Source organism: Sporosarcina sp. HYO08 (assembly GCF_001563475.1).
Classification (GTDB): domain Bacteria; phylum Bacillota; class Bacilli; order Bacillales_A; family Planococcaceae; genus Sporosarcina.
The window spans coordinates 288,357-395,922 of sequence record NZ_LPUT01000028.1 but is presented as its reverse complement, the minus strand read 5'-3'; the positions used below and the strand labels follow the sequence as shown (position 1 = coordinate 395,922).

The following is a 107,566-nucleotide window of genomic DNA, read 5'->3' as shown; positions in this document are numbered from 1 at the left end:
CATAAAAAAACTCCCCCTTTTAATATGCAAAAAATTTAGCACATTATTGCGGAGAAGTATAGTAGCCATTCCGAAGGAATGTGAAAAAAACACGGGTGTTTCTGAGGAAACAAAGTGCTCGTTTACAGTAAAGTTTCCTTATTCTTTTTATAACCATAAGGCGGCACACCTACCCATTTTCCAGCCCTAGCACTTTGTAAGCGTCCCAAGTGCATTTTCTTAGAAGTTTCTTTATATGCCGATTGATTAAACATGCCTTTAATAACAGACATCATTTCACCCATGCTATCAGATGGGTTAATGATTCCGTCTAAAAGGCTGTGAACAATCATATTAAATTTCTCTAACAACTCAAATAGTTCTAATTGCTGCTTTAAATTTCGAGTTAATCGTGATAAATCTGTTATGACCAAAACATCATATTTAGCCGATTCAATTTCCTTGATTAACTTTAAATATTCAATTCGTTCCTCGTCAACGCTAGACGCTATTTCTTCAAAATAGGTATAGTTGAAATGATGACGTTCACAATAGAATAACAATTCCCTTTTATGTTTTTGTAAATCCTCTAGTTCCCCTCTACTTTTACGGTTGTAAACCAATGCGTTCTTCATCTAATCACCCTTAATTAGTGTTCTACGCAATTATACTTTTATTCATATAGCTCCACCACGTATAAGCCCCTTCTTGTTCCGGGTCAACTACCCCTACTAAGATAAAACGTTTCAGTGGGGGCTTGAGTTAGAACTCTAGGTCTTTTCGTCTATCGCTAGACAGTTTGACGCTCTAGAGTCCATGCCACCTTCTGGTGTTACGGTGACACCCCAAGTAAGTTTTAGGTCGGTACTGGTGACAAACTATCGTTTTCCCACTTGCACCCTCCCTCCGAAGAGTTAAAGTTCACCGAACGAATTCGGTGAAGTCATAGCCTTACGAACTATGTACTACAAGCCCCGGCACAAATGTGACGAGTACACTCGGATGGTTGACACACCCACTAAGCTATGCGCTAAGCAACAGCCTTACGTTTTTGAACTTCTAATTTAACTGGAGTTTTTACTGTTAACTTTTCATCTATTTCCACAACTTCTGATTTCTTCAAAATATTTAATGCAGCATTAATATCAGCGTGGATGCATCTTCCCGATTTACTTCGATATAGACCGCGAGTGATCCGTTTGCCACTGAACGTGTAGGTTAATTGATCTTTTTTCGTCCAAACAGACATCGTATCTCTGTCTAGAAAACTAGCTTTTGAAGTATAACTTTCTTCTTGTTTAAAAAAACGAATGCCTTCCTTTAAACATTTGTTTTCGATGGCGGAAATTAGTCTTTTGAATGGAATTTGGACAAATTTCTGATTGTTCTTTTTCCCCATATCAGACGCTTGTTTCCAGCCAGCGTTATAACCTACAACAATCGTATCAACAGCTAGCTCTTTGACTTTTTTGAAAAGCAAACCTACGGCTTGAGAAAAGTAACCGTTTATTTGTCTTTCCCGTTTCATCCAAAGGTTCGCTTGCTTGTTTGTCACTACACGCTTGGAAATGCTATTTTCGATATTTTTCTTTTGTTGCTTGCCTATTTCCTTATTAAAATATTGATTTAAAGATTTTAATCTCTTTCCGTCAATTAAAAACGTATCACCCTTATTTGTTGCACAACTCATAAGATGATCTACACCTAAATCAATAACCAAAGCGTTTGTAGTTGTCGTTGGTTGTTTTTTCATTTGAGCTACTTGCACTTCATAAGTGTAATGCACCTCAAAGAACCGACCTTTTTGTTTGGGCGTGATTTCAATGTAGGAGATTTTTTTGTTTAACAAATTTTTAGGCATACGAATTTTAATCGAACCAAAACGTTTTCTAAATTCAGCATTCATTGGAATAACCCAATACCCATCTTTATCAACTTTTGGAACTTGGTAGATTTCGATGACCCGTTTTTCAGTAGAACCAGAGTATTTTGGAAATTTAGGACGACCGGTGAATTTTTCAGGGTTCTTATTCCATTTTTCTAAAGCTTTAAAAAAGCTCTTCACATCTGAATACAAAGTTCTGCGAATAGCTTGAACGGAATTCGATTGAACACCCCAATAGTTCATATCCGCTTTCATAGCAGCATCTACTTCTTTTACAGTCGCAATCCTATTGTTATGTAAGCAACTTTGTTTAATGGTATACAAGCCCACATTACGTAACGCTTTAGAACTATGTGACATCCGTTGAAGCAGACGAAATTCTTTAGCCGTAAGGACACCGCGTCCAATATTCTGTTTTTGAGTGAACCGTTGAATATTTTCAGATTTCTTTTGTTTACGCAACATTTTAATCGTTTTCTTTCTAGCCAGTGTGTTCACCCCCTTATCTGTGACTTAATTATACCAAAGAACAAAACTAAAAACGAACATTGGTTCCCCGAAACGGAAAAACATTTTAAAAAATGAGTTCAGCCTTTTGGCTGACAGCAATTCATCTCCACCTGAATTGTTGGGCTTCGCCCGTAAAACAACTTAGATGGAGTCTTCTTGCTGAAAAATGATAAAATGTCGGGTACTCCAGTGTTAAAATTCGTCCTTCTTCTTCAACTTCGGACTCTCCAATGCCATATTTCACCGAAAGGGGCTTTTCTTTTGTAAAGACAGCGGTGCCGGAATAACCTTTCTTAACGGCATAATTCCAGTACTGATGATAACCTTCTAAATCTAAGTCAATTTGCCCCTCTTGTAATTTTATTTCTTGAACACAAAAAACGTCTGCATCTACTGACTCGAAATAATCAAAAAAACCTTTTCGAACGCAAGCTCGCAGTCCGTTTACATTCCATGACACGAATTTCATTTGTAACCACCTCTTTTTAAGCTTACTAAAAAAAGAATGTACGTTCCATCCCAACGCTTTTATAAAATAAACTTACAAACACCATTAAAATTTTTAGTATTTTTCGACAACTATTGCCGATCTGTAAATAATTTACGGGGAATGCCTATATTTTTCGCTAAAATTGCTGTATACTTACTCTATTCAGTCATTTATTCAAAAGTATAAAGAGTATAAGAAGATGAGGAGATTTGATCAGTATGACAAAATTACCGGTTTCGATCACACAAAGCAAAATACAAAAAGCAAAACCCAACCCAGAGGAACTGGTATTTGGTAGAACATTCACAGATCATATGTTCGTCGCGGACTATGATGAAGAAATTGGATGGCACGATCATCGAATCGTTCCCTATGAACCCTTCGAATTAGACCCTGCATCGATCGTATTTCATTATGGGCAAACTGTCTTTGAGGGATTGAAAGCATATGCTTCAGAAACAGATGGGAAAATCAGACTTTTCCGTCCCGAACAAAACATGAGACGTATGAACGAATCATGTGCTCGACTTGTGATGCCGCAAGTGGATGAGAAATTAGCATTAGATGCCTTAAATCAATTGCTCGAAATTGATAAAGAGTGGGTTCCAAAGGCAGAAGGCACTTCTCTTTATATTCGTCCATTTATGATTGCAACGGAATCATTTCTTGGCGTTGCACCTTCAAAGAAATACCGCTTTATGATCATCCTTTCACCAGTAGGATCGTATTATAAAGAAGGGATTCATCCTATTAAAATACTTGTTGAAAATAACTTTGTCCGTGCGGTTGCAGGTGGAACAGGAAATGCAAAAACGGCAGGAAACTATGCTGCCGCCTTAAAAGCACAAGAAGTTGCGGACCAAGAAGGGTATTCACAAGTTCTTTGGCTTGATGGTGTTGAGCGGAAATATGTTGAAGAAGTCGGCAGTATGAACATTTTCTTTAAAATAAACGGTGAAGTGGTGACACCTGCTTTAAATGGCAGCATACTAGAAGGAATCACAAGAAAATCTATTTTAGAGTTGCTGCGTTATTGGAATGTGCCAGTTACGGAGCGAAAAATCTCAATGGATGAAATTAAGCTTGCGAATGAAAACGGACAGCTGGAAGAAGTTTTCGGTACGGGTACAGCGGCTGTTATCTCTCCAGTAGGAGAACTGAACTGGAATGGCGATAAAATGATTGTTAATAACGGCGAAACAGGAGAGTTGTCCAAAAAGCTCTACGATACATTAACAGGCATTCAAACGGGTAAACTCGAAGATCCATTTGGATGGGTCGTTCAAGTCAAAAGCGATTTAACAACACACGCATAATCAAAATAGACGGAATCCCTAGCCAAGAGATTCCGTCTATTTGCTTTTTCTTCTAAATTATACACTTAACAACGCTGCATCATTTGTAAGTTTTTCACCGCGGATACGCTGGAATTCAGCCATGAGTTTTTCAATTGTCAGCTGCTTCTTTTCTTCTGCTTCTACCGTCAAAATGATTTGCCCTTTATCCATCATAATTAATCGATTGCCAAGATCAAGCGCTTGCTGCATATTATGTGTGATCATTAAAGTTGTCAATTGATCCTTTTCCACTAGCTCCTTTGTTAAATTTGCGATTAACGCCGCCCTAGATGGGTCTAAAGCAGCCGTGTGCTCATCTAACAACAAAATAGATGGCTGGGTAAAGGTTGCCATTAATAAGGACAATGCCTGACGCTCTCCGCCCGACAGCATCCCAACATTTGTATTCATCCGATTTTCTAGATTCAAGTGCAGCGTTTCAAGTGCCGATCGAAAAAAGTCTTTTCTTTTTTTATCGACCCCTTTACGTAAGCCGCGAAGCTTGTTTCTTGAAAAAGCTAACGCTAAATTTTCCTCGATCGTCATGGCGGGGGCTGTTCCCGCCATCGGATCTTGGAACACACGGCCAATCATTCGCGATCGTTTGTATTCTGGTAGTTTAGTAACCTCATTACCATCAATGAAAATTTTTCCAAAGTCAGGTGTCAGCGCACCCGACACCATATTCATCATCGTCGATTTGCCTGCACCGTTACTGCCGATGACCGTCACAAAATCGCCAGGTTTTAAATGTAAATTAATTTGATCGAGCGCTATTTTTTCATCCGGAGTCGCCTCGTTAAATACTTTGTTAATCTGTTCCAGCTTCAACAATAGACGTCTCCCCTTTCGCCTTCACCGCTAAACGCTCCGCATGACGCTTCGCTTTTCTAGCTTTCTCTCTTCTTTTATCAAAATATTGCGGAAGGACTAGGGCTGCAATGACAATAATTGCCGTAATGAGCTTCATATCTCCCGTATCCAATAGATCGATCCGAAGCGCCAAACCAAGTACAATTCTGTAAATAATCGCACCGGCAACAACTGCAAGTGTCGTGCGCATGATCGTTTTTGTGCCGAAAATGGCTTCACCGATAATGACGGATGCTAAACCAATGATAATCATTCCGATTCCCATCCCAATATCGGAAAACTTCGAGTACTGAGCGATTAAGGCGCCTGAAAATGCAACAAGGGCGTTTGAAATGCCTAAACCAACAATGACAAGTGTATCCGTATTGGCGGAAAAACTTCTAATCATCTTCTTATTGTTGCCCGTGGCGCGAATCGCAAGCCCTATTTCTGTTTTCAAAAACCAATCCACAACTAGTTTAATGATGAACGTCGCAACGATCATTAGAAAAAATGTTCCCCAAGTGGACGGTAAATATTGTACACCCATGGCACTAAAAAAAGAATTTAGTACATCGTCAATGCCAAGCGCACCCCAAAATGTTTGGAATTCACTAAAAATTGTTTCTGCATTTAACAATGGAATATTCGGCCGACCTACCGAGTTTTCTGATGTTAAGCCCATAATACGTAAATTAATAGAATAAAGTGCAATCATCATTAAAATTCCGGACAATAAAGGATTGATCTTTCCTTTTGTATGCAATAAACCTGTTATACATCCTGCAAAAAAACCAATAACTATAGCAACGCCTGTTGCAACGATCGGGTGATACCCAAAAACGATCATTGTTGCAGCAACCGCGGCTCCTGTTACAAAACTACCATCTACCGTTAGATCCGGAAAATCCAACACTCGGAATGTAAGGTACACTCCGAGTGCCATAATTGCGTAGATGATTCCTTGCTCAACTGACCCAAATACAGCTGAAAACATGCAATTTCATCTCCCATTCATTCAACGAATTCAGCATTCCATTCGTCCTTCACTTCAACCCCTATCGCTTCTACAGTGTCCTTATTCATGACAAGCTTTAGGTTTTGAGGAACTTGAACAGGTAAATCCGCTGGTGTACTTTCACCATTTAAAATTTTTACAGCCATTTGCCCTGCTTCGTAACCAATGTCATAGTATTCAAAACCATATGCACCTAATCCACCGCGTTCTACTGAGTCGAATTCACCAACTATCATTGGTAATTTATTATCATTCGCTACGGAAACGACTGATTCTAATGCAGAGACGACTGTATTGTCTGTAATAATATAAAGTGAATCAACTTTACCGAGCAAAGATTCTGCCGCTTGTTTAACGTCTGCGGAAGTTGCAACGGATGCCTCGACAACTGTTAAGTCTAATCCCAAATCTTCAATCAATTTTTTCACTGTGTCTACCTGAGCCCGTGAATTTTGTTCACCTGAGTTAAAGATCATTCCGACATTTTTAGAACCTAGCTGTTCGGATAGAAATTTTAACGTATTAGGAATTGCTTCTGGATGGTTATCAATTGTTCCCGTAACGTTTCCACCCGGATTTTCATTGGATTCTACGAGTTCAGCAGTCACTGCGTCTGTTACGGAAGTGAAAATAATTGGAATATCTTGTGTCACACTTGCTACTGCTTGTGCACTTGGCGTAGAATTCGCAAAAATCAAGTCAACATTTGCACCTACAAGGTTATTGGCAATTGTCGTATTTGTACTGTTATCGTTTTGAGCGTTTTGTACATCATATTCCACATCAAGCCCCGCGTCTTCTAATGCTTTTTTAAATCCATCGTAAGCAGCATTTAAGGACGGGTGTTCAACAATTTGTGTCACGCCAATTTTATATTTTTTTGAATCTGTTGAAGTGCTCTTATTTCCTTCGTCTTCGGTATTATTATTTGCTGCATTGTCATTTTTTGCAGTACCGCATGCAGCAAGGACCAAAACAATACTAAACAATGCAACTGCATATTTGAGCCAATTCTTTCTCATTCAAAATCCCCCTTTTTTTCTTTTTGCCTTCTCTCTTTTTGCTTATATAAGGCAACATTATTCGTAATAGTACACCGAGTGTCATCGTTAGTCAATAACATTTAAAATCTTGGGACTATTTAAGCGCTTCCAAATAGCAGAAGGTTTCTATGATTGCAGAAAAAACAAAAAAGATACCTTGCATGAAGGCATCTTTCCAAAATTATTCAATTGCTTGCTCAACACGGTAAAGCGACAAATCAATTTCAACCTCTTGTCCAAGCACAAGCTTCGCAAGCTGGTTTCCTAAGAACGGCCCTATTGTTAAGCCTGACGCACCTAAACCATTTGCGATCCATAAGCCTTTTACTTGGGCAAACTCACCAATAATTGGAAGAAAGTTTGGCGTAAACGGACGATACCCAACGCGAGTCTCGACATATGCTCCTTCTGTCAAACCCGGTGCAATTTCAAGCGCTTTTGTCGCAATTTCATGGATTCCACCGATCGTCACTTTATGATCGAACGGTCTATTGTCCTCATGGGTCGCTCCCACTACAACTCGTCCGTGATCAAAAGGAACAATGTACTGATTTGTCGGCGGAATGACAACTGGCCAATCATTTGTTTTCGTGTTTTCTATTTGCAAGTGGACAATTTGCGCCTTTTGGCCACTCACTTTTAAGTTGATGCCAAGCGGTTTAACAATTTCTGCCGCCCATGCCCCCGTTGTTAGGATGACCGAACCAGCCGGGTAAAATTGCTCTCCCACATTTACACCTGTTACAGCATTAGAAGATGAGGCTAACCGAGCAGACCCTTTTACGAAAGTCGCGCCATGTTTTTTCGCTGCATTTTGAAGGGCATTGCGCAGTGCTCGTCCATCTACACGAGCCGCTCCACTGACAAATATGGCCTGAAGCTGATCGGCTATAGGTGGAAAAAAAGAGGCACATTCTTCAACCGTTAACCATTCGATCGCTCCCATTTCTGGTGCCTCTTGTCTTCTTGCTCGTGCCCGCTCTTCCATTTTCTTCAATTTCAATTCATCTGAATGTAGGCTAATCGCACCGACTTGTCTATAGCCGGTTTCGATTTCACCGTCTTTTTTGAGTTGCTCAATTAAGGATGGATAATGAGCTGCTCCACTTTTGGCAAGTGCATACCAAGCTTTATTTCTACGCTGCGATAACCATGGACAAATAATCCCCGCAGCAGCATCTGTTGCTTGTCCGCTGTCCTCCCGATCGATGACTGTTACCGACGCACCATTTTTCGCCAAATGATAAGCTGTTGACGAACCTAAAATTCCTGCTCCAATGATGATAAACTTCTCCATTTCATACACCTTTTCCGTTTAAATCATGCTTTTAGCATACAAGAACTTTTAGTCATTTAACAGTTTTTTCATTTTAACGAAAGGCATATCATCTTGAACCAATCTACATGGATGTATCCGCTTTTTAGTGGGAAGCAATATTTTGGTATTTATTTAAAAGATTGTCCAAGTCTTGACTATGAGAGACAACCTTTGGGTGTGTAAAACCAAATTGCTTCGCCTTCTTATACATCCCTTTTCGTTTGTAATGAATCCAAAATGATAATGCCCTTTTTTTTATAGCAGTCGTCACAACAATTCCTCCACATATATATTTTTCGATCTCGCGGCTTTGGCCAGCCTGCTATAGATTACAACATATTAATCGCATTAAATGTCGATTACTGCCAGAATTCTATTATTTAATAAATTTGTCATAATTAGGTGCAATTTGATGGAATAATATTGACTTTCCATCAAACATCTGCATATTTTTCTTAATGTGCGTCCGGGAATACACGACTTATTGCGTCCGTGAATTCCTTGAAGAAACCTTCAACAGGCTCTCCGGCACGAATTTTATCACCGTAGTCTGTCATTTGTTTTGCAAAATCAGGATTTAAAGAAACGTAAACATTGTTAATATCTGCGGTTGTAGCTCGTACTTCGTCGGCAATTTTATCTTCCATTTCTTTTGTTCCTTCGACGCCTTCTTTCAACATAACGCCAGCATACGCGTTATTATTCGTTACAAGAACATTCGCGTAATCCACTCCGTCAATTTTCACAATATTATCTGCTGCTTCTTCGGCAATGTCAATTTTGTGATCTGACGTTCCTTCGGCATTGTTGTCATTTGCATTATTTTCATTGGCTGTTCCGTTGTTGTCAACATTTTCCGTATTCGTTGCTGTTCCCTGATCCGCAGCATTTTGATCATCCGTCTTCTGGTTTGTTCCGCAACCCGCCAAAGAAAAGATTAACAACATTGCCATTCCAACAATAGATATATTTTTCATCTGGATAACCTCCCATAATTTGTAGTTGGTGTTAGATTGCACATGTCCCTTATTTTTTATGCAATTTCTTGAATTGAACTTCTTCTTTCGCTCATATTAAAAAGGACAAATACAAACCGAGGAGGTCACGCAGTGGGTAGAGATGATAATCACAAAGGTTCAACAAATCAAGCTACTTCAATGCCACAAACACCCAAACATTCAAAAATCGCACCTAGCAAAATGAAGGAAGAAATTTCAATGGAATTGGCTGAACTTGGAAATCTAAAGCCGAAACATGAGCCAATGACCCCAAATCAACGACAAAAGAGCGAATCCGAAAGATCTTATAAATAAAAATGAGATGCCAGAAACTGACCCATCCATAGGTCAGTACTGGCATCCCGTTTTTTCACGGTAAAAACAAAAGGGTTGAAACAATTTTTTCGATATGGTCTTTGTCTGCCCATAAAATGAAGTAATTATAAGATTTCCCTTCAATTTCAATCGGGGCTTCATACTTTGTAATGTAGGCCGCCTGCCCTTTCATCTCCTCCGATTGGTCATTCGATGGATAAATGAGACAAGCTTCAACGGGCATTTCCAAGTGGCGGATTTGCGGATCGGATCCGTATGGCATCAATTTTTGATGTGCCTCCGCTTGACAAATCTGTTGCATCGTTTCCGTTCCAAATAGTGCGCCCACTTGAAAAAATCCATCGCCGCCTTCAAAGCGAACTTCATTGATTTTTGTCCATTCGTGGGGGTATTGTAAATTGATTCCTAATAATTCATTTGTATATTCCTGCATTGTCAAGTCTTCTATTTCAGTTGGCGACCATTGAAGTGACATAATGGATTGGTCTTGAATGACCCGCATAGGTTTTGATCGGTTTAACTGAAGGATCCACAATTCATTGCTAGCGTGTTCGTCCCGACAGCCCGATAAATAAGCTATTTTTTTCCCATCAGGCGCCCAAGTGACAGGAGTCGCATAACAACTTGAAATTGCCCAAATCCGTCCAGCCTTTCCCTTTCGACCAATCGTACGAATTTGTGAAGAGTACCCATGATCCTCAATCGTTGAAGTAAAAGCAATTTGAGTAGAATCAGGTGACCATACAGGATAATAATTTTTCGATAAAGGTCCTCCTTTTATCGGGAAAACAGTGCCTGTTGCAAGTTCCATTGTACGTATAAGTGATACACTCTCACCCGGTGTCGTATAAACAACAAATAAACCATCTGGGGATAGCCGAATATGATGGATTGGACCTTCGCTATTATTCGTTAATTTCTTTCTGTCCCTGCCATTTACGCTAATTTGATAAAGTTGGCTATTCCCCTTATCATCCATCGCTTGATATAAAAGAACTGTTCCTGTTGGAAACCATTGTACATCTGTAGCACCCGCGGCATTGATCGTTCGCGCTTCGTGCAAAGTTGTATCGTATATTGTAATGGTTCCCCTTTTTACATACGCAATGCTTTCATTGTCTGGGGACCAACTTACGTTTAAATCCCCCTCTTTCGGCAGCTGATCAATGGCTGCTATCGATCCCGAATCTAAATAGATGATATAGACAATTCGATTTTTCCCAGTAAACGCGATCCGCCGGCTGTTCGGTGCCCAAATGGGTTGTGAAAAAGCATCTCCCAATCCTTGTGTCAGTTGCTCATTCTCACCAGTTCGAACGTTGTAGGTCCATATTTCATTGGCACCGCTTCGATTTGAATTATAAGCAATAAACCCTCCATGATCCAATGTGGATTGTTCATCGGTTTGCTCATTATGTGAGTATACATTTGAGGGTAAATTCCTTTGTTGTATGAACGGCGGGTCTACACGAGCATTCAACGTACCATCCGCAAAGTATTTCACTTCTACACGCCCCTTTGAGTAATGATGACACCACGTATTATTTTATTGTATGGATTTCGGAACGAAGGCTCAAAATGCCAGTAGTGTCTTTTTCACTCTATGTATTCGTCACAAGCTTTACGCCAGGAGCTAATCATATGATGGCGATGTTTTTTGTAAGAAAGTTGGTTTTAAAAATGATCCATTCGATCGGTTTAACGGAAGAAAATGAACTTGTATATGATTTTTCCATTGACGAGATTCATCAACAGTCTTTCAAGTGGTATTGGATCGATATCGAAAATCCCGATCAATATGAAGAAGATTTGCTTCATTCTTTTTTTCATTTCCACCCACTTGCGATTGAAGATTGCTTGCACGGATTGCAAAGGCCAAAGTTAAATTACTATAATAATTTTACGTTTTTGGCTATCCACTCACTTGAACAAGAAAGTTTGTCTTCTCGTGAACTAAATATATTTTTAGGGATGAATTATGTCGTAACTTTCCATTATTCAACGATTCCAGAATTAAAAACGGCACGTAAGAGGGTATTTCAACAACCGACGAAATGGAAAAATGGTCATCATTTCATTGTGTATCAAATACTCGATAAAATTGTTGATGATTATTTCCCAATACTTTACGGCATCGAAGACCAGCTAAATGAAATTGAAGAAGCGCTTTCTCCATCGACCGTCCATTTATCAATGGACAATGTTTTTGAAGTACGCGGTGATTTACTTCGATTGAGGCGAACGATTATCCCCATGAGCGAATTATTGTATCGAATGCTCGCTTCGGCTAGACTTGAATTCAAGGATCATGAAAGAGCCTATTTTAGTGATATATACGACCATTTACTGCGGCTTACTGAGATGTTGGATTTTAACCGTCAGTTGACCTCGGATATTCGCGATAGTCAATTATCGATTAACTCCAACCAGATGAATCGCATTATGATGACATTGACGATTATTTCCTCTATCTTTATCCCCTTAACTTTTATTGCAGGGGTTTACGGGATGAACTTTACACATATGCCCGAGCTTAACTGGCATTATGGCTACACCATCGCCCTAGTTGTCATGGCCATCATCGGTGTAGCTATGCTCCTTTGGTTCAAACAGAAAGGATGGCTTCGGTTATTTAAAACTTAAGGCAAATGGAAAGTTTTTAGAAGAATAGAAAAAGCACCGGCGGGCGCCGATGCTTTTTCTAATACTTCGATCCATGATTGCCATATTCATCTAAAAGTTCCGCAAAACTTTTATTCTTCTCGCGTTCTTTACGTTCACGGCGCAATTTTTCTTGCCGTTCTTGTTCTTGTTGCGCTTCTATAGCTGACAATTCTTTTTTTGCTGCTTGCAGCTTTTGAAGAATGTCATCCCCGAGTGCGTCAGACAAAGTGACCTGTTCGTTCCCCTTTGCACTTGACTGCTTCGGTTTGCGATGTTTCGCCATAGACTCACCTACTTTCCATTAAGGACGTGTTACGATTGTCGCAACACCTTGGCCACCGCCAATACATAGCGTTGCAAGCCCAGATTTAGCGTCTCTGCGCTGCATTTCATGTAGAAGTGTTACAAGGATACGCGCTCCGCTCGCACCAATTGGGTGTCCTAGCGCGATTGCTCCACCGTTTACATTTAACTTTTCAGCATCGAATCCGAGCTCTTTGTCAACCGCAAGCGCTTGAGCAGCAAATGCTTCGTTTGCCTCTACAAGATCGATTTGATCAAGCTGCATATCGGCCTTTTCAAGCGCGTTTCGAACAGCTTGAACCGGACCAATTCCCATGATCGACGGGTCTACACCCGCATTGCCATTTGCAGCGATCGTTGCAAGTGGTGTTAAGCCAAGTTCATCTGCTTTTTCTTTTGACATGATCACAAGTGCCGCAGCTCCATCGTTAATACCTGAAGCATTGCCCGCTGTTACGCTGCCGTCTTTTTTAAATGCCGGGCGAAGCTTACTTAATTTCTCCGCTGTTGTACCCGCCTTTACGTATTCATCCGTATCAAAAATGATCGGTTCCCCTCTACGCTGTGGAATTTCAATCGGTACAATTTCATCTTTAAATGTACCCGCTTCAATTGCAGCCGTTGCTTTTTGCTGGGACTGTGCTGAAAACTCATCCTGTTGTTCACGCGTCAATTCGTATTGGTCGCAAAGGTTTTCAGCTGTAATGCCCATATGGTAATCATTAAACGCACACCATAGTCCATCAGCGACCATGCTATCAACTACTTTTTGATCGCCCATCTTAAAGCCTTCTCGGCTATTTTTTAATAAGTAAGGTGCTTGACTCATATTTTCCATACCGCCAGCTACGATAATATCAGCCTCTCCAGAAGCGATTGCTTGACGGGCCAAGTGAACAGCTTTTAAGCCAGATCCGCAAACTTTATTGATCGTCAATGACGGAACTGTTTCAGGCAAACCTGCTTTGATCGCAGCTTGACGGGCTGGGTTTTGACCTAGTCCAGCTTGTAGTACATTTCCTAAAATAACTTCGTCAACGCTATCCGCAGAAACGCCAGCGCGTGCTAAAGCTTCTTTAATGACAGCTCCCCCAAGATCTGTTGCTGGTACGTCTTTTAAAGTTCCCAAAAATGAACCAATTGCGGAACGAACCGCGCTCACAATGACTACTTCTTTTGACAATTCCATTTCCCCCATTCTTCTATTAACATTGCCTATAAACTCATCCCTTCTATACAATATACTAAAGGAGGGATGATATGTTTAGTTTACCAAAGAATGTGACAATTATCGAGGTCGGATCAAGAGATGGATTACAAAATGAAAAAAAAATTGTTGACACGGCGGTAAAACTAGCATTTATCGATGCTTTACAAGTTTCCGGCATCCAGGAAATGGAAATTACGTCATTTGTTTCACCAAAATGGGTCCCCCAAATGGCCGATGCTAAAGAAATTGTCGAAAATATTTCACAATTCGGCAGGCAGTTTGTTTTAGCCCCCAATGCGTTAGGTGTGCAAAATGCCATTGAGGCAGGCGCAAAAAATATCGCTGTGTTTGTAGGTGTTAGCAATACCTTTAATCGAAAAAACATTAATCGAATGACTCAAGAAAGTATAAATAGGCTTCGACCGGTGATTGCCAAACTTAAGGCAGACGGCATTTTCGTTCGCGCATGCATTTCCACTGCATTTTACTGTCCTTACGAAGGCAAGATCAAACAAGAAGATGTCATTGCACTTTGCAAACAATTTGTAGCGATGGACGTCGATGAATTAAGCGTTGCAGATACGATTGGAATGGCAAACCCACGGGAAAGCTATCACTTATTCAAATCATTGAAATCCAAATTTCCGAATACTTTAATAACAGCCCATTTTCATGACACAAGACGGATGGCGATCGCGAATATCTTTGCTGCCTTGCAAGCTGGGATCGATCGATTTGACACATCTGCCGGGGGACTTGGCGGATGCCCGTTTGCACCGGGAGCCACTGGCAATGTTGCAACGGAAGATGTCGTCCATATGCTTGATACACTAGGAATCGAAACGGGAATTGATGTAAAAAAAGTATGTGAGGCCGTCCAAGTCATTGAACCGCATATTTCTAGAAGGATCGACACAGGTATTTATCAGTTGTTTCAAAATGGACAGTTATGAAAAGGAGAACAAAGAGTGTTGGGCTCGTATTGAGATATGCGTTGCCAAATTGCCGTGGGAGCTGACTTTTTCGGTCACCCTCTCCTCTTTTGACTTCTTTTTATAATGATCTTTAAGGAGGAGTTGAGGCCAATTGAAACGGCGCATCCTTTATGTTACGGGCATCGTTTCAGGTGTTTTTGCATTAATCTTCAGTGTGTTGGGTTTTTTAGTGACGAGTCGATTGATGTTTTTAAAGCTGAAGGGAACCGACCTCATTTTAAAACGAGAAATTGGCGCTAAGCGATTTGACCAGCAATGGTATGAGCTTGTTCGAAAAGAGCATATGTGGGTTGAATCACCAAATGGTTATCGATTAAAAGCTGTTTTTTTACAGCCGCTTGAAACGACGAAAACGGTGATTATTTGTCATGGCGTGACAGAAAATAAAATCAATTCCATGAAATACGCACGGCTTTTTGAACGGCTTGGTTTTAACTCGGTCGTTTTTGACCATCGAAGACATGGCGATTCTGGGGGCAAAACGACAAGCTTTGGCTATTATGAAAAGATGGATTTGCAGACAATTGTCCACGCTGTCCGAAAACGGATTGGAAAAAGAGCACTTCTTGGGATTCACGGTGAATCGATGGGTGCTGCAACGATGATCTTGTATGCAGGTACGTATGAATCAGAAGCCAATTTCTTAATTGCCGATTGTCCTTTTTCCGATTTCACTGAACAACTGTTAAATATTTTACGTATGGAAACGCCGCTTCGTTCAACGATGGTCATTCGGATTGCCAACTTATTTTTAAAAATTCGTGATGGCTATACAACGAAGCTTGTCTCCCCTCGGGATGTCATTCAAAATATTTCTGTTCCCATGCTATTTATCCATAGCATGGAAGATGATTTCATTTTGCCGTATATGACAGAGGAACTGTACGAGAAGAAACAAGACCACAAAATGTTAAAGCTCTTCGCCAAAGGGAGCCATGCGAAATCTTTTAACGATAACCCAGAAGAATATGAAAAAACAGTGCAGAGATTTTTAAAACATTTTCATTTTTCTTAACCAAAAAACGTGTTGATTTATAACTGAAATCTGAAGAAGATGAACTAAGAATGCACATCAAAAACGCTTCGGCGCTTGCGGATGCCTCCTGCGATACTCAAGATAATAATAATCCCGTCTCTTGGCATTAACTGTATAATTTCTGCAAAGTACGCAGAAATTATACAAACCGAACTCTTCGTAGTTCGGTTGGCTACCGCTCGGAAGGCGCCTTCGCTCGTTCAACCTAAAAATTGCTTACCTACGTTTGCATTAGTTAAGCCTAATAAAAAACCACCTTCACTGATTTGGTTTCCATCAGTAAAAGTGGTTTTTTTCATGGGGTAACATAGACATACCGTTACTATGCCCCAACAACATCATGAATCAATTAGAAATTAGCGTTTCTTTTTATCCTTTTGTTGATCGCTTAGGCGATTCATTTGATTCATCATCTGATTAATCTTCTTCTGTGAAGGCTTTTGTCCCATTTGCATCATCATCATGCGAAGCATTTCTTCATTAATTGGCGGGTTTTCTTGTAAGTATTTCATCATATATTGACGTGCGATGAAAAATCCGAGTGCCACACCCCCGGCTAACGCTACGATGACGATTAGGATCCACCAGATCGTTCCCATCTGCGCTATTACCTCCTTCACTTCCTGTATTCGAGTTATTTCGAGTTTATTCCCATGTTGGATTATACAATAAAGTGCAGGTGAATAGCAACGTCCGATGTTTAAATACTTTCTTGAAATAGACAAACACACGAAAAAAACGACATTTCGTTTGAATTTGAACGAAATGCCGCTATGTAAAATGGATCTCTTCTACGGATCAATAAAATGCCACATTTTCTCTACTCACGCGCAGATTTGTATATTTGACTGGTTTTAGCCAGCCCCATTCCCCATAGCCATCCATCACTGCAAAAAAACGATCATTCATTCCTGATAATGCTACAAATAAGTCAAGATCGAGCATGCGGGATCCATCACAGACGACAGTTAAAGCATAAGACGAAACAGAAATGACAATAGATCCTTTGACGGGATGTGTCAATTTGAATTTCTTATCTCCTTGTTCGATCGACGCGAATCCTTTTCCTAAATTTGTAATGACTGCGTCTTCGATCGCTGCACCTTCCAGACGTTCACATAAATAATGAACTTCCTGTAACGTATTTTCTTGTTCATCTTCCTTTAACAGCTCATACAGAAGTTTCTCCCGCCCAATCATGTAAGCGTGATATTGTTCTTTTACATTATAAATATCATATGACCGCATCGTCGCCACCCCCCTTCAAAATAGCGTACTACTTTTTTGGTGAAAAGGGTGTCGCATTACGGAATAGAACGGCACTATTATTGTCGGAAAGGTTCGATTCCATTAACAGATCTTCGAAATGGTCATTAAAAAGCTGCTCCGTAAAAAATCGGGAGCAGCTTTTTCTCAGTGATTCATTATAGAAGTTCTTTTACTTTAGAAACAACATTCTCTTCTGTAAAGCCATATTCGCGAATGACAGTTTCTCCTGGCGCACTTGCACCGAATGTATCAATCGCTAATACATCGCCTTCGTCTCCGACATATTTATGCCAGCCGAGAGAAGCACCCATTTCGATTGCCAAACGTTTTTTCACATCTTTTGGTAAAACCGACTGCTTGTAAGCAGCGTCTTGCTTTTCAAAAAGATCCCATGAAGGCATAGACACAACAGAAGCATCAATCCCTTCTGCAAGCAATTGCTGCTGTGCAGAAACAGCCAAATTCACTTCTGAACCAGTTGCAAGTAAAATGGCATCTGGCTTTTCTTTCGTTGCCGGCGAAATGACATACGCGCCCTTTTGAACGCCATCCATCGCCAATTCGCCAGATTTCGGTAATACCTTCAAGTTTTGACGGGACAATACAAGTACTGTTGGTGTTTTTTCCGAAGCAACAGCAATTTTCCAAGCAGCCGCTGTCTCGTTTGCATCTGCTGGGCGAATAACAGACAATCCCGGCATTGCGCGCAGCGAGGAAAGATGTTCGACCGGCTCATGTGTCGGCCCATCTTCTCCAACAGCAATACTGTCATGTGTAAACACATACGTTACTGGCATTCCCATAAGCGCTGAAAGTCGAATCGCCGGACGAACGTAGTCGCTAAAGACAAAGAACGTTCCGCCGAACACTTTTAATCCGCCGTGAAGCGCCATACCGTTAAGCGCTGCACCCATTGCAAATTCACGAACACCGAACCAAATATTACGTCCTGCATAATCACCAGGCAAGAAATCGCCCGCATCTTTAATCGTCGTTTTGTTTGAACCCGCTAAGTCCGCACTTCCGCCGAAGAAAGATGGCACAGCTTTTGCAATCGCATTGATTAGATCGCCAGAAGCGGAACGCGTTGCGTGCGATGTACCTGCTTCATATGTTGGCAATGCCTCCTCAAAACCTTCCGGAAGCTTTCCTTCAATTGCATCGTTCAGTTGCTTTGCAAGATCTGCATGCGCTTCTTCATATTGTTTAAACAAGTCATTCCATTGCTGTTCTTTGTCTGCCCCAAGCTTTTTAGCTGCTTCTTGGAATGTTTCATAAACGCCATCAGGCACGTGGAAATCTTCTTCAAATGTCCACTTATAATATTCTTTCGTTAACTTCATTTCATCTTCGCCAAGCGGTGCACCGTGGACGTCTGATTTGCCGGATTTGTTCGGTGAGCCGTAACCAATGACTGTTTTTACTTCAATGATTGTAGGGCCGCCAGGGTTACCTTTTGCTTCTTCAATGGCTTTAGAGATCAGACCAACATTATTGCCATCTTCAACACGGATATAGTTCCAACCGTAAGATTCAAAACGTTTTTGGATATTTTCTGTAAAGGACATATTTAATTCGCCGTCTAGTGATATATCGTTGCTATCATAGAGGACGATCAATTTATCCAACTGTAAATGTCCTGCAAGGGAAATTGCTTCCGATGCGACACCTTCCATTAAATCGCCATCGCCACATAGTGCGTATGTGTAATGGTCAACTACGTCAAAGTTTGGTTGATTGTACGTTGCAGCGAGGTGCTTTTCAGCCATTGCCATACCGACTGCCATGCCAATTCCTTGGCCGAGTGGACCCGTTGTCGCTTCAACACCTGCTGTATAGCCATACTCAGGATGTCCCGGCGTTTGCGAACCCCATTGTCTAAAGTTTTTAACCTCTTCCATTGGTAGGTCGTAGCCGCCAAGGTGTAGCAAACTATAGAGGAGCATTGAACCATGTCCTGCTGAGAGAACAAAGCGGTCACGGTTGAACCAATTTGGATTCGCCGGGTTATGGTGCATATGTTTCGTCCACAATGTATAAGCCATTGGAGCTGCCCCCATCGGCAATCCCGGGTGTCCAGAATTCGCTTTTTCAATCGCATCGATGGATAGTGTACGGATTGTATTAATCGCTAATTGGTCAGTCTGTTGCGTCATTTTGTACATCCTTTCAGTATGTCAATTGTCTACGTCTTCTAGTTTAGACAATTTATAGGGGGAATGCAAAGAGATCATTGTAAGTACTTGCTATTTCGTGCTTGTTTAACTTTCTCGGGTGTTACATCATTGCCATCTGGATCTACCACTTTTACATTTTCTATCGTGTTGCGCATTGAGGATCGGAATGACTCTAAATATTCCTTCCTTAACTTCGTTTGTTCTTTAGCCTCTTCAATGGATAGACCGATTGTTTTAGATTTTTTAGATAGCTCGTTAATTCTTTTGATTTTATCTTGCGAGAGCATATTTTTTCCTCCATCTTTGTCAATTACAAAAAGTGATACTTTGAAGGTAAACAAAAAGAACAGAAAGTGCAACGAATTAGCCTTTCTGTTCTTCTTCATATTCTTTATAGCGGCGATGTACTGTCGCTTTACTAATCGGATGACCGAGTCCCTTTAAGACAGCTGTAATTTCTTCAAACGTCAATCCTTTTTCTCGCAGTGAGACAATTTCTTCAATAGGAACATCGATTCGTTCGCGTCCCTCTGGATTTCCCCTGTTCGTTAAATTTTTCTCTGGGCGATAGCCTTCCCGAACTGCACGTTGCATGCCCCGTTTAATTTTCGCATTGTGAATTTTACGTTGAAATTCTTCGACAATCGCTAAAATTTCTAGCAGCATTGTATCCATCTCATTCAAGGGAATAGCGCCATTATCACTTTTCGAATACACTTCAATACCGGCTTTCATCAATAAATGTAATACAGCAACACGTGCATGTCCTCTTCCGAGCCGCGTTTCATCTTGAATGAGAACAGCTGCTACCTGTTCATCACGAATGAAATCAAGCAGATCAAGAAGACCTTCTCGTTCAATATCATAGCCGCTATGTCGGTCTGTAAAAGTTGCAACCGGATGAAATCCTAAGTTGTTCGCAAGTTCGGCAAGTTCTTCTTCCTGCCTAGTCAAAGACATGTCCTGTGTTTCTTTCTCCGTGCTTACCCGGCAATAAAGGACACAGTTTCTCTCATTCCCACTCATTGGTCATCACTAGCCAATTGGACATCCAGAAGTTGTTTCTCGGCTCTTTCTATTGTAGGCAAAAGCAGGCTTTCACCCATTTGAATTGTGTCGCTCGAAAGGTCATTTAACTGTTTCACTTTTTCAATCCATTCTTCTTTTGATTCATTGTCCGCATGCCGAACAGCAAGTCCCCAAAGTGTATCTCCTTCGGTAATTACAATTTCACCATATGTCTGTTCTTTTCCATATTTAGCAACACCCATCATTGTAAAAACAATACAAATGATGAACACAAGTATAATATAACTGTTATTTTTCAAAAATGCCATTTATTAACACCCCTTAGGAATATTTGTTCTACGGAATATCTGTTCTCATTTTATAAAAGAGGCATTTAAAAGTCAACAACTTTCTTCGAACTTGTGTTTGTCTTATGTACGAACGTCTGTTATACTAAAATTACTAAAACTTTCGGATTCGATTGACGTTCTTCCGAAAAGAATATGCGCGAGAGGTGATAGATATGAAAAAGATTTCAAAAAGACAAGAAGATATTTTATCGTTCATCAAAGATGAAGTTAGAAAAAAAGGGTATCCGCCATCTGTCCGGGAAATTGGAGAAGCGGTCGGTCTTGCGTCCAGTTCCACAGTTCATGGACATTTAGCCCGTCTGGAAAGTAAAGGATACATTAGACGGGATCCGACAAAGCCGCGGGCAATTGAAGTGCTCGATCCAGACGGCATAGGTGCGCCAAAGCCCGGCGTCCTCAATGTTCCACTCGTTGGAAAAGTGACAGCGGGACTTCCGATTACCGCTATTGAAAACATTGAAGAATACTTCCCTCTCCCGGAATCTTTCGGCACGACGGAGGACAAGCTTTACATGTTGGAAATTGTTGGAGACAGTATGATGGAAGCTGGCATTTTAAATGGGGATTACGTCGTGGTAAAACAACAGAACACTGCCAGCAATGGTGAGATTGTTGTCGCTATGACGGAGGAAGATGAAGCAACCGTTAAACGTTTTTTCAAAGAAAAGGACTACTTCCGTCTTCAGCCAGAAAACTCTTCGATGGATCCAATTATCGTAGATCACGTTTCCATTCTCGGAAAAGTTGTTGGCGTCTATCGAATGATACAGTAATTTCATAACAAAAAAACAGGTGAAAATTTTCTCACCTGTTTTTTATTTATTAGGTTGTCAGTCTTCCAACATTAAGTTTTCACTTACTAACTTTCCAACGGACGACATGACAGCTGCTTTTACGTGTTCATACGTCAATCCGCCTTGTACATATGCCGTGTATGGCGGCCTAATCGGACCATCTGCAGTTAGTTCAATACTAGACCCTTGAATAAATGTGCCTGCCGCCATAATGACATCGTCCGTATAGCCTGGCATATAAGATGGCTCCGGCGCATAATGCGCATTAATCGGCGAATTTTCTTGAATCGTTTGACAAAAAGCAATCATTTGCTGGGCTGTTTGAAATGACACAGATTGAATTAAGTCTGTTCGTTTTTCGGTATAATGAGGCGTCGTCTTCAATCCATGGCTTTCTAAAAGCGCAGCCGTAAATAACGCACCTTTCACCGATTGACTCACAATATGCGGCGCAAGGAAAAAACCTTGATACATTTCAAGCAACGTATCGAGGGATGCGCCGGCTTCTGCACCGAGCCCCGGCGATGTCATCCGATAGGCACATTTTTCTACGAGATCTGCCCGTCCCGCGATATAACCGCCTGTTCGGACAAGTCCGCCACCCGGGTTTTTAATGAGTGAACCCGCCATAATATCTGCCCCAACGTCTGTTGGTTCATTGACCTCTACAAATTCCCCGTAACAGTTATCAACGAACACAATCACTTCCGGATCGATTGCTTTTACTTTTTGTACCATTTCCGCTATTTCACTAACGGTAAATGATGGACGATCTGAATAGCCTTTTGAGCGCTGAATGCCAATCATTTTCGTCTTGCCGTGCATGTTTTTAGCCACTTCATCAAAATTAACCGAACCATCTTCGTTTAAATGAATATGTTGATAGGAAATTCCGTAATCTTCCAACGATCCTGTATCTTTTCCATGCCCTGAAACGATTGAATCTAATGTATCATACGGTTTGCCTGTTATATAAAGTAATTCATCGCCCGGTCGCAAAATCCCAAATAAGCTAATAGAAATCGCATGCGTGCCCGATATAATTTGATTTCGAACGAGGCATGCTTCTGCACCAAACACATCTGCATACACTTGCTCCAAAACATCACGGCCACTGTCGTCATAGCCATATCCTGTTGAGCCGTTCAAATGAAAATCACTGACCATATTTTTTCGGAATGCCCGAAGCACTTTCCGTTGATTGTAAAAAGCAGTTTTTTCAATGTCTTTAAAATAAGGGGTTAACTTTTCTTCAATTGCTTCTACTGTTTCTAGAAGTGCATCATCAAATTCGTTCAAAATCATTCTGATTCCTCATTCCATCATGAATAGTTACATTATTATCTTATCAATCTGTTCAGCTAGGTCAACTGAGATGTTCTGCCATTGATTTATTTGCCTTTTCTGTTAAAATCAAAAAGACAATGAATGGAGGAACTCAAGTGGCTTGGGATGTCTTTAGTTTTATCGGTACGGCAGCTTTTGCCATTTCGGGAGCAATCGTTGCAATGGAAGAGGAATATGATATTTTTGGTGTGTATATTTTAGGGATTATCACAGCATTCGGTGGAGGGGCTGTTCGTAATCTTCTTATCGGAGTGCCGGTCAATGTATTGTGGGATCAAAACTTCCTATTTTTCGTTGCATCGGTTCTAATCACTATTATCTTCTTTTTTTCAAAGTATTTACTTGCTCATTGGAATCGATGGGGGGCTTACTTCGATGCGATCGGGCTTGCGGCATTTGCCATTCAAGGGGCGATGCTTGCGATTCAACTTAACATGACACTTTATGCTGTCGTTGTTGCGGCTGTTCTGACAGGCGCAGGTGGCGGTGTCATACGAGATGTGTTGGCTGGAAGACGCCCGCTCGTTTTTAAGCGTGATATTTATGCCATTTGGGCAGCGGGGGCGGGATTTTGTGTCGGCCTTGGTCTTTACAATTATGAAGTAGCCTTATACATACTGCTCATTGTGACTGCTAGTTTACGTATTTTGTCACTTATTTTTCACTGGAAGCTGCCGATTCGAAGGCTCACATAAAAAGCGGATCAGGAAATTGGCTATCTGAGCTTTAAATGCTAGATGCTTTTTTCGCTGTTCCGCTTTTACTTATTCTTCTTCTTTCAAGATGACTTGTTTTGACGGGACATAAGTAGAAATCGCATGTTTGTAAATCAGATGCTGTTTACCATCACACTCAAGCAGGACGGTATAATTATCATACGATTTTATAAGACCTTTTAATTGAAAACCGTTCAGTAAAAAGACTGTTACAAACGTATTATTCTTACGCAGTGAATTTAAAAACACTTCCTGCATATTTCCCTTTGCCATACGCCGAATCCTCCTGTTGAAGTTCCTATTTTCTCTACCTAATACTACTAAGTTCTCTAAATACTTCTAAAACCCTTCATTTGTTCTAAAATTTCCTTACAAATTTCCATTGTGCCCAATTCCGCCTCAAACCATTCAACGGAAAGCTTATTGCGGAAATAAGTCATTTGCCGCTTTGCATAATTTCGAGTATTTTTTTTGATGAGTGCAATCGCTTCTGCAAGTGTCAGTTCTTCTTCAAAATGTTGATACAGCTCCTTATAACCAATCGCTTGAACCGATTGCACATTTCGAATGCCTTGATCCCATAATGCTTTTGCTTCCTGTAATAACCCTTGTTCCATCATCCCATCCACACGACGATCTATTCTTTCATACAAAACATCACGTGGAACATGAAGACCGATTAATAAATGATGATAAAGCGGTTTTTGTCCGACTTCTTTTTCATGATCCTTTTTCGTTCTTCCTGTTACTTCAATAATTTCCAATGCCCGAATTAATCGCCGATGGTTATTCGGATGAATTTTTTCAGCGCTGATGGGATCAAGGCGTACTAATTTTTCGTATAAAGTGTGTGCGCCATTTTGCTCGAGTTCTACTTCAAGACGTGATCGCACCAACGGATCTGCAGCTTCCTCCGTAAATCGGAAATCATACAAAACAGATTGGACATAAAGGCCCGTCCCACCTACAATGATCGGTGTTTTGCCGCGTTCCTGAATATCTCGTATCCATTTCCGTACACTCAATTGGTATTCAGCAACCGAAAATTCTTCCATCGGATTTTTCACATCAAATAAATGATGGGGGATTCCTTCTTTTTCTTCTTCTGTTATTTTAGCTGTTCCAATATTTAATTGTTGATAGACTTGCATCGCATCGCCGTTAATAACCTCTCCGTCAAGGGCCTTTGCAAGGGCAACACTTAAAGCCGTTTTTCCCGAAGCTGTCGGACCAACGATTGCAAGTACCTCTGGTAAATCATTCATCTTTTTTCAATCCAGTCATTTACAAATTTAAATACGTTTTGCCGATTTTTTTCATGCAACAACTCGTGACGGCCGCCTTCAAATAGCATCACCGTTACTCGTTTAATTCCTGCTTGCTCCATTTGACCCGCAACTTTCCAAACGGCTTTTCCATTCTTGCCGACAGGATCTTTGCTGCCTGACAGTAAAAGGATGGGAAGGTTTTTCGGGATTTTCTCCACTTCACTCTTTCGATGAATTTGACGCAGCCCGCCAAATAGATCTGCGAAAAACTGTGTCGTCGGTACAATTCCGCATGCTGGGTCTTTCAAATACTGAATCACTTTCAACTCATCCCTAGACAGCCAATCGAATGGCGTTTTGGGATTTGGCACATTTTTGTTATATCTGCCGAAAATGAGCTTGTTTAAAAAGTGATTTTGTCTTAAGTTTCCGTCCTTTTTTCCTGAAAGATACGCAATCACTTGACCGGCCGCCCTACTCATCCCCGGATCCCCGCTCGTTCCCGCCAAGATGACCGCATTGACATCGTGGCCGTAGAGTTGGATATACCTGCGTGCGAGAAAAGATCCCATACTATGCCCAAACAGGATGAATGGAATGGAACGAAGTTGTTCTCGGAAATAAGCAATGACTTCACGTACATCTTGTACAGCACGTTCAAATCCATTGTGACGATCAAAATGTCCCTTTAAACCATTAATCGCCGCGGTTCGCCCATGCCCCCGATGATCATGACCCGTCACAACAAAACCTTTACCGACCAAAAACTGCGCAAATTCATCATACCTTGCAATATGCTCCGCCATGCCGTGCAAAAGGTGAATATGACCAATAGGTTCGCCTTTTGGCTCGAAGATTATGGCATGCACCAAAAAATGATCAGACATTTCAATGACTACCTTTTTCATTGCCGATCACACTTCCCTTCTGCATCCGCAATTTGCCGTGTCAACTAACATCAGTTTTTGAAAGTCCTAGCCGCTTGTACAGCGCGCCTCCAGCCCGCATACAGCTGATCACGCTCTTCAATCTCCATTTTTGGTGAATACGTTTTCGTTTTTCCCCACATCGATTCAACATGTTGAATATTTTTGTAAAAACCGGTGGCCAAACCCGCTAAATAAGCGGCACCTAATGCAGTCGTTTCCAAAAATTTAGATTGCTCCACTTCCGCTTGAAGTAAATCACTTTGAAATTGCATGAGAAATTGATTGGAAACCGCGCCTCCGTCTACACGTAATACACCGATCTCCATTCCGGCGTCTTGCTCCATTGTAAGGAGTACGTCTTTTGATTGATAGGCGAGTGATTCAAGTGTTGCCCGGATAAAATGCTCTTTTTCGGTGCTGCGTGTTAAACCGAACACGGCACCTCTTGCATCAGAATCCCAATACGGCGTTCCGAGTCCGACGAATGCCGGTACAACATATACGCCCTCAGAAGAAACGATGCGGTTCGCATACCGCTCTGAATCGGCAGCACTTTGGATCATTCGAAGACCGTCCCGGAGCCATTGAATGGCAGAGCCTGCAACAAACACACTGCCTTCTAGCGCATAGGTAACTTTGCCATCGAGTCCCCACGCAATCGTCGTCAATAAGCCATGATCCGAATGTACGCGCCGTTCACCTGTATTTAAAAGCATAAAGCAGCCAGTGCCATACGTATTTTTAGCCATCCCTCTATGAAAACAGGCTTGTCCAAAAAGCGCACACTGCTGGTCTCCCGCAGCCCCGGCAATCGGCACTTGTTCACCAAAGAATACCGTGGGATCGGTTTTCGCATAAATCTCAGACGACGAACGCACTTCCGGAAGCATGTTCATCGGAATTTGAAACAAGTCACAAAGTTCTTCATCCCATTTTAATTCACCTATATGAAAAAGCATTGTACGGGAAGCATTCGAATAGTCGGTGACGTGCGCTGCACCATTTGATAATTTCCAGATAAGAAAAGAATCGATCGTGCCAAATAGCAATTCGCCTTTTTCGGCACGTTCCCTAGTTCCTTCAACTTCATCTAATATCCATTTCAATTTTGAAGCAGAAAAATAAGGATCAAGCTTCAAACCTGTTTTTTCTTGGATGAGCTGTTCATGGCCATTCTTTTTCAACCCGTTGACAATGTCTTGGCTTTGTCTAGATTGCCAAACAATTGCATTGTAAATCGGTTGGCCAGTTAGCTTGTCCCAAACGACTGTTGTTTCCCTTTGGTTTGTAATGCCAATCGCATCTATATCTTCCGGCCGATTGCCGCTTTCCGATAAAACAGCAGCGATGACGGATAAGACAGAACCCCAAATTTCATTTGCATTATGTTCCACCCAACCAGGTTTCGGAAAAATTTGCGTAAACTCTCGTGCGGCTGTATGCACAATTTCCCCATTCGCATCAAAAAGAATCGCCCGTGTACTCGTCGTTCCTTGGTCAATGGATAAAATATACTTTCCCATCCCACAGCCCCCTAATATTGAAGCGTATATCACATTACCCTTTTAAACATTTTTTCTATTTCGTACGTTGAAAAATGAATGAGGACAGGTCTGCCATGCGGGCAAGTAAATGGATTGTCTGCCTGCGCTAAATCATTCAACAGTCTTTCCATATCTGCAATTGTTAAATGATGGTTCGCTTTAATTGATCGTTTACAACTCATTAAAATCGCCGCCTCTTCCCGCAGCTTCCCGATATCTATTTTTCGGTCATTTAAAACTTGTTCAATCACCTCTTCGATAATCGGCGCCTCTTCTCCTGCTGGAAACCAAGATGGATATTCTTTTACGGTATAAGTAGACGGCCCAAAAGGTTCTAAGAAAATACCCACTTCATGCAATTGTTCTTTTCGCTCTTCAATTTTCACTTGGTCACTGGCACTATAATGAAAAAGCAGCGGCATGAGCAATAATTGCCTTTCTTCGTGATTCGGTGTACTTAATTTTTCTCTAAAAAATTCATATTTAATCCGTTCTTGTGCTGCATGCTGGTCGATCATGTAAAAGCCATCCTCGTTTTGCGCGACGATATACGTACCATGCACTTGACCGACCGGAACAAGCAACGGGAATGATTTCGCAGGGGGGTCCGGTGTCAACTCCTTTTCCGTTGCAATAGCAGGCTCAATAGGCGGCGGATCTTGAACGATTGACGCTTCAGCTGGCAACTTCGTTTCCCTAGGTTGGGGATCGTCTATTTCAACTTGAACTTCTTCTTCACGAACGACTTGCGGCTGTTTTTGCACTGCTTCATTTGAAAATGTGGGAGCCGATTTCTCTTGTTGCATCGAATGCCATATATTTACTTGCTCCGTTCTTAATTTCGGAGGTGCTGTCTTTTTAATTGCATCTGGAATGATCGTACTTTTTTGAATCGCTTGCCGAATGGCTTGAGTTGTTAATGTGAGCAATTCGCCTTCTTTACTCATCCGGATTTGCTGCTTCGAAGGATGCACATTCACGTCGGTTAAAAAAGGATCGCCCTTTACATTCACAACGGCGATTGGGAAACGCCCAATTGGTAAATACGTATGAAACGCGTCTAAAATCGCATGCGTCATCGCATGGCTTTTCACCCATCGCCCATTCACAATAAGAGTCATATAATTGCGTGATGCCCGTGTAATTTCCGGTAAAGAGACAAAACCGCTAGCCGAATAATCAGCGTTCTCCGCCGAAAATGGAACCATTTTCCGTGCGACAGCCATTCCATATATATCTGCCACTACCCGCCGTTGATCACCACTGCCTGACGTTTGCAATAAAACCTGACTCGCATGGGATAGTTTAAAAGAAATCGCCGGATGGCTAAGCGCCAAACGGTTCACAAGATCTATAATATGGCCTAGTTCAGTCTGGATCGTTTTCATGTATTTTAAGCGGGCGGGTGTATTGAAAAATAATTGAGAAACCGTAATATCGGTTCCTTTTCGAAATGCTGCATCCTGGTGAAGAATAACTTCTCCTCCATCGATTTGTACTTCCGTTCCTGTCGTTTCGCCGTCGGACGTCCATAACGATATTTTTGAAACAGAAGCGATACTTGCAAGCGCTTCTCCCCGAAATCCTAATGTTCGAATCCGAAACAAATCATGATCATTGGAAATTTTGCTCGTTGCATGTCTTTCAAATGCACGAACCGCATCTTGACGAGACATGCCCCTGCCATTATCCGTCACTCGGATCGACGTCAAGCCCGCTTCTTCCAACGTAATTTCAATCACCGTAGATCCTGCGTCAATAGCGTTTTCTACAAGTTCCTTGACAATTGAGGCGGGGCGTTCGACGACTTCCCCGGCGGCAATTTTATTGGCCAGGGTATCGTCCATTACATGAATAATATCCATTCGATTCATCCTTTCTTCGAATCGAGTTTTTCTTTCAATTCAAATACAGTTTGCAGCGCTTTAAGCGGCGTCATATTCAGTACATCCATAGTTGCAATTTGATCGAGAATCGCTTCTTCTTCTTTTGAAACAGACTCGGGTTCTTCCTTTTGTAAATCAAAGAATGTCATCTGCTCGGGTTCACTTTCAGGTAGTTGAACCGCATGTGCATTTTCAAATGTTGTAAGTAAATCCTTTGCCCGGTCAAGCAATTCACTTGGCAATCCTGCAAGTTCTGCTACGTAAATACCGTAGCTTTTATCTGCCGCGCCCGCCATTACTTTATGGAGAAAGACTACTTTACCGTCTTGTTCCATGGCGGCCACATGGACATTTTCGAGGCGTGGTAATTCATTATCCAAATTGGTCAGTTCGTGGTAATGCGTGGAAAACAAAGTGTTTGCCCCAATTTCATGATGAATATGTTCCATCATCGCTTGTGCCAATGCCATTCCATCGTATGTAGAAGTCCCTCGACCAATTTCGTCAAATAATAGAAGACTGCGTTCCGTAGCATTTACGATCGCATTTTGTGATTCCATCATTTCCATCATAAATGTGCTTTGTCCGGATGCTAAATCATCTGCCGCCCCAATCCGAGTAAAAATTTGATCTGTGATTGGCAGCATGGCTTCGTCGCATGGAACGTAACAGCCAATCTGTGCCATTACAACGGTAAGTGCCACTTGACGCATATACGTACTTTTCCCTGACATATTCGGACCTGTGATTAAAAGCATGTTTGCTTCTTCTTTTAACTTACAGCTATTCGGTACATAGAGCGAATGATCCATCATTTTCTCAACGACTGGATGACGTCCATTTTTAATAAGGAGTGCTTTTCCTTCATGAAAGCTTGGTTTTACGTAATTACGTTTTTCTGAAACGTGTGCAAATGTCAGCAGTACATCCAACTCACTTAATACACTCGCAAGTTGTTGCAAATGCCGAATATGCTCGCGCATTTCCTCACGTACAGATGTAAACAGCACATATTCTAACGCTAACCCTTCTGCTTCCGCATTCAAGATGAGATCTTCTTTTTCTTTTAACTCTGGTGTAATATAACGTTCAGCATTTGCCAACGTTTGTTTTCTTTCATATCGTTCTAAGTCGGCAAGATGAATATTCGATTTCGTTATTTCTATAAAATAGCCGAATATCCGATTATACCCGATTTTCAATGACTTAATGCCTGTCCGTTCACGCTCTTCCCGCTCAAGTTCCGTAAGCCATGCCTTTCCATTTTTGGAAGCATCTCGGTATTGGTCGAGTTTCGCGTCAAAACCATCTTTCATCACACCGCCCTCTTTAACGGATAGGGGTGGATTTTCTGCAATAGCATTTTCCAGTAATTGCAATGCTTGTTCACAAGGGTCAATGCGCTTGGCAAATTGACTAAGCAAAGGTTGATCGGAACTTTCCAATGCTGTCTTAATCGTTGGCACGGAACGAAGAGAATTTCGAAGTTGGGCAAGATCCCTCCCATTGGCACTGCCCATCGAAATGCGGCCTGCAAGCCGCTCTATATCATAAACATCCCGTAAATTTGTTTGAAGCTCGTCCCGTAAAAAATAATCGTCTATTAAAGCAGATACCGTTCCGAGGCGCTTTTCGATTGCACCTTTTTCAGCTAGCGGCTGATGAATCCACATTTTCAATTTACGTGCACCCATTGCAGTAACGGTTTCGTCCAACAATCCATACAACGTGCCATCCTTACCGCCTGTCCGAATCGATTGGATGAGTTCAAGATTGCGCATCGAGTTGGCATCAATCGATAATTTGGATTGCTTTTGAACAAATTCAAACGGCTTAATATGATCAAGCGCGCTTTTTTGTGTCCGCTTAACATAGGATAAAAGAAGTTCACAAGTGTCAACGACTGTTGCAGGTATTTCCGTGAAAAGCTCCTCCGCTTCATACGTTTCTTTACGATGTTCAATAGAAAGTACGATCCCGCGTTTCGCCAAGCTATCACTCAACGTAATATGCAAATTTTCACAGACGACCACTTCTCGCATACCAAGTGCCTCTATTTCTGAGATGAGTGTTCGCTCACTGCCTTCTATGCATTCTACTTTTCCTTCTCCGGTTGCTAAATCCAAATAAGCAAGCGCATAATGTGACGAATCTATACTGTCTGCCGCACCAATAAAATGATTACTATTCGCGTCAATTGTTTTTCCCTCGGTCATTGTGCCCGGCGTTACAATTTTAACAACTTCTCGTTTCACAATTCCTTTAGCTGCTTTTGGATCTTCCGTTTGTTCACATATGGCTACTTTATGCCCTTTTTCGATTAGCGACTCAATATATCCTTCGGCTGAATGATACGGAACCCCACACATCGGAATTCGATCTCTACTGCCAGCATCCCGGCTCGTTAATGTAATTTCTAAAATATGCGCTGCTTCTACCGCATCATTAAAAAAAAGCTCATAAAAATCGCCAAGCCTAAAAAATAGGAATGCATCCTCATGCTGGGCTTTAATCTGTAAGTATTGTTGAATCATTGGTGTATATGTTGTCATTGGTAAACCTCACTACAAAAACTTATTTTCCCCCATTATAACAAATCCACAAAATTGAAGGCAGTCTAAGGGCGCGACGTCCTGTCGCAACGACTGCATGACCTACATCCTGTAGGCCCCGTTTCAAAATCCCGACGCAATTACGCCGAGGCGTAATTGATTCATTCATCAAAAAGAAGCCGGATAATTGCCCCGGCTTTTAAGTATCTTTTCCTTTTTTATGTTCGTGTCCATGACCAGCACCTTTTACTTCATGCTCGCGGTGATGCCCATGACTTTGACCGTGTCCGTGGTGATGCGAAGATGATTCATCGTTATAAGACCATTCTTCTTCAAAATTACTATGCGGATGAACAGTTACGCATATTTTTGTTTCACCGACGACTTCGGCCAGCAGTTCTCGCTCAACTTTAATGCAAAATTTCTCGCCACAGTCCGAAATGACAGCTTCTGTGCAATTTGGATGCTGAATGACAGAGACAATGACTTCTTCATGTGCAGAAGTCGGTTCATCACGGTAGTGAAGACGAATCCGATCCCTATACGGAACCGACTCAGTGAAAACTGACGTTTTGCAATGATCGTGGTGTGAATACCAGACGTTTACATCAAATTTACCTGACACTTCAACGTACTTGCCATTCTTCTTTGCCTGGTGTGTATGGTTAATCACCCAGCAGCCTAAAATGCTTGTCGGACTATTCGGCGGCTTCAACTTCACTTCATCTTCTGTCCGCTTTTTCCCTTTGGCAATTATTGTTTTCGCGACGATCTGACGTAAATTTTTCAGAACCATTCCTCCTCCATTCGCTTCAATCCATCTTATGCAAATGGAGCCCAGATCGTGAAAAAAATCGGTAAGGAATTTTTCCTTACCGATCAATTTCATTGTGTTAACATGACTTCGTCGTATTTTCTACGTAAGAACCAGTCTCTCCGCGCTCAAGATTACCGCCTGTGGAACGAATAATTTCATCTGTCACACAGTTAGAAATCGTGTTCGCTACAAGTTGCAGCAGGTCGTTTACTTCTAGCTGTGACTGTTTAAACTCTGTGACAATTGGAACTTCGTCTATTTCATTTTCGATTTTCGCAATTTTATCTTCAATAATTTTCATTGCGCGTTCTTTTCCATATTGTTGGAAGTTTACAGCTTGTTTTTGTAACGATTTCAAGCTTGCAATGTTTTCACGAATTTTTTGGTTTTCATTAATTTGCGCTTCTGCCCGCTTGAAAAACTCAACTTCTTCTGTATTGGCAATCATGTCTGCAATTTCTCGTGCTTTTTCTATGATTTCTTCCTTTGTAAAAAGCTTTTCCATTACAATATCACCTTGTCCTTTTCTACGACATCGATAAACTCGCCGTCTAATGACCAAGTTTTGGCCTCTGTTATTTTTACATTTACAATTTTCCCAATTACCGATTGAGGTGCTCTAAAGTTCACAAGCTTATTTTTCTCTGTATAACCTGCGAGTACATCCGGATTTTTCTTACTTTCCCCTTCAACGAGTACTTGTACAATTTTTCCTTTATATGGCATCATTGCTTCTGCCGAAGTATCATTGACAAGCTTGTTTAAACGCTGAAGACGCTCTTTTTTCACTTCCATTGGCACATTGTCTATCATTTTTGCCGCCGGCGTCCCTTCACGCGGTGAATAAATGTACGTGAAGGCCATGTCAAAACCTACTTCCTCGTACAATGTCATTGTTTCTTCAAATTGCTCGTCCGTTTCATTCGGGAAGCCGACAATAATGTCTGTTGTAAGCGTCACATTAGGAATCGCTTCTTTAATTTTCCGAACGAGGTCTAGGAAATGTTCACGTGTATATTTACGGGACATGATTTTTAATATCTCACTTGAACCTGATTGAACCGGTAAATGAATATGATCGACGAGGTTTCCACCTTTTGCCAATACCTCGATCAAGTGGTCATCAAAATCACGCGGGTGGCTCGTTGTAAAACGAATACGCGGAATGTCAATTTTCCGAAGATCATCCATTAAATCACCAAAACGGTAATCCAAGTCTTCAAAGTCTTTTCCGTACGCATTGACGTTTTGGCCAAGCAATGTGACTTCTTTATAACCTTGTGCTGCCAGTTGCCGAACCTCTTGAATAATATCATGCGGTCTTCGGCTTCGCTCTTTCCCGCGTGTAAACGGTACGATACAGTACGTACAAAACTTGTCGCAGCCATACATAATATTAACCCATGCTTTGATAGAACCGTGACGCACTTTCGGAAGGTTTTCAATAATATCCCCTTCTTTTGACCAAACTTCCACGACCATTTCTTTCGATAAATAAGCCTCGTGTAAAATGTTTGGCAAACGATGAATATTATGGGTTCCAAAAATCATATCGACTTGGTCATACGTCTTTAATATTTTATTGACGACAGACTCTTCTTGCGACATACAGCCGCAAACCCCGATTAAAATATCTGGATTCTCTCGTTTTAAAGGTTTTAAATGACCCAGTTCCCCGAACACTTTGTTTTCTGCATTTTCACGAATGGCGCATGTGTTCAGTAAAATGACGTTCGCATCTTCTACAGTATCGGTTGGTTCATACCCAAGCCCCATGAAAATACCCGCCATAACTTCCGTGTCATGCTCGTTCATTTGGCAGCCGTATGTTCGTATGTAAAATTTCCGGCCATTGCCCATACCACGAAAACGTTCATCTATTTTAAAATCGTCGTGGTAAGCAATTTCTTCTTTCCCACGTTTTTTTGCATCTTTTAAAGAAGGCGGCGTATAGACTGTTTGGAAATATTGACTATAGTCCTTCTCTTGACTCTTTTGGGGTTCCGGCTTGATGTCTCCTTGTTGCAGACGTTGTTCTTCGTTCATGTTAAATTAAATCCCCTTTCTAACAAACTCGCGGGAGGTAGCTTCACTTTATGTTTTATCTATTTGATCATGTACTTTGAAAACGTTTCTTTCAATGAACATACGAATCCATTATACGTGAATATAGGGTTCGTGTACAAGCAAAGGTCGTATTGTCGGATCTTTGTCACAGTTCATTCTTTCCATACAAAAAGACCACTGGAAATATTTCCGTGGTCTTTATTTTCTTGATTATCTTGGTCTTTTTTCAATGAGCAGCTTCATCGCTGTTCGACCTTCCCCATTTATTTCGATATCGGTGAATGCGGGTGCACAAACGAGATCTCCACCACTTGGAGCAACGAAGCCCCTTGCAATTGCGATCGCTTTGACTGCTTGGTTGAGTGCGCCAGCTCCTACTGCTTGCATTTCAGCATAGCCCTGGTCTCGAACGACTGCGACGAGAGCACCGGCAACTGAATTCGGATTCGAGCGTGATGATACTTTCAATGGATTCACCATAATTCCTCCTTATTTTCCGATGTCTATGGAACACATCACTCCATAGACCATCCTATGATTGAAGGAAGTCATTTAGACGCGGTTATCCCCTGAATGGCCGATCTTCATTGATCGCTATCCGTTCTATTTGAAGTGCTTTTCCAGTTTGGTCATTTAGTTCGACATAAAGGCCATTTAATTGTCCCCGACCTTTTTTTGGTACTTCAAAGCGTACAGGAAGATTTGTTCGAAAACGATAAATGACATCTTCTTTTTTCATGCCTAATATTTCATCATAAGGTCCCGTCATTCCAGCGTCTGTGAGATAGGCGGTACCTCCGGGTAAAATTCGATCATCGGCGGTCTGTACATGTGTATGCGTACCGACAACAACAGATGCCCGTCCATCCAGATGCCAGCCCATGGCAATTTTTTCACTCGTTGCCTCTGCATGAAAGTCAACAAATACTAAAGGTGATAACTCTTTTGCTTGTGCAATGAGCTCATCCGCCACTTTAAAAGGATCTTCATGCGGTGGTAAAAAAGTTCTGCCGTGTAAATTAATTATCGATAGCGTGACACCATTTCTAGAAATAGTTGTCATCCCTTTTCCAGGTGCTTCTTCAGAAAAATTAGCAGGACGAATAAGATAATCCGTATCGTCGATAAAATCATAAATTTCTTTATGATCCCATGTATGGTTCCCCATTGTGATAACATCCACGCCCGCGCGAAGCAAATCATCGAATATCGCTTTTGTAATGCCTCGTCCAGATGCGGCATTTTCGCCATTTGCAATGATCACATCCGGATTATACTTTCTTTTCAAACGTGGCAAATAGTCAAATACCATTTCCCGTCCTGGTGATCCTACGATGTCCCCAATAAATAATAATTTCATTTTTCAACCTCTTTCATTCTTCTCAAATTGAAAAAGGGGCTCCGATCTCTCCGGACGCCCCCTTTTATTTATTTTGCGTATTCGACTGCCCTTGTCTCCCGGATCACAGTCACTTTAATATGTCCTGGATAATCAAGTTCTTCCTCGATACGTTTCCGAATGTCCCTTGCAAGACGGTGTGCTGTAATGTCATCGATTTGGTCAGGTCGGACGATGATTCTCACTTCGCGTCCCGCCTGAATGGCAAATGATTTTTCAACACCATCATAGGATTCGGATATTTCTTCAAGCTTTTGAAGTCTACGAATGTAGTTTTCAAGCGTTTCACTGCGTGCTCCCGGTCTTGCCGCAGACAAAGCATCTGCCGCAGCAACAAGCACTGCAATGACGGAAGTTGCTTCTGTATCTCCGTGATGCGATGCAATACTGTTTATGACAACGGGATGTTCTTTGTACTTCGTTGCTAATTCAACACCGATTTCCACGTGGCTTCCTTCTACTTCATGATCAATTGCCTTTCCAATATCGTGAAGGAGACCTGCTCTTCGTGCTAACGTTACATCTTCACCTAATTCAGCTGCTAAAAGCCCTGCTAAGTAGGCGACTTCGGTAGAATGCTTTAAGACATTTTGTCCATAGCTTGTACGGAAGCGTAATCTTCCTAAGATTTTTATCAAATCTGGATGTAGATTGTGAATGCCGATATCGAACGTCGTTTGCTCTCCTGTTTCCCTGATGAGCTCGTCTACTTCACGTCTCGATTTTTCGACCATTTCTTCAATACGTGCGGGGTGAATTCGGCCGTCTTGCACTAATTTTTCAAGTGCAAGTCGAGCAGTTTCCCGACGAATTGGATCAAAGCCAGATAAAATGACTGCTTCTGGTGTATCATCAATGATTAAGTCAATTCCCGTTAACGTTTCAAGTGTTCGGATATTACGACCTTCCCGTCCAATAATACGACCTTTCATCTCGTCATTCGGCAAGTTCACAACGGATACCGTTGTTTCGGCAACATGGTCTGCCGCAAAACGCTGTAAGGCAAGTGAAAGAATTTCACGCGCTTTCTTGTCTGCTTCTTCTTTTGAGCGTAGTTCCGCTTCTTTTGTCATGACGGCGATATCTGTAGATAGCTCTTTTTCGACTTCATCTAGAATGAGGCGTTTCGCTTCATCCCGAGTGAGTGACGATATTCTTTCAAGTTCCGTTTGCTGAACGGCAACGAGCTCTTCCGCCTTGCGCTCCATCTTTTCGATATGCTGTTGTCTTCCGGCTAGCGCTTCTTCTTTGCGCTCCAGACTCGCTTCTCTTTTGTTGAGAGCCTCATCTTTGCGGTCATGATTTTCTTCCCGTTGTAAAAGACGGTTTTCCTGTTTTTGCAGTTCCGCTCTTCTTTCACGGATCTCTGTTTCCGCTTCAATTCTCAGTTTGTGAGTTTCATCCTTTGCTTCCAGCAGTGCCTCTTTTTTCATTGCCTCCGCTTCGCGTTTCGCCTCTTCGACGATGTATTCGGCCGAGTCTTTGGCACCCTTCACTTTTGAATCGTTCACTTTCTTAATAACAAAATAGATAACAACTGCACCGACGATTAGACCGAGCAAAGCGGAGATGATGATTTCTACCATCGAGGTCACCTCCTCTTGCTATTCTTTTCATTTTCAGTCGGCTCGTATATCAACGTACAACATACTGCCAAAATCAATTTTATAGTATAGAAATATACACTCTAATTGTATCGATGTACATTTAACCTGTCAAGGATTGGACATATACAAAAAAACATACTTTTACACAATTCAAAAAATACCGATCTATCTCTTCTATTAAAGATAAATCGGCATGTTAAACTTAGCTTTTCAAATTATTTTTCTTCTTCCAAAAGAAGCGCCAATTCCTCATCGTCTTCATCTTCGTCATGTCCCGCAATGATATAGTTGCTTGCGGCCAGTCCATAAGAATCTCGAATTTTATTGGCGATTTCTGCACGAACCTTTGGATTTTCTTTCAAGAATTGTTTTGAATTTTCCCGTCCTTGACCAAGTCTTTCACCTTCATATGAATACCAAGACCCACTCTTTTGAACGACTTCCACTTCTACGCCCAGGTCGATTATTTCGCCCTCTCTGGAAATCCCTTCACCGTACATAATATCCACTTCGGCAGTTCTAAATGGCGGCGCCACCTTATTCTTTACGACGCGGATACGCGTTTTGTTTCCAACAATATCATTCCCCTGCTTGATAGCCTCACCGCGGCGTACATCTAGACGAACAGAAGAATAGAATTTTAGCGCACGCCCACCTGGAGTCACTTCCGGGTTACCGAACATGACGCCCACTTTTTCACGGATTTGGTTAATGAAAACAGCAATTGTTTTCGATTTGTTAATCGCACCAGAAAGCTTACGCAGTGCTTGGGACATGAGACGGGCTTGTAAGCCGACGTGAGAGTCGCCCATTTCACCTTCGATTTCCGCTTTTGGTACTAGCGCTGCAACGGAGTCTACAACGATAATGTCAATCGCTCCACTTCGCACAAGCGCCTCGGCAATTTCAAGCGCTTGCTCCCCTGTATCTGGTTGAGATAAAAGTAGTTCATCTATATTAACACCTAGTTTTTGGGCATAAATAGGATCGAGCGCATGTTCGGCATCGATGAATGCGGCTTGTCCACCAGAAGCTTGGACTTCTGCAATTGCATGTAGAGCTACTGTCGTTTTACCAGAACTCTCTGGACCGTAAATCTCAATAACACGACCGCGTGGATAGCCTCCTACACCTAGTGCAGCGTCAAGTGCCAACGAGCCACTGGATGATGTGGCGATTTCCCGATCGGTTTGTTCACCGAGCTTCATAACAGAGCCTTTTCCGAATTGCTTTTCAATTTGTTTTAATGCCATATCTAATGCGGCTTTACGATCGCTCACAAATAATTCCTCCTCGATGTACTCGATTTGTTTTTTTCTCTTCCCTTACTATACTCCTTTTTTAAAAAATACTCAAGAAAAAAACGAACGCCTATTCGATTTATTTTTCACGAATAGGCGTTTTAAATGAGAATCTCGCTTAAAATCACATTTTAAATGAGATTTGAGGGCAAAAATTAATTTTGGCCTTCTTTTTCTTTCAAATATTGAATGAGGTAGTAAAGTGCAAAACGAGTGGCGCGTATGCGGTTGGCATTTCTAGAACCCGACAAGAGAAGTTTGAAGGTTACTGCTGCTTCATTTTTGAATGCAATACCGATCCATACTGTACCGGCTGGTTGACCGTCATGCGGATCCGGCCCTGCCGCCCCCGTTAAACCAACCCCAATATCTGAGTTATATTTTTTTCGAACAGATTCTGCTAGGGCAGCTGCACATTCCGAGCTGACAATACCGTGCGCGGATAATACTTCTGGGTGTATGCCTAACAGCTCAACTTTCATTTTTTCATTGTAAACGACGGTACCCCCTTGGAGGGTGGAACTAATTCCAGATTCGCCGCCCAACTCCGCCATAAACATTCCAGCTGTTAAGCTTTCTGCCGCTGATATTGTCCAACCGTTTCGTTTTAAAATTTCGGCTGCTTTTGAAGGCAGTGTATCCTCATCAATACCATATATGAATTCCCCAACAAGTTGACGAATTTGTGCTTCTACCGGTGCGATCAGCTGTTCAGCTTGTTCCTGTGAACGAGCCTTCGCTGTTAGGCGCAATGTAACCGCGTCCGGAGTGGCAAGAGGAGCAACCGTTGGATTCGTTTGTTTTTCTAAAATCTTTTGCACACGGAATTCAAGCTCTGCTTCCCCAATGCCATAGAATTTCAGTACCCGGGACAATATAACTTCTTTTTTCCCTGTCGCACCTAGTAAATAAGGGATTGCCTCCTGTTCAAACATCGGTTCCATTTCGTGTGGTGGTCCCGGCAAAAGTATATATTGGCGTCCTTCTTTTGTTAAAGCCATTCCAGGTGCCATGCCATTTTTATTCGGTAAAACGATGGAACCTTCTAAAACAAGTGCCTGTTTCTTATTATTTTCCGTCATCGCACGCCCGCTTCGCATAAAATAACTTTCAATATAACGCAATGCCTCATTGTCGCTAACGAGTGCTGCACCCAGACATTTTGCGATGGACTCTTTTGTCATATCATCTTTTGTCGGTCCCAATCCGCCAGAAAAAATAAGTAGGTCAGCACGCTGCTGTGCCACTTTTACTGCATCTTCCAACCTAGCTGGATTATCCCCGACAACAGTATGATAATAGACGTCAATACCAACTTCTGCAAGTCGTGAAGAGATAAATTTTGCATTTGTATTTGTAATTTGTCCAAGCAACAACTCAGAGCCTACAGCTATAATTTCCGCTTTCACGAAAAAACCTCCCCCTTACATTGAATCGAGCAATACACGTCTATTTTTATAAAAATAGTCATAACCGGACCACACTGTAAAGAGAAGCGCAATATACAGCATAATCATGCCAAACGGCACCCCTATCGATTCAAAAAAGATATTATTGAACAATAAAGAAGCAATCGCTAAAATTTGTGCGGTTGTTTTAATTTTCCCTAGCATATTCGCCGCTACAACTTCACCGCCGCCGGCTAATATTAAGCGCAAACCTGTTACGGCAAATTCTCGGCTAATAATGACGATTACAATCCAGGAGGGTGCGGAGCCCAATTCAACGAGTATAATAAATGCTGCCGAGACGAGTAATTTATCGGCTAAAGGATCAAGAAATTTTCCCATGTTCGTGACAAGATTGTATTTCCTTGCGATATATCCATCAAGCCAATCCGTTACAGAAGCAAAGATAAATATTAAACCGCCAATGAGATGCTCAATTGAAATTACGGTTCCGGCAGCACTAACGGTACCAAAACCGAAGTCAACAAGCATGAAAATCATAAAAATTGGGATCAATAAAACACGAGATACTGTGATTTTATTGGGCAAATTCATTTACTATCAGTCCTTTCAAAGCAAAAGGCTGTCCCAATACGAAGAGCCAGGCACCATTCAACACTAAATGCAGTATCGGAAATAAAAACTTGATCCTACATTAACAGTATATGGTGGTGCCAGGCACTTCTAGGACAGTCCCTTCGTTACTTTTCGTATTCAATGACGATGTTTTGCGGAACGGTTGGCTGTGGTGCTACACCATATTCAAGCTTTTCACCGTTCACATAAATTTCAGTACTCATTGGGCGGCCAACACGAATACGTGCATTACTTATTTGACTGAGGTCAAACTCAATGACATCCCCTGCATTCATAACACGTGCAGGCGTCATCCATTCTTTCCCTGTATTGTCCCTCACGCCAATCCAAGAACCACCTGTCAAACGAATTTCAAGCTGAAAGGCGTCTGCATTTGACAGCTTGTATAAAGAAGTTTCCCCACTAGCACTTTCAAATGCCAATGTTTGCGGAATTACCTCAGGTACTTCCTCTTCTTCCTTCGCTTCTTCATCCGCATCCTCTTCAGCAACGCTATTTTCTGGTGGCTGAGGATCCGACTTCGGATTTTCCACTGTTAATGGCTCTTCCGTCTTTACATCATCTACGCCATTTTTAGAGGGTGCCGCTTTATGCAAGTAAAGTGTCCATACGACGACAATAATCACAATGATAAATAATGCCACAATGATTTTCGGCATTATTTCATTGAATTGATTGCTACTCTTCAGACCCTTTTTGCGTGTAAGTGTCGCGGGCTGTGGGGCCTCTTCGTCGGGAATTGACTGGGGTGCTGTATCCTTATACAAAGCCAACATTTCATCGGGGTCCAGGCCCACCGCCTCAGCATATTGCTTAACAAAAGCCCGGACATAGAAAGAGCCCGGCATCGTGCTGTAATCTTCGTTTTCGATACCGGAAAGGTACCGTTTTTGTATCTTGGTAATTGCTTGTAAATCTTCGAGTGTATAGCCTTTTTTCGTTCTCGCCTCTTTTAGGCGATCACCTAATCCGGTCACCAAAAACACCTGCCTATCAAAAGTTGAATAAGCCCGATCCCCCCATTGTCCCCCGGTCGGACATCATATGGTTTTTCTCCAACATTTCATATGTAATTTCTTGTTCCGGATCGGTTCTTAATTCAATAATATAATCAAAATCATCCATATTATATTCGGAATGTTGTACAAACATATCTGGATGTTCTACAACCTTAATCGTCGGCATGCGCATCATTTCCCGAACGAGCTGCATATGACGCTCATCTTCTGCTCGTCGCGTCACAATGCCATCTAGTATGAAAATGTTGTCCTCTGAAAATTCGTCACCCATTAAGTTACTTCTTACTGTTTGTTTGATCATCGTAGAAGAAAGAAAAATCCATTTCTTATTCGCACAAACACTTGCAGCTACTACGGATTCTGTTTTTCCGACACGCGGCATCCCTCGTATGCCAATAAGCTTATGCCCTTCTTGTTTAAAAATCTCAGCCATAAAGTCGACTAAAATACCTAAGTCACTTCTCACAAAACGAAACGTTTTTCGTTCATCGACATCCCGCTGAATATAGCGGCCGTGACGAACTGCAAGAATATCCCGCAGATTGGGTTCGCGTATTTTTTTTACTTTGATCGTATCCATCGTAGACGCAATTTGAGCAAACCGTTCAATTTGATCATCATTTTCCGTTCGTAACAGCATACCGCGATGCCCGCCGGCAACACCATTTATTGTTACAATATTGACCCGAAGCATTCCGAGTAAAGATGCGATATCACCTAGAAGTCCTGGACGGTTTACCTGAATTTCATATTCTAAATACCACTGACCCATTCGACACACCCCTTTTCCAATATGTCAGTTATGAAAAATTCTTAGCTTGAAGCGGAGATTTCCCATTGAATCAGTTGAATACAGCACATATCAAATAACCCTTCGACAAAATCCCCTTAAATATGACGCGCAACCTGCAACTTAGTTCCATCATAGCGGATACAAGTCATTTAGAAAAGGAAAAAAGAATGAATGATAGTGAATCATTTCTCGAATGTCTGCGTTATTATGTATACCAACCACCGTTCACCTTTAAGACCTCTCCTGTGATATAATTTGCTTTTCCGCTCATTAAAAAGTTCACGGCTTCCGCTACATCCTCTGGTTGCCCGATCTTCCGTAATGGAATTTCCTCCATTGCCAGCTGATGATCCTCATCAGAAATCACATCGTTCATTTCTGTGCCAATCCAACCCGGAGCAACTGCGTTTACTCGTATCCCTGAGTAGGCTGATTCTTTTGCGTACGCCTTAACAAACGCGTGCTGTGCCCCTTTTACAGCAGAATACATTACTTCACTCGCCGCACCCGTCTCTCCCCAAATTGAGCCGATAAATGTCACATAAGACGTGTCGAAATGGCGTAATTTCGGGGATAGTAAGCTGATTAAGCGGGCAGGGGTTTGAACATGCACCTTCCATAACGCGCTCATTTCCTCGGTTGTCGTATCCGTTAATAGTTTAACGACTGCCTGACCGTTTGCAACGACAATCGCACGGACATGCCGAGCTTGGTTTGCAACCAGCTCGGCACTTTCATCCAACGCCAAATTTGCATAGATCGTTTCAAAACTTTGCAAAGGATAATCCCTTTGAAGTTCTGCCTGTAACTGCAATGCTTTTTGATGCCCGCGGTAATAATGCAAATAGATCGACCAGCCTGATGCGGCAAGCGTTTTGCAAATAGCAGAACCTATCCCGCCGGATGCACCTAATACAAGACAATACCTATTTTGCTTCATTGCGCTTGATCAGACGGAAGAATCGTATAGACGGAATGGCCGCCTTCATCCGCAATTGACTGGAAGGCATTTTGCAGATCTTTCATTGTGAGCTTTTCTAATGTCGGCACGACGTCAAACAAGTTCATTTTATTAAACGTATAGCGCGTAAATTGGTTCGCTATAAATTCTGGTGAATTTAATGATCGGACGAACTGACCGATTTTTTTCTTGCGCAAGCGATCTAATTCCTCATCCGAAATTTGCCCCTTCGTTCGCATGTCTTTCATTGTCTGCAGGATTTTTTCTTTCAACTTTTCTGGTTGATCTGTATCCGATGCAACCATCGCAAAACCAAAACCTTTTTCCATTGTAAAATCATACGAGAAAGATTCATCAATGAGTCCCTCATCATATGCCTCGGTGTAAAATGTTGAGGATCTGCCAAATAATACATCAAGTACGAGGGCAGATGATAATTCATGGATGAGCATTTCCTCTCCCTCAATATTCGTATGATTGCACTTCATGCCAACATTAAGCTTCGGCTTCGTCACATCCATTGTCAGCGTCCGATCTTTGATGGCAACAGTGTCTGGTTCGGTTGGAAATTCACGGGTAATCGTATGCGGCGCCTCAAATTTTTTGCCATTCTGATTCTTCTCGATAAATGGAATCATTTCATCCGGGTCAACGGCACCAACCACAAATAGAACCATATTGGATGGATGATAAAATGTGTTGTAGCATTCATACAAGTGATCAGCTGTTATATGCTGAATGGACTCAACAGTTCCTGCGATATCAATTTTTACGGGATGCTCATGAAACATATTTTCAATTGTCCCGAAGTAGAGCCGCCAATCAGGTTGGTCATCATACATCGTAATTTCTTGAGCAATGATTCCTTTTTCTTTTTCAACTGTTTTTTCAGTGAAATACGGTTCTTGTACAAAATCGAGCAGAACTTCCGTATTTTCATATAGCTTGTCAGTCGCTGAGAATAAATAAGCGGTTCTTGTAAAAGAAGTAAATGCATTGGCAGAAGCCCCATTTACACTAAACTTCTGGAAAACATCACCATCTTCTTTTTCAAACATCTTATGCTCTAGGAAATGGGCGATTCCGTCTGGAACTGTCACAACTTCGGATTTTCCACGCGGCTCAAACATACGGTCAATCGAACCGTATTTCGTTGTAAACGTCACAAACGTTTTTGAAAATCCCCGCTTCGGCAAAATATAAACTGTTAAACCGTTGCTAAGCGTTTTTGTGTAGAGTGTTTCCTGTATATTATCAAATTGAATTTTATTCATCAGTTAATGCCTCCTTGCCAGATAACAAATAGATGATTTCCAATTTGATGTTAGATGCCATCTTTTGAATCTCTTCTTTTGTTACTGCTTCCCATCCAGCAATAAGCTTTTCAGCAGTAAAATGTTCATCCAACTCTTTAAATTGATCGAAAACTTCAATTTGTCCTCTAGGTGAGTCGAAAGCACTTTTAATACCATTAGAAAGAAGTGCTTTTGTTTGTTCAAGCTCAAGCTCCGTTACGTTGCCATTTCGCAGTTCATCTAATTGCTCTTGAATTAATTGCACGGCCTTCTCTTCCAAGTTTGCGTCAATTCCCGCCATGACATAAACGAGTCCATAGTGGGAGGCAAAAGAACTTGATACATAGTACGCCATACTTTCCTTTTCGCGTACATTCATAAATAACTTACTATGTGCAAAGCCGCCAAAAACGCCATTCGTCACTTGCATTTTTGCAAAATCAGGATGTTGCAACGTAATAGGGGTACTAAATCCGATATGCAGTTTTCCTTGCTTCATCTCTTGCTTTTCTCTAATATGCTTTACTTTCCCGACATCTTTCCCCGTCATTTGTTCGGGTGTCATTCTTTTTCTAGCGGGTCTAGCTTGGAATGGGAAAAGCTTTTGGATTTTTTCAGTAATTGAATTTATGTCTATATCCCCTACAACATAAATGTCAATTTCGTCTTCTTGGATCATCTTGTTGTATGCTTCTAGCAGTTGTTCGGAAGTTAGCGCGTCGATGCTTTGTTCAGTTCCATTTGAAGAAGCGGATGCCGGGCTATTGGGTCTTAGTAATTCCAGCATTCTTTTTTGTGCGTATCTCGTTTTATCATCGTAAAGTGAACGAATTCGCTCTTTGACGGAACGTTTTTCCCGTCCTACAATTGATTCGTCAAATTGTCCATTCACAAAATTCGGTTCAAAAATAACTGCTCGCAGCAATTCAAGTACTTGGTCAACTACCCCGTCACCGTTCACAAATTCATCATTTACACATTCCGCATAGAGCGATACCATATGCGTATCCCCTCTTTTTGCCGCATCTGTGTAAATAATTGTGCCATAAAGTTCATCTAATGCTTTTCTAAGCTCACTTTGAGTTTTATAGCGACTGTTCGAATCTTGTAGGACATTTGCTAGTACTGCACGATGTGCTGATTTACTCTCGTCTAGACATGTTTTCCATTTTACTGAAAAATTAATTGTTTTAAACTGGTCTGATTGACGAATGTATAAAGAAACACCTTCTTGAAGTTCGACTTTATTGAACATACAAACACCTCTGTTTTCGTTAATATGCGAAATCCTTACTTCACTATACATTCCATTTGGTAAATAGTGCAAATAACAAACCTAAGGCTGCCGAAATTCCTCATTTTGGAATCATTTCGACAGCCTTACGAATCGTAGGTCAACTAAAGTTAACGACTACCTTTAATATATGGTTGTCCATTTGCTTTTGGTGCATTGGCCCTGCCAATGAATCCAGCTAACGCCAGAATCGTCAATGCGTAAGGTAAAATGTGCAAATAGACTGCCGGAACTTTTTCCATAAAAGAAATGCCGGAAGAACTAATCGCCAATGCTTGGGCAAATCCGAAAAATAGTGCAGCACCCATTGCACCAATAGGATGCCATTTTCCAAAGATCATCGCAGCAAGTGCCATAAACCCTTGGCCATTAATGGTAGCATGTCCAAAATCATTCGTCATCGTTTGCGCATAAACTGCACCGCCAATCCCGGCAAGACCGCCGGAAATGATAACCGCAATGTAGCGAACCTTTGCAACATTAATCCCCATCGTATCGGCCGCCATCGGGTGCTCCCCAACCGAGCGAAGTCTTAGACCAAATGGTGTTTTATAAATAATAAACCACGCCGCGACTGCTACAAGCACCGCGATAATGGAAGAACCATAAATTCCTTTAAATAACATAGGACCCAACACAGGAATATCTTGCAGGATCGGCACGTTAAACAACGGAATACTGCGTTCAATAAAATCAGTCTGTCCTTTTCCAAAGATCATTTTCACAGAGAATAATGCGATCGCAATACCGAGCATATTAATCGCGACCCCAGAAACAACTTGGTCTGCCCGGAATGAAATAGATGCGACCGCATGCAAAATCCCAAAAACTGCCGAAACAATCATGGCAACAATAAGTGCAATCCAAGGCGTCCATGCGCCCAATTGATCAACGTAAAACAAGTTAAAAACGATGCCAACAAAAGCGCCCATTACCATTAAGCCTTCGAGTCCAATATTGACGACCCCGGAACGTTCTGAAAAAACCCCGCCGATCGCAGTGAAAATAAGAGGCGCTGCATAAGATATGGTCATTGGTATAATAAAATAAAGTGCGTCCATAAAACCCATGTCATTTTGCCTCCTTCTTTTTATTAAAACGAGTTAGCAGAACGCGGATAATATAACCGGATGCCACAAAAAATATGATGAGCGCGATAACAATCGATACAATTTCCAATGGAATACCCGCCGCATTTGGCATGTTGTTTGCACCGTATTTTAAAGAGCCAAATAACGATGCCCCAAAAATGACGCCAAGAGGAGAGTTTGCCCCAAGTAATGCTACAGCAATCCCGTCAAAACCGATACCAGTAAATCCGCCTCGTGAAGACATATTCCCAAACGTCCCAAGGGCCTCCATTGCACCGCCTAAACCTGCAAATGCACCAGATATAACCATAGATAAAACAATATTACGATTAACATTCATCCCCGCGTATTGAGAGGCTTGATCATTAAATCCAACCGCTTTTAATTCGAATCCTGTTTTTGTCTTTTCCAGAATAAACCACATCACCACAACCATAGCAAGTGCAACTAATATACCGTAGTGTAAAGTAGAATAATCGGTTAATTGAGAAAGAAAATCCGAGCGTAAAGAAGCAGTTGGTTTTACTTTTTCCGTTTTATAGCCGCCGTCTGATACTGCTTTTATAAGTGCGTTGACTGTATGTAACGCAACGTAGTTCATCATAATTGTTACGATTACTTCATGTACACGTAAGGTTGCTTTTAAAATACCGGGAATAAGTCCCCAAAGCGCCCCTGCAACAGCTGCTGCAATTAATGCAAATGGTAGATGAATCGCTTTTGGCAATTCAAAAGCCATCCCTACGTATGCGGCTGCGAACCATCCAACCATTAACTGGCCTTCAACACCAATATTGAAGAGACCTGTGCGAAATGCAAAAGCAACAGCTAGACCCGCTAAAATATAAGGGCTAATTTGCCGAATCGTTTCACCAATTGCATAAACGTCCCCAAAAATTCCATTCCATAAAGCAATATATCCTGCAATCGGATCATACCCACTAAAGATCATGACGATCGCACCGACTAGTAAACCGAGAAATATCGAAATGACAGGTACTAGTATCTTTATAACTCTATTTGACATCGCGACCATCCTCTGCTTTCAACTCTGTTGCTTGTGCAGCAATTTCTGCTTTCGTATGTCCAGCCATCAAAAGCCCTAACTCCTGTTCTGTCGTTTCCAATGGATTGACTGTATCAACAATCTCTCCATCATAAATGACGGCAATTTGGTCAGATACATTCATGACCTCATCAAGCTCAAACGAGATTAATAAAACCGCTTTTCCTTTATCACGCTGTTCAATGAGACGACTATGGATAAATTCGATCGCACCGACATCTAAACCTCTCGTAGGAAGTGCAGCAATCAGTAAATCCGGGTTCCGCTCTACCTCCCGGCCAATGATCAGCTTTTGCTGATTTCCGCCCGATAAAGCCCGTGCCAATTCAAATTCTCCTTGCGTCCGAACATCGTAAGCTTCAATAATATCAGTCGCTTTTTCTGAAACAACTTTATAATTCATAATGCCATTATGCGAAAATGGTTTACGGTAATACGATTGGAGTGCCGCATTGTATCCAACAGAAAAGTCCAATACAAGACCATGCTTATGGCGATCCTGTGGAATATGGCCAACTCCGGATTCCGTAATTTCCCGCGGTCGCTTTCCGGTAATGTCTTTTGAGTTAAGTAAAATTTTTCCACTCTTTACTTTTCTTAAACCCGTAATTGCCTCGATTAGTTCAGATTGACCGTTACCATCGATCCCTGCAATGCCAACAATTTCTCCTCTTCTAACAGATAAATTTAACCTTTTTACTTTTTCAATGCCGCGATAATCTTCCACGACTAAATTTTCAATTTGTAAGACAGGCTCTGTTGGTTGCGCCGGCTTCTTTTCTGTTTTAAACGTCACTTGTCGGCCGACCATTAATGTTGCAAGTTCTTCAGGATTCGTATCTTTTGTAATGACCGTACCGATTCCTTCTCCCTTACGAATAATCGTTACCCGATCAGAAACATCCATAATTTCTTGCAGCTTATGGGTGATTAAAATGATCGATTTTCCTTCTCCAATAAGTTTCTTCATAATTGTGATCAATTCATCGATTTCTTGCGGTGTTAAGGAAGCTGTTGGTTCGTCAAAAATTAAAATATCAGCCCCACGGTAAAGCGTTTTTAATATTTCCACCCGTTGCTGCATCCCAACCGAAATATCTTCAATTTTGGCATAAGGATCTACATCTAATCCATAAAGCTTAGAAATTTCAGCAACTTTTTTAGCTGCATCTTTAATGTTGATCATACCCATTTTTTTCGGTTCGTTTCCTAGAATAATATTTTCGGTGACAGTTAAATTTTCAATAAGCATGAAATGTTGATGAACCATCCCGATTCCTAGATCATTTGCCACGTTCGGGTCAGTAATATCTACTTTTTTCCCACGAACGCGAATTTCCCCGCCCTCCGGCTGATACAAACCGAAAAGTACATTCATGAGCGTCGATTTCCCAGCCCCATTTTCACCTAAAAGTACATGGATTTCTCCTTTTTTCAGCTGAAGTGTAATATTATTATTCGCGATAAAATTACCGAATTCTTTTCGGATATTTAGCATTTCTATTACGTATTCCACTCGGCTCACTTCCTCACTTTGCTTCTTAATAATCAATAGCCTGGCCTTCCCATTTAAACGCCTATATGTAAATTAATACAAGAAAAGATTTCACTTATGAAACCTTTTCCTTTATTAACTTAACTGTAAACCACACGAAAGCAGGAAGGCCGGATTTTTCCGGCCATCCCCACTTTTTCTATTATTTTTGTCTATGTTCCGGTACTTCAATTTCACCTGAAGCCAATTTCTGTGCATATTCATCGATTTGGTCTAAGATCTCTTGGGGAATCGCACCGCGAGAATCCGCAAGACCTACACCGTCATCAGAAAGACCGAAGACGATCGTTTCACCGCCAGGGAATTTTCCTTCTTTTGCCTTATTGGCAATGTCTTTTACTGCCACGTCAACACGTTTTAGCATAGATGTAAGTGTAACGTTATGATCGCCAACTTTTCCTTCATCGTATTGGTCAGAGTCAACGCCGATTACCCAAACATTTGCATTTGCATCTGCTTTTTTACGTTCTTTTGCTTCTGTGAATACACCGTTACCCGTTCCGCCTGCTGCATGGAAAATGATATCAATATCAGAAGAATACATGCGATTCGCTGTTGCTTTTCCAAGCTCCGCTTTATCAAATGCACCTGTATATTGAATATCAACTTTAATACTTGGATCTACTGCCTTAACGCCTTCAACGAAGCCTGCTTCAAAACGCTCAATAACTGGAATGTCCATTCCGCCGACAAAACCAATTTTCTTTGTTTCTGACATTAAAGCTGCTGCTACACCCGCTAAGAAAGCACCTTCCTGCTCTTTAAACAAAACGCTTGCAACGTTTGGCTCTTCAACTACCCCATCAATAATCGCAAATTCCGTTTCTTTTTGCTGCTGGGCAATTTCCCCAATTGCGTCTTCCATAAGGAAACCAACGCCATACACTAAGTTAAAATCACGGCGTGCAAGTGCATTTAAATTTGGGATATAGTCTGAGTCGTCAACGGACTGTAAGTAATCATAGCCGCCGTCACCCTTGTTCAAATTGTGTTCAGCGCCCCATTCCTGAATACCTTTCCATGCAGATTGGTTAAATGATTTATCGTCAACACCACCGACATCTGTAACCATTGCGACCGAGAATTCAGCAGTTTCGCCGTTGGTTCCCGTTGCATCTGATTCTTTTTCATTTCCTTTGTCTGTTGCAGTCCCACAAGCTCCAAGAATTGTTCCCGCAGCTAAAAGCATGGATAACGCAAGTCCAAATTTACGTTTCTTCACAAGTAAACCCTCCTAAGGTTTTTTTATATTAGTATAACGGCATAACCGTTTTATACCCTTTTTCGTACTACTTGGAAACTGAATTTATCAGCCCGAAAATAATTCTTTGACAATAGCACCATTTCCCCATCTTCGCTGTAATGATACTGCAACAAAGCAAGTAATGGTACATCAATCCCGCATCTTAAGATCGATGATGCTTCATTGTCATAGCCAATTGGTTCTATATGAGCGAGAGCTTGTACAATTCGAATGGCACCAGATTTTTCAATGGCATCAAAAATAGAATCATTCAAAAGTCCTTCTGCCCCTTGCGGAAGATTTTTAGCTAACACATGATCAATACAATAGACGACTGGATCCCCATCTGCCGTTCGAACCCTCTTAATTGTAACGAGTGTTTCTTTTTCCGTACAATTAAATTTTTCCATCATTTTATCGCAAGGCAGACTTTCATCAACATCCATAAAAATTGTTCCCGGTTCCATACCCGCATCACGAATTGTGGTGGAGACGCTCGACAGCTGCTCAATGCCCGCTGTAAATAACGGCCGGGGATTAACAAAAGTCCCCACACCGTGTTTTCTAACGATTACCTTTTCTTCTTCCAATACGCGCAATGCTTCTCTTAAAGTTGCCCTGCTTACGCCAAGTGTCCGAGAAAGTTCGAATTCTGAAGGGAGTTTCTCATTTTCTTTAAAGACACCAGATTCGATATCATTCTTCAAATGATCAATAACTTGAATGTATAAATGTCTTTGATCGGCCTTTAGCATCATTTTATCCTCCCCTCTAAGTGGTCAGACCTCTGATGTTGAACGTCACTACTAATCATCCATACTATACCACCTTTATCCTATAAAATAAACTATATTCAACAAATGTTTTTACCTAAATAGGGTAACACATTTCGAAATCTGGACACAATTATGTCCTAATAAAGGATTACTACAGAATATCCGCCTGGTCTTTGCCAATCAGCACTTGTCTTGGCTTACTTCCTTCAGGCGGTCCGACTACTCCCCGCATTTCCATTTGATCCACGATCCTGGCGGCACGCGAATAACCAACACGGAAACGGCGCTGCAACATAGAAACGGACGCGGTTTGCATTTCAGTGACAAGCTGAACGGCTTCATCATACAGTTCATCGGTTTCTTCATGTGGAGGAATTTCCACAACTTCAGTCGGAATCATTTCTTCTTGATATTGTGCTTTTTGTTGTTCAATGACAAAATCGACAATTGCCTCCACTTCACTGTCCGAAACAAAAGCGCCTTGAATTCGAACAGGCTTCGAGACACCTGCCGGAAGAAACAGCATATCCCCTCTCCCTAAAAGTTTTTCCGCGCCGCCGCCATCTAAAATTGTTCGCGAATCTGTTGCAGATGATACGGCAAATGCTATACGAGAAGGTATATTCGCTTTAATAATTCCCGTTATGACATCAACACTTGGACGCTGGGTAGCGATAATTAAATGAATGCCTGCTGCCCGTGCCATCTGGGCTAATCTTGTAATGGAGTCTTCGACGTCACTAGATGCAACCATCATTAAATCTGCTAACTCATCGACGATCACAACAATATAGGGCATGCGTGGATGTTTTTCATCATTTTGTTCGTTCCAAATGTCAATATGATCATTATATCCTTCAATATTTCGTGTGCCCGTATGGGAAAACAACTCGTAACGTCTTTCCATTTCAGATACCACTTTCTGAAGTGCCTGGGAAGCTTTACGCGGATCCGTGACGACAGGCGCCAACAAATGGGGAATCCCATTGTAAACATTTAATTCCACCATTTTCGGGTCGATCATCATCATTTTCACCTCATGTGGCTTTGCACGCAGTAAAATACTCATAATAATACCGTTGACGCAAACACTCTTTCCGCTTCCTGTTGAACCTGCGATTAACACATGGGGCATTTTATTCAACTCGGCCAACATGGCTTGCCCTGTAACATCTCGCCCAAGCGAAATCATTAGTTTAGATTCTGGTCGATTATTTTCTTTTGCCTCGATCACTTCACGAAGACTCACAACGGCCACCGCGTTGTTGGGCACTTCAATCCCAACCGCAGATTTTCCAGGGATCGGTGCTTCAATCCGAATACCTGTTGCCGCTAATGCAAGCGCAATGTCATCTGCAAGACTGACAATTCGACTCACCTTGACGCCTGTATCGGGCAGTACTTCATATTTTGTGACGGCCGGCCCAAGATATACTTCAGTAACTTTTGCCTTTACACCAAAGCTTTGGAATGTTCGTTCTAGCTTTTGCGCATTCGCTTGAATAGAATTAAATTCTTTTGATTGGTCATTTTGCGGCGTTTGTTTGAGTAAAGATGCAGGCGGTAATACATACGATTCATTTTCCTCTTCCCCTGCCACGCCTGAATAAGTCGGTATTTCTTCTGGAGATTCATCGACTTTGGCAATTGCCGTTTCACTTTCAGCGTGCACCTCATCTAAGGTTTCCTGCTCATCTTGCGAAGATCGATCGATTCTTTCGCTAAATGCGGAAATAATTGGCTGAGCAACGACTTCTTCAATTTCTGTTGTTTGTACAATTGGTTCTATTTGTTCTTCTATGACAGTTTCTTTCTTTTTCTTTGATCTTGTCATTTTAGTTTCAGTTGAACGCTGTTTAGGTTGTTTCTTTTTCGGCGTTTGTTTTTTCATCGCTTGTGAGATTTTTGGAAATTGCTCAGCAATGACCGGAACAAGCGCTTTTCCGGTTAATAAAATAAGACCGATTAGGAAAAGCAAGATGCCGGCTACCGTTGCGCCTGCGGAATCGAATAATGAATGGAATAAGGCAAATAACACCGCACCCGCCATACCGCCTCCGAGTGCGCCGCTTCTTGAAACGACGCCATCATTGATAATCAATACTTTCCATGTTTCTTTGAGGGCTGAACCCGTCATTAGTACACGGCTTTCATATAATTCCTTAAATAAGTGAATATGACTAAAGAGCAGCAAACTGGCCAATATAAACAAACAGCCGGCTACAATCCGATTTTTCCACCCGCCCGTTTTCCGTTGAATCATCAAGTACAAAGCTTGAACGAGGAGTAAAAAAGGAATCGCAGCGTGCCAATTTCCAAATATGAATCTTGAAAACGAAGAAAACAAACGCCCAACAATGCCAAACTCAAAAATGATTATAACGGCAAGACCGATTAATAAAAGGCCTAATACTTCATACCAGAGCGGGTGTAGGCCTTTCTTTTTATTTTTCGCGACATTTCTTTTTTTCTTTTTAGATGATTTTTTAGCCACTTTTATCCCCCTTTCTATTTCTATAAAAAAGGGTTCCCCGCCGAAGACGGCACGGAAACCCTTGATGGTCCTGGTCTATATGTGTATAAACCTACAAAAAACAATCTGTTATTAATATTCCATAATAATTGGAATGATCATTGGTCTTCTTTTCGTTTGTTGGTACAAATAGGAGCTTAGCGTATCACGGATCTCTTGCTTAATGTTTGTCCATTCGAATGTCTCTTTATTCACATACTTCTCCACAATTTTCTTGACGAGCTTAGACGCTTCTTCCAATAATTCCTCGGATTCGCGAACGTAAACAAATCCACGGGAGACAATTTCAGGACCGGCCGCAATTCGTTTTTGCTTCCGATTCAGTGTAACGACGACCGTGAAAATCCCATCTTGAGAGAGTAGCTTTCGATCTCTTAAAACAATATTTCCGACATCCCCAACACCAATCCCGTCAATGAGAACATTTCCTGCCTGAACACGTCCGCTCATCCGCATCTTTTCGTTTTTATATTCCACAATATCGCCTTTATCCGCGATAAAGATTTGTGATTTAAGCAGTCCAACTTCTTGAGCAAGCTTTGAATGCGCAATGAGCATTCGGTATTCTCCTTGAATTGGAATAAAGTGTTTAGGCTGCATCAAGTTCAACATGAATTTCAAATCTTCTTGACTTCCATGTCCTGAAACATGAACATTTCGCGTAGAAGTTAACACATTCGCGCCGACTTTTGCCAAGTCATTCATCGTTTGATACATCGACACTTCCATACCCGGAGACGGTGTAAACGTAATAAGCACTGTGTCCGTATCCTTGATGCGAATCTCTTTATGATGTTTGCGAACAATTCGCTCCAATGCGTCGAGCGGTTCACCTTTGTTTCCAGTTACGATAATGACAATTTGATCATCGTCATACTGATCGATCTCCTTTACCGGGATCACAACATCATCTTCAATTGTTAAATAGCCAAGCTTCATACCAACTTCAAAGTAACTTTCAAGACTTTTCCCAACGACTGCTACTTTTTTGCCTGTTTCGAATGCCTTGTCAAATACTTGCTGGATTCGAATGAAATTTGAAGCATAAAGGGCCACAAGAATTCTGCCTTCTACACCATGAAAAGTTTTTGATAAACTCGCTTCAATGACGGATTCGGATGTTGTATAGCCAGGGCGCTCCGCTTCAGATGAATCCGACATTAATATGAAGACCCCTTCTTCACCAAGCGATGCCATTTTTGCAATATCGGGACGGTATTTGCCTTTTGCGGACTGGTCAAATTTGAATTCACCTGTATGAACAATCGCACCTTCGCTCGTGTGGAATACGATACCGAGTGAATCTGGAATGCTATGCGTTGTATGGAAGAACGTTACATGCGTTCTACTAAAGTTCATACGACTTTTGTTCGTCACTTCAAAAAATTTAACATTCGACGGTGCTGGCATTTCTTTCAAATGTTCCTTTGCCAATGCGATCGTTAATTTAGAACCGTAAACTGGTGCTTGGACTTTTTGCAATAAATAGGCGATTGAACCGATTGCATCCTCATGTCCATGCGTTAAAAAGATTCCTTTCACACGCTCTTTGTTTTCTTCAACATATGTCATATCAGGAATGACAATGTCGATTCCAAGCATTTCCCCTTCTGGAAACATCAGTCCCGAATCGACAATAAATAATTCATCATCTATTTCGACGACATACATCGCTTTTCCAATTTCTCCGACTCCCCCGAGGGGAATGACTTTTATCATTTCATTTTTAATTTTTGCCACTTTGTTTCCTCCTAAAAATTTCCCGCACATAATGACTATGTTTCATTATACGGCAGTGTTTCCCTCTGTACAAATAAAAAAAGCTCAGCCTGTTGACAAACGCTCGCATCCGTCGTCGGGGCCTACAGGATGTAGGTCATGCATCCGTTGCCAATCGAACAGCGAAGGGTTCGATTTGCCGTGTTTCTGCGTACTTTGCAGAAATTAAGGCACTTTCAGGATGTCGCGTGTCCCTAGAACGCCCTCCATTTGACGTCGCGCACTTAGCCTGCCTTCCTTAGCAAGCATTTTCAATCAGGCTGAAGAAATGCTTAATTACAAATTTCCACCTAAAAAGAGTGCAGACGAAGTCTAGCATACGACTTCGTCTACACTCTACGGCCTCCATTAATTGAAGAGGGTATTTTCTTTAAAAGACTCCCAAACTGCATCGAAAGCATCGTTATTGCCTTCGAAACCAGCAAGCGGTAATCTTACGCCGCCTGTTTCAACGCCAATTTTATTCAATGCATATTTTACCGGCACTGGGTTGGGTGTAGCGAAAAGTGCATGGATTAATGGTACGAGTGCACGATGAATCTTGGCGGCCTCTTTAAATTGACCTTTCTTGAACAATGAAATCATCTTTTGCATTTCTGGACCAGCCACGTGCGATGCAACAGAAACAACACCATTTCCACCGATTGAAAGAATCGGCAATGTAAGTGCATCATCCCCACTGTAAACCAAAAATTGATCATCCGTTCCGGATATGATTTCCGACATCTGATCAAGATCGCCGCTCGCTTCTTTTACTGCACGTATGTTTTTAATCTTTGATAGGGCGATAATCGTCTCGGGAAGCATATTCACCGCAGAACGTCCTGGAATATTATACAGCATAATTGGTAAAGTGGTTTCACCCGCAACATGCTTAAAATGTTCGTACATCCCTTTCTGATCCGGCTTATTATAATAAGGTGCGACGAGCATAATACCATCTGCTCCGGCTTTTTCCGCCATACGTGTAAGCTTTACCGTTTCTTTTGTCGAAAAAGTGCCGGTACCTGCAATGACTGGAATTCGCTTATTAACTGTTTCAACTGTATATTTAAATAATGCTTCTTTCTCATCAACCGTAAGCGTCGGAGACTCTCCAGTCGTTCCACAAACAACGATCGAATCTGTTCCATTCGCGATTAAATGTTCAATTAACTGTCCCGTACGATCAAAGTCTACATCACCTGCAGATGAAAAAGGCGTGACCATCGCCGTGCTTATCTGCCCAATATCCATTCAGCTCAACCTTTCCCTTATAGTCTTTTCTATCAATTCAACTAAAGAAAGTTCAACTAAATATTTTTCGTTAAAAAAAGAAATTTGCAATCAGTGAGTACAAATCACTCCCCGATTGCTCATTTCTTAAATCAATTACTGTTCGATCAGCATTTCAGCAATTTGAACAGAATTTAAAGCTGCACCTTTTAATAAGTTATCAGAGACAATCCACATATGAAAACCTGTTGGGCTATGCGGGTCTTTTCGAATACGGCCGACGAACACTTCATCTCTTCCTTCTGCGTATAACGGCATTGGATAAGTTTGTGTAGCCGGATCGTCTTGAACGACAATCCCTGTGATCCCTTCCATACTCGCTCGAATTTCCTCAACAGAGACATTTTCTTTGTCCACTTCAATATACACTGACTCAGAATGTCCTGTTACTACCGGAAGTCGAACACAAGTCGCAGTCACAGACATCTCATTATCGCCGAAAATCTTTTTCGTCTCATTCATCATCTTCAATTCCTCAAGTGTATATCCCGATGGATCAAATGCATCAATTTGAGGGATCGCATTGAATGCGATTGGATAGTGACGTTCTGCTGATGCCGATGGAAGTACTTTAGCTTCGATAGAGTCTCTGTTTTCAAATTGCATACTTTGAGCAGATAACTCATCAATCGCCTCTGAACCTGCACCAGACACTGCTTGATAAGTAGAAACAACGATACGATTTAAACCAAATTGTTCTTTTACAGGCTTCAATGCAGCTACCATTTGAATGGTAGAACAGTTTGGATTAGCAATAATTCCTTGTTTTTCTTTCAGTAACTGGCCATTTACTTCTGGAACGATAAGTGGAATATTTTCGTCCATTCGGAATGCACTTGTATTATCAATGACGACTGCACCGCGTGAAACGGCTTCGTGTGCGAACATTTTCGAGATAGATCCACCGGCACTAAAAAATGCAATATCGATCCCGTCAAACGCATCCGGAACCGTTTCTTCCACTGTATACGTATGACCGCCAGCTTGAATTTCTACTCCAGCCGAACGTTTGGATGCAAGTAATTTTATAGATTGAGCTGGAAAATTACGCTCTACTAATTTTTCAAGAATTTTTGTTCCGACTGCCCCCGTTGCGCCAACAATCGCTACATTTACTTTCTTCATCCTAATCTCCCCTTCAACTTTTACCTGGTGTGATGGCATATTAAGATGCAATTTAAGGACATTCGATCTCACTTTCTTTTTTTAGCGAGACAGGTCGAATGATGCATCTTCCATGTCACCAATAATGTTCATTGGAGGAATTATATCATATCTAAGAATATTCTGTACTGTGTTTTTATTTTTCTTCATGAATAATTAATAATGGTTGCAATTGTTTATGCTCAAGTGCGGCGGCAGCAGCAGGAACCATAAGTGAAAAGTCGGAGATTAAAGAATTTGGCTTTTTGTATGGATCATCTTGCCCGAATGGGATAAAGAAAACATTTTTCATGTTTAACAACTTCATAATATTTACACCGTTCAGACCAAGCGCATCATTCGTTGAGATCCCAATTAAAACTGGACTATTATTGCGTAACGTTGCTTTAGCCGCCATGAGAACTGGGGAATCTGTCGCAGCATTCGCAAATTTGCTGATTGAATTGCCCGTCATTGGTGCAATAATCATACAATCCACAGGTGTTTTTGGTCCAAATGGCTCAGCGCCAACAATTGTCGAAATCACTTTTTCACCGGTCGCCTCCTCGATACGGGCAATCCATTCCTCACCTGTACCGAAACGGGTGGCGGCTGTCAAAACCGAATGGGTAATAATCGGCACAACCGAAGCACCCGCGTCTTTCAACGAGTTGATCATCGGAAGAAGGGCGTCATACGTGCAATGTGAAGCGGTAATACCAAGGCCAATACGTTTTCCTTGTAACATGATGCTCCCCTTTCATCGAATATACATCCTTTCGAGCGCATCTGCTAAAGCAGTCGCTGCATCGACCGGAAAATGCTTTCCCGGTAATCCAAGGAGTATTGTATAGTATTCAGGAGCTGGGTGTTCCTTTAGGCATCCGGGCGCAGAAGCTAAATCAAAAACATGAAGTGAAGCACATTTTTCATCAATTGAAAGCCATTTCGCAGGGATCGTATTCACCAAATTTCCTTTATCTAGTGAGAATTCATCCGTTAAACGAATCGTTCCATATCCAAATGCCGATGCTTCGCCGAGCTGTGCATCCGACCGTGCCGCTACAGTCACAAATGCCCCAAGCGCGCTCAATACATGTGCAACCGCTTTGCCGACTCTCCCAAAGCCAGCTACATAAAAATGATTCCCTGCAATGATTCGCTTATTTCGAGCATAGTATTCATGTACAAAAGCTTCCGCAGTCAGTATCGCATTTTGCCAAATGAATTGCTCCTCTTGTAAATAAGAGTCTGCTGTGAGTCCGGCTTCTTTAAAAGGAGCCAACCATTTTTCGGAAGCAATGCCTGTATATAGCCGCGTATCTTTTCTCCACTCTTTTTGGGAAGTAACCTCACCTTTTAGCTCTAGTATAGGAAACACAATATTTTGAGGCGCGATTTCTAGAATGGCTTCATCTAACCGCTCTGAATAATGATCCGTTCCAACGTAATGACATACATATCCTCTTTCAGACATGATCTCACTGCACGCAGCTAACCTTTGATCACTGCCGATGAAAAGCCAATCTCCATTAGGATTACTCATTGAGGTTCAACTCCGTCATTTGATGTGTTTTTCCAAATAGGATTCGTTGCTCACCAATCAAAACAATTTCTTCCCAAGGGATAAATTCCTCAGACTGTTCTTGCCGCCCTTTGAATGAGAAACGACCAGATTTTTTTCGTATTTCAAATCCAATAATAGCACCCGTTTTGCTATCAAAGATCAAGTCCGTGTCAGCCAAGAATCCATATCGCACGCCATCCGTTACTTGGATAAGCTCCTTTTGCGCAAGATCTGAAAGTAGCATTCACATTCCCCTTTCCTATCTCCTCATTAGTTATCTTATGAATGAACGGCGGGAAAGCTTCACGACGAAATGAAAAGAACGCAAAAAGGTTAAACCCCATTGCGTTCTTTTCTAATAAGTTCAGGTCCAATAATCGAAACAGCATGTTTTTTTGAAAGTATATTTTGCGCCATTTTATGCACATCATCCGCTTCCACACGTTCAATGAGCGCCTCAACCTCTTCGATTGTTTTGTGGTTTCTTAACAGTAATTCATTTTTCCCATTGCGATGCATTCTTGACTCTGAGCTTTCAAGGCTCAGTAAAAAACCGCCTTTGAGCTGTTCTTTTGCATTATGAAGTTCATTTTTAGAAAAGCCATCATAAATTGTACGCTCAATAATGCCATCAATGGTCGTCGTCATTTCCTTTAAATTATTCGGCGCACATCCCCCGTAAATGACAAAGGCTCCTGCTTCTCGGTAAGCTGCATAATACGAATACACAGAATAAGCAAGTCCTCGTTCTTCGCGAACTTCTTGAAATAATCTGGAAGACATCGTTCCCCCAAATATGCTATCCAAAAGGATGAGATCATATAGCTTTTCGTCACGGACAGCAAGCCCTGGAAACCCCATACAAATGTGCGCTTGCTCGGTCTCTTTTGTTTTTATAGTGACCCCGCTTTGAAAAATTGGCTGCTTCTTTCCCTCTGATTCTATTGGTATTGTCTCATTGCGAAAAGTGCCAAATAATGATTCAACAAGTAATATAAGCCGTTCATCATAATTTCCAGCAATCGAAATGACAAGATTTTCAGGCGTGTACAATCTTCCTTTAAAATGGCGAATCATTTCTTCGTTAAATTTTTCGATCGCAGCAGTATGGCCAAGCACTGGTTTTCCGATGGCATCATTTGCATACATCTTAGACCACAGTCTTTCGTCAACGTCATCATCGGGCGTATCTTCCACAGTCGCAATTTCATCTAAAATAACCATTTTTTCCTTCTTAATTTCCTCTTCGGCAAATGTAGAATTGAAAAACATATCTGCCAGAATGCTTAATGCTCGCGAGGCGTGATGATCGAGAACAGTTGTAAAATAACACGTCATTTCTTTTGAAGTAAAAGCATTTATATCTCCGCCAATTTGATCGAATTGTTCAGCAATCATTCTCGCAGTTCGCGTTTTCGTGCCTTTAAACAGCATATGCTCGAGAAAATGTGCAATGCCTGCTTCTTTTTCTAACTCATCGCTTGAGCCTGCCCCCACCCATAACCCGATGGCTACTGAACGGACATATGGCATTTTTTCAAAAACAATTCGAACGCCATTTTGGCAAACGTATTTTTCAATCATATGGTTTCCCCCTATAAGATGACAAAAGCCTCCGTCTTCATGTATATGAAGAGAGGCTTTCTGTCATGTCAAACAATCTTTATTCCTGTTCTTTTTTTGCAGCTTCTTTCTCTTCGCGCAGAACTACCTTACGGGATAAATTCACACGGCCTTGGTTATCGATTTCAATTACTTTGACGAGCAGCTCGTCACCCAATTTCAATACATCTTCGACGGCTTTCGTTCGCTCTTCTTGAATTTCAGAAATATGCAGCAAGCCATCTTTTCCTGAGAAGATTTCTAGGAATGCACCGAATTTCTCAATGCGTTTTACTTTTCCTAAATAATATTCTCCCACTTTTGCTTCACGTACAATATTTTCGATCATTTCTTTTGCTTTACGATTCATATCGTTGTCAGGGGAAGAAATGTAAATCGTTCCGTCTTGTTCGGTATCGATTTTAACATTTGTTTCTTCAATGATTTTATTGATCACTTTTCCACCTGGTCCAATAACGTCACGAATTTTATCCGGATTGATTTTGATCATGACAATTTTAGGTGCATATGCGGAAAGCTCTTCGCGCGGCGTTGAAATAGCCGACATCATATGTTCTAAAATTTTCAAACGTCCAATTTTAGCCTGCGCTAATGATTCTTCTAAAATTTGGCGTGACAGTCCTTCAATTTTAATGTCCATTTGCAGCGCGGTAATTCCTTTTTCTGTACCCGCCACTTTAAAGTCCATATCTCCAAGGTGGTCTTCCATTCCTTGGATATCGGAAAGAACAGAGTAGTTTTCTCCTTTTTTCACAAGACCCATTGCAATCCCCGCAACCGGTGCTTTAATCGGAACACCCGCATCCATCATCGCCATTGTAGACGCACAAATCGATGCTTGTGAAGAAGACCCATTTGACTCTAGCACTTCTGCCACAAGACGAATTGTATATGGGAATTCAGTCTCGTTTGGAATGACTGCTTCTAGCGCACGCTCACCTAAAGCACCATGACCGATCTCACGACGACCCGGCCCACGGATTGGACCTGTTTCCCCAACACTAAAGTTCGGGAAGTTGTAATGATGCATGAATCGTTTAGACTCTTCTAAGCCAAGCCCGTCAATGATTTGAACTTCACCAAGCGCGCCAAGTGTACATACGCTTAGTGCTTGTGTTTGACCGCGCGTGAAGAGACCCGAACCGTGCGTTCGCTGTAAAATACCTACTTCAGATGCAAGCGGACGAATTTCTTCTAATCCACGGCCATCGGGACGAACTTTTTCATCGGTAATGAGGCGGCGTACTTCTTCTTTAACGAGATGATCTAAAATGGCACGGACTTGTTTCATTGTTTCATCATCCGCTTCATTTTCACTGTAGCGTTCGATGACTGTATTTTTCACTTCATTAATTGCTTCTTCACGTGCATGCTTTTCTTCCGTTTGAATCGCTTGGATCAACTCTTTTTCGCAGCTATTCGTAATTTCATCTAATAGTGTTTCATCAAGCTGGAATAGTTCGATTTCCATTTTTTCTTTACCAATTTCAGCGACGATCTTTTCTTGGAATTCAATGAGCTTAATAATTTCTGCATGCCCAAACATAATGGCTTCCAAAATGACATCTTCCGATACTTCTTTGGCACCCGCTTCAACCATATTGATCGCATCTTTTGTACCCGCTACAACTAGATCAAGATCACTTTGCTCTAATTGTGCTGGCGTTGGATTGATCACAAATGTTCCGTCAATGCGACCAATTTGAACGCCCGCGATTGGACCTTCAAATGGAATATCAGAAATTGACAATGCAAGGGACGAACCGAACATTGCTGCCATTTCCGATGGGCAGTCTTGGTCGACTGACATAACGAGCGAAATTACTTGAACGTCGTTACGGAAACCGTCCGCAAACAATGGACGAATTGGACGGTCAATGAGACGGCTCGTTAAAACGGCCTTCTCGGATGGACGGCCTTCACGTTTGATGAAGCCGCCTGGAATTTTTCCAACGGCATAAAGACGCTCTTCATAGTTCACAGTAAGCGGGAAAAAATCAAGCGCTTTCGGTTTTTTAGAAGCAGTCGCCGTAGACAGTACGGATGTATCGCCGTAGCGGACAAGAACTGCTCCATTCGCTTGCTTTGCAAGCTGGCCTGTTTCAATTGTAAGTGGACGGCCCGCCCAATCAAGTGTGTACACTTTTTTCTGTTCTGACATAGTAGAACTCCTCTCCATATTGCAACCTTTATACGTTGTATGTATTAATAATAGTGTAAGTTATTGCGCTCAAAAAACACAAGTTTTATCATTATTAACTGTCACAAGGGCACATTTATAAAGTATACCACTTTATTGGAGTTTCTAGTATAAAATTGGGGTATAAAATGGAATTTTGGTGTTTTGTGTAGAATGGGGGGGAGAAAAGCAGGAGGAGATCACGAAATAGATCGTGTTAAGTGCTAAAATAAACCTTCAAACTCGCTTCGGCGCTTGCGGATGCCTCCCGCAAGAAGCCCGGAGAAGAGCACTCCCAGTCTTCTTACTTCGGCTACCGCTTGGAAGGCGCCTTTGCTTGTTTTGTATATTCTTTCACCTTAGCACTTTATGTTCTTGACAACGAGGATTTGCTGAGACAACTATTGCCGCCTGTGTAACAACCCGTAATATATTAATCGCACCGTCACGATCTGCTTCGTGCATTACTCGGACATACGGCTGATGGTCAGAATTGACGATATACCGCGGCGGCAAATGATTAAGTGCATGAGCCATAATGTCATTCAAACATCTGTCACATGAACAAGTTAATTTTAATTCCTGTTTATTATTCAGTAAAACATCACGTACAATCATTTCCATTACATTTCTAATAGCCACTCCGCATCCCCCAAGTCCTTATATTGAAAGCTACAATTTTCTTCCATTTTACACATGCTACGGTAAGGGATGCAACTTTATTCATAAGTGTTTTTCAAACCGGCTTGTGATTCCATTCAGTCAAGCGATGCGTAAGTTTGAAATCCCTGTACGCGACAAATTAAGCCCCCCATCCGGGAAACGAAAAATCCCGTCTCTTTCCCCATACTTTTCCGCGTGACTGTCTAAGTAACTGTCATCGATTGTTTTAAAAAAGAGCCCCCGATCTCTTGATCAAGGACTCTTTTAGCTTAATTCACCGTATTCAGGGTTATGTCTAAGTTTTTTGTTGCATAGGCATGAAAAAAGAAAAAAGCGGGCATAGCCCGCTTTCCAATAGTCATCTTATTAACGGCGTAGGCCGAGTTTCGCAATAAGATCACGGTAACGCTGAACTTCTGTCTCGCGTAAGTATTTAAGAAGCTTACGACGACGACCGATCATTTTCAAAAGTCCACGACGTGAGTGGTGGTCTTTCTTATGAGTGCTCAAGTGAGCGTTCAGGTTATTGATCTCTTCAGTAAGGATAGCGATCTGAATATCTGCAGATCCAGTATCGTTTTCATGAGTTTTGAATTCTGCAATAAGCTCATGTTTACGTTCTTGTGTAATTGCCATCCTTTTCACCTCCCAATTTTAAAATATCCCTAGATCCCAAGCAATCGTTGGTGATTCGTAATGCCAAGGAACAGTTCGTGTTCAAAACACGTTCTTATCATAACATGCGCATGCGTCACTTGCAACTGTCACGTTAATGAATCTAGTATTTCCTTCGATTGCTTTTTATCTTTCGCAATCTGTTCAACCAATTGCTCAACAGTGCTAAACTTTTGCTCTTTCCGGATGGAGGCAATCCAGTCCACGGCTGTTTTTTTGCCATACAAGTCGCCGTCAAAATCTAATACATGTACTTCCACAACTACTTTGGCATCTTCTGCATCGTGAAATGTCGGTTTCGTTCCGACGTTACACACCCCATTGTATACATGACCGTCAAAGCTAAATCGAACGGCATATACACCGTTCGCGGGCAAAATAGCACTTGCATCAACAGAGACATTTGCCGTCGGAAACCCAAGCAGCCTGCCGCGTTTATCGCCGTCTACGACAACACCAAGCGTTCGAAATGGACGGCCGAGCAGCTTGGCCGTTTCCTCAACATCGCCATCCGATAATAGCCGGCGAATTCGCGTAGAAGAGACCTTTTCGTCTTGATCCGTTACTTTTTCAATAACAGTCGTTCCAAACGCCCCTTCAGCTAATTGGGACATCAGCTCCATTGTCCCCGCACCTTTAGCGCCAAACGTGAAATCGAAACCACCAGTGACATGCCGAACACCGATTCCTTTAATAAAAATATCTACAAATTGCTGCGGCGATAAAGAGGCGAGCGGCCAATCGAAAGTGACGATAAAGAGCGCGTCAATCCCCATTTTCGCAAGCACTCTCACCTTTTCTTCATACTGCGTAATATAACCGACTTTGTTTTTGCCATCCCCAAATAAATGAGACGGATGGGGATCAAAAGTCATAACAGCAGACTCTATACCGAGTTCAACAGCTTTTTGTTTTGCTGCTTGTATAACGGCTTGATGCCCTTTATGTAGTCCATCAAAAAAGCCGATTGCAAGTGAATAAGCTTTTCCATTTTGAATCGTTACTTGCTCTGGATAACGCAATCGAAATACATCCATCAAATTTCCCCCTCATTGATTCAAAGGGAACATCTTTTCCGGCTTCATAAGCCCCGGTTTCGTTGGATGCTCCCGATAGACAGCAATAGCCTTTTCATTTTTTTTGAAAACGACCGCCTGTTCATCCGTTAAAATCGAATGTAGCGGCAATACTTGTCCGTTTATTATTTTATCACAATATTCCCCTTCCACCTCAATCGATGGGAACGGAGATAATGCATCTTCCAATGGTCGGATCATAGCATCCAAGTGGCCCGCTTCCGTTAATTCCCGAATTTCGTCCAGTGTTCGACAGTCAGATTTGAAATAGCCTCCAGATGCCGTTCGCACAAGATGTTTCATATGTGCTGGATAGCCCAACAACTCACCAATTTGAACAGCCAGCGTGCGGATATATGTCCCTTTACCGCATGCAACGCGAATACGGAATTCAATTTCTGTTCCTTCGTATTGCACTTGCGGTTCAAGCAATTCTAATTCATCTATTTGCACGATTCGTTCTGGTCTTTCAACTTCAATCCCTTTTCTTGCATATTCATACAGCCTGCGACCATTTACTTTGACTGCTGAATACATCGGGGGAATTTGAACAATTTCACCTGTTAATTGTTGCAAGACTTTTTCAATCTCTATACGTGTGAAATGTTTCTCCGACAAATCTTGCGCAACCACTCCGCCATCTGCATCTTCTGTTTCGGTTGCCCTGCCAATTGAAACGACCGCCACATACTCTTTTCCAGAATCTGTAATGTACTCGGCTACTTTTGTCGCTTGACCAATGCAGATCGGAAGTACCCCTTCAACATTTGGGTCAAGCGTTCCTGTATGGCCTACTTTTTTCGTTTTAAGAATCTTTCGCAATTTAAAAACACAATCATGCGAGGTCATTCCTTTTTCTTTCCATAATGGCAAAATTCCGTCCATATTGTAACCCCTTTCTTTCACTCTAAGAAAGAAATTATTTTCATCGTAAATAGAGGAAGCCGAAAGTCCTTTAGGACATCAACTTCCTCTCATTAACATTTACTTACTCATTGTCTTCAGTTTTCACTTGTCTTAGAAGCGATTCGATTCGGTTGCCGTATGCGACAGAATGGTCAAATTCGAATTCAATTTCTGGCGTTTTACGCAGGCGGATTCGCTGGCCAATTTCTGAACGTATAAAGCCTTTCGCTTTTGTTAGACCTTTTAGCGTATTTTCCTTTTCATAATCGCTGCCAAGCACTGAAATAAAAACGATTGCTTGCTGAAGATCACCCGTCACCTCAACATCTGTAATCGTTACAAAACCGATGCGCGGATCTTTGATTTTTGTACCAATGATTTCACCAAGTTCTTTTTTCATCTGCTCAGCGACACGGTTAGCACGCATGGACATAAGTTGTCACCCCGATTCCGTATCAATAGTAATCAAGCGTAGAATTGGATAGTTCCCACTCTGGATTCGACTCTAAAAATCCAATTACACGTTTCACCTCACGCTCCGCGGCATCTTTTGAAGATGCCGTCGCAACGATCGCAATGGTCGTTCTCTGCCAAAGATCTTGATGATCAATTTCTGCGATCGACACATTGTAGCTGTTCTTCACACGATCAAGCATTCTTTTTAAAACAGATCTCTTTGCTTTCAATGAATGCGACTCCGGGATAAAGAACGAACATTCGGCGTAGACAATCATCGTTTAATTTCTTCCATAACGAAAGCTTCGATAACGTCGCCTTCTTTAATGTCATTGAAGTTTTTAATTGTAATACCGCATTCATAGCCTCGCGCAACTTCTTTCGCATCGTCTTTGAAGCGTTTCAATGTATCCAATTCTCCTTCAAAGATCACGATATTATCGCGAATGACACGAACGCCAGAATCACGTGTAATTTTACCTTCTGTTACATAGCTTCCGGCAATTGTTCCGATTTTAGACACTTTAAATGTTTCTCGGACTTCTACTTGACCGATTACTTTTTCTTCGTATTCTGGATCAAGCATACCTTTCATCGCAGACTCGATTTCCTCAATCATTTTATAAATGACGCGGTGTAGTCGAATGTCTACGCCTTCTTCCTCAGCTGCACGTCTTGCGTTCACATCTGGACGAACGTTAAAGCCGATAACGATCGCATTGGATGCTGCTGCAAGTGAAATGTCCGATTCGTTAATCGCACCTGCGCCAGTGTGAATAATTTTCACATTTACGCCTTCCACTTCAATTTTCATCAGTGAAGCTGCCATTGCCTCCACGGTTCCTTGAACGTCCGCTTTAACAATTAAATTCAATTCTTTCATTTCGCCTTGCTTCATTTGATCGAACAGGTTATCCAATGTAACGCGTGTTTTTTCACCGCGCTGCTCTTGCAATGCTTCCATTGCTCTTGACTCCCCAATTTGACGAGCTGTTTTTTCATCTTCAAAGACGACAAAACGATCACCCGCTTGTGGAACATTACTTAAACCTGTAATTTCTACTGGTGTAGATGGACCTGCATCTTTCACGCGGCGGCCGATATCGTTGATCATAGCACGAACGCGACCGAACGTATTTCCAACTACGATCGGATCTCCAACGTGAAGGGTACCGTCCTGAACAAGCAATGTAGCGACAGCGCCGCGACCGCGATCTAGCTCTGCTTCGATTACTGTTCCACGCGCTCGAATAGATGGATTCGCTTTTAATTCACCTACTTCGGCAACTAAAAGGACCATTTCAAGCAATTGGTCGATTCCTTCGCCTTTTAACGCAGAAATTGGAACAAAAATCGCATCTCCACCCCAAGCTTCCGCGACTAAACCATGCTCTGTTAATTCCTGCATGACGCGGTCAGGATTGGCAGTCGGTTTATCCATCTTGTTTACCGCAACGATAATTGGCACTTCCGCGGCTTTCGCGTGGTTAATCGCCTCAACCGTTTGTGGCATGACGCCATCATCCGCTGCGACGACCAGAATCGTAATATCCGTTACTTTTGCACCGCGTGCACGCATCGTTGTGAAAGCGGCGTGTCCAGGTGTATCAAGGAATGTAATCTTTTTATCGCCTTCGGTAATTTGGTAAGCACCAATATGTTGCGTAATTCCACCGGCTTCGCCTTGGGTTACTTTCGTATTTCGAATTGAGTCAAGAAGCGTGGTTTTACCATGGTCAACGTGTCCCATAATCGTTACGACAGGCGGACGTTCAGTATTACCCGCTTCGATTTCTTCTGATTCCTCGAAGTAAATCTCTAGATCCGTTACGTCTATACGGATTTCTTCTTCAACTTCGACGCCGTAATCGGCACAAATAAGTTCAATTGCATCTTTGTCAAGCTCTTGGTTAATCGTTGCCATTACACCAAGCATGAACAACTTTTTAATAATTTCAGAAGGTTCACGGTGAAGTTTTTGAGCAAGTTCTCCTACTGAAAGCGATTCATAAAATGTGATTTTTTCTGGTAGCGGTTGTTCTACTTTTGGTTGTGGCTCTGGACGATATCTACGGCGTCCTTGGTTAATGCCGCGGGCTGGCGGACGTCCGCCGCGGCCGCCCGACCGATTTGGATTCCCTCCGCCTGGACGTGAGTTCGGACGATTCTGACCGCCTGACGTTGCAGCTGGACGATTGCCGCCTTGCGAACCGCCGCCTGGACGTTGTTGATTTCCTTGACCTGGACGATTTTGACCGCCTGACGTTGCTGCTGGACGATTGTTGCCTTGTGAACCGCCGCCTGAACGTTGCTGGTTCCCTTGCCCTGGACGATTGCCGCCTTGTGCACCGCCGCCTGAACGTTGCTGATTTCCTTGCCCTGGTCGATTTTGACCACTGTTCACTGGACGATTAGTACTTTGTCCGCCTTGGCGTGAACGAGGTTGGTTAGGTCTATTTTCTGAAGATGTATTGCCCGCAGGACGCTCTGATTTTGGTGCATCCTGACGTCCTCTATTGTTTGTTTCTGCTTTTGGTGCAGATTGTTTGCTAAATTTTCTATCCAACTTTGAAATCGCCTCATGATCTAGTGTTGACATATGGTTTGTTACACTTACATTGATTTTACCAAGTTCCTCAATTACTTCTTTACTTGTCCGATTCACTCGTTTCGCGTATTCGTGTACACGTATTTTCGTCATTAGCCCACCCCCGGTTATATTCGTTGAGGAGCCCGGACAGTTTTCTGGCAAAGCCAGCGTCCGTTAATGCGAGTACAACCCGCGACTCTTTTCCGATTGCATGACCGAGATCTTCGCGCTTCCCGAAGACATGCTTCTCAACGTTGTATGATAAACATTTATCAGTTATTTTTTTCATCGTATTTTTGGCAGCATCTTCCGAAACAATGACAAGTTGTGCATTGTTCGATCGGATTTCCCGCACGACTAAATCTTCACCTGTAATGATTTTTCGGGCTCGCGATGCCATGCCCAATAGTTGTAAAATCCGCTGAGGATCCCTCATTTGATCGCCTCTCGACGGATTGCATATAATAAATCTTCATAGACTTGTTCAGGCACAGAAACGCCTAACTGGCTTTCAATTGATCGATTGCGACGAGCCGTTTCGACTGCTTCTTCAGATTTAGATACATATGTCCCACGGCCTGATTTTTTTCCAGTAAGATCCACTGAAACTTCTCCTTCTTTTGTACGAACAATACGAATCATTTCTTTTTTAGGGAACATTTCACCCGTCGCCGCACATTTACGCAAAGGAACTTTCCTTACATTTGCCATATGACATCATCCTTTCTGATCAGTCTTTTTCCTCTTCGTCTGCATATAAATCAATAGATTCAGCGTCCTGCTCTTCAGCTAAAAAGTCTTCGTCAAAGTATGGGTCGTCTTCATATACTTCCTTTGAATCTAGCCCGTCTTCCCCTGTCATTACAGGTGGGTAAATGCCGAGTTCACGTGCATCTGTCTCACTTTTAATATCGATTTTCCAGCCTGTTAATTTCGCCGCAAGTCGGGCATTTTGACCGCGTTTTCCAATCGCAAGCGAAAGTTGATAATCTGGCACAACGACAGTCGTTGAACGATCTTCCTCATTCACTTGAACGTCTAATACTTTTGAAGGGCTCAATGCATTTGCCACAAAGACAATTGGATCTTCTGACCATTCAACAATATCGACTTTTTCACCGTTCAATTCATTAGAAATGGTTTGGACACGTGCACCTCTCGCGCCGACACATGAACCAACTGGATCCACCTCTTCATTGTTCGTATGAACAGAAATTTTGGAGCGATCTCCTGCTTCGCGGGCAATCGATTTGATCTCTACAATTCCATCGTAAATTTCAGGTACTTCCATTTCGAATAATCTTCTTAAAAGGCCTGGATGTGTTCTAGAGACAAATACTTGAGGTCCGCGTGATGTCCGTTCTACTTTTGTAATATACACCTTGATGCGATCATGCGGTTTGTAGACTTCTGTTTGAATTTGTTCTCCGACCGGCAGTACAGCCTCCACTTTTCCAAGACCGACATATAAGTTACGAGCATCGAAGCGCTCAATTATCCCATTCACAATATCATCTTCACGATCCACATATTCATCGTAAATCAGACCGCGCTCAGCCTCTCGCACACGTTGCGTCACAACTTGCTTTGCTGTTTGTGCTGCAATCCTTCCAAAATCGCGAGGCGTAACTTCCTCCTCAACGATATCACCGATTTCGTATACGGGATTGAGCTTCTGTGCATCTTCTAAAGACACTTCTAAGCGATCATCCTCTACTTCTTCCACTACATCTTTGCGGGCGTATACTTTCATCGTGCCTTTTGCAAGGTTCAAGTCGACGCGCACGTTTTGCGCCTGATTAAAATTACGTTTGTAAGCTGTCACAAGTGCAGCTTCAATTGCCTCAACTAATATATCCCTTGATATTCCTTTCTGCTTTTCAAGGGCTGTCAATGCATCGAGTAGATCACTACTCATAGTTAATCACTCCTATATTCAATTATGAAGAAAAATCGATTGCCAAACGTGCAAATGCGATTTTTTCTTTGTCAATGACGACCGACACTGTACGTGTTTTAATTCGGATCTGTATTTCAGCGGAATCTGGCCCATAAGAAAGCAAATACCCCTCAAATTCCTTCATACCATCAATCGATTCATATGTTTTGATAAATACATATTGCCCAATCGCATTTTGAAAGTCTGTTTCCTTTTTCAACGGACGCTCGGCGCCAGGTGAAGAAACTTCTAGAAAATAGTTTTGCGGAATAGGATCTGTGCGGTCAAGCTCTTCACTTAATCTTTCACTTACTAGCGCACATTGATCGATATCGATATTCCCTTCAGGTGTATCAATATAAACACGTAAAAACCAGTCTCTTCCTTCTTTGACAAATTCGATGTCAACGAGCTCAAGCTCTAAGTGATCTACGATTGGACTAACGAGTTTTTCGACTTCTTCCGTAATTTTACTCATCTTAACCCTCCCGAACCTTATCATAATCTTATGTAAAGATGGTTAATATCATTGGATTCGGCCAATTCTTACAAAGATAAAAGCCCTTTCCTTTTAACCAAAACTCCCTGAAACTTTACATAAAAATAGTACAGAACAACAGAAAAGAGCGGGATAACCCACTCTTTTTGCGCGAGACTATTACAAAAGTTGTTTTCATCATACCACACGTAAAAAAACGGTGCAAATATTGTGCTGTCAACTGCTTTCATGGTTTTAATCGTTTTAGAACAAGGATAGCTGATTTGCGTCGGGCATACCTTCAAGACAACCAAGTCCGTCCATATATTCGATGACGGTTTTTGATACCCGACCACGCTTTTGAAGATCTTCTTTTGATAAGAACTCTCCTTCTTTTCGTGCCTCTACTACCATCTTCGCAACGTTCGTTCCAAGGGATGGAATGGCATTGAACGGTGGAATTAATGAATTTCCTTCAATTAAAAATTCGGTTGCATCTGACTTATATAAATCCGGTTTTGCCATTGTAAATCCTCGCTCCCACATTTCTAATGCAATTTCCAACACTGTCAACAATGACTTTTCCTTTGGCGATGCATCCAGACCTTTGGCATTGATCTCTTGAATTTGTGCACGGATCGATGCAGAGCCTTTTGTCATCGTTAGTAAATCAAAGTCTGCAGCACGGACTGTAAAATAGGCGGCATAGTACATAATTGGATGATGCACTTTAAAATAGGCAATCCGCAGCGCCATTAAAACATAGGCAGCGGCATGCGCTTTCGGGAACATATATTTTATTTTTTTACAGGACTCAATATACCAATTCGGTACGTTATTCGCTTTCATTTCGGCCTCAAACTCTGGTGTGAGGCCTCTACCTTTTCGAACAAACTCCATTATTTTAAATGCCATGGAAGGTTCTAGTCCTTGATAAATTAAGTAAACCATAATATCATCCCGACAACCGATTACGTCTGACAATTCACAGGTTTTATTTTGAATAAGTTCTTGTGCATTGCCAAGCCAAACGTCTGTACCATGGGATAGTCCAGAGATCTGAATCAGCTCGGAAAATGTTGATGGCTTTGTTTCCTCTAGCATTTGGCGAACGAAACGGGTTCCAAATTCAGGGACACCGAGCGTTCCCGTTTTACAGCCAATTTGTTCTTCTGTCACGCCAAGTGATGAAGTACCGCTAAACAATGCCATGACACCTTCATCGTCTGGCGGTATCGTAATCGGATCGATTCCCGACAAGTCTTGGAGCATTTTAATCATCGTCGGATCATCGTGTCCAAGGATATCCAGTTTCAGTAAGTTATTATCGATCGAGTGGAAATCGAAATGTGTTGTTTTCCAACTGGATGATGTATCGTCGGCTGGGAACTGAATCGGAGAAAAGTCGAAAATCTCCATACTATCCGGCACAACAATAATTCCTCCTGGGTGTTGTCCCGTGTTCCGCTTCACACCCGAACACCCTTGAACAAGGCGATCGATTTCAGCGCCGCGGAAATGTAAGTTATTGTCATTCATATAACCGCGCACATACCCATAAGCCGTTTTCTCCGCCACCGTGCCAATCGTTCCCGCCCGATAAACATACTCTTCACCAAACAACTCTTTCGTATAATTATGCGCATGCGCTTGATAATCACCGCTGAAGTTGAGATCGATGTCAGGTACCTTGTCTCCTTCGAATCCGAGAAACGTTTCGAAGGGGATGTCTTGTCCGTCTTTTTTCATTTTTGCTCCGCAAGATGGACATTCTTTGTCTGGTAAATCATACCCGGAGCTTACTGATCCGTCGTCAAAGAATTCCGATGCTTTACAAGAAGGGCAGACATAATGCGGCGGTAAAGGATTGACTTCTGTAATTTCCATCATCGTTGCAACGAGGGAAGATCCAACCGATCCGCGTGACCCGACAAGATAGCCATCGTCCAAAGACTTTTTCACCAGTTTATGTGAAATCAAATAAATAACTGCGAACCCATGGCCGATAATTGACTTCAATTCCTTTTCGATCCGCGCTTGAATAATTTCTGGCAGCTCTTCGCCATAAATCCTATGTGCCATCGAATACGTTAAAGAACGAACTTCTTCATCCGCACCTTCAATTTCGGGTGTATACAAATCATCTTTAATCGGTTTGACGTTTCCAATCCTTTCGACGATCGCAGCCGGATTGTCGATCACAATTTCTTCTGCTACTTGATCACCTAAAAATGAAAACTCCTCCAGCATTTCATCAGTCGTTCGGAAGTGAACCGCCGGAAGGGAATGTCGATTTAACGGATTCGCACCGCCTTGTGATCGAACAAGTACTTTGCGGAACGTTGCATCGGTTTCATCAATATAATGCACATTCCCCGTTACACAAACCGGCAAACCAACCTTTTTCCCAAGCTTAATCATTTTCCGCATAATGTCTTCCATATTCCATTCATCCCGAATAAGTTCCAGTTCGATTAAATGGGAATAGACCGCTTTCGGATGAATCTCTAGATAATCGTAAAACTTGGCGATCTCTTCTACTTCATCGAGGGATTTTTGCATAAGCCCTTCAAAGACTTCACCTTTATCACAGCCCGAACCGACCAATAATCCTTTGCGGTGCTTGATCAGCAAAGAGCGAGGAATACGCGGTACCCGATAGAAGTAATTCATATGGGAATAAGAAACCAATTTAAATAAATTTTTCAACCCTTCATCATCAACAGCCAGCAGTGTACAATGCGAGGGTCTTGAACGTTTATACGCATCTCCTTCGCCGATTCTTTCGTTGAAGTCATCCAGATACTCAATCCCTTTTTCAAACGATTCCTTTAAAAATTGAATAAAAAGATAAGCGGTCGCTTCGGTATCGTAGATGGCGCGGTGATGTTGCGTAAGCTCAATATTATATCTTTTCGCGAGCGTATTTAACCGGTGATTTCTTAACTCGGGCAGTAAAAAACGGGCAAGTTCAAGTGTGTCAATAACCGGGTATGCTACAGCCGGCAACCCCGCTTTTTTGGAAGCCTCATAAAAGAAACCCATATCAAACTTTGCATTATGCGCGACGAGAACTGAATCACCAATAAATTCAACGAAATCTTTTATCACCTCTTCAACTTCTGGCGCATTCTTCACCATATCATCCGTAATGCCAGTTAGTTCCGTCGTTGTGGATGATAGTGGATGATGAGGATTCGCGAACCGTTCAAATGTATCAATGATTTCGCCATTTCTAACTCTCACTGCTGCCAATTCAATAATCGTGTCATAAACGGCAGAAAGACCTGTCGTTTCCACGTCAAACACAACAAAAGTATCGTCTTCAAGTTTCCGATGCTGTTCATCATAAACAATGGGTACACCATCATCGACCAAATTGGCTTCCAATCCGAACACAACTTTGATGTCATGTTTTTTCCCGGCGGCATAAGCCTCAGGAAACGCTTGGACATTTGCATGATCTGTAATCGCAATCGCCGGGTGGCCCCATTTCGCTGCTTGGGCTACAAGATCGGATGCGGAAACAACCGCATCCATTTGACTCATCATCGTATGCGCATGCAATTCGATTCGTTTTCGATCTTCCGGCGCCACATCTTTGCGAATAGTGGGTGATATTTCCATAATATCTTGGGCCATCATAATCAGATCACGTACAAACGTATCGTTTTGAATACCACCCCGCGCGCGAACCCACGCGCCTTTCTTCAATGACTTCATCATTTCCGCATCTTCGTTATCCCTTGAGAACATTTTAACTAATATAGAGTCCGTATAGTCGGTTACCTTTAATGTTAACAAAGATCTTCCACTTCGAAGCTCGCGCACTTCCGTGTCGAAAACATATCCTTCAATCGTCACGCGTCGCTCCTCATCCTGAATCGACTGAATTTCAACCATTTGCTCATCATCTTTAATGGGAATACCAAGGATGAATGGACCTGAAACTTGATCGTTATCCTTTTTCGAAGCCTCCCGCTGCTGTAGTTGTTCGAGTGCTTTTTTGGCGAACTCTTCCTCTTCTGCTTCTCGTTCTGCAATAAACGCCATATGTGCAGCAAGTGCCTCATCGTTTTCTTGTGCCAATGTAAAATCGACAATCGGTCTTGGAAATCCAAATGATGTATACATTTCGGAAATGAGTTCCGCATATTTCCCTTTCAACGTTTGGTATTCCATATCATTCACGCATGTCAGCATGATTTTATCACCGGTTATCTTAGGCTTTTGTCCAACGAGTCGTTCACGTATAGGCGGAGACATGACTGTCATTTCTTCAACGACTAGCCGCCAATAATCAATGAGCAGCTGTTCTTCAATTTCTTTTGCCTGACTTGTGATCTGTAAACGAATCGTTGCAATTGCCGCAAATGCTTCGCGAATTCGCTGGGCAAACAAACGATAAATCTGAACCGGCAAAGGGCGGCGGAGAGTAATGGTAAATTGCCAAATCCTTGATTTTCGATGGATGTCAACTTTGTTTAACTCTGCATCTTGAAAATGCATAACGTATTCATCATCTGTCATCCCAACTTGTTGCAACAATAGCAACAACTTACTTTTTGCGTCCATGTTCCAGCTCCTTTCACTAATTTCATACATTTCCTTCTAAATTTTAGGCACTGAAAAAGAAAAAGGAAGCACCTTAACCGGCCTTCCTTTTTTCTTTATGAAGACAGTTAGTCCATCGCAAAAAAAGCTTGTAGCTTTTCAGTCACTTCTTCTTTTTGCCACTCAAGCGACTCGCCCGTCTGCCGAAACTTCACTTCGACAATGCCATCTTCAGCTTTTTTACCTATCGTAATACGTACAGGTAAACCGATTAAATCCGCATCCGCAAATTTGACACCCGCCCGATCAGAACGATCATCATACAGCACATCATACCGATAGGATTTTAAAAGACTGTACAATTCTTCGGCCAATTCCCGTTGTTGGTCGTCCTTTGTATTGACTGCAATAATATGAATATCGAATGGTGCAATTTGTTTGGGCCATTTCAAACCACTTTCATCCCGAAACTGTTCAGCAATTGCAGCTAAAATTCGTGAAATACCTATTCCATAGCAACCCATAAAGTACGGTTGTGATTTTCCGTTGTCGTCTAAAAAGGATGCGTCCATTGCCTCGCTGTAAGTTGTACCAAGTTTAAAAATATGCCCAAGCTCTATTCCTTTTACGAACTGGATTGTTCCATTTCCATCCGGAGAAGGATCTCCTTCTTGGATATAACGAAGATCCTCATAGCGCGTCACTTCAAAATCACGTTCAGGATTGACATTTATAAAATGGTATCCATCTTCATTTGCACCGCAAATGCCATTCACGACGGATTGAATCGCATGATCTGCATAGACTTGTACACCTAGCGGAATTTTCACAGGTCCGACCGAGCCAAATGCACAGGCAAACAACTCCACTGCATCTTTAGAATCGGCAAGTTCAACGGAAGATGCGCCAACGGCATTCTTCAGTTTGATGGCATTTATTTCATGATCCCCTCGGCACAGAACGACGGCTAACTGCCCGTCTATTTTAAATAACAATGTTTTAATACAACGCGCCGTATCAGAATTTAGAAATGTTGATACTTCTTCAATGGAGCGTTGGTTGGGTGTTGCAACTTTTTCCATGTCCTTCAACGGTTCATTCGCTTTTTCGTACGTCACGTTGACCGTCGCCATTTCAATATTTGCTGCATAAGTTGATAGATTGCTATAGGCAATCGTATCTTCACCAATATCGGATAATGCCATAAATTCATGAGTATCCGTACCTCCGATTGCTCCGCCATCGGCTAAAACAACACGAAAGTCTAATCCAAGCCGCGTAAAAATAGCTGTGTATGCTGCTTGCATTTCTGTATATTTCGCATCCAAACTTTCCTTTGAATCATGAAAAGAGTAGGCATCTTTCATAATGAATTCCCGCCCGCGGAGCAAGCCAAAGCGGGGGCGCTGTTCATCCCGAAACTTCGTTTGAATTTGATAGAGCGTTAAAGGGAGTTTTTTATAACTTTTCACTTCGTCACGAACGAGTGTTGTAATCACTTCTTCGTGGGTTGGTCCTAATACAAATTGTCGCGCATGTCGATCTTGAAGACGGAATAGCTCAGGTCCGTAGGCATCTAATCTGCCAGATTCTTGCCAAATCTCAGCTTGCTGCAGCGCTGGCAACAAAACTTCTACAGCTTCAATCGCATTTAACTCTTCCCGAATGACCGCTTCAATTTTCCGAAGCACTCTCACCGCAAGCGGCAGGAATGAATAGACCCCACTCGAAATTTGACGCAAAAAACCTGCGCGTAAAAGCAACTGATGAGATGCGACATCTGCATCTGATGGCACTTCACGCATTGTCGGTATTAAAGTTCGTGTTTGTTTCAAGTTTGTTCCCACCCTATGCTGTAGTCTCTACCCCATTTTAACGAAAAATGGGGCTGTCTTCAATAAGTGCCTAGCACTTAGTATGAAACAGCCCCATTCGTAATAACAACTAAAATCAATTTAAAAGAAGAATCGTTGGATGTCGTTCCATGTGACAATGAGCATGAGAAGCATAAGAAGCACAATCCCAACGAAATGGACCATTCCTTCTTTTTGCTTATCAATCGGTTTGCCGCGAATCGCTTCAAATAAGAAAAACAATAGCCTTCCACCATCTAATGCCGGTAATGGAAGTAAATTCATAATCCCTAAGTTAATACTTAAAACGGCAGCCCAATTCATAAGATTATAAATTCCGAATTGAGCGACTTGTTCTGTTGTTTTATAAATGCCTACCGGTCCGGATAAAGCGTCGATTGAGAATTTTCCAGTGATCAACATTCCTAGCAACTCGAATATTTTTTTCGTCACAACGACCGTTTGCTCCGCACCAAATACGATTGCTTTTAATGGATTTTTTTCTGTTGGACTATTGTAATAAACACCAATTTGGCCATATTCCCTGCCAGCCTCTACCAACTTATTCGGAACAATCGTTAAATCGACTAGCTTGCTATCTCGTTCTACAGTAAATTGAAGGGGCACGCCTGGATTTTCTTGGATAATTTCGGTGAATTCCGTCCATGTTTGAACGGGCTTCCCGTTCACTTCTTTTACGTAATCACCTTTCTCCATACCAGCCGCATAAGCCGGTCCGTCGCTCTGCACATCCCAAATAACTGGTTCGTTCGTCGGTACTCCTTGAAAAAGGCCTATTGCAAGGAAGATTAAAAATGCCAAGATGAAATTAAACAACGGCCCTGCAAAAATGGCCATCGCTCGGCTGCCAACAGATTTCGATTCAAACTGCCGATCGTAAGGCGCGATGAATGTTTCTTGTCCTTTTTCAACGATGACCGCATTTCGTGCGACTTGAAAGCGTACAAACTCTCCCTCGTCATCATAACCTTCGATAGTCAAATCCCTTTCCAGATCAGATGATTCTGTTTCTAGAAATAACACATCCGGATTTGACACATTTTGGTTCAAGTAGATCTTTTTCACTTTACCCGATGGCCCCACCAGTAAGCCGATGCGGTAACCAGGTTGCAATTCAACAGTGTCAAATTCTTCTCCAGCCATTCTAACATAACCGCCGAGCGGCAAAAGTCGAATGGTGTATAAAGTTTCACCCTTTGTAATGCCTATAACTTTGGGTCCAAAACCAATGGCAAATTCCCGCACCATAATTCCGGCTTTCTTTGCGAACAAAAAGTGTCCAAGCTCGTGAAAAAAAACGAGGGAGCCGAATATAATGATAAACGCGATTACGGTTTCCATGTAAAACCACCTTCACTGGCCTTTGAGGCCCATACTAAATAATTTATTTTACCATATCAAATACCGCTTTACGAGCCGCAGTATCCACCTCTAAGATCGTTTCTAGATCCATCGCCGCCACTTTTTGATGTGCATTCATCACACGCTCAATCAATTCTTCAATTTGAACGAACGAAATGCGCCCTTCCATAAATAATTGTACAGCGATTTCATTTGCTGCATTCATCGCTGTCGGCATCGTTCCGCCTTCCTTACCGGCAGCGTATGCAAGTCCAAGTGCCTTAAAACGTTCGAGATCCATTTTTTCAAAATGTAGCTTTCCAATTTCCTCAAGTCTAAGCGGCTTAGCATTTTGCATTGGAATTCGGTCTGGATAAGTCAATGCATATTGAATCGGAACCCGCATATCCGGCGAGCCAAGTTGGGCCATAACACTCGTATCTTCAAATTCAACCATAGAATGGATAATACTTTCCCGATGGAGTAAACAGTCGATTTGATCGTAAGGCATATTAAACAAATGATGGGCTTCTATGACTTCTAAACCCTTATTCATCATTGTCGCCGAATCGATCGTCAACTTATTGCCCATTGACCAATTGGGATGAGCAAGAGCTTGTTCAACTGTGACACCTGTTAACTGATCGCGTGTCAATTCTCTAAAACTGCCACCTGATGCTGTTAAGATCAGTCGGGAAACACGCTTCGGGTTTTCACCATTTAACGCTTGGAAAAGTGCGGAATGTTCACTATCGACTGGCAACAATGGCACATGATATTTCCGCGCCTCGGCCATAACGAGATCTCCCGCCGCCACAAGTGTTTCTTTATTGGAAATCGCAACTGGAATCCCCGCTCGAATAGCTTCTAGTGTCGGCTTAAGACCGACGCTTCCAATCACAGCATTTACAAGAATATCTGCACCAGAATGGACAGCAATTTCTATCAGTCCTTCCATTCCCGACATGAATTTAATGGAGGGAAATTCTGCTTGCAATAGCTGTGCATCTTCTTCTCGAATAAGCGAGACCGATTTTGGCTGAAATGAGGCTGCAATTTCACGTACTTTATTGATATTCATTCCAGCTGAAAAAGATACGAGTTTAAATTGCTCTGGATTAGACCCGATAATGTCTAATGTTTGTCTGCCAATGGAGCCAGTAGCGCCAAGCAAACTGATTTTTTTTAACATAATAAAATCCCTCTCTTTTAACCAACAAAATGAAGAAAGTGAAGTAGCGGCAGTACAAAAAGCAGACTATCGAACCTGTCCAAAATTCCACCATGTCCAGGTAACAGCTTCCCAGAATCCTTCACATTGTAATGTCTTTTTAATGCAGACTCTACAAGATCACCCAACTGGCCAACAATTGAAGCGATGAGCGTCACGAAAATAAGAACGATGTACGAAGGTGCGATTGGATAAAGCAATTGAAAAACACATGCAAAAACGATGGCTGACAATATGCCACCGACGAAACCTTCAATTGTTTTATTTGGCGAAATATCCGGCCACAGTTTGCGTTTCCCAATTTTTCTTCCAATAAAGTAAGCGCCCGAATCGGTTGTCCAAATAACGATAAGTGCATATACAACGTATTCAATGCCGTACAGTCTTGTTTCGTTAAAATAATAAAAGCCAATCCCCACATAAAGAGCCGCTAAAACTGAAAAGGCCGCATGGTCAAACGTATACCGATTTTTCACAATAACTGTGTACGTTAATAAAATAAGGACAACCGCAAACGCCATCTCAACTTTCGTATAGTTCCAAGCTTGGAGAAGAAATGACTCCCAATGAGCGGGCATTAACAGAACCGCAAGAATAAACCAGGTCAATAGACCTTCAATGGATAACAAGTGAATTTCTCTCATCCGAAGCAGTTCGAATAAACCGATCGTAGCGATGGCATAAATCACTATAGTAAATGGCAACCCGCCAACGACAACAAAAGGTACGAATAAGGCGAACGCAATAATCGCCGTTAAAATTCTCTGTTTCAAGCGTTGCCCTCTCCTTCTACATTCCCAAAACGTCTATTGCGCAATTGGAATTCTTCGATTGCATTCAACATACAAACCTCATCAAAATCTGGCCAATAAACATCTGTAAAAGATAATTCTGCGTAAGCCAGCTGCCATAGCATAAAATTCGATAAGCGAACTTCTCCGCTCGTTCGAATGAGCAAGTCAGGCTCTGGTAAGTGCTTCGTCATTAGATGCGTTTCAATTAAGGATTCATTAATATCTTCCGATGAAATGGATCCACTTTCAACCAGCTTTGCAATGGCTTTCACACTTTCAGTAATTTCAAGTCGACTGCCATAATTCATCGCAAAATTCAACGTCATGCCTGTATTATTTACCGTATCTTCCATCGCTTTTTGAATTGCCTGTTTCGTATGCCTTGGTAACATATCAATATTACCAATCATTTCCACTTTAACATTTTGTTCGATAAGCTCCGGAAGATAAGTGCTTAAAAACTCCCCTGGTAGTTTCATTAAAAAGTCAATCTCTAACTTGGGACGTTTCCAATTCTCCGTAGAGAAAGCGTATAGTGTAAGCACTTTTATGCCGATATCGTTGGCAATCCGTGTTATTTTACGAACCGTCTTCATCCCTTCATGGTGACCCGCGACTCTTGGTAAATTACGCTGTTTTGCCCATCTGCCATTACCGTCCATTATAATCGCCACGTGGGCAGGGATATGCCTATTTTGAATGCCGGAGATCCGATTTGCAATCGAATGATCTGACACCACGTTTTTTTTTCGCAATAATTTTTCAAGCATGTCGGTTCCTCCACTCGGCTACTTTTCTGAGCAAGTACATCCTCTATCGTATCAAATTGAGTACTAAATTTCATTCCTTAATAGGCGCTATTACTATAAATGAAAAAAACACAGAAAAAATGCATCTAATTTTGTAACGGACAACAAAAAAGACGTCCTGAAATTAGGACGCCTCAAAATATAGAAAGTTCTTCTATCAGATTTCCATGATTTCGTTTTCTTTGTCTTTTGCAATTTGGTCAATTTTCTCAATATAGGAATCTGTCATCTTTTGAATGTCATCGCCATTACGGTGCAGCTCATCTTCAGTGATGTCACCATTTTTTTCTAACTTCTTGAAATCCTCATTTGCATCGCGACGAACATTTCGAATCGCAACTTTCGCATCTTCAGATTCTTTTTTCACAAGTTTTACAAGGTCTTTACGACGCTCTTCTGTCAACGCCGGGATCGCAAGGCGAATAACAGAACCATCATTCGTTGGTGTAATGCCAATATCTGATTTCAAGATCGCTTTTTCGATTTCGCCTAAAGTAGACTTATCATACGGTTGAATGACTAGTAAACGCGCTTCTGGCACAGAAATACCTGCCATTTGGTTTAATGGGGTAGGCGCACCATAGTATAGAACTGATATTCTATCCAATAACGAAGCGTTCGCACGCCCTGCACGGATCGATGCAAGTTCTCTCGTATAAGCACCAACCGCCTTATCCATTCTCTCTTTCGCTTGATCCATCACTGCTTTCGCCATTACATATTCCTCCTGACGACTGTCCCGATCGGTTCACCGAGGACAGCTTTTTTAATATTACCATTCTCCATAATCGAGAATACTACGAGCGGGATGTCATTGTCCATACATAAGGTTGAAGCTGTTGCATCCATTACTTCAAGTCCTTTATTAATAACTTCTATAAATGAAAGCTCAGTAAATTTCACAGCTGTATGATCCTTCATCGGATCCGCGGAGTAGACACCGTCCACATTATTTTTTGCCATCAAAATGACATCCGCTTCAATTTCCGCTGCCCGTAATGCGGCAGTTGTATCCGTTGAGAAGTATGGATTTCCAGTGCCTGCTGCAAAAATGACGACACGTTTTTTTTCGAGGTGACGAATCGCTTTACGGCGTATGTATGGTTCTGCCACCTGACGCATTTCAATGGAAGATGATACACGAGTTTCAACGCCAAGCTTTTCAAGCGAATCTTGCAAAGCTAAAGAATTCATAACCGTTGCAAGCATCCCCATATAGTCTGCCGTTGCACGATCCATGCCCATCTCACTGCCCACTTTTCCACGCCAAATGTTGCCGCCACCGACGACAACAGCCACTTCAACACCAAGGTCGACGACGTCTTTTACTTGTGCAGCAACCGTTTTGATGATTTCGGGGGCTAAGCCAAATCCTTTTTCACCTGATAATGCTTCACCGCTTAACTTCAATACGATTCGTTTGTATTTTGGGATGCTCATTTGTACCCTCCATCTACTGAGTTTTCTCAAAAATAGGGAACACATGAATGTGTTCCCTAATCTTTTTTTGAATTAGTTACCTTTTACTTGGCTCATTACTTCATCTGCAAAGTTTTCTTCGCGTTTTTCAAGACCTTCACCCACTGCATAGCGAATGAATTCTTTTAATGTACCGCCAGCAGCTTTGACAAAATCGCCGACTTTCTGGTCAGGGTTTTTAACAAATGCTTGATCTAGCACACAGATTTCTTCAAAGTATTTACCGATACGACCTTCAACCATTTTAGCAACAATGTTTTCAGGCTTACCTTCGTTTAGTGCTTGTTCAGTTAATACTTTACGCTCACGCTCAACTTCTTCTTCAGAAACTTGATCACGTGATACATATTTTGGATTTAAAGCTGCAACGTGCATCGCAACGTCTTTTGCAACTTCTGCATCAGTTGAACCTTCAAGGATTGTAAGAACGCCAATGCGGCCGCCCATGTGCAAGTATGGACCAAATGCATCGTTGTCTGTTTTTGTACGGATTTCAAAACGACGAAGTGTAATTTTTTCACCAATTTTCGCAACAGCGTTTGAAATATGGTCTGCTACAGACAAGCCGCTAGCCATTTTGGATTCAAGTGCTTCTTCAACTGAAGCAGGCTTCGTAGAAAGAAGATGCTCAGCAAGTTCTTTAACAAGTGTTTGGAAACCTTCGTTTTTCGCTACAAAGTCAGTTTCAGCGTTCACTTCAAGAAGGATCGCTTCGTTTCCTTCTACAAGGATGTGCGTTGTACCTTCCGCTGCGATACGATCCGCTTTTTTCGCTGCGCTTGAAAGACCTTTTTCACGCAAGAAGTCGATTGCTGCTTCCATATCACCATTTACTTCAGTAAGTGCTTTTTTGCAGTCCATCATACCTGCGCCTGTTTTTTCACGTAATTCTTTTACCATTTGTGCCGTAATTGCCATGATTACATTCCTCCTGTATGTAGTTTATTCCTAAAAAAGACGATAAGGGGGTAGGCCGCTTATCGTCACTCATTTACTCATTTCACTCTGCAGCTACTGTTTCTTCTTCAACCGTTTCAGCTACGTCATCTTCGCCCTGTCTTGACTCGATTAAAGCATCGGCCATTTTGCTTGTCAATAGACGAACTGCACGAATCGCATCATCGTTTGCAGGGATTACATAGTCGATCTCATCTGGATCACAGTTTGTATCAACAATTCCAACAAGTGGAATGTTCAATTTGATCGCTTCTGCTACCGCAATACGCTCTTTGCGTGGGTCAACAACGAACATAACGTCTGGTAGTGCTTTCATATCACGGATTCCGCCAAGGAATTTAACGAGGCGTTCGTGTTCTTTTTTAAGTTGTGATACTTCTTTTTTAGGCAATACATCGAATGTGCCGTCTTCTTCCATACGCTCGATGTCTTTAAGACGTGCTACACGCTTTTGAATTGTACCAAAGTTTGTAAGTGTTCCACCCAACCAACGTTGGTTAATGTAGTACATTCCTGCACGTTCTGCTTCTTCTTTAATTGCGTCTTGTGCTTGTTTTTTCGTACCAACGAATAGTACTTTTCCACCATCCGCACCAACTTGGCGCATGAAATCGTAAGCTTCTTCAAGCTTTTTCACCGTCTTTTGAAGATCGATGATGTAGATACCGTTACGTTCCACGAAAATATATTTTTTCATTTTCGGGTTCCAACGACGTGTTTGGTGACCGAAGTGTACACCTGCTTCAAGCAGTTGTTTCATTGAGATTACTGACATTTGTGATTCCTCCTATTTGGTTTGTTTCCTCCGTGCAGTTCATCCGGCGGAGCGACTTTTCAGCACCTTCTCCATCGTCCTTGCACGTGTGTAGTAATACCGTTAGATAATATAACATAGGCATTATTCGTTTGCAACTATTTCACTTGAATTTTAGCATGAGCTCCACTTCTGTTTGACCTTTTTGAAGTTTTTTTGCAATTTCTTCAATGGACATGCCTGCTTTGTGTAAAGTGAGCACTTGTGAAAGCGTATCTGTTTCGTTATGTTCATCAGTTTTTTTTACCTGTGGCTGTTGATTGGCTGTTGATTGATAAGATTTTAACGCTAAATGGATCGGTTTTTTCGGTGCAGCAGCGATTGCTTCTTCCCGCGACTCTTTAATAGCCGCTACTTTCTCGTTAACTTCACTGCTTTTGGCAGAAGCCGTTTTTGCACTTAACCGTTCAATAAGCTTTTCATTCTCATCCTTTAATTCCGCTAGGTAAGCAATGAGCGTATCATTCAACTCCTCCATTACCTGTTGTTGCCTTTTTTCAAATAAGTCCATTTTAGATGTTTTCATGTAAAGTAATGCAAGTACGTAAAATCCAATAACCTGTAAAACAAATAATAATATAACGAATAGTACCATTTAAATCACCCTGCCGCCGATTACTTCTGGTGCCAGCATCTTTCGTAATTTCGTCAATGCTTTAGAGTGGATTTGAGAAATTCGCGAGGTAGATAAGCTTAAAATTTCCCCGATTTCAGTTAATGTCATCTCATCACTATAAAATAGGTTCAATACAATTTGCTCATTTTCGGTTAATCGCTCTATCATTATAGCCAGATCACCGACCAACTCATCCATGACAAGTTGCTGCTCGGGTGTTTTCTCATGCTCGTCTTCTATGACAAACGTTTTCGGGTCGTCTTCACTTCCTTCATTTATTTGCTCGTCCACAGATAAAACATTTGAAAAATATTGCTCTTGTATCGTTTGTTCGACTTCCTCTGAGCTGACATTCATATGATCGGCAATTTCATAAACAGTCGCATGCCGCATAAGCTGCTGTTCCAGCTTCATCTTTTCCTCTTCTAGTCGTTTAGACTTCTCCCTTAGGGACCTTGGCAACCAATCCTCTTTGCGCAAACCATCGATAATCGATCCACGAATTCGAAAGGAGGCATATGTGTCAAATTTTAAATCTCTACTGGGATCAAATTTAGTCAGCGCGTCAAAAAGTCCTTGATAGCCTAGGCTCATGAGTTCACTTCGCGATATATTCGCAGGGAGCCCCGAACCGATTCTTTGGACGTGGTAAGTAACAAGAGGGGTATATTTCCTCGCAAGGAAATCTCCCGCCTCTGAGTCACGATTATGAATCCAAAGCTTCCAGCAAGCATCTTCTGTCAACTCCATCGGAATTCCCTCCCCGACCTAAAGTTCCTGATTTCCTTTGTTTACTGTTCGCACATGTAAAATGGATGTCTCCGTATCAAATTCAATCGTTCGCCCATTTGTGCCGCCGGTATCTTCTGCAATGAGCGGTATTCTACATCGCTTCAATTCTTCTTTCACGGCTTCTATATTACGATGACCGATTCGAAACGACTCATTAGAACCCAACTGAAACATTTGAGCCCCGCCTGCAATTTTTGCTCTTAATGCAGATGTTCTTGCCCCTTTTGCTTCTAATGCGTCAATCAATGCCGGAACACCCGTATTTGCAAACTTCGCCTTATTGAAATCGGTGGATTTTGCCAGCTCTGAATTTGGGAGCATGACATGGAGCAATCCCGCTATCCTTTTCATTTCATCATATAACACAACCCCAACGCATGAACCAAGCCCGATCGTCCGAATGGTTCCACCTGGTCCAACAACATTCATATCGGCTATGCCTACACGAACAACCTCTTTTATAAATACATCCATTTACAACACACCTAGCGAGCGAAAGATTGTTTGATAAGAAGGCGGATCAGGCAACAGGAAAAAACGACCTTCTATAGATGTATCCCGGGCTTCTCCCGCTTCCTCAATTTGCGTATTGATGACGATGATTTCATCACTATATCGGGAAGCTTCGATAAGACCATAACTAACAATCGCCCCAACCATATCAAACCCTATCGATGGGACAGTGGGGGTGATCTTAAGTTTTGTAAAATCGGACAAGGCAGATAAGTATGAACCAGCCAAAATGTTGCCAACTTCTTGCAGTGCCGAAATGCCGAGCTCATTAGACAACGGATCACACTTTTCATCCTTATAGGATTCGGACAATAATAGCCGAATCAAATGATTGGCGGAATCCAATGGTAGGACAAAAAACATATTTCCTGTTAGGTCTCCCTCAATCCGCAGATAAATGCCTGCCACGACAGTTTCGGCCCCGCCTGCAACTTCAAACATTTCATCAAAGGAGACAAGCTCTACATTGGGTACATGCATATCGATCTTTCTTGCGAGTAAAGTTGATAATGCTGTCGCGGCATGGGCAGCACCGATATTCCCAATTTCTTCTAGAACATCCAAATGCAAGTCCGTTAACCTATATTGTTCATCCATCATTTGTATCTCCTCGCTTGATCGGTTCGAGCAATTTTTCTAGATCAAGCATGACGAACAATCGCTTGTCCACCTTAGCAACACCGGAAATAAACGCTGATGCTACGGTTCCGACGACTTCAGGCTGCGGCTCTATGGCAGTGACTGGAAGATCGATTACGTCATTTGCGGCATCTACAATTAGACCTACATCGTATTTCTCTAGTGTCACGATAATGATTCGGGTTTGTTCATCCATTTCTTTTGGTGCTAGGTCGAGCTTTTCACGTAAATCGATAATTGGTGTTACAACGCCTCGCAAGTTAATAACACCTTTTACAAAGGAGGGAGCATTCGGAACTCGCGTAATCGACTGCATCCTTTCGATCGACTGAATGAATTGCACACCTACTGCATATTCTTTTTCTTCTAGTTGAAACACAATCACTTTCATCGCTTTTTGTTCTACCGGTATCGTCATAATTTGTCACTCCCGCCTATTTAATCAATGCATTGTAATCTACAATGAGCGCAACTTGTCCATTGCCAAGAATTGTCGCACCTGAAACAGCGAAGATGGACTGCAAATAATTGCCGAGCGATTTTAACACAATTTCTTGTTGACCGATGAACGAATCGACAACTAAAGCCGCAAGCTGATCACCTTTTCGAATAATGACAACGGAATAATAATCATCTTCCTGCTGTTCTCTTGGAAGGTCGAAAATATCTTTTAAAAATACGATCGGAACGATTGAGCCTCTAAAATCAATCACTTGCTGATGATGTACATCCATCACTTCGGACCTATGAATAACAGCCGTTTCGATAATAGAGGAAAGAGGAACTGCATACACTTCAGTCCCCAGTTCCACAAGCAAGACGGAAATAATAGACAAAGTCAATGGAAGCTGTACTTGGAATAAGGATCCCTGTCCGCTAGTTGAACGTATGGAAATGGATCCACCGAGTGATTCAATCGTTGTTTTCACAACATCAAGCCCCACACCTCTGCCAGATACGTCTGAAATCTCTTCTGCAGTGGAAAAACCCGAAGATAATATAAGTTCTGCTACTTGGTGATCCGTCATCGAGTCGGTCATCTCAGGCGACACCAGTCCATTCGCAATTGCTTTTTCCAGGACTTTTTCGCGATTGATACCCGCACCATCATCTTCTAGTTCAATAAATACATGATTACCAGAATGATAAGCACGTAATGTGATGTTTCCTTCCATTGGCTTTCCTTGTGCGGCCCTCTCTGCCGGTGATTCAATGCCATGATCCAACGCATTACGGATTAGATGAACTAACGGATCGCCAATTTCATCAATGACTGTACGATCTAGTTCCGTTTCAGCACCGACAATTGTCAGTTTGATCTTTTTATCTAGTTCTCGCGCCAATTGGCGAACCATTTTTGGAAAGCGATTAAAGACTGTTTCAATCGGAATCATCCGCATGTTTAAAATGATGCTTTGAAGATCACCAGACACCCGCGTCATTCGTTCAACCGTTTCTGTCAATTCCGGATTTTGTAATGTCCCGGCAATTGATTGCAACCGTCCCCGATCAATGACAAGCTCTTCAAATAAATTCATCAACCCATCTAGCCGATCAATATTAACACGGATTGTTTTGGATACGGCATGAAGTCCTGTGGGTTGATTGCCTCTCTCAGATAAGACAGGTTTTTCCGGTTGAGGATGGCCTGTCTCCGATTGGCTGCCTAGTTGCTGCTCGATCACTTTCTCTTCGGCCGGGGCAGCTTCATTTTGCACGGGATGAATGGATACTTTTTCCACTTCAGATACTTTTTGAATTAGTGATTGGATTTTGTCTACACTTTCATTTGTTAATAAAACAAGTAAAAACCGCTGCCCGAAATCTTCATTTTCCAGCTGTTCGACACCCGGTTCTGTTTTGATCACTTCACCGTGTTTTTCTAACACTTCAAAAACCATAAAAACCCGTGCTGCTTTCAGCAAACAATCTTCCCGCAGTTCGACTTGGATTTCGAAAGCTGAAAAACCTTGTTCCAATGACTGAGCGATAACAGTTCGCTCAAACTCATCGTAGTGCAACTGCGCGGCTTCAACGTCGGAAACGGTCGTTGCCGCTGTTTCCTCGATAGAACTGTTTCCAGACTCTATTTCCTTTAGTCGTTTCACAAGCAATTGGACATCTTTTTTACCGCTTCCGCCAGATGCAATATCGATCACCATTTCTTCCAATACATCGACCGATTGAAATACGACGTCTAGCAAGTTTGTCGTCACGCCCAGTTGTTCGTTTCGAATCCGGTCAAGTATATTTTCCATCTCATGCGTTAAATGGGCGATATCATCATAGCCCATTGTCGCAGACATGCCTTTTAATGTATGGGCCGAACGAAATATTTCGTTCACAATGCCAATATCCTCTGGATGATTTTCCAGCGCCAATAGTTGCTCGTTACACGACTGTAGATGTTCTTTACTTTCTTCGATGAACATTTCTAAATACTGACTCGTATCCAATTGAAACACCCCTTACGATTTGATCAAATCTATCAAGTACTTTGGAATGTCTTGCACATCAGCAACCATGTCCGCAAGTCCCGCTTCAATAACCGCTTTGGGCATTCCAAAAACAACTGATGAAGATTCACTTTCGGCAATTGAAACCGTTTTGACGGATTTTTTCAATAACTTTAGTCCACGCATTCCATCTTGCCCCATGCCGGTCATGACAACAGCAGCCACATTCAAATTTTCATATTGAGCAGCAGACTCAAACAGCACATCGACAGACGGACGATGGCCCATTCGTGGTGACCGTTCATTGTCCAAGTTGACGCAATAACTTGTCCCTACCTTTTTGATGGATAAATGATAGTTCCCCGGCGCTATATAAGCTGTGCCATTTACTAGCAATTCTCCATCTTCAGCTTCTTTCACATGAATGTCACATAGTCCGTTTAATCGATTTGCAAGTGATTTTGTAAAACCAGCAGGCATATGCTGGACGACTAAAATAGGCGCTTGAATCGTAGCAGGCAGTTTTTTCAAGGCTTCTTGCAAAGCCCTCGGTCCACCGGTCGATGTGCCGATTAAAATAACTGTTTTGCCAACGTTATAAAATGCGGGTGTTACACTGTTGAAATCTTTTTTTAAGATGTCTTTTTTTCTAGTCAATGATGTTCGTTGGACTTGCAAAGCAGCTAAAACTTTCTGGATGATTTCGTCTTTCACATCGTGAAGATTTAACGAGATGGCTCCCCCGGGCTTTGCGATGAAATCGACCGCTCCATATTCGAGGGCAAGCATCGTGTTTTCTGCCCCATCTGTCGTTGTACTTGACAACATAACGATAGGAACCGGAGTGTGCGCCATAATTTCACGCACAGCATCCAATCCATTCATTACAGGCATTTCAATATCCATCGTAACGACATCTGGCTTGAGTGCCTTCACTTTCTCAACAGCCTCTTTACCATTCCGAGCAACCCCAATCACTTCAAGAGATGGGTGACCCGTTAAAAAGTCTGTCAGAAGTTTCCGCATAAATGCCGAGTCGTCTACGATCAGCACTTTTTTACGAATTAGGGCATTCAATTCAAATCTTCTCCTTCCAAAAGATCATTTTTAACTTATGAAGAAATCGCTCTGACCCCGTTTGTGATTCTGGCGTTTCGACGTTCGTAAAAACTTCTGCAATTGCTCGAATTCTTTTTGAAATGGGTGCATTCGGATACATGAACAAATACGGCCGCTGTACGTGAACGGCTGCGGGAACAGCGGGATCTTCGGGAAGAAATCCAAGTATATTCGTTTCTTTGTCTAAAAATTTTCGCATCGCATATTGGAGTCTAACCATGGCATCTTGTCCATCATTTCCTCTCGTTACACGATTGCCGACAAGGTGAAACGTTTTGTTTAAATCTTTCATACAAACAAATTTCATCATCGAGTAGGCATCGGTTATGGAGGTCGGTTCAGATGTAGACAACACGATTATTTCATCGACTGCCACAAGCAATTCAATGACGCGTGTTGTCGCGCCTGCCCCCATATCAAAAAGAATAAAATCATACGCCTGCTGCAGCTCACTAAATGCATCGATTAGTCTAAGAAATGAACTTTCTGACCACTCCATAACTGTTTCTAATCCTGATCCGCCGGATATGAACGCCAAACCATCTTTCGTTTGCTGAATGACATCCGATAACTCTTTCATCCCTTCCAAGTATTGCTGCAAGCTGCCCGCCGGAGATTCACCGAGCAATATATGAATATTCCCCATTCCAATATCCATGTCAAAGATTAAAACTTTTTGTCCTTTTTCTATCAGTGCATAAGCAAAGTTAATCGTAAAGTTTGATTTACCGACGCCGCCTTTTCCACTTACTACTGCGATGGAACGCCCTATTTTTGCTTCTGATCGTTGCATTTGACGTCTTAAATTTTCCGCTTGATCATACATATGGCGAATCCTTTACGAATCGCGATAGGACGAGATCAGGGGTAGCTTCCATCAGATCTTCAGGCACTTCTTGACCGTCTGTGAAATAAGCCGCACCGATTCTGTAATCTCGCATTAAATGGAACATAGCGCCAATCGTCTCCGTTTCATCTATCTTTGTGAAAATAAATTTTTCGATCGGAATGACCCGAAATTGATCAACCACTTTTCGCATATCTTCTTCCTTTGACGTCATCGAAAGGACTAGATAAGATTCCATATCAAGAGAGAAATCCAATAGACTGGATAAATCCTCAACATACTTTTCTTCCTTATAGTTCCTGCCTGCTGTATCAATAAAAACAAGGTCGCGATCCGCTAATTTTTCAATCGCACGCTGCAAATCCTCTCGGTTATATACGACCTCAACAGGTGCTTGTAATAGATTAGCGTATGTACGCAATTGTTCAATGGCCGCAATTCGGTACGTATCAGTCGTGATAAATCCTACCTTTTTTTTCTTTTCAAGAACGGCGCGTGCAGCAATTTTCGCAATCGTTGTTGTTTTGCCGACGCCAGTTGGTCCAACGACATTAATATATTTCTTTTTCATAGATAGACCACCAAATGGCAAATCGGCAATTTCCGTTAAAAGCTTTTCTTGCACAATGCGCGGCAATGCTGAACCGCTAATATCTTTCTTTGCAGCTTTTAATATTTTCTGAAGGTCATTGCCAAGCTCGACAACGAAATGGTGATGTAGGCCTTGGTTTTCTAAATGCATAAGCATTGGTTTTAACTCGCTTGGGAGCTGAGCATATTCAGATGTTTGTTGAAGTTGTTGAAGCATCTTTTTAATATCAGAAATCTCTTTGTCGACATCTGTTGATACAGCTGCATGGACCGGCTTTTGGTGATCAGGTTCCGAAACACGATGTTTGGATTTATCTGTCGAGAGTTGCTCATATCCGGCGACTACTTCTACAGATTTCTTACGAAACAATCCGAAAACCCCTTTGGATTGAACGAGATTTGAGCTTAGAATGATCGCGTCCTCTCCCAAATCAGATCGCACTTTTTGAAGTGCATCCACCATTGTATTTGCAGTATACTTTTTTGTCTTCATTAACAATCCACCACCCCAATGCTCTGAACTTCAATAGATGCCTCGAGCTCATTGTATGATAATACTGGAATTTGCGGAAAATACCGTTCAGTAAGTTGCCGTAAGTACATTCGAATAGCTGGCGAACAAAGGATGACGGGTGATTGATCCATCAATGAGACCCTTTCTACTTCACCCGCGATCGTTTCCACAATTTCCTGTGATTGGCTCGGATCGATCGTCAAATAGTTCCCTTGTTCGGTTTGTTGAATATGGTCGGCAATAAGCTTTTCTACTTTTCCTGACACCGTCAACACTTTTAACGTTTGGCCGGCAGCGGCATATTGCCCTGTAATTTGTCTTGCAAGAGATTGCCGAACATATTCCGTTAAAACGTCTACATCTGACGTGTATTTTGAATAGTCGGCGAGTGTCTCAAAGATCATCGCTAAATTCCGAATGGAAACATGCTCCCTTAGTAATTTAGCAAGCACTTTTTGAATTTCCCCGATAGATAATGGCGTCGGCGTCAGTTCGTCTACAAGAATTGGATACGTTTCACGCACATGTTCGACGAGTTGTTGTGTTTCTTGTCGGCCGATTAAATCAGCGGCATTTGCCCGAATGACTTCTGTTAAATGTGTGGACACAACACTTGGCGGATCTACAACGGTATACCCTTGTATCTCTGCATCTTCCTTGACATCTTCTGTAATCCATTTGGCCGGAAGACCGAATGACGGCTCAATCGTCTCAATTCCTTGAATGGAATCATCTCCGCCTGGGCTCATCGCCAAATAGTGATCTAACAACAACTCCCCCTTTGCCATTTCGCTCCCTTTAATCTTAATCCGATATTCGTTCGGTTGAAGTTGAATATTATCCCGAATACGGACGACAGGAATAACAAGGCCGAGTTCTATGGCCAATTGTCTGCGGATCATCACGACCCGATCCAATAAATCTCCGCCTTGCATGGCATCTACCAGCGGAATGAGTCCATATCCAAACTCAAATTCAATCGGATCAATATTCAGTAGGCCAATGACGTTATCAGGGCTTTTCAATTCTTCCGTTTCTGTTTCTTCTTCGATTTCCTTAAGTTCTTCGGGACTTTCCTTGGTCCGTTGTGACATGAAATAGGCGCCAATTGCCAAGGCAGCTGCTATTGGTATTGTCAATAAATCATTGATCGGTGTAGCAAGTCCAAGTAATAATATGGTGGCCGCCGCAATATACAAAAGCTTTGGCTGTCCAAGCAGTTGCTTCGTAATATCGGAACCAAGATTCCCTTCAGAAGCTGCACGTGTGACGACAATTCCAGTCGCTGTTGAAATGAGTAATGCCGGAATTTGAGAAACGATGCCATCCCCAACTGTTAGGAGTGAAAACTTTGTAGCCGCTTCTGCAAAAGGCAGACCCATCTGTACAATACCGATAATGATGCCCACGAGTAAATTGATGATAACAATAATAATACCCGCAATTGCGTCTCCTTTGACGAATTTCGTTGCACCATCCATCGCACCATAAAAGTCCGCTTCATTACTTACTTTCTCACGACGCGTACGGGCCTCAACTTCGGAAATCATCCCCGCATTTAAATCCGCATCAATACTCATTTGCTTACCCGGCATCGCATCGAGCGTGAAGCGGGCAGCCACTTCCGATACCCGTTCGGCTCCTTTTGTGATCACGATGAATTGAATAATGATCAGTATGACGAATACGACAAGACCGACGATCACATTTCCGCCTGTTACAAATGAACCAAACGTATCCACGACGCCCCCTGCGTCACCTTTTGTTAAAATTGCACGCGTCGTCGACACATTGAGTCCGAGGCGAAACAAGGTGAGTAACAAGAGCAGTGAAGGAAAGATGGAAAACTGCAAAGCTTCCTGCATGTTCATAGCTGTCAGTAAAACAATCAATCCAAGTGTGATATTAATAATAATTAAAAAACTAAGAAGCCACGGCGGCAATGGTATGACGAGCATTGCGACAATCATAATAACCGCCGCCAACACTCCAATATCTTTAAACTGCATGCCACCATACCTTCTTTCCTATATAAGCTTATATTTTTCGCTGCATACGATAGACGTATGCTAGTATTTCCGCTATCGCTTTAAAAAATTGTTCTGGAATGCGTTCACCGATGTCCACTTCGTCATAAAGCGATCTTGCCAGTGGTCTATTTTCAACCATGATGACATTGTGTTCGTTCGCAATGATTTTTATTTTTTGTGCTAGAAAATCCACACCTTTTGCCACGACAATCGGTGCATCCATATCTTCATCTTTATATTTTAAGGCGATCGCATAATGTGTCGGGTTCGTAATGACAACATCTGCATGAGGCACCTCCTGCATCATACGTCTCATAGCCGTTTCTCTTTGCAGTTGTTTAATGCGTGACTTAATCAGCGGATCGCCTTCTGTGTTTTTATGTTCATCCTTAATATCCTGTTTGGACATCCGGAGATTTTTTTCATAGTCATATTTTTGATAAAAATAATCCAATATAGAAATGGCTAATAAAACAAAGGATGCTGTAATTCCCATCGTTGCCACAAGCTGTCCAACAATATCTAATGCATCTGCTGGCGTTTTAAACGCTAAACCTAATACCTTATCGATATTTAATAGTAAAATAAGTGTCGTCGCTGAGCCGATCATAGAGATTTTCAGCAATGACTTTAAAAGTTCAATGAGCGCCCGTATGGAAAATATGCGCTTCAGTCCTTTGAGCGGATCGATTTTTTTCAGATCGAATTTTAATGGTTCCGTTGTAAACAGAAGACCAAATTGAAAAAAATTGCCTAGCACTGCGGCGACTACAGCAATTAACATAATCGGCAGCAATATAAAGGCCATTTGCGTAACCATCTCACTATAAATCAGCATTGTTTGTCGCTGATCCAATGGAGATAATTGTACATACTCCGTAAATGCTTGTTGAAAAAAGAGAAAGAATTGATGCTTCATCATCCCTGCTGCAAATAACAGGAACAAAAAGACGACTACGAGTACAATGGCACTCGTAACATCTTGGCTCTTAATAACTTGGCCTTTTTTACGAGAGTCTTGGCGTTTTTTGGGTGTTGCCTTCTCTGTTTTTTCACCTGCAAAAAATTGCAAGTCTAATTTCAACAACATACTAGGCACCTCCGAGGATCACCATCAAATCTCGCATACTCATAATCATCACTTCGATTATACGTTTCATAACCGCGACCATAACAGCAGTCATGATCCATAAAACAATGAAACTGACGCCAATTTTAATGGGAAAACCGACGACAAATATATTTAACTGAGGCACGGTTCTCGCTGTAATGCCTAATGCCAAATCAACGAGAAATAATGTCGCAACAATTGGAATCGACATTTGAAAGGCGATGGCAAATGCAGCGGCAAATGTTTTAATGATCCATTCAGCGAATTGACTACTGCCAAGCGCTGGAATTGCTTGGTCAACAGCGATGAATTGATAACTATAAAAAACACCATCCAGTAATAGATGATGACCATTGACAGCCAAAAGTAATAACAAAGCAAGAATATTAAAAAACTGACCGAGAAGCGGCGACTGAGCCCCAGTTTGGGGATCAATAACGTTCGCGATCGCAAATCCCATTTGAAAATCGATAAATCCGCCGGCAATTTGAATCGCCGCCATAATAATATAGGCAACTAAACCGATGAAAAGGCCGATCATTGCTTCTTTCATGACAAGTAGTATATAGCCATAATCCAACTCAAGCACTGGCATATCAATCGAATAAACGATCATCCAGGAGAGTATTGCCCCAAATAATATCCGTTGTGAAGGGGGGATTGTACGATAAGAGAAGAACGGTAATGTAATAAAAAAAGCAGTAACCCTCGTTAAAATGAGAAAATACGCAGGAAGGGAAGGAATTAGTTCAATCATACGATCACCCAATATACCGCGTTAAATTTTCAAGTAGATCTGTTGTAAAAGTTATGACTGTTGAAAGCATCCACGCCCCAAAGAATATAATCGCAAGAAACACGGCAATAATTTTAGGTACAAATGCCAGTGTCTGTTCTTGAATTTGCGTAGTTGCTTGGAAGATACTGACGGCAAGTCCTGTCACTAATGCCACAATGAGCAGGGGGCCGGAGGTCATTAAAATCACCCAAATGGCACGTTCCGCAATTGATATAACCATTTCTTCCGACATCAAAACCCCTCCTAAAAGCTTTGCAGCAATGATTTAATAATGAGATGCCAGCCATCTACAAGCACAAATAGTAAAATTTTAAAGGGCAACGAAATCATCACTGGCGGAAGCATCATCATGCCCATCGACATAAGAACACTTGCCACGATCATGTCAATGACAAGAAATGGGATAAAGATCATGAAACCCATTTGAAAAGCTGTTTTCATTTCACTAATTGCAAATGCAGGAACGAGCATTGTGAGTGGTATTTCTTCAATTGTTTCCGGTCTTTCAACCCCGTTGTAACGCAGAAATAAATCTAAATCCTTCTGGCGCGTATGTTTGCTCATAAACGTTTTAAATGGCACGCTCGCCTTTTCATAAGCCTCTTCAAGGGTGATTTCATCTTCAAATAAAGGCTTTAGTGCCGTTTCATTCACCTCTTGAAATGTTGGCGCCATTACGAAAAAAGTTAAAAATAGGGCAAGCCCAACTAAAACTTGGTTCGGCGGCATTTGTTGTGTCGCAAGGGCAGTACGGACAAAAGACAATACAATAATAATCCTTGCAAAAGATGTCATCAAAATCAGAATCGCCGGTGCAAGTGAGAGGACAGTTAACAGCAACATCAATTTGAGTGATGTCGAAACGTTTGCAGGGTCACTATCCGAAAAAAATTGAACAATGTTAATCATTTCGGTTGTGCCCCTTTTCAATGAATCGTTTAACTTGCTCATTTCGCTCTGTTTTCACTTCATGTAATTTGGATTTAAAAAGTTCAACGAAAGAAGCCATCTCACCGTTTGATTGATGTTGTGCTTCTTTTGCTTTACCTGCACTTTTCATAAGCAAGCGTGGAAGCAGACCTGTCGTCAGATGGCGCTCCTCATCTACTGTGTAAAATTCTTGCAATTTTGCTATTTCCTCTTCGTCGGTTATTTCTTTTAGTAAACGAATATCTTCCCCAACACCAATGACAAAATAAGTATCGCCTATGGTAACAAGTTGAATCGACTTTTGCTGTCCGAGTGAAATACCGCCCAAGTTTTTAATCATTCGATTTTGATCGTATTGGCGATTTTTCCGATTCATAAACTTAAGTAAGGCAATCAGCAACCCAATGACAAAAAGTAGCGCCAAAAACGTTTTAACATACTCCCAAGCAGACAAAGAAACAACCCCTTGGCTTGTTTCTTTGTCAACATCCATCGTGACAACCTCTTTTTCGGATGTTGTTTTGCCTGCTTGCCTGCAGCCTTCTTCTTCATTCACACAATCTAAAACCGTCGTATTGGACTCCGCGAATGCGTTAGCTTGAAATGCCAAGCTGCAAAACAACATGAAAAATGCAAACATTGAACCGAAGAACATATTCTTCATTGTAAACATGCGCATAGCTTGTTTATCCCAATGCTTTTTCAATGGCTTCAATGACTCGATCCGCTTGAAACGGCTTGACGATAAAATCTTTTGCCCCTACTTGAATTGCGTCAATGACCATCGCCTGTTGTCCCATCGCGGAACACATAATAACTGTAGCGGCAGGGTCTTTTTCTTTAATCGCCTTTAATGCTGCAATTCCATCCATTTCTGGCATTGTAATATCCATTGTGACGAGATCTGGTTTTAACTCAAAATATTTCTCCACTGCTTGGTTTCCATCAGCAGCTTCCCCGACAACTTCATAATCGTTTTTCGTTAAAATATCCTTGATCATCATACGCATGAACGCTGCGTCATCGACAATTAAAATACGTTTTCCCATTGTTAAAAGCCCCCTAAAAAAATTATTTCAAATTATTTAATCGTTCTGTTTGGCTCAATATATCCGTAATGCGAACACCAAAATTCTCATCGATCACAACAACTTCACCTTTGGCAATATGACGATTATTAACGAGGATGTCAACAGGCTCACCAGCCAATTTATCTAATTCGATAATAGAACCGCTGGACATTTCCAAGATTTCTTTCACTGAGCGTGTTGTTCGACCGAGCTCAACGGTTACTTGCAATGGTATATCTAATAACATATTCAAATTATTCGATTCATTTTGGCTTAAAGCAGGTTGATCGAAGCTTGCAAATTGAGCTTGTTGCACATGGATCGGTTGTTTTGACGGCCGTTGCTGTTCACGGATGGCAGCTTGTCCGTGTGACAAATGATTCTCGACAGCATGCGTTTGACGCTCTGTTTGTTCTTGTTCTACCTGTTGATGAGATCCAATCGGCGAAGGGTCTATTGTCCCATTCGTTTTCACCGGCTCGCTCATTTCCCTTGTCACGGCGGACTCTGTCTCACTAGTCCCTTCCATTAGTGATGCAACTAGCTTCTTGCCAAAGTCGAGCGGTAAAAGTTGCATAATTGTAGAGTCTATTAATTCACCAATTTTAAGTGAAAAAGCAACTTTAATATATAGTTCGTCATGATCTAGGTGATCTTTCACTTGATCATCTGGAACATTCACAAGATCGACTGTTGGCGGGGAAATATCAACTCTTTTATTAAATACCATTGACATAGACGTAGCAGCCGAGCCCATCATTTGGTTCATCGCTTCCTGAACGGCACTTAAGTGAATTTCCCCTAGCTCCATATTCGGACTTAGCCCATTTCCGCCCAACATGAGATCGACAATAATAGCCGCGTCACTTTTCTCGACGACTAGAAGATTCATGCCGCTTAAACCTTCAGTGTAGTTCACTTTAACGACTACATACGGATGGATAAACTCTTTTTCTAGTATCTCTGTATTGACAAGTTCAATATGCGGCGTCGTAATGTCCACCTTTTGCCCAAGCAATGCAGATAATGCCGTTGCAGAACTGCCAATTGATATATTGCCAATTTCTCCAAGCGCGTCCGTCTCTAACTCATTTAAACAATCTTTTGTTTGAATTGCAGACGGAAAAGACTCTTTTCCTGTTAAGGATTCTCCGCGCAGTAAAGCTTCAATTTCTTCCTGTGAGAGAATTTGATCACTCATCGGCATTTCCCTCCCCTGTCAAACTTTCTATTACTTGGACAGCCATCCGATTTTTAGATTGCCCAGGTTGTGCTGTAAATTTTGGCACATTGCCAATTTTAACCAATAGCGGCTCGTTGATTTTTTGGTCTAACGAAATGACGTCACCTACTTGTAAGTGTAGGAAATCATCCACAGTCATCTGACCGTTACCAAGTTCTGCGGCGATTGAAAGCTGCGTATTTTTCAACTGCTTTTCGATTTGTAAGCTTTGTTCCGCCGTTGGTTCTTTTTTGTTCGATTGCATCCAATAACGCACCGACAAATTATGGACGATCGGCTCTAGCACCACATGTGGAATACAAATATTAATCATACCGCTTGATTCTCCAATTACGGTGTTGAAAGAAATGACGACAACTGTTTCATTTGGCGATATCATTTGGAGAAATTGCGGGTTAACTTCTAACTCCTTTAAATAAGGATCTATTTGGATAATGCTAGCCCATGCTTCTTGTAAATTATCGAAGGAACGTTCAAATAAATTTGTTAAAATCTTTGTTTCTATTTCAGTGAAATTCTCAACGGTTTCTGTACTATCCCCAGTCCCCCCCATTAAACGATCCAACATCGAATAAGCAACTTTCGGATTGACTTCCATTAAGATATTGCCGTCTAAAGGTGGAACTTCGAAAATCGTAATAAGCGTCATGTTCGGGATCGATCGGATAAACTCTTCGAATGGAATTTGATCGACAGAAGCGACATTAATTTGGACGTATGTGCGAAGCTGTGCCGAAAAATAAGTCGTTAACAGTCTTGAAAAATTTTCATGAATACGGGTTAAACTTCGTATTTGGTCTTTTGAAAACCGAAGGGCTCGTTTAAAGTCGTAAACTTTGACTTTCCGGGTTTGTTCTTCTTTTTTCATTTCTTCTGCAGACATTTCTCCAGTCGATAACGCAGATAAAAGCGCATCAATTTCATTTTGCGATAATATTTCCCCGGGCACTTGAACGACCTCCTTCTTATACGGTTATTGGATCATAGACGAAACAATATATACTTTTTGCACTTCGCCGCTTTGCATTAAAGCGTTTATTTGCGCCCGAACGGCCTCTTCAAATTTTTGCTTACCTGACTTCCCTTCCAAGTCCGCGGAAGTCATTTCGGAAAGCTCTTGAATAATCATATTTTTCACTTGGAAATCTCTCTTTGACAATTCTTTCGCAGCTTGTTTACTGTTTGTTTGGATCTTCAATGAAATTCGGATGAATTGCTTACCCGCTAAATTCGTTGTAATTTCTTCCACATCGACCGATGCTTCAAGAATTTCATCAATAGTAGGATTAGCGCTAGGTTCTTTTTTGTCATATTGGAAGTAGTAAAACATGCCAATCATTCCGATTAATGTCAAGCTGACTAGAAAAATTAATGTAAGCGTCAGTGCTTTATTCTTCATGGCTATCACCTCGAACGGGCGGGTCCACGCCTAATAAATGAACGGATCGATAAAAAGCAAGGACCCTTTCGTTTATCTTTTTAGCTGAATCACGTGCAATGTATTTCTTTCCATTCGTTAATGTAATCGTTGTATCCGGCAATGACTCGATCGTTTCAATATATAGCGCGTTCAATGTGAATGTTGTACCATTGAGCCGCGTCACTTTAATCATACTTCTCACTCATTCCTTATCGTTTTAAGTTCACGAGCTCTTGAAGAATTTCATCAGACGTTGTAATAATTCTCGTATTCGCCTGGAAACCGCGCTGTGCCACGATCATTTCTGTAAACTCTTCAGCTAGGTCAACGTTGGACATTTCTAGGAAGCCTGAGTTGATGGAGCCTAGGCCGGATGTTGTAGCGCTATTAACAGTAGGATTACCCGAGTTCGGTGAAGCTTCAAAGTAATTTCCGCCATTTTTTGTGAGTCCGCCCGGATTCGAGAATTTAGCTAGTAATAGTTGCCCTGCAGTTTGTAATTCACCTTTATCATCAACAAAAGTAACCATTCCATCTTGACCGATAGACATGCTTTGTGCAGTTATTGGGATAAGTATCGGCTTTTCTTTTGGATTAGTAGTGGGGATTGCATAATTCCCGCCACTAATTTCCGCTGCGTACCCTACAAGGTATTTACCATCAGAGTTGACAAGATACCCGTCTTGATCCATATAGAAATTCCCAGCCCGCGTATATAACACATTGGAAAAACCTGTAAGTTCGTTGTTTGTTCCCGTTCTAACACCATCCGCCACCTGGAAAAACCCATCTCCAGAAATTGCCAAATCAAGCGTGTTGCCTGTAAACTGTGTAGAACCAGCCGTATGCAACGTGTCAATCGCGGCAATTTGCGATCCAAGTCCAATTTGCTTCGGGTTTACACCGCCCCGCGTATCAGTCGCTTCCGAAGCCCCCGCCACAGTTTGTGAAATCAAATCTTTGAAAATCGTACGGCCTTTTTTAAAGCCATATGTATTAACGTTGGAAATATTATTTCCAATAACGTCTAGTTTTGTTTGAAAGTTTCGTAGACCAGAAATACCTGAATACATTGAACGTAACATATTTTTTAGACCCCTCTTTTACTTTGTAATTGAAACGAAAGAATTGCCATCGATCCGTGTCCCATCATCCAAAACGTATTGCATCTTGCCGTCTTTTGTAGAAACCGAAACGACCTCACCTGTTTTCTCTTCGCCATCTGCCATATAGCCAACGGTTTTGCCAATGAGCAAGCTCGCTTCCACAAGTCCGTTTGAACGACCGCCGCTCATCACTTCCGAAATATTACCCGGCGTCAACTCTTTCCCGTCTTCTGTAAGAAATACAACAGAATCTTCCACATACTTAACAGATCGGATCACGCTTGTGCCTTCATTCACAATCGGTTGACCGCTTGCATCAATTTCTTCTGTTAGTTCATGCCAACGAACGGAGTGACCGACGAAGCTCGTATATTGGATCAGTTGTGCTTGTTTCTGAGCTGCCGCGAAACTTTCAAATGATTTTGCAAGATTCATCGTCTGTTCCAAGGAAGAAAACTGTGCCATTTGTGCGATGAATTCATTGTCTTTCATCGGATTCGTCGGATCTTGGTTTTGCAGCTGTGCAATGAGCAGTTTCATAAAATCATCTTTGCCAAGGACACCATTACCAGTTTGCCGCTCGTCTCTTTTTTTATTGATCAGATACATCGATTGTGTAATGGCCGTTTGTCCCTCAATCATTGATCACACCTCCACTTCCAACAAATACTCCTCGAATGATTGTTCTTCTTTATCACTTTTTTGTTGTTCATCAGTTGTTTCTTGCTGTTCTCTTCCAAAATGTTCATTAAAAGATTGGTCTCGGTCACTTTTATATGGCTGTTGGATCGATTGAGAAATGTCAATCCTTTCCACGTGTAAGCTTTGCTGAACAAAAGCATTCCTTAACTGAGTAAGCTGACTGTCTAACAATTCTTTTCCTAGTGTGGTAGATGTGAGGATACGAGCGGTTAGCACGCCGTTGGATTGTAATAACTCAATTCTTATTTGTCCAAGTTGCTCTGGATACAATTTGATGAGCAAACGTTGCGTGCCACCTGTTTGACCAAAGTTCGACCGCTTGAAAATCATTTGTAAATCACGCATGAAGTTTTCTTGACGGTGTACAGTCTCTACCCTATCCACCATTTGCCCACTGGTAGACGATGAAACGGTATGCATTGGGATACTTTTCACTTCTTCTGCCAGTCCATTTTTGGGGATTGCACCTTTTTCCTGTACTGATTCTAGGTTTGTCCCAAAATAATAAGGTTGAATTGGCCGGCTTACCCCTTCATTCGTTCGTCCAATCGTGTCAAGTTGTTTTTCTAATCCATTGAAGCGATCTTGAAGTGTATTCACTGCTTGTTGTTGTTCCCAAGTGCCGTCAATTTCCACCAGGTGAAGTGCAATCATTTTCAGCTCCACAATAATGGCCGCAACCTGCTTTTCAGAGAATTCTCCCCTGCCTTCAAGGGAGTCAAGCAACGCCGTGAAAAATGGCTGTCCCAATTGGTCAATTGCCATCAACAACCCCAAAGAGGAGTCTATTCGATCGATTTGGGGCAATTCCACCCCTAATTGTTCCAATAGCGGGATGATCGTGTCCTTTTGTTCAACACTTCCCATTGCATCATTTTCCAAAGCTGACTGTTCACCAATAATTTCTGCTAATTGTTCTAAGGTCGTCACTTGAAGAACAGACTGGATGAACTGCTGGGCTTCGGGATTCACTTGATGTTCAACAGGGAAGCTATTACATGGATTATTAGTAATCTGTTGTAAAACAGCACCAAAAGTTCCCGAGGCAACGCCCATTCTCTCACCCCCACTAGGAGTAGATCGGTTCATCAAGCCTATTGGCAATTGCAGTGACTGAATGTTGATTGTTTTCGCCGCCTTTCTTACACTACGACTATTTTGTCATTAGCGTTGTATACTTCGCGCCATCCTCAGGGGGCATTTTCTCTAATATAGCTGCAACCCGCTCCGCTTTTAAACTGGTTAAAATACGTAGCGCTTCTGCGTCATCCATTTTTAAAAGGATTGGCGCTACAGATTTTGCTGACATTTGTTCGAATGTCATGACTATTTCCTGAAATTTTTTCTTTGTGTTTTGCTGATCACGTTGGAGTACTGCAATCTCATTCTCCAACTTCTCTTGCACGATGAGCAATTCTTCATTTTTCTCTTTATACTGTTGGAGCGATTGCTGGAGTTCTTGGATTTTTACTTCTCTTTCCTCTTTTTCCACTTTCAAATGAGTTATTTGCTCTTCCAGCACAACATAGTCTGTCTCTATGTCAGCTGTTTTGTTTACAAATGGAAGTGCTGCTGACCACTCTTTCGCTTTTTCGGTTAATGAGGGATTCATAAATATCGTAAGAAGGAATAAAATAGCAGCTATTACAAGCAGTGAACTTAGAAACCAGAATAGTTTCCTCATATTACCCCCCAATTCCATGTCTTCGGAACATTGCAGTTGATAGCTCATCAAGACGAACCACTTCAACCTGTTCCATTTCTGTACGATACTGATCGCGATCCTTTTCTCTCATCTTTTCAAACTTTTTCACTTCAAGCGTTTTGTTTAATAACTTATTTTCATACCAATTCATTTTCGACCTTGCTTGAATGACTTGGTTTTGAAGCTCGTCAATTCTTTTCTCCAAACTGTTGATGAATTTCGCGTAATAATGAAATTCATTCATCGAAAAGCCGACCGCCATTTTTCCCTGCTGCTCCTGTAATACATCTTCTTTTCGTTTTAATAAATCGTATAATTCTGTCGCCACAGCTTTAAATTCATCAACAGCTGCATTATAATCTACTTCAATTTCTTTCTTTTCTTGTTCTCGAAAGCTTAAGACATTTTCAAAACGATATTTGAAGGCTTTCATGGGCGTTCACTTCCTAAGGCTAGTGCTTTCA

The 107,566-nt window shown here is 41.8% G+C and carries 106 protein-coding genes and 1 pseudogene (1 of these 107 running past the window's edge); 7 read left to right on the top strand and 100 right to left on the bottom strand.

Annotated features, from left to right (window positions below; all coding sequences use genetic code 11):
- Positions 1-122: 122 nt before the first annotated feature.
- The 3 genes and pseudogenes from AU377_RS13315 to AU377_RS13305 form a co-directional block, all read right to left on the bottom strand.
- A complete protein-coding gene (locus AU377_RS13315; protein ID WP_067408253.1) occupies positions 123-614 on the bottom strand; it encodes a recombinase family protein in 492 nt (163 codons plus the stop codon).
- A gap of 395 nt (positions 615-1,009) precedes the next feature.
- Entirely contained in the window at positions 1,010-2,353 is a 1,344-nt protein-coding gene (locus AU377_RS13310; RefSeq protein ID WP_067408272.1) for an RNA-guided endonuclease TnpB family protein, read from the bottom strand.
- A gap of 190 nt (positions 2,354-2,543) precedes the next feature.
- A pseudogene (locus tag AU377_RS13305) lies at positions 2,544-2,843 on the bottom strand (exodeoxyribonuclease III); the annotation flags it as partial.
- Between the two features lie 239 nt (positions 2,844-3,082).
- Between AU377_RS13305 and AU377_RS13300 the strand changes: the two are divergent.
- Positions 3,083-4,180, top strand: coding sequence for a branched-chain amino acid aminotransferase (locus tag AU377_RS13300; protein WP_067408252.1), 1,098 nt, complete (start codon positions 3,083-3,085; stop codon positions 4,178-4,180).
- Between the two features lie 57 nt (positions 4,181-4,237).
- Here the strand turns inward: AU377_RS13300 and AU377_RS13295 are convergent, their stop codons facing one another.
- From AU377_RS13295 to AU377_RS13275, 6 genes are all read right to left on the bottom strand, one after another.
- Entirely contained in the window at positions 4,238-5,035 is a 798-nt protein-coding gene (locus tag AU377_RS13295; RefSeq protein ID WP_067408251.1) for an ABC transporter ATP-binding protein, read from the bottom strand.
- Positions 5,013-6,050, bottom strand: a complete 1,038-nt coding sequence (locus AU377_RS13290; protein WP_067408250.1) for an ABC transporter permease — start codon at positions 6,048-6,050, stop codon at positions 5,013-5,015. Before AU377_RS13290 ends, AU377_RS13295 begins: the two co-directional genes overlap by 23 nt.
- A gap of 17 nt (positions 6,051-6,067) precedes the next feature.
- Entirely contained in the window at positions 6,068-7,093 is a 1,026-nt protein-coding gene (locus AU377_RS13285; RefSeq protein ID WP_067408249.1) for an ABC transporter substrate-binding protein, read from the bottom strand.
- A 202-nt stretch (positions 7,094-7,295) separates the two neighbouring features.
- Positions 7,296-8,411: an FAD-binding oxidoreductase gene (locus AU377_RS13280; protein WP_067408248.1), complete on the bottom strand. Its 1,116-nt coding sequence runs from the start codon at positions 8,409-8,411 to the stop codon at positions 7,296-7,298.
- 124 nt (positions 8,412-8,535) lie between these two features.
- Positions 8,536-8,703 carry an aspartyl-phosphate phosphatase Spo0E family protein gene (locus tag AU377_RS15375; RefSeq protein WP_253724488.1) on the bottom strand — a complete coding sequence of 56 codons (168 nt, stop codon included), beginning with the start codon at positions 8,701-8,703 and terminating at the stop codon, positions 8,536-8,538.
- Between the two features lie 184 nt (positions 8,704-8,887).
- Positions 8,888-9,409, bottom strand: a complete 522-nt coding sequence (locus AU377_RS13275) for a YhcN/YlaJ family sporulation lipoprotein (protein WP_067408247.1) — start codon at positions 9,407-9,409, stop codon at positions 8,888-8,890.
- Positions 9,410-9,541: 132 nt separating this feature from the next.
- Between AU377_RS13275 and AU377_RS13270 the strand changes: the two genes are divergently transcribed.
- Positions 9,542-9,745: a hypothetical protein gene (locus tag AU377_RS13270; protein WP_067408246.1), complete on the top strand. Its 204-nt coding sequence runs from the start codon at positions 9,542-9,544 to the stop codon at positions 9,743-9,745.
- A 55-nt stretch (positions 9,746-9,800) separates the two neighbouring features.
- Here AU377_RS13270 and AU377_RS13265 read toward each other — a convergent pair whose 3' ends face one another.
- Positions 9,801-11,270 carry a PD40 domain-containing protein gene (locus AU377_RS13265; protein ID WP_067408245.1) on the bottom strand — a complete coding sequence of 490 codons (1,470 nt, stop codon included), beginning with the start codon at positions 11,268-11,270 and terminating at the stop codon, positions 9,801-9,803.
- A 176-nt stretch (positions 11,271-11,446) separates the two neighbouring features.
- Between AU377_RS13265 and corA the strand changes: the two genes are divergently transcribed.
- On the top strand, positions 11,447-12,409 hold the full coding sequence (gene corA, locus AU377_RS13260; RefSeq protein ID WP_067408271.1) for a magnesium/cobalt transporter CorA: 963 nt from the start codon (positions 11,447-11,449) through the stop codon (positions 12,407-12,409).
- A gap of 58 nt (positions 12,410-12,467) precedes the next feature.
- Here the strand turns inward: corA and AU377_RS13255 are convergent, their stop codons facing one another.
- A complete protein-coding gene (locus AU377_RS13255) occupies positions 12,468-12,713 on the bottom strand; it encodes a YqkE family protein (RefSeq protein ID WP_067408244.1) in 246 nt (81 codons plus the stop codon).
- 18 nt (positions 12,714-12,731) lie between these two features.
- Entirely contained in the window at positions 12,732-13,931 is a 1,200-nt protein-coding gene (locus AU377_RS13250; protein WP_067408243.1) for an acetyl-CoA C-acetyltransferase, read from the bottom strand.
- Between the two features lie 62 nt (positions 13,932-13,993).
- Between AU377_RS13250 and AU377_RS13245 the strand changes: the two genes are divergently transcribed.
- Positions 13,994-14,896 carry a hydroxymethylglutaryl-CoA lyase gene (locus AU377_RS13245; RefSeq protein WP_067408242.1) on the top strand — a complete coding sequence of 301 codons (903 nt, stop codon included), beginning with the start codon at positions 13,994-13,996 and terminating at the stop codon, positions 14,894-14,896.
- Between the two features lie 133 nt (positions 14,897-15,029).
- A complete protein-coding gene (locus AU377_RS13240) occupies positions 15,030-15,953 on the top strand; it encodes an alpha/beta hydrolase (protein ID WP_067408241.1) in 924 nt (307 codons plus the stop codon).
- Positions 15,954-16,330: 377 nt separating this feature from the next.
- On the opposite strand, the gene AU377_RS13235 is transcribed toward AU377_RS13240, so the two are convergent.
- The 6 genes from AU377_RS13235 to AU377_RS13210 form a co-directional block, all read right to left on the bottom strand.
- The gene (locus AU377_RS13235; protein ID WP_067408240.1) at positions 16,331-16,573 is read right to left on the bottom strand and encodes a YneF family protein; all 243 of its coding nucleotides are present in this window, start codon (positions 16,571-16,573) and stop codon (positions 16,331-16,333) included.
- 199 nt (positions 16,574-16,772) lie between these two features.
- Positions 16,773-17,222, bottom strand: a complete 450-nt coding sequence (gene sirA / locus AU377_RS13230) for a sporulation inhibitor of replication protein SirA (RefSeq protein WP_067408239.1) — start codon at positions 17,220-17,222, stop codon at positions 16,773-16,775.
- Between the two features lie 176 nt (positions 17,223-17,398).
- Positions 17,399-19,399 carry a transketolase gene (tkt, locus tag AU377_RS13225; protein ID WP_067408238.1) on the bottom strand — a complete coding sequence of 667 codons (2,001 nt, stop codon included), beginning with the start codon at positions 19,397-19,399 and terminating at the stop codon, positions 17,399-17,401.
- A 74-nt stretch (positions 19,400-19,473) separates the two neighbouring features.
- Positions 19,474-19,707, bottom strand: coding sequence for a DUF896 domain-containing protein (locus AU377_RS13220; RefSeq protein ID WP_067408237.1), 234 nt, complete (start codon positions 19,705-19,707; stop codon positions 19,474-19,476).
- A gap of 76 nt (positions 19,708-19,783) precedes the next feature.
- Complete coding sequence (locus tag AU377_RS13215) at positions 19,784-20,446, bottom strand: recombinase family protein (protein WP_067408236.1); 663 nt, start codon at positions 20,444-20,446, stop codon at positions 19,784-19,786.
- Positions 20,443-20,757 carry a LysM peptidoglycan-binding domain-containing protein gene (locus tag AU377_RS13210; protein ID WP_067408235.1) on the bottom strand — a complete coding sequence of 105 codons (315 nt, stop codon included), beginning with the start codon at positions 20,755-20,757 and terminating at the stop codon, positions 20,443-20,445. Before AU377_RS13210 ends, AU377_RS13215 begins: the two co-directional genes overlap by 4 nt.
- Positions 20,758-20,951: 194 nt before the next feature.
- On the opposite strand from AU377_RS13210, the gene lexA reads away from it, so the two are divergent.
- Complete coding sequence (gene lexA / locus AU377_RS13205) at positions 20,952-21,572, top strand: transcriptional repressor LexA (protein ID WP_067408234.1); 621 nt, start codon at positions 20,952-20,954, stop codon at positions 21,570-21,572.
- Between the two features lie 57 nt (positions 21,573-21,629).
- Here the strand turns inward: lexA and AU377_RS13200 are convergent, their stop codons facing one another.
- The gene (locus AU377_RS13200; protein WP_067408233.1) at positions 21,630-22,898 is read right to left on the bottom strand and encodes a methionine gamma-lyase family protein; all 1,269 of its coding nucleotides are present in this window, start codon (positions 22,896-22,898) and stop codon (positions 21,630-21,632) included.
- 137 nt (positions 22,899-23,035) lie between these two features.
- Here AU377_RS13200 and AU377_RS13195 point away from each other — a divergent pair, with 137 nt between their 5' ends.
- Positions 23,036-23,635: a trimeric intracellular cation channel family protein gene (locus tag AU377_RS13195; RefSeq protein ID WP_067408232.1), complete on the top strand. Its 600-nt coding sequence runs from the start codon at positions 23,036-23,038 to the stop codon at positions 23,633-23,635.
- Positions 23,636-23,704: 69 nt separating this feature from the next.
- Here AU377_RS13195 and hfq read toward each other — a convergent pair whose 3' ends face one another.
- The 81 genes from hfq to fliI form a co-directional block, all read right to left on the bottom strand.
- Positions 23,705-23,929: an RNA chaperone Hfq gene (hfq, locus tag AU377_RS13190; RefSeq protein WP_067408231.1), complete on the bottom strand. Its 225-nt coding sequence runs from the start codon at positions 23,927-23,929 to the stop codon at positions 23,705-23,707.
- Between the two features lie 56 nt (positions 23,930-23,985).
- Positions 23,986-24,921: a tRNA (adenosine(37)-N6)-dimethylallyltransferase MiaA gene (gene miaA / locus AU377_RS13185; RefSeq protein ID WP_067408230.1), complete on the bottom strand. Its 936-nt coding sequence runs from the start codon at positions 24,919-24,921 to the stop codon at positions 23,986-23,988.
- Positions 24,918-25,832 carry an alpha/beta fold hydrolase gene (locus AU377_RS13180; RefSeq protein WP_067408229.1) on the bottom strand — a complete coding sequence of 305 codons (915 nt, stop codon included), beginning with the start codon at positions 25,830-25,832 and terminating at the stop codon, positions 24,918-24,920. Before AU377_RS13180 ends, miaA begins: the two co-directional genes overlap by 4 nt.
- 50 nt (positions 25,833-25,882) lie before the next feature.
- Positions 25,883-27,376, bottom strand: a complete 1,494-nt coding sequence (glpK, locus tag AU377_RS13175; protein WP_067408228.1) for a glycerol kinase GlpK — start codon at positions 27,374-27,376, stop codon at positions 25,883-25,885.
- 29 nt (positions 27,377-27,405) lie between these two features.
- Positions 27,406-29,262, bottom strand: a complete 1,857-nt coding sequence (gene mutL, locus AU377_RS13170; RefSeq protein ID WP_067408227.1) for a DNA mismatch repair endonuclease MutL — start codon at positions 29,260-29,262, stop codon at positions 27,406-27,408.
- Between the two features lie 5 nt (positions 29,263-29,267).
- Positions 29,268-31,835, bottom strand: a complete 2,568-nt coding sequence (gene mutS / locus AU377_RS13165; RefSeq protein ID WP_067408226.1) for a DNA mismatch repair protein MutS — start codon at positions 31,833-31,835, stop codon at positions 29,268-29,270.
- Positions 31,836-32,034: 199 nt separating this feature from the next.
- A complete protein-coding gene (gene cotE / locus AU377_RS13160) occupies positions 32,035-32,631 on the bottom strand; it encodes an outer spore coat protein CotE (RefSeq protein WP_082732048.1) in 597 nt (198 codons plus the stop codon).
- A gap of 97 nt (positions 32,632-32,728) precedes the next feature.
- On the bottom strand, positions 32,729-33,157 hold the full coding sequence (locus AU377_RS13155; protein WP_067408225.1) for a RicAFT regulatory complex protein RicA family protein: 429 nt from the start codon (positions 33,155-33,157) through the stop codon (positions 32,729-32,731).
- Complete coding sequence (miaB, locus tag AU377_RS13150) at positions 33,157-34,698, bottom strand: tRNA (N6-isopentenyl adenosine(37)-C2)-methylthiotransferase MiaB (RefSeq protein WP_067408224.1); 1,542 nt, start codon at positions 34,696-34,698, stop codon at positions 33,157-33,159. Before miaB ends, AU377_RS13155 begins: the two co-directional genes overlap by 1 nt.
- 231 nt (positions 34,699-34,929) lie before the next feature.
- Positions 34,930-35,196 carry a stage V sporulation protein S gene (locus tag AU377_RS13145; protein ID WP_067408223.1) on the bottom strand — a complete coding sequence of 89 codons (267 nt, stop codon included), beginning with the start codon at positions 35,194-35,196 and terminating at the stop codon, positions 34,930-34,932.
- Between the two features lie 85 nt (positions 35,197-35,281).
- Positions 35,282-36,079, bottom strand: coding sequence for a TIGR00282 family metallophosphoesterase (locus tag AU377_RS13140; RefSeq protein ID WP_067408222.1), 798 nt, complete (start codon positions 36,077-36,079; stop codon positions 35,282-35,284).
- A gap of 68 nt (positions 36,080-36,147) precedes the next feature.
- A complete protein-coding gene (gene rny, locus AU377_RS13135) occupies positions 36,148-37,704 on the bottom strand; it encodes a ribonuclease Y (RefSeq protein ID WP_067408221.1) in 1,557 nt (518 codons plus the stop codon).
- A gap of 236 nt (positions 37,705-37,940) precedes the next feature.
- Positions 37,941-39,005: a recombinase RecA gene (recA, locus tag AU377_RS13130; RefSeq protein WP_067408220.1), complete on the bottom strand. Its 1,065-nt coding sequence runs from the start codon at positions 39,003-39,005 to the stop codon at positions 37,941-37,943.
- A 176-nt stretch (positions 39,006-39,181) separates the two neighbouring features.
- Complete coding sequence (locus tag AU377_RS13125) at positions 39,182-40,435, bottom strand: competence/damage-inducible protein A (RefSeq protein ID WP_067408219.1); 1,254 nt, start codon at positions 40,433-40,435, stop codon at positions 39,182-39,184.
- Between the two features lie 15 nt (positions 40,436-40,450).
- Complete coding sequence (pgsA, locus tag AU377_RS13120) at positions 40,451-41,029, bottom strand: CDP-diacylglycerol--glycerol-3-phosphate 3-phosphatidyltransferase (RefSeq protein ID WP_067408218.1); 579 nt, start codon at positions 41,027-41,029, stop codon at positions 40,451-40,453.
- A 146-nt stretch (positions 41,030-41,175) separates the two neighbouring features.
- Positions 41,176-42,048, bottom strand: coding sequence for a helix-turn-helix domain-containing protein (locus AU377_RS13115; RefSeq protein ID WP_172794065.1), 873 nt, complete (start codon positions 42,046-42,048; stop codon positions 41,176-41,178).
- A 16-nt stretch (positions 42,049-42,064) separates the two neighbouring features.
- Entirely contained in the window at positions 42,065-42,862 is a 798-nt protein-coding gene (locus AU377_RS13110) for a DUF3388 domain-containing protein (RefSeq protein WP_067408216.1), read from the bottom strand.
- Positions 42,863-43,088: 226 nt separating this feature from the next.
- Entirely contained in the window at positions 43,089-43,823 is a 735-nt protein-coding gene (locus AU377_RS13105; RefSeq protein WP_067408215.1) for an SDR family oxidoreductase, read from the bottom strand.
- Positions 43,820-45,118, bottom strand: coding sequence for a pitrilysin family protein (locus AU377_RS13100; protein WP_067408214.1), 1,299 nt, complete (start codon positions 45,116-45,118; stop codon positions 43,820-43,822). The genes AU377_RS13105 and AU377_RS13100 overlap by 4 nt, the downstream gene beginning before the upstream one ends.
- Positions 45,111-46,394: a pitrilysin family protein gene (locus AU377_RS13095; protein ID WP_067408213.1), complete on the bottom strand. Its 1,284-nt coding sequence runs from the start codon at positions 46,392-46,394 to the stop codon at positions 45,111-45,113. The genes AU377_RS13100 and AU377_RS13095 overlap by 8 nt, the downstream gene beginning before the upstream one ends.
- A gap of 149 nt (positions 46,395-46,543) precedes the next feature.
- Positions 46,544-47,503, bottom strand: coding sequence for an ABC transporter permease (locus tag AU377_RS13090; RefSeq protein ID WP_067408212.1), 960 nt, complete (start codon positions 47,501-47,503; stop codon positions 46,544-46,546).
- 1 nt (position 47,504) lies between these two features.
- Entirely contained in the window at positions 47,505-48,551 is a 1,047-nt protein-coding gene (locus AU377_RS13085) for an ABC transporter permease (protein WP_067408211.1), read from the bottom strand.
- The gene (locus AU377_RS13080; protein WP_067408210.1) at positions 48,541-50,106 is read right to left on the bottom strand and encodes an ABC transporter ATP-binding protein; all 1,566 of its coding nucleotides are present in this window, start codon (positions 50,104-50,106) and stop codon (positions 48,541-48,543) included. The genes AU377_RS13085 and AU377_RS13080 overlap by 11 nt, the downstream gene beginning before the upstream one ends.
- A gap of 181 nt (positions 50,107-50,287) precedes the next feature.
- Complete coding sequence (locus tag AU377_RS13075) at positions 50,288-51,367, bottom strand: BMP family protein (RefSeq protein ID WP_067408209.1); 1,080 nt, start codon at positions 51,365-51,367, stop codon at positions 50,288-50,290.
- A 50-nt stretch (positions 51,368-51,417) separates the two neighbouring features.
- Positions 51,418-52,146, bottom strand: a complete 729-nt coding sequence (locus AU377_RS13070; RefSeq protein WP_067408208.1) for a GntR family transcriptional regulator — start codon at positions 52,144-52,146, stop codon at positions 51,418-51,420.
- A 169-nt stretch (positions 52,147-52,315) separates the two neighbouring features.
- Complete coding sequence (locus AU377_RS13065) at positions 52,316-54,658, bottom strand: DNA translocase FtsK (protein WP_067408207.1); 2,343 nt, start codon at positions 54,656-54,658, stop codon at positions 52,316-52,318.
- Positions 54,659-54,769: 111 nt separating this feature from the next.
- Positions 54,770-56,437 carry a ribonuclease J gene (locus AU377_RS13060; RefSeq protein ID WP_067408206.1) on the bottom strand — a complete coding sequence of 556 codons (1,668 nt, stop codon included), beginning with the start codon at positions 56,435-56,437 and terminating at the stop codon, positions 54,770-54,772.
- A gap of 387 nt (positions 56,438-56,824) precedes the next feature.
- The gene (dapA, locus tag AU377_RS13055) at positions 56,825-57,712 is read right to left on the bottom strand and encodes a 4-hydroxy-tetrahydrodipicolinate synthase (RefSeq protein ID WP_067408205.1); all 888 of its coding nucleotides are present in this window, start codon (positions 57,710-57,712) and stop codon (positions 56,825-56,827) included.
- A 135-nt stretch (positions 57,713-57,847) separates the two neighbouring features.
- Positions 57,848-58,876 (bottom strand): aspartate-semialdehyde dehydrogenase, encoded by a 1,029-nt coding sequence (locus AU377_RS13050; protein ID WP_067408204.1) that lies wholly within the window; start codon positions 58,874-58,876, stop codon positions 57,848-57,850.
- A gap of 175 nt (positions 58,877-59,051) precedes the next feature.
- Entirely contained in the window at positions 59,052-59,642 is a 591-nt protein-coding gene (locus AU377_RS13045; protein WP_067408203.1) for a dipicolinate synthase subunit B, read from the bottom strand.
- 12 nt (positions 59,643-59,654) lie between these two features.
- Entirely contained in the window at positions 59,655-60,440 is a 786-nt protein-coding gene (locus AU377_RS13040; RefSeq protein WP_067408202.1) for a hypothetical protein, read from the bottom strand.
- Positions 60,433-60,705 carry a YlmC/YmxH family sporulation protein gene (locus tag AU377_RS13035; RefSeq protein ID WP_067408201.1) on the bottom strand — a complete coding sequence of 91 codons (273 nt, stop codon included), beginning with the start codon at positions 60,703-60,705 and terminating at the stop codon, positions 60,433-60,435. Before AU377_RS13035 ends, AU377_RS13040 begins: the two co-directional genes overlap by 8 nt.
- An 89-nt stretch (positions 60,706-60,794) precedes the next feature.
- A complete protein-coding gene (locus AU377_RS13030; protein ID WP_067408200.1) occupies positions 60,795-62,045 on the bottom strand; it encodes a pitrilysin family protein in 1,251 nt (416 codons plus the stop codon).
- A gap of 79 nt (positions 62,046-62,124) precedes the next feature.
- Entirely contained in the window at positions 62,125-64,245 is a 2,121-nt protein-coding gene (gene pnp, locus AU377_RS13025) for a polyribonucleotide nucleotidyltransferase (protein ID WP_067408199.1), read from the bottom strand.
- A gap of 372 nt (positions 64,246-64,617) precedes the next feature.
- Complete coding sequence (locus AU377_RS13020) at positions 64,618-64,905, bottom strand: late competence development ComFB family protein (protein ID WP_067408198.1); 288 nt, start codon at positions 64,903-64,905, stop codon at positions 64,618-64,620.
- Positions 64,906-65,292: 387 nt separating this feature from the next.
- Positions 65,293-65,562 carry a 30S ribosomal protein S15 gene (gene rpsO / locus AU377_RS13015; RefSeq protein WP_067408197.1) on the bottom strand — a complete coding sequence of 90 codons (270 nt, stop codon included), beginning with the start codon at positions 65,560-65,562 and terminating at the stop codon, positions 65,293-65,295.
- A gap of 128 nt (positions 65,563-65,690) precedes the next feature.
- On the bottom strand, positions 65,691-66,638 hold the full coding sequence (locus AU377_RS13010) for a bifunctional riboflavin kinase/FAD synthetase (protein WP_067408196.1): 948 nt from the start codon (positions 66,636-66,638) through the stop codon (positions 65,691-65,693).
- Between the two features lie 12 nt (positions 66,639-66,650).
- Positions 66,651-67,562, bottom strand: a complete 912-nt coding sequence (gene truB / locus AU377_RS13005) for a tRNA pseudouridine(55) synthase TruB (RefSeq protein WP_067408195.1) — start codon at positions 67,560-67,562, stop codon at positions 66,651-66,653.
- A gap of 103 nt (positions 67,563-67,665) precedes the next feature.
- Positions 67,666-68,016, bottom strand: a complete 351-nt coding sequence (gene rbfA, locus AU377_RS13000) for a 30S ribosome-binding factor RbfA (RefSeq protein ID WP_067408194.1) — start codon at positions 68,014-68,016, stop codon at positions 67,666-67,668.
- 22 nt (positions 68,017-68,038) lie between these two features.
- Positions 68,039-68,317: a DUF503 domain-containing protein gene (locus AU377_RS12995; protein ID WP_067408193.1), complete on the bottom strand. Its 279-nt coding sequence runs from the start codon at positions 68,315-68,317 to the stop codon at positions 68,039-68,041.
- On the bottom strand, positions 68,314-70,740 hold the full coding sequence (gene infB / locus AU377_RS12990) for a translation initiation factor IF-2 (protein ID WP_067408192.1): 2,427 nt from the start codon (positions 70,738-70,740) through the stop codon (positions 68,314-68,316). The genes AU377_RS12995 and infB overlap by 4 nt, the downstream gene beginning before the upstream one ends.
- Positions 70,688-71,065, bottom strand: a complete 378-nt coding sequence (locus tag AU377_RS12985) for a YlxQ family RNA-binding protein (RefSeq protein WP_067408191.1) — start codon at positions 71,063-71,065, stop codon at positions 70,688-70,690. The genes infB and AU377_RS12985 overlap by 53 nt, the downstream gene beginning before the upstream one ends.
- Positions 71,062-71,340, bottom strand: coding sequence for an RNase P modulator RnpM (rnpM, locus tag AU377_RS12980; protein ID WP_067408190.1), 279 nt, complete (start codon positions 71,338-71,340; stop codon positions 71,062-71,064). Before rnpM ends, AU377_RS12985 begins: the two co-directional genes overlap by 4 nt.
- 19 nt (positions 71,341-71,359) lie before the next feature.
- Positions 71,360-72,547: a transcription termination factor NusA gene (gene nusA, locus AU377_RS12975; RefSeq protein ID WP_067408189.1), complete on the bottom strand. Its 1,188-nt coding sequence runs from the start codon at positions 72,545-72,547 to the stop codon at positions 71,360-71,362.
- A gap of 22 nt (positions 72,548-72,569) precedes the next feature.
- Positions 72,570-73,046: a ribosome maturation factor RimP gene (gene rimP / locus AU377_RS12970; RefSeq protein WP_067408188.1), complete on the bottom strand. Its 477-nt coding sequence runs from the start codon at positions 73,044-73,046 to the stop codon at positions 72,570-72,572.
- A gap of 264 nt (positions 73,047-73,310) precedes the next feature.
- A complete protein-coding gene (locus AU377_RS12965; protein WP_067408187.1) occupies positions 73,311-77,621 on the bottom strand; it encodes a PolC-type DNA polymerase III in 4,311 nt (1,436 codons plus the stop codon).
- 107 nt (positions 77,622-77,728) lie between these two features.
- Positions 77,729-79,435 carry a proline--tRNA ligase gene (locus AU377_RS12960; RefSeq protein WP_067408186.1) on the bottom strand — a complete coding sequence of 569 codons (1,707 nt, stop codon included), beginning with the start codon at positions 79,433-79,435 and terminating at the stop codon, positions 77,729-77,731.
- Positions 79,436-79,555: 120 nt separating this feature from the next.
- Positions 79,556-80,815 (bottom strand): RIP metalloprotease RseP, encoded by a 1,260-nt coding sequence (gene rseP / locus AU377_RS12955; protein WP_067408185.1) that lies wholly within the window; start codon positions 80,813-80,815, stop codon positions 79,556-79,558.
- Between the two features lie 43 nt (positions 80,816-80,858).
- A complete protein-coding gene (dxr, locus tag AU377_RS12950; RefSeq protein WP_067408184.1) occupies positions 80,859-82,007 on the bottom strand; it encodes a 1-deoxy-D-xylulose-5-phosphate reductoisomerase in 1,149 nt (382 codons plus the stop codon).
- A gap of 17 nt (positions 82,008-82,024) precedes the next feature.
- Positions 82,025-82,819, bottom strand: coding sequence for a phosphatidate cytidylyltransferase (locus AU377_RS12945; RefSeq protein ID WP_067408183.1), 795 nt, complete (start codon positions 82,817-82,819; stop codon positions 82,025-82,027).
- A complete protein-coding gene (locus AU377_RS12940; protein ID WP_067408182.1) occupies positions 82,816-83,610 on the bottom strand; it encodes an isoprenyl transferase in 795 nt (264 codons plus the stop codon). Before AU377_RS12940 ends, AU377_RS12945 begins: the two co-directional genes overlap by 4 nt.
- A 196-nt stretch (positions 83,611-83,806) precedes the next feature.
- A complete protein-coding gene (gene frr, locus AU377_RS12935; RefSeq protein ID WP_067408181.1) occupies positions 83,807-84,364 on the bottom strand; it encodes a ribosome recycling factor in 558 nt (185 codons plus the stop codon).
- Positions 84,364-85,089, bottom strand: a complete 726-nt coding sequence (pyrH, locus tag AU377_RS12930) for a UMP kinase (protein ID WP_067408180.1) — start codon at positions 85,087-85,089, stop codon at positions 84,364-84,366. Before pyrH ends, frr begins: the two co-directional genes overlap by 1 nt.
- Before the next feature lie 72 nt (positions 85,090-85,161).
- On the bottom strand, positions 85,162-86,046 hold the full coding sequence (tsf, locus tag AU377_RS12925; protein ID WP_067408179.1) for a translation elongation factor Ts: 885 nt from the start codon (positions 86,044-86,046) through the stop codon (positions 85,162-85,164).
- Positions 86,047-86,128: 82 nt separating this feature from the next.
- On the bottom strand, positions 86,129-86,860 hold the full coding sequence (gene rpsB / locus AU377_RS12920) for a 30S ribosomal protein S2 (RefSeq protein ID WP_067408178.1): 732 nt from the start codon (positions 86,858-86,860) through the stop codon (positions 86,129-86,131).
- A 142-nt stretch (positions 86,861-87,002) separates the two neighbouring features.
- Positions 87,003-87,494 carry a hypothetical protein gene (locus tag AU377_RS12915; RefSeq protein WP_067408177.1) on the bottom strand — a complete coding sequence of 164 codons (492 nt, stop codon included), beginning with the start codon at positions 87,492-87,494 and terminating at the stop codon, positions 87,003-87,005.
- Positions 87,495-88,265, bottom strand: coding sequence for a FliA/WhiG family RNA polymerase sigma factor (locus tag AU377_RS12910; RefSeq protein ID WP_067408176.1), 771 nt, complete (start codon positions 88,263-88,265; stop codon positions 87,495-87,497). It lies immediately after the preceding gene.
- Between the two features lie 18 nt (positions 88,266-88,283).
- Complete coding sequence (locus AU377_RS12905; protein WP_067408175.1) at positions 88,284-88,781, bottom strand: chemotaxis protein CheD; 498 nt, start codon at positions 88,779-88,781, stop codon at positions 88,284-88,286.
- Positions 88,782-89,417 (bottom strand): chemotaxis protein CheC, encoded by a 636-nt coding sequence (locus AU377_RS12900; protein WP_067408174.1) that lies wholly within the window; start codon positions 89,415-89,417, stop codon positions 88,782-88,784.
- A complete protein-coding gene (locus AU377_RS12895; RefSeq protein WP_067408173.1) occupies positions 89,410-89,877 on the bottom strand; it encodes a chemotaxis protein CheW in 468 nt (155 codons plus the stop codon). Before AU377_RS12895 ends, AU377_RS12900 begins: the two co-directional genes overlap by 8 nt.
- 16 nt (positions 89,878-89,893) lie before the next feature.
- Complete coding sequence (locus tag AU377_RS12890; protein WP_067408172.1) at positions 89,894-91,915, bottom strand: chemotaxis protein CheA; 2,022 nt, start codon at positions 91,913-91,915, stop codon at positions 89,894-89,896.
- A gap of 12 nt (positions 91,916-91,927) precedes the next feature.
- Positions 91,928-92,992, bottom strand: coding sequence for a chemotaxis response regulator protein-glutamate methylesterase (locus tag AU377_RS12885; protein ID WP_067408171.1), 1,065 nt, complete (start codon positions 92,990-92,992; stop codon positions 91,928-91,930).
- A 1-nt stretch (position 92,993) separates the two neighbouring features.
- Positions 92,994-93,860: a MinD/ParA family protein gene (locus tag AU377_RS12880; RefSeq protein WP_067408170.1), complete on the bottom strand. Its 867-nt coding sequence runs from the start codon at positions 93,858-93,860 to the stop codon at positions 92,994-92,996.
- Positions 93,853-94,965 carry a flagellar biosynthesis protein FlhF gene (flhF, locus tag AU377_RS12875; protein WP_067408169.1) on the bottom strand — a complete coding sequence of 371 codons (1,113 nt, stop codon included), beginning with the start codon at positions 94,963-94,965 and terminating at the stop codon, positions 93,853-93,855. The genes AU377_RS12880 and flhF overlap by 8 nt, the downstream gene beginning before the upstream one ends.
- The gene (gene flhA, locus AU377_RS12870) at positions 94,965-96,995 is read right to left on the bottom strand and encodes a flagellar biosynthesis protein FlhA (RefSeq protein ID WP_067408168.1); all 2,031 of its coding nucleotides are present in this window, start codon (positions 96,993-96,995) and stop codon (positions 94,965-94,967) included. The genes flhF and flhA overlap by 1 nt, the downstream gene beginning before the upstream one ends.
- 28 nt (positions 96,996-97,023) lie before the next feature.
- Positions 97,024-98,106 carry a flagellar biosynthesis protein FlhB gene (flhB, locus tag AU377_RS12865; protein ID WP_067408167.1) on the bottom strand — a complete coding sequence of 361 codons (1,083 nt, stop codon included), beginning with the start codon at positions 98,104-98,106 and terminating at the stop codon, positions 97,024-97,026.
- Position 98,107: 1 nt separating this feature from the next.
- Entirely contained in the window at positions 98,108-98,884 is a 777-nt protein-coding gene (gene fliR / locus AU377_RS12860; protein WP_067408166.1) for a flagellar biosynthetic protein FliR, read from the bottom strand.
- Positions 98,885-98,888: 4 nt separating this feature from the next.
- Complete coding sequence (gene fliQ / locus AU377_RS12855; RefSeq protein ID WP_067408165.1) at positions 98,889-99,158, bottom strand: flagellar biosynthesis protein FliQ; 270 nt, start codon at positions 99,156-99,158, stop codon at positions 98,889-98,891.
- Positions 99,159-99,169: 11 nt separating this feature from the next.
- Complete coding sequence (fliP, locus tag AU377_RS12850) at positions 99,170-99,835, bottom strand: flagellar type III secretion system pore protein FliP (RefSeq protein WP_067408164.1); 666 nt, start codon at positions 99,833-99,835, stop codon at positions 99,170-99,172.
- Entirely contained in the window at positions 99,828-100,571 is a 744-nt protein-coding gene (locus AU377_RS12845; RefSeq protein WP_067408163.1) for a flagellar biosynthetic protein FliO, read from the bottom strand. The genes fliP and AU377_RS12845 overlap by 8 nt, the downstream gene beginning before the upstream one ends.
- The gene (locus AU377_RS12840; protein WP_067408162.1) at positions 100,543-100,905 is read right to left on the bottom strand and encodes a response regulator; all 363 of its coding nucleotides are present in this window, start codon (positions 100,903-100,905) and stop codon (positions 100,543-100,545) included. The genes AU377_RS12845 and AU377_RS12840 overlap by 29 nt, the downstream gene beginning before the upstream one ends.
- Before the next feature lie 22 nt (positions 100,906-100,927).
- The gene (gene fliY / locus AU377_RS12835) at positions 100,928-102,127 is read right to left on the bottom strand and encodes a flagellar motor switch phosphatase FliY (protein ID WP_067408161.1); all 1,200 of its coding nucleotides are present in this window, start codon (positions 102,125-102,127) and stop codon (positions 100,928-100,930) included.
- Complete coding sequence (gene fliM / locus AU377_RS12830; RefSeq protein ID WP_067408160.1) at positions 102,120-103,118, bottom strand: flagellar motor switch protein FliM; 999 nt, start codon at positions 103,116-103,118, stop codon at positions 102,120-102,122. The genes fliY and fliM overlap by 8 nt, the downstream gene beginning before the upstream one ends.
- A gap of 24 nt (positions 103,119-103,142) precedes the next feature.
- Positions 103,143-103,568, bottom strand: a complete 426-nt coding sequence (fliL, locus tag AU377_RS12825; RefSeq protein WP_067408159.1) for a flagellar basal body-associated protein FliL — start codon at positions 103,566-103,568, stop codon at positions 103,143-103,145.
- On the bottom strand, positions 103,558-103,782 hold the full coding sequence (locus tag AU377_RS12820; RefSeq protein WP_067408158.1) for a flagellar FlbD family protein: 225 nt from the start codon (positions 103,780-103,782) through the stop codon (positions 103,558-103,560). The genes fliL and AU377_RS12820 overlap by 11 nt, the downstream gene beginning before the upstream one ends.
- A gap of 16 nt (positions 103,783-103,798) precedes the next feature.
- Entirely contained in the window at positions 103,799-104,674 is an 876-nt protein-coding gene (gene flgG, locus AU377_RS12815) for a flagellar basal body rod protein FlgG (RefSeq protein WP_067408157.1), read from the bottom strand.
- 18 nt (positions 104,675-104,692) lie between these two features.
- A complete protein-coding gene (gene flgD, locus AU377_RS12810; protein ID WP_067408156.1) occupies positions 104,693-105,337 on the bottom strand; it encodes a flagellar hook assembly protein FlgD in 645 nt (214 codons plus the stop codon).
- Between the two features lie 3 nt (positions 105,338-105,340).
- Positions 105,341-106,453 carry a flagellar hook-length control protein FliK gene (locus AU377_RS12805; RefSeq protein WP_067408155.1) on the bottom strand — a complete coding sequence of 371 codons (1,113 nt, stop codon included), beginning with the start codon at positions 106,451-106,453 and terminating at the stop codon, positions 105,341-105,343.
- A gap of 97 nt (positions 106,454-106,550) precedes the next feature.
- On the bottom strand, positions 106,551-107,081 hold the full coding sequence (locus AU377_RS12800) for a MotE family protein (RefSeq protein ID WP_067408154.1): 531 nt from the start codon (positions 107,079-107,081) through the stop codon (positions 106,551-106,553).
- A gap of 1 nt (position 107,082) precedes the next feature.
- Entirely contained in the window at positions 107,083-107,535 is a 453-nt protein-coding gene (fliJ, locus tag AU377_RS12795; RefSeq protein WP_067408153.1) for a flagellar export protein FliJ, read from the bottom strand.
- Positions 107,532-107,566: the final stretch of a flagellar protein export ATPase FliI gene (fliI, locus tag AU377_RS12790; protein WP_067408152.1), read on the bottom strand. It continues 1,297 nt past the right edge of the window; only the last 35 of its 1,332 coding nucleotides appear in the window; the start codon falls outside the window, past its right edge; the stop codon is at positions 107,532-107,534. The genes fliJ and fliI overlap by 4 nt, the downstream gene beginning before the upstream one ends.

What these genes read in the sequence shown, in the direction of transcription:
- rpsB (WP_067408178.1), bottom strand. Translation starts at nt 86,860, where the DNA reads ATGTCAGTAATCTCAATGAAACAACTGCTTGAAGCAGGTGTACACTTC.
- flgD (WP_067408156.1), bottom strand. Translation starts at nt 105,337, where the DNA reads ATGATTGAGGGACAAACGGCCATTACACAATCGATGTATCTGATCAAT.
- truB (WP_067408195.1), bottom strand. Translation starts at nt 67,562, where the DNA reads ATGGACGGAATTTTGCCATTATGGAAAGAAAAAGGAATGACCTCGCAT.
- AU377_RS13140 (WP_067408222.1), bottom strand. Translation starts at nt 36,079, where the DNA reads ATGAAATTATTATTTATTGGGGACATCGTAGGATCACCAGGACGGGAA.
- pgsA (WP_067408218.1), bottom strand. Translation starts at nt 41,029, where the DNA reads ATGAATTTGCCCAATAAAATCACAGTATCTCGTGTTTTATTGATCCCA.
- AU377_RS13110 (WP_067408216.1), bottom strand. Translation starts at nt 42,862, where the DNA reads ATGGGTCAGTGGTATTTAGAATATGAAATTCAGGTAAACCGTCCAGGA.
- flgG (WP_067408157.1), bottom strand. Translation starts at nt 104,674, where the DNA reads ATGTTACGTTCAATGTATTCAGGTATTTCTGGTCTACGAAACTTTCAA.
- fliJ (WP_067408153.1), bottom strand. Translation starts at nt 107,535, where the DNA reads ATGAAAGCCTTCAAATATCGTTTTGAAAATGTCTTAAGCTTTCGAGAA.
- frr (WP_067408181.1), bottom strand. Translation starts at nt 84,364, where the DNA reads ATGGCGAAAGCAGTGATGGATCAAGCGAAAGAGAGAATGGATAAGGCG.
- mutL (WP_067408227.1), bottom strand. Translation starts at nt 29,262, where the DNA reads ATGGATATTATTCATGTAATGGACGATACCCTGGCCAATAAAATTGCC.
- rpsO (WP_067408197.1), bottom strand. Translation starts at nt 65,562, where the DNA reads ATGGCAATTACACAAGAACGTAAACATGAGCTTATTGCAGAATTCAAA.
- fliL (WP_067408159.1), bottom strand. Translation starts at nt 103,568, where the DNA reads ATGAAGAATAAAGCACTGACGCTTACATTAATTTTTCTAGTCAGCTTG.
- AU377_RS13070 (WP_067408208.1), bottom strand. Translation starts at nt 52,146, where the DNA reads ATGATGCTAAAGGCCGATCAAAGACATTTATACATTCAAGTTATTGAT.
- AU377_RS13095 (WP_067408213.1), bottom strand. Translation starts at nt 46,394, where the DNA reads ATGTTCAATAAAGTCGAACTTCAAGAAGGTGTTTCTTTATACATTCGT.
- AU377_RS13085 (WP_067408211.1), bottom strand. Translation starts at nt 48,551, where the DNA reads ATGTCAAATAGAGTTATAAAGATACTAGTACCTGTCATTTCGATATTT.
- AU377_RS13180 (WP_067408229.1), bottom strand. Translation starts at nt 25,832, where the DNA reads ATGAAAAAGGTAGTCATTGAAATGTCTGATCATTTTTTGGTGCATGCC.
- AU377_RS13285 (WP_067408249.1), bottom strand. Translation starts at nt 7,093, where the DNA reads ATGAGAAAGAATTGGCTCAAATATGCAGTTGCATTGTTTAGTATTGTT.
- miaB (WP_067408224.1), bottom strand. Translation starts at nt 34,698, where the DNA reads ATGAACGAAGAACAACGTCTGCAACAAGGAGACATCAAGCCGGAACCC.
- AU377_RS13045 (WP_067408203.1), bottom strand. Translation starts at nt 59,642, where the DNA reads ATGTTACAAGGAAAACGTATTGGCCTTGGTATTACCGCTTCACATTGC.
- AU377_RS13030 (WP_067408200.1), bottom strand. Translation starts at nt 62,045, where the DNA reads ATGATTGAAAAATACGTTTGCCAAAATGGCGTTCGAATTGTTTTTGAA.
- flhF (WP_067408169.1), bottom strand. Translation starts at nt 94,965, where the DNA reads ATGAAGACAAAAAAGTATACTGCAAATACAATGGTGGATGCACTTCAA.
- AU377_RS12800 (WP_067408154.1), bottom strand. Translation starts at nt 107,081, where the DNA reads ATGAGGAAACTATTCTGGTTTCTAAGTTCACTGCTTGTAATAGCTGCT.
- AU377_RS12940 (WP_067408182.1), bottom strand. Translation starts at nt 83,610, where the DNA reads ATGCTTGAAAAATTATTGCGAAAAAAAAACGTGGTGTCAGATCATTCG.
- fliR (WP_067408166.1), bottom strand. Translation starts at nt 98,884, where the DNA reads ATGATTGAACTAATTCCTTCCCTTCCTGCGTATTTTCTCATTTTAACG.
- AU377_RS12895 (WP_067408173.1), bottom strand. Translation starts at nt 89,877, where the DNA reads ATGACGATACCGGTAGAACAAAAAGCGATGAAAGTGATTGTGTTTCAA.
- dxr (WP_067408184.1), bottom strand. Translation starts at nt 82,007, where the DNA reads ATGTTAAAAAAAATCAGTTTGCTTGGCGCTACTGGCTCCATTGGCAGA.
- AU377_RS13200 (WP_067408233.1), bottom strand. Translation starts at nt 22,898, where the DNA reads ATGATTTTGAACGAATTTGATGATGCACTTCTAGAAACAGTAGAAGCA.
- miaA (WP_067408230.1), bottom strand. Translation starts at nt 24,921, where the DNA reads ATGAATGATTTACCAGAGGTACTTGCAATCGTTGGTCCGACAGCTTCG.
- AU377_RS13235 (WP_067408240.1), bottom strand. Translation starts at nt 16,573, where the DNA reads ATGGGAACGATCTGGTGGATCCTAATCGTCATCGTAGCGTTAGCCGGG.
- rseP (WP_067408185.1), bottom strand. Translation starts at nt 80,815, where the DNA reads ATGGAAACCGTAATCGCGTTTATCATTATATTCGGCTCCCTCGTTTTT.
- AU377_RS12805 (WP_067408155.1), bottom strand. Translation starts at nt 106,453, where the DNA reads ATGGGCGTTGCCTCGGGAACTTTTGGTGCTGTTTTACAACAGATTACT.
- fliQ (WP_067408165.1), bottom strand. Translation starts at nt 99,158, where the DNA reads ATGTCGGAAGAAATGGTTATATCAATTGCGGAACGTGCCATTTGGGTG.
- AU377_RS13100 (WP_067408214.1), bottom strand. Translation starts at nt 45,118, where the DNA reads ATGAATAAAATTCAATTTGATAATATACAGGAAACACTCTACACAAAA.
- AU377_RS12915 (WP_067408177.1), bottom strand. Translation starts at nt 87,494, where the DNA reads ATGGTACTATTCGTTATATTATTATTTGTTTTACAGGTTATTGGATTT.
- corA (WP_067408271.1), top strand. Translation starts at nt 11,447, where the DNA reads ATGATCCATTCGATCGGTTTAACGGAAGAAAATGAACTTGTATATGAT.
- rimP (WP_067408188.1), bottom strand. Translation starts at nt 73,046, where the DNA reads ATGAGTAAAATTACGGAAGAAGTCGAAAAACTCGTTAGTCCAATCGTA.
- sirA (WP_067408239.1), bottom strand. Translation starts at nt 17,222, where the DNA reads ATGCGGTCATATGATATTTATAATGTAAAAGAACAATATCACGCTTAC.
- AU377_RS12880 (WP_067408170.1), bottom strand. Translation starts at nt 93,860, where the DNA reads ATGTATGATCAAGCGGAAAATTTAAGACGTCAAATGCAACGATCAGAA.
- AU377_RS13280 (WP_067408248.1), bottom strand. Translation starts at nt 8,411, where the DNA reads ATGGAGAAGTTTATCATCATTGGAGCAGGAATTTTAGGTTCGTCAACA.
- lexA (WP_067408234.1), top strand. Translation starts at nt 20,952, where the DNA reads ATGAAAAAGATTTCAAAAAGACAAGAAGATATTTTATCGTTCATCAAA.
- glpK (WP_067408228.1), bottom strand. Translation starts at nt 27,376, where the DNA reads ATGGGAAAGTATATTTTATCCATTGACCAAGGAACGACGAGTACACGG.
- AU377_RS13090 (WP_067408212.1), bottom strand. Translation starts at nt 47,503, where the DNA reads ATGGGTTTTATGGACGCACTTTATTTTATTATACCAATGACCATATCT.
- AU377_RS13255 (WP_067408244.1), bottom strand. Translation starts at nt 12,713, where the DNA reads ATGGCGAAACATCGCAAACCGAAGCAGTCAAGTGCAAAGGGGAACGAA.
- AU377_RS13315 (WP_067408253.1), bottom strand. Translation starts at nt 614, where the DNA reads ATGAAGAACGCATTGGTTTACAACCGTAAAAGTAGAGGGGAACTAGAG.
- AU377_RS13035 (WP_067408201.1), bottom strand. Translation starts at nt 60,705, where the DNA reads ATGCTACTTTCAGATCTTGCGCAAAAGGAGCTTATCCAAGTAACGGAT.
- AU377_RS13275 (WP_067408247.1), bottom strand. Translation starts at nt 9,409, where the DNA reads ATGAAAAATATATCTATTGTTGGAATGGCAATGTTGTTAATCTTTTCT.
- AU377_RS13245 (WP_067408242.1), top strand. Translation starts at nt 13,994, where the DNA reads ATGTTTAGTTTACCAAAGAATGTGACAATTATCGAGGTCGGATCAAGA.
- rnpM (WP_067408190.1), bottom strand. Translation starts at nt 71,340, where the DNA reads ATGGCAAATGTAAGGAAAGTTCCTTTGCGTAAATGTGCGGCGACGGGT.
- hfq (WP_067408231.1), bottom strand. Translation starts at nt 23,929, where the DNA reads ATGGCAAAGGGAAATATGCAGGAAGTGTTTTTAAATTCACTGCGTAAG.
- AU377_RS12905 (WP_067408175.1), bottom strand. Translation starts at nt 88,781, where the DNA reads ATGGATGTATTTATAAAAGAGGTTGTTCGTGTAGGCATAGCCGATATG.
- AU377_RS12985 (WP_067408191.1), bottom strand. Translation starts at nt 71,065, where the DNA reads ATGAGGGATCCTCAGCGGATTTTACAACTATTGGGCATGGCATCGCGA.
- fliP (WP_067408164.1), bottom strand. Translation starts at nt 99,835, where the DNA reads ATGATTAACATTGTTCAATTTTTTTCGGATAGTGACCCTGCAAACGTT.
- AU377_RS13250 (WP_067408243.1), bottom strand. Translation starts at nt 13,931, where the DNA reads ATGGGGGAAATGGAATTGTCAAAAGAAGTAGTCATTGTGAGCGCGGTT.
- AU377_RS13010 (WP_067408196.1), bottom strand. Translation starts at nt 66,638, where the DNA reads ATGGATGTATTTCGATTGCGTTATCCAGAGCAAGTAACGATTCAAAAT.
- fliY (WP_067408161.1), bottom strand. Translation starts at nt 102,127, where the DNA reads ATGAGTGATCAAATTCTCTCACAGGAAGAAATTGAAGCTTTACTGCGC.
- rbfA (WP_067408194.1), bottom strand. Translation starts at nt 68,016, where the DNA reads ATGTCCATGCGTGCTAACCGTGTCGCTGAGCAGATGAAAAAAGAACTT.
- cotE (WP_082732048.1), bottom strand. Translation starts at nt 32,631, where the DNA reads ATGGTTCTGAAAAATTTACGTCAGATCGTCGCGAAAACAATAATTGCC.
- AU377_RS12840 (WP_067408162.1), bottom strand. Translation starts at nt 100,905, where the DNA reads ATGGGAAAACGTATTTTAATTGTCGATGACGCAGCGTTCATGCGTATG.
- AU377_RS12965 (WP_067408187.1), bottom strand. Translation starts at nt 77,621, where the DNA reads ATGGACGCAAAAAGTAAGTTGTTGCTATTGTTGCAACAAGTTGGGATG.
- tsf (WP_067408179.1), bottom strand. Translation starts at nt 86,046, where the DNA reads ATGGCAATTACGGCACAAATGGTAAAAGAATTACGTGAAAAAACAGGC.
- infB (WP_067408192.1), bottom strand. Translation starts at nt 70,740, where the DNA reads ATGACGAAAATACGTGTACACGAATACGCGAAACGAGTGAATCGGACA.
- AU377_RS13215 (WP_067408236.1), bottom strand. Translation starts at nt 20,446, where the DNA reads ATGAGTGGGAATGAGAGAAACTGTGTCCTTTATTGCCGGGTAAGCACG.
- AU377_RS12910 (WP_067408176.1), bottom strand. Translation starts at nt 88,265, where the DNA reads ATGGAGTTGACAGAAGATGCTTGCTGGAAGCTTTGGATTCATAATCGT.
- AU377_RS12820 (WP_067408158.1), bottom strand. Translation starts at nt 103,782, where the DNA reads ATGATTAAAGTGACGCGGCTCAATGGTACAACATTCACATTGAACGCG.
- AU377_RS13300 (WP_067408252.1), top strand. Translation starts at nt 3,083, where the DNA reads ATGACAAAATTACCGGTTTCGATCACACAAAGCAAAATACAAAAAGCA.
- AU377_RS13040 (WP_067408202.1), bottom strand. Translation starts at nt 60,440, where the DNA reads ATGAGTAATCCTAATGGAGATTGGCTTTTCATCGGCAGTGATCAAAGG.
- AU377_RS12900 (WP_067408174.1), bottom strand. Translation starts at nt 89,417, where the DNA reads ATGGATGAACAATATAGGTTAACGGACTTGCATTTGGATGTTCTAGAA.
- nusA (WP_067408189.1), bottom strand. Translation starts at nt 72,547, where the DNA reads ATGAGTAGTGATCTACTCGATGCATTGACAGCCCTTGAAAAGCAGAAA.
- flhB (WP_067408167.1), bottom strand. Translation starts at nt 98,106, where the DNA reads ATGTTGTTGAAATTAGACTTGCAATTTTTTGCAGGTGAAAAAACAGAG.
- dapA (WP_067408205.1), bottom strand. Translation starts at nt 57,712, where the DNA reads ATGGATATTGGGCAGATAAGCACGGCGATGGTCACGCCTTTTTCATCT.
- AU377_RS13220 (WP_067408237.1), bottom strand. Translation starts at nt 19,707, where the DNA reads ATGCTCTCGCAAGATAAAATCAAAAGAATTAACGAGCTATCTAAAAAA.
- pnp (WP_067408199.1), bottom strand. Translation starts at nt 64,245, where the DNA reads ATGTCAGAACAGAAAAAAGTGTACACACTTGATTGGGCGGGCCGTCCA.
- AU377_RS13050 (WP_067408204.1), bottom strand. Translation starts at nt 58,876, where the DNA reads ATGAAGAAAGTAAATGTAGCGATTGTTGGCGCAACGGGGGCAGTCGGA.
- AU377_RS13155 (WP_067408225.1), bottom strand. Translation starts at nt 33,157, where the DNA reads ATGGAAAAGCTTTTTACAAAGGAAGAAATCATAGAAAAAGCACGAGAA.
- tkt (WP_067408238.1), bottom strand. Translation starts at nt 19,399, where the DNA reads ATGACGCAACAGACTGACCAATTAGCGATTAATACAATCCGTACACTA.
- AU377_RS13105 (WP_067408215.1), bottom strand. Translation starts at nt 43,823, where the DNA reads ATGAAGCAAAATAGGTATTGTCTTGTATTAGGTGCATCCGGCGGGATA.
- flhA (WP_067408168.1), bottom strand. Translation starts at nt 96,995, where the DNA reads ATGCAGTTTAAAGATATTGGAGTGTTGGCGGCGGTTATTATGATTGTC.
- mutS (WP_067408226.1), bottom strand. Translation starts at nt 31,835, where the DNA reads ATGACAACATATACACCAATGATTCAACAATACTTACAGATTAAAGCC.
- pyrH (WP_067408180.1), bottom strand. Translation starts at nt 85,089, where the DNA reads ATGAGCATCCCAAAATACAAACGAATCGTATTGAAGTTAAGCGGTGAA.
- AU377_RS13210 (WP_067408235.1), bottom strand. Translation starts at nt 20,757, where the DNA reads ATGGCATTTTTGAAAAATAACAGTTATATTATACTTGTGTTCATCATT.
- AU377_RS13290 (WP_067408250.1), bottom strand. Translation starts at nt 6,050, where the DNA reads ATGTTTTCAGCTGTATTTGGGTCAGTTGAGCAAGGAATCATCTACGCA.
- AU377_RS12995 (WP_067408193.1), bottom strand. Translation starts at nt 68,317, where the DNA reads ATGATTGTCTACGCCGAATGTTCGTTCTTTATCCCGGAGTCGCATTCA.
- rny (WP_067408221.1), bottom strand. Translation starts at nt 37,704, where the DNA reads ATGGTAGAAATCATCATCTCCGCTTTGCTCGGTCTAATCGTCGGTGCA.